96 protein-coding genes and 1 tRNA gene (2 of these 97 only partly in view) are annotated in these 115,343 nt (G+C 52.1%); 34 read left to right on the top strand and 63 right to left on the bottom strand.

What is annotated here, in order from left to right; translation table 11 throughout:
- The 3 genes from DZC79_RS01715 to gyrB form a co-directional block, all read right to left on the bottom strand.
- A protein-coding gene (locus DZC79_RS01715) for an RHS repeat protein (RefSeq protein ID WP_118949809.1) crosses the window boundary here: on the bottom strand, nucleotides 1-339 show its beginning. 4,233 nt of this gene lie to the left of the window's left edge; 339 of the gene's 4,572 nt are visible here — the first part of the coding sequence; it begins with the start codon at nucleotides 337-339; its stop codon lies off the left edge, out of view.
- Nucleotides 340-372: 33 nt separating this feature from the next.
- Entirely contained in the window at nucleotides 373-3,837 is a 3,465-nt protein-coding gene (locus DZC79_RS01710) for an RHS repeat domain-containing protein (protein ID WP_157976851.1), read from the bottom strand.
- A gap of 200 nt (nucleotides 3,838-4,037) precedes the next feature.
- Nucleotides 4,038-6,017: a DNA topoisomerase (ATP-hydrolyzing) subunit B gene (gyrB, locus tag DZC79_RS01705; RefSeq protein ID WP_118949807.1), complete on the bottom strand. Its 1,980-nt coding sequence runs from the start codon at nucleotides 6,015-6,017 to the stop codon at nucleotides 4,038-4,040.
- A gap of 258 nt (nucleotides 6,018-6,275) precedes the next feature.
- On the opposite strand from gyrB, the gene DZC79_RS01700 reads away from it, so the two are divergent.
- On the top strand, nucleotides 6,276-6,713 hold the full coding sequence (locus DZC79_RS01700; protein ID WP_118949806.1) for a hypothetical protein: 438 nt from the start codon (nucleotides 6,276-6,278) through the stop codon (nucleotides 6,711-6,713).
- Nucleotides 6,714-6,871: 158 nt separating this feature from the next.
- Here the strand turns inward: DZC79_RS01700 and DZC79_RS01695 are convergent, their stop codons facing one another.
- The 4 genes from DZC79_RS01695 to DZC79_RS01680 all read right to left on the bottom strand — a co-directional run bounded on the left by DZC79_RS01695 (nucleotide 6,872) and on the right by DZC79_RS01680 (nucleotide 12,004).
- Nucleotides 6,872-10,375: a gliding motility-associated C-terminal domain-containing protein gene (locus DZC79_RS01695; protein WP_118949805.1), complete on the bottom strand. Its 3,504-nt coding sequence runs from the start codon at nucleotides 10,373-10,375 to the stop codon at nucleotides 6,872-6,874.
- A gap of 153 nt (nucleotides 10,376-10,528) precedes the next feature.
- A complete protein-coding gene (locus tag DZC79_RS01690; protein WP_118950010.1) occupies nucleotides 10,529-11,170 on the bottom strand; it encodes a response regulator in 642 nt (213 codons plus the stop codon).
- 123 nt (nucleotides 11,171-11,293) lie between these two features.
- Nucleotides 11,294-11,479 carry a CsbD family protein gene (locus tag DZC79_RS01685; protein ID WP_118949804.1) on the bottom strand — a complete coding sequence of 62 codons (186 nt, stop codon included), beginning with the start codon at nucleotides 11,477-11,479 and terminating at the stop codon, nucleotides 11,294-11,296.
- Nucleotides 11,480-11,581: 102 nt separating this feature from the next.
- Nucleotides 11,582-12,004 carry a RidA family protein gene (locus DZC79_RS01680; RefSeq protein ID WP_118949803.1) on the bottom strand — a complete coding sequence of 141 codons (423 nt, stop codon included), beginning with the start codon at nucleotides 12,002-12,004 and terminating at the stop codon, nucleotides 11,582-11,584.
- Between the two features lie 91 nt (nucleotides 12,005-12,095).
- Here DZC79_RS01680 and DZC79_RS01675 point away from each other — a divergent pair, with 91 nt between their 5' ends.
- Entirely contained in the window at nucleotides 12,096-12,758 is a 663-nt protein-coding gene (locus DZC79_RS01675; RefSeq protein ID WP_118949802.1) for a hypothetical protein, read from the top strand.
- Between the two features lie 54 nt (nucleotides 12,759-12,812).
- Here DZC79_RS01675 and infB read toward each other — a convergent pair whose 3' ends face one another.
- The 4 genes from infB to DZC79_RS01655 form a co-directional block, all read right to left on the bottom strand.
- Nucleotides 12,813-15,854, bottom strand: coding sequence for a translation initiation factor IF-2 (gene infB / locus DZC79_RS01670; protein ID WP_118949801.1), 3,042 nt, complete (start codon nucleotides 15,852-15,854; stop codon nucleotides 12,813-12,815).
- A gap of 188 nt (nucleotides 15,855-16,042) precedes the next feature.
- The gene (nusA, locus tag DZC79_RS01665) at nucleotides 16,043-17,299 is read right to left on the bottom strand and encodes a transcription termination factor NusA (RefSeq protein WP_118949800.1); all 1,257 of its coding nucleotides are present in this window, start codon (nucleotides 17,297-17,299) and stop codon (nucleotides 16,043-16,045) included.
- Between the two features lie 64 nt (nucleotides 17,300-17,363).
- Nucleotides 17,364-17,822: a ribosome maturation factor RimP gene (locus DZC79_RS01660; RefSeq protein ID WP_118949799.1), complete on the bottom strand. Its 459-nt coding sequence runs from the start codon at nucleotides 17,820-17,822 to the stop codon at nucleotides 17,364-17,366.
- 157 nt (nucleotides 17,823-17,979) lie between these two features.
- Nucleotides 17,980-19,491, bottom strand: a complete 1,512-nt coding sequence (locus DZC79_RS01655) for a malate:quinone oxidoreductase (protein ID WP_118949798.1) — start codon at nucleotides 19,489-19,491, stop codon at nucleotides 17,980-17,982.
- 171 nt (nucleotides 19,492-19,662) lie between these two features.
- Between DZC79_RS01655 and DZC79_RS01650 the strand changes: the two genes are divergently transcribed.
- From DZC79_RS01650 to DZC79_RS01600, 10 genes are all read left to right on the top strand, one after another.
- Nucleotides 19,663-20,727: a T9SS type A sorting domain-containing protein gene (locus DZC79_RS01650; RefSeq protein ID WP_118949797.1), complete on the top strand. Its 1,065-nt coding sequence runs from the start codon at nucleotides 19,663-19,665 to the stop codon at nucleotides 20,725-20,727.
- A gap of 101 nt (nucleotides 20,728-20,828) precedes the next feature.
- On the top strand, nucleotides 20,829-21,779 hold the full coding sequence (gene paaA / locus DZC79_RS01645) for a 1,2-phenylacetyl-CoA epoxidase subunit PaaA (RefSeq protein ID WP_118949796.1): 951 nt from the start codon (nucleotides 20,829-20,831) through the stop codon (nucleotides 21,777-21,779).
- A gap of 140 nt (nucleotides 21,780-21,919) precedes the next feature.
- Complete coding sequence (locus DZC79_RS01640; protein WP_118950009.1) at nucleotides 21,920-22,531, top strand: sterol desaturase family protein; 612 nt, start codon at nucleotides 21,920-21,922, stop codon at nucleotides 22,529-22,531.
- A gap of 157 nt (nucleotides 22,532-22,688) precedes the next feature.
- Nucleotides 22,689-25,307 carry a hypothetical protein gene (locus tag DZC79_RS01635; protein WP_118949795.1) on the top strand — a complete coding sequence of 873 codons (2,619 nt, stop codon included), beginning with the start codon at nucleotides 22,689-22,691 and terminating at the stop codon, nucleotides 25,305-25,307.
- 16 nt (nucleotides 25,308-25,323) lie between these two features.
- Nucleotides 25,324-26,103 (top strand): hypothetical protein, encoded by a 780-nt coding sequence (locus DZC79_RS01630; protein ID WP_118949794.1) that lies wholly within the window; start codon nucleotides 25,324-25,326, stop codon nucleotides 26,101-26,103.
- 55 nt (nucleotides 26,104-26,158) lie between these two features.
- Nucleotides 26,159-31,648: a hypothetical protein gene (locus DZC79_RS01625; RefSeq protein ID WP_118949793.1), complete on the top strand. Its 5,490-nt coding sequence runs from the start codon at nucleotides 26,159-26,161 to the stop codon at nucleotides 31,646-31,648.
- A 29-nt stretch (nucleotides 31,649-31,677) separates the two neighbouring features.
- Entirely contained in the window at nucleotides 31,678-32,151 is a 474-nt protein-coding gene (locus tag DZC79_RS01620; protein ID WP_118949792.1) for a hypothetical protein, read from the top strand.
- On the top strand, nucleotides 32,132-33,349 hold the full coding sequence (locus tag DZC79_RS01615; RefSeq protein WP_118949791.1) for a hypothetical protein: 1,218 nt from the start codon (nucleotides 32,132-32,134) through the stop codon (nucleotides 33,347-33,349). The genes DZC79_RS01620 and DZC79_RS01615 overlap by 20 nt, the downstream gene beginning before the upstream one ends.
- A gap of 229 nt (nucleotides 33,350-33,578) precedes the next feature.
- Nucleotides 33,579-34,688 (top strand): trypsin-like serine protease, encoded by a 1,110-nt coding sequence (locus DZC79_RS01605; RefSeq protein ID WP_118949789.1) that lies wholly within the window; start codon nucleotides 33,579-33,581, stop codon nucleotides 34,686-34,688.
- 5 nt (nucleotides 34,689-34,693) lie between these two features.
- The gene (locus DZC79_RS01600; protein ID WP_118949788.1) at nucleotides 34,694-35,125 is read left to right on the top strand and encodes an META domain-containing protein; all 432 of its coding nucleotides are present in this window, start codon (nucleotides 34,694-34,696) and stop codon (nucleotides 35,123-35,125) included.
- Nucleotides 35,126-35,131: 6 nt separating this feature from the next.
- Here DZC79_RS01600 and DZC79_RS01595 read toward each other — a convergent pair whose 3' ends face one another.
- From DZC79_RS01595 to DZC79_RS01485, 24 genes are all read right to left on the bottom strand, one after another.
- Entirely contained in the window at nucleotides 35,132-35,644 is a 513-nt protein-coding gene (locus tag DZC79_RS01595) for a gamma carbonic anhydrase family protein (protein ID WP_118949787.1), read from the bottom strand.
- Between the two features lie 18 nt (nucleotides 35,645-35,662).
- Nucleotides 35,663-35,812 (bottom strand): hypothetical protein, encoded by a 150-nt coding sequence (locus DZC79_RS21040; RefSeq protein ID WP_157976849.1) that lies wholly within the window; start codon nucleotides 35,810-35,812, stop codon nucleotides 35,663-35,665.
- Between the two features lie 21 nt (nucleotides 35,813-35,833).
- Entirely contained in the window at nucleotides 35,834-37,534 is a 1,701-nt protein-coding gene (locus DZC79_RS01590; protein ID WP_157976848.1) for a hypothetical protein, read from the bottom strand.
- A gap of 153 nt (nucleotides 37,535-37,687) precedes the next feature.
- Nucleotides 37,688-39,076, bottom strand: a complete 1,389-nt coding sequence (locus DZC79_RS01585; RefSeq protein ID WP_118949785.1) for an NADH-quinone oxidoreductase subunit N — start codon at nucleotides 39,074-39,076, stop codon at nucleotides 37,688-37,690.
- Nucleotides 39,077-39,158: 82 nt separating this feature from the next.
- Nucleotides 39,159-40,580, bottom strand: a complete 1,422-nt coding sequence (locus DZC79_RS01580) for a complex I subunit 4 family protein (protein WP_118949784.1) — start codon at nucleotides 40,578-40,580, stop codon at nucleotides 39,159-39,161.
- Between the two features lie 218 nt (nucleotides 40,581-40,798).
- Nucleotides 40,799-42,688: an NADH-quinone oxidoreductase subunit L gene (gene nuoL / locus DZC79_RS01575; protein WP_118949783.1), complete on the bottom strand. Its 1,890-nt coding sequence runs from the start codon at nucleotides 42,686-42,688 to the stop codon at nucleotides 40,799-40,801.
- Between the two features lie 68 nt (nucleotides 42,689-42,756).
- On the bottom strand, nucleotides 42,757-43,056 hold the full coding sequence (gene nuoK, locus DZC79_RS01570) for an NADH-quinone oxidoreductase subunit NuoK (protein ID WP_118949782.1): 300 nt from the start codon (nucleotides 43,054-43,056) through the stop codon (nucleotides 42,757-42,759).
- Nucleotides 43,057-43,090: 34 nt separating this feature from the next.
- The gene (locus DZC79_RS01565; protein WP_118949781.1) at nucleotides 43,091-43,612 is read right to left on the bottom strand and encodes an NADH-quinone oxidoreductase subunit J family protein; all 522 of its coding nucleotides are present in this window, start codon (nucleotides 43,610-43,612) and stop codon (nucleotides 43,091-43,093) included.
- A gap of 107 nt (nucleotides 43,613-43,719) precedes the next feature.
- Nucleotides 43,720-44,199, bottom strand: a complete 480-nt coding sequence (gene nuoI, locus DZC79_RS01560; RefSeq protein WP_232831732.1) for an NADH-quinone oxidoreductase subunit NuoI — start codon at nucleotides 44,197-44,199, stop codon at nucleotides 43,720-43,722.
- Between the two features lie 80 nt (nucleotides 44,200-44,279).
- Nucleotides 44,280-45,362 carry an NADH-quinone oxidoreductase subunit NuoH gene (gene nuoH, locus DZC79_RS01555; RefSeq protein WP_198666727.1) on the bottom strand — a complete coding sequence of 361 codons (1,083 nt, stop codon included), beginning with the start codon at nucleotides 45,360-45,362 and terminating at the stop codon, nucleotides 44,280-44,282.
- Between the two features lie 44 nt (nucleotides 45,363-45,406).
- Nucleotides 45,407-46,510 carry a 2Fe-2S iron-sulfur cluster-binding protein gene (locus DZC79_RS01550; protein WP_198666726.1) on the bottom strand — a complete coding sequence of 368 codons (1,104 nt, stop codon included), beginning with the start codon at nucleotides 46,508-46,510 and terminating at the stop codon, nucleotides 45,407-45,409.
- A gap of 57 nt (nucleotides 46,511-46,567) precedes the next feature.
- Nucleotides 46,568-46,993 (bottom strand): GxxExxY protein, encoded by a 426-nt coding sequence (locus tag DZC79_RS01545; protein WP_232831731.1) that lies wholly within the window; start codon nucleotides 46,991-46,993, stop codon nucleotides 46,568-46,570.
- 61 nt (nucleotides 46,994-47,054) lie between these two features.
- Nucleotides 47,055-48,401, bottom strand: coding sequence for an NADH-quinone oxidoreductase subunit NuoF (gene nuoF / locus DZC79_RS01540; RefSeq protein WP_118949779.1), 1,347 nt, complete (start codon nucleotides 48,399-48,401; stop codon nucleotides 47,055-47,057).
- Nucleotides 48,402-48,477: 76 nt separating this feature from the next.
- Nucleotides 48,478-49,320 (bottom strand): SecDF P1 head subdomain-containing protein, encoded by an 843-nt coding sequence (locus DZC79_RS01535; RefSeq protein WP_118949778.1) that lies wholly within the window; start codon nucleotides 49,318-49,320, stop codon nucleotides 48,478-48,480.
- Nucleotides 49,320-49,742 carry a VOC family protein gene (locus tag DZC79_RS01530; RefSeq protein WP_118950005.1) on the bottom strand — a complete coding sequence of 141 codons (423 nt, stop codon included), beginning with the start codon at nucleotides 49,740-49,742 and terminating at the stop codon, nucleotides 49,320-49,322. The genes DZC79_RS01535 and DZC79_RS01530 overlap by 1 nt, the downstream gene beginning before the upstream one ends.
- 49 nt (nucleotides 49,743-49,791) lie before the next feature.
- The gene (locus DZC79_RS01525; RefSeq protein WP_118949777.1) at nucleotides 49,792-50,499 is read right to left on the bottom strand and encodes a DNA alkylation repair protein; all 708 of its coding nucleotides are present in this window, start codon (nucleotides 50,497-50,499) and stop codon (nucleotides 49,792-49,794) included.
- Nucleotides 50,500-50,504: 5 nt separating this feature from the next.
- Entirely contained in the window at nucleotides 50,505-51,002 is a 498-nt protein-coding gene (locus tag DZC79_RS01520; protein ID WP_118949776.1) for an NADH-quinone oxidoreductase subunit NuoE family protein, read from the bottom strand.
- On the bottom strand, nucleotides 50,999-51,304 hold the full coding sequence (locus DZC79_RS01515) for a hypothetical protein (RefSeq protein ID WP_118949775.1): 306 nt from the start codon (nucleotides 51,302-51,304) through the stop codon (nucleotides 50,999-51,001). The genes DZC79_RS01520 and DZC79_RS01515 overlap by 4 nt, the downstream gene beginning before the upstream one ends.
- Before the next feature lie 147 nt (nucleotides 51,305-51,451).
- Entirely contained in the window at nucleotides 51,452-51,673 is a 222-nt protein-coding gene (locus tag DZC79_RS01510; protein ID WP_157976846.1) for a hypothetical protein, read from the bottom strand.
- Between the two features lie 16 nt (nucleotides 51,674-51,689).
- Nucleotides 51,690-52,904 carry an NADH-quinone oxidoreductase subunit D gene (locus DZC79_RS01505; RefSeq protein ID WP_118949773.1) on the bottom strand — a complete coding sequence of 405 codons (1,215 nt, stop codon included), beginning with the start codon at nucleotides 52,902-52,904 and terminating at the stop codon, nucleotides 51,690-51,692.
- A 46-nt stretch (nucleotides 52,905-52,950) separates the two neighbouring features.
- The gene (locus tag DZC79_RS01500) at nucleotides 52,951-53,448 is read right to left on the bottom strand and encodes an NADH-quinone oxidoreductase subunit C (RefSeq protein WP_118949772.1); all 498 of its coding nucleotides are present in this window, start codon (nucleotides 53,446-53,448) and stop codon (nucleotides 52,951-52,953) included.
- A 31-nt stretch (nucleotides 53,449-53,479) separates the two neighbouring features.
- A complete protein-coding gene (locus DZC79_RS01495) occupies nucleotides 53,480-54,049 on the bottom strand; it encodes an NADH-quinone oxidoreductase subunit B (RefSeq protein ID WP_118949771.1) in 570 nt (189 codons plus the stop codon).
- Nucleotides 54,050-54,198: 149 nt separating this feature from the next.
- Nucleotides 54,199-54,594, bottom strand: coding sequence for an NADH-quinone oxidoreductase subunit A (locus DZC79_RS01490; RefSeq protein WP_118949770.1), 396 nt, complete (start codon nucleotides 54,592-54,594; stop codon nucleotides 54,199-54,201).
- A gap of 154 nt (nucleotides 54,595-54,748) precedes the next feature.
- A complete protein-coding gene (locus DZC79_RS01485) occupies nucleotides 54,749-56,818 on the bottom strand; it encodes a dipeptidyl-peptidase 3 family protein (RefSeq protein WP_198666725.1) in 2,070 nt (689 codons plus the stop codon).
- A 197-nt stretch (nucleotides 56,819-57,015) separates the two neighbouring features.
- Between DZC79_RS01485 and lptB the strand changes: the two genes are divergently transcribed.
- On the top strand, nucleotides 57,016-57,825 hold the full coding sequence (lptB, locus tag DZC79_RS01480) for an LPS export ABC transporter ATP-binding protein (RefSeq protein ID WP_118949768.1): 810 nt from the start codon (nucleotides 57,016-57,018) through the stop codon (nucleotides 57,823-57,825).
- Here the strand turns inward: lptB and DZC79_RS01475 are convergent.
- On the bottom strand, nucleotides 57,779-58,114 hold the full coding sequence (locus tag DZC79_RS01475; RefSeq protein ID WP_118949767.1) for a DMT family transporter: 336 nt from the start codon (nucleotides 58,112-58,114) through the stop codon (nucleotides 57,779-57,781). The genes lptB and DZC79_RS01475 overlap by 47 nt on opposite strands.
- An 87-nt stretch (nucleotides 58,115-58,201) precedes the next feature.
- On the opposite strand from DZC79_RS01475, the gene DZC79_RS01470 reads away from it, so the two are divergent.
- A complete protein-coding gene (locus DZC79_RS01470) occupies nucleotides 58,202-59,005 on the top strand; it encodes a hypothetical protein (RefSeq protein WP_157976845.1) in 804 nt (267 codons plus the stop codon).
- Between the two features lie 77 nt (nucleotides 59,006-59,082).
- The gene (gene gldC, locus DZC79_RS01465) at nucleotides 59,083-59,430 is read left to right on the top strand and encodes a gliding motility protein GldC (RefSeq protein WP_118950004.1); all 348 of its coding nucleotides are present in this window, start codon (nucleotides 59,083-59,085) and stop codon (nucleotides 59,428-59,430) included.
- A gap of 74 nt (nucleotides 59,431-59,504) precedes the next feature.
- Here gldC and DZC79_RS01460 read toward each other — a convergent pair whose 3' ends face one another.
- Complete coding sequence (locus DZC79_RS01460; protein WP_118949765.1) at nucleotides 59,505-60,758, bottom strand: aminotransferase class I/II-fold pyridoxal phosphate-dependent enzyme; 1,254 nt, start codon at nucleotides 60,756-60,758, stop codon at nucleotides 59,505-59,507.
- 121 nt (nucleotides 60,759-60,879) lie between these two features.
- Complete coding sequence (locus DZC79_RS01455; protein ID WP_198666724.1) at nucleotides 60,880-61,254, bottom strand: acyl-CoA thioesterase; 375 nt, start codon at nucleotides 61,252-61,254, stop codon at nucleotides 60,880-60,882.
- Nucleotides 61,255-61,341: 87 nt separating this feature from the next.
- Here DZC79_RS01455 and DZC79_RS01450 point away from each other — a divergent pair, with 87 nt between their 5' ends.
- Nucleotides 61,342-61,950 carry a fumarylacetoacetate hydrolase family protein gene (locus tag DZC79_RS01450; RefSeq protein ID WP_118949763.1) on the top strand — a complete coding sequence of 203 codons (609 nt, stop codon included), beginning with the start codon at nucleotides 61,342-61,344 and terminating at the stop codon, nucleotides 61,948-61,950.
- 74 nt (nucleotides 61,951-62,024) lie between these two features.
- A complete protein-coding gene (locus tag DZC79_RS01445) occupies nucleotides 62,025-64,976 on the top strand; it encodes a sensor histidine kinase (protein ID WP_118949762.1) in 2,952 nt (983 codons plus the stop codon).
- Between the two features lie 669 nt (nucleotides 64,977-65,645).
- Here DZC79_RS01445 and DZC79_RS01440 read toward each other — a convergent pair.
- Nucleotides 65,646-65,722: transfer RNA gene (locus DZC79_RS01440), tRNA-Ala, on the bottom strand.
- A gap of 124 nt (nucleotides 65,723-65,846) precedes the next feature.
- On the opposite strand from DZC79_RS01440, the gene DZC79_RS21430 reads away from it, so the two are divergent.
- Nucleotides 65,847-66,005, top strand: coding sequence for a DUF6728 family protein (locus DZC79_RS21430; RefSeq protein ID WP_198666723.1), 159 nt, complete (start codon nucleotides 65,847-65,849; stop codon nucleotides 66,003-66,005).
- On the opposite strand, the gene holA is transcribed toward DZC79_RS21430, so the two are convergent.
- Nucleotides 66,002-67,000 (bottom strand): DNA polymerase III subunit delta, encoded by a 999-nt coding sequence (gene holA, locus DZC79_RS01435; RefSeq protein WP_118949761.1) that lies wholly within the window; start codon nucleotides 66,998-67,000, stop codon nucleotides 66,002-66,004. The genes DZC79_RS21430 and holA overlap by 4 nt on opposite strands.
- A gap of 12 nt (nucleotides 67,001-67,012) precedes the next feature.
- Nucleotides 67,013-67,627: a 3'-5' exonuclease gene (locus DZC79_RS01430; protein WP_157976844.1), complete on the bottom strand. Its 615-nt coding sequence runs from the start codon at nucleotides 67,625-67,627 to the stop codon at nucleotides 67,013-67,015.
- A 222-nt stretch (nucleotides 67,628-67,849) separates the two neighbouring features.
- Here DZC79_RS01430 and DZC79_RS01425 point away from each other — a divergent pair, with 222 nt between their 5' ends.
- Nucleotides 67,850-68,770, top strand: coding sequence for a hypothetical protein (locus tag DZC79_RS01425; RefSeq protein ID WP_157976843.1), 921 nt, complete (start codon nucleotides 67,850-67,852; stop codon nucleotides 68,768-68,770).
- Here the strand turns inward: DZC79_RS01425 and DZC79_RS01420 are convergent.
- Nucleotides 68,763-70,031, bottom strand: a complete 1,269-nt coding sequence (locus tag DZC79_RS01420; RefSeq protein WP_118949758.1) for an O-antigen ligase family protein — start codon at nucleotides 70,029-70,031, stop codon at nucleotides 68,763-68,765. The genes DZC79_RS01425 and DZC79_RS01420 overlap by 8 nt on opposite strands.
- Before the next feature lie 4 nt (nucleotides 70,032-70,035).
- Nucleotides 70,036-71,310: an O-antigen ligase family protein gene (locus DZC79_RS01415; protein WP_118949757.1), complete on the bottom strand. Its 1,275-nt coding sequence runs from the start codon at nucleotides 71,308-71,310 to the stop codon at nucleotides 70,036-70,038.
- A 143-nt stretch (nucleotides 71,311-71,453) separates the two neighbouring features.
- Here DZC79_RS01415 and DZC79_RS01410 point away from each other — a divergent pair, with 143 nt between their 5' ends.
- A complete protein-coding gene (locus tag DZC79_RS01410) occupies nucleotides 71,454-73,013 on the top strand; it encodes an Ig-like domain-containing protein (RefSeq protein ID WP_157976842.1) in 1,560 nt (519 codons plus the stop codon).
- A gap of 15 nt (nucleotides 73,014-73,028) precedes the next feature.
- Here the strand turns inward: DZC79_RS01410 and DZC79_RS01405 are convergent, their stop codons facing one another.
- From DZC79_RS01405 to DZC79_RS01370, 8 genes are all read right to left on the bottom strand, one after another.
- Nucleotides 73,029-74,711, bottom strand: a complete 1,683-nt coding sequence (locus tag DZC79_RS01405; RefSeq protein WP_118949755.1) for an NAD+ synthase — start codon at nucleotides 74,709-74,711, stop codon at nucleotides 73,029-73,031.
- A gap of 53 nt (nucleotides 74,712-74,764) precedes the next feature.
- Complete coding sequence (locus DZC79_RS01400) at nucleotides 74,765-75,949, bottom strand: T9SS type A sorting domain-containing protein (RefSeq protein WP_198666722.1); 1,185 nt, start codon at nucleotides 75,947-75,949, stop codon at nucleotides 74,765-74,767.
- Between the two features lie 80 nt (nucleotides 75,950-76,029).
- Complete coding sequence (locus tag DZC79_RS01395; protein ID WP_118949753.1) at nucleotides 76,030-76,590, bottom strand: anthranilate synthase component II; 561 nt, start codon at nucleotides 76,588-76,590, stop codon at nucleotides 76,030-76,032.
- Entirely contained in the window at nucleotides 76,574-77,125 is a 552-nt protein-coding gene (locus tag DZC79_RS01390) for a CvpA family protein (RefSeq protein WP_118949752.1), read from the bottom strand. Before DZC79_RS01390 ends, DZC79_RS01395 begins: the two co-directional genes overlap by 17 nt.
- 37 nt (nucleotides 77,126-77,162) lie before the next feature.
- A complete protein-coding gene (locus tag DZC79_RS01385) occupies nucleotides 77,163-77,618 on the bottom strand; it encodes a GatB/YqeY domain-containing protein (protein WP_198666721.1) in 456 nt (151 codons plus the stop codon).
- Nucleotides 77,619-77,723: 105 nt separating this feature from the next.
- On the bottom strand, nucleotides 77,724-79,256 hold the full coding sequence (locus DZC79_RS01380) for a RagB/SusD family nutrient uptake outer membrane protein (RefSeq protein ID WP_118949750.1): 1,533 nt from the start codon (nucleotides 79,254-79,256) through the stop codon (nucleotides 77,724-77,726).
- Between the two features lie 52 nt (nucleotides 79,257-79,308).
- Nucleotides 79,309-82,440, bottom strand: a complete 3,132-nt coding sequence (locus DZC79_RS01375) for a SusC/RagA family TonB-linked outer membrane protein (protein ID WP_118949749.1) — start codon at nucleotides 82,438-82,440, stop codon at nucleotides 79,309-79,311.
- A gap of 145 nt (nucleotides 82,441-82,585) precedes the next feature.
- Nucleotides 82,586-84,382, bottom strand: coding sequence for a T9SS type A sorting domain-containing protein (locus DZC79_RS01370; protein WP_118949748.1), 1,797 nt, complete (start codon nucleotides 84,380-84,382; stop codon nucleotides 82,586-82,588).
- 383 nt (nucleotides 84,383-84,765) lie between these two features.
- Between DZC79_RS01370 and DZC79_RS01365 the strand changes: the two genes are divergently transcribed.
- From DZC79_RS01365 to DZC79_RS01355, 3 genes are all read left to right on the top strand, one after another.
- Entirely contained in the window at nucleotides 84,766-85,101 is a 336-nt protein-coding gene (locus tag DZC79_RS01365) for a PadR family transcriptional regulator (protein WP_118949747.1), read from the top strand.
- Nucleotides 85,102-85,154: 53 nt separating this feature from the next.
- Nucleotides 85,155-87,023: a PspC domain-containing protein gene (locus DZC79_RS01360; protein WP_198666720.1), complete on the top strand. Its 1,869-nt coding sequence runs from the start codon at nucleotides 85,155-85,157 to the stop codon at nucleotides 87,021-87,023.
- Nucleotides 87,024-87,128: 105 nt separating this feature from the next.
- On the top strand, nucleotides 87,129-87,566 hold the full coding sequence (locus tag DZC79_RS01355; protein ID WP_118949745.1) for a YybH family protein: 438 nt from the start codon (nucleotides 87,129-87,131) through the stop codon (nucleotides 87,564-87,566).
- Between the two features lie 74 nt (nucleotides 87,567-87,640).
- Here the strand turns inward: DZC79_RS01355 and DZC79_RS01350 are convergent, their stop codons facing one another.
- Nucleotides 87,641-88,951 (bottom strand): dihydrolipoamide acetyltransferase family protein, encoded by a 1,311-nt coding sequence (locus DZC79_RS01350; protein ID WP_118949744.1) that lies wholly within the window; start codon nucleotides 88,949-88,951, stop codon nucleotides 87,641-87,643.
- A 137-nt stretch (nucleotides 88,952-89,088) separates the two neighbouring features.
- Here DZC79_RS01350 and DZC79_RS01345 point away from each other — a divergent pair, with 137 nt between their 5' ends.
- The 6 genes from DZC79_RS01345 (at nucleotide 89,089) to DZC79_RS01320 (ending at nucleotide 94,965) form a co-directional block, all read left to right on the top strand.
- The gene (locus DZC79_RS01345; protein ID WP_118949743.1) at nucleotides 89,089-89,445 is read left to right on the top strand and encodes a BlaI/MecI/CopY family transcriptional regulator; all 357 of its coding nucleotides are present in this window, start codon (nucleotides 89,089-89,091) and stop codon (nucleotides 89,443-89,445) included.
- Between the two features lie 333 nt (nucleotides 89,446-89,778).
- Nucleotides 89,779-90,774 (top strand): sugar nucleotidyltransferase, encoded by a 996-nt coding sequence (locus DZC79_RS01340; RefSeq protein ID WP_118949742.1) that lies wholly within the window; start codon nucleotides 89,779-89,781, stop codon nucleotides 90,772-90,774.
- Nucleotides 90,775-90,815: 41 nt separating this feature from the next.
- Nucleotides 90,816-91,784, top strand: a complete 969-nt coding sequence (locus DZC79_RS01335; protein WP_118949741.1) for an NAD(P)H-dependent flavin oxidoreductase — start codon at nucleotides 90,816-90,818, stop codon at nucleotides 91,782-91,784.
- A gap of 387 nt (nucleotides 91,785-92,171) precedes the next feature.
- Complete coding sequence (gene pepT / locus DZC79_RS01330) at nucleotides 92,172-93,416, top strand: peptidase T (RefSeq protein WP_118949740.1); 1,245 nt, start codon at nucleotides 92,172-92,174, stop codon at nucleotides 93,414-93,416.
- A gap of 149 nt (nucleotides 93,417-93,565) precedes the next feature.
- Nucleotides 93,566-94,360 carry a DUF3050 domain-containing protein gene (locus DZC79_RS01325; RefSeq protein WP_118949739.1) on the top strand — a complete coding sequence of 265 codons (795 nt, stop codon included), beginning with the start codon at nucleotides 93,566-93,568 and terminating at the stop codon, nucleotides 94,358-94,360.
- Nucleotides 94,357-94,965 carry a Crp/Fnr family transcriptional regulator gene (locus DZC79_RS01320; RefSeq protein WP_118949738.1) on the top strand — a complete coding sequence of 203 codons (609 nt, stop codon included), beginning with the start codon at nucleotides 94,357-94,359 and terminating at the stop codon, nucleotides 94,963-94,965. Before DZC79_RS01325 ends, DZC79_RS01320 begins: the two co-directional genes overlap by 4 nt.
- Nucleotides 94,966-94,975: 10 nt before the next feature.
- Here the strand turns inward: DZC79_RS01320 and argH are convergent, their stop codons facing one another.
- The 8 genes from argH to DZC79_RS01280 all read right to left on the bottom strand — a co-directional run bounded on the left by argH (nucleotide 94,976) and on the right by DZC79_RS01280 (nucleotide 103,183).
- Nucleotides 94,976-96,283, bottom strand: a complete 1,308-nt coding sequence (argH, locus tag DZC79_RS01315; protein ID WP_118949737.1) for an argininosuccinate lyase — start codon at nucleotides 96,281-96,283, stop codon at nucleotides 94,976-94,978.
- Between the two features lie 97 nt (nucleotides 96,284-96,380).
- Complete coding sequence (locus tag DZC79_RS01310) at nucleotides 96,381-97,460, bottom strand: M20 family metallo-hydrolase (protein ID WP_118949736.1); 1,080 nt, start codon at nucleotides 97,458-97,460, stop codon at nucleotides 96,381-96,383.
- Nucleotides 97,461-97,465: 5 nt separating this feature from the next.
- Nucleotides 97,466-98,254 carry an acetylglutamate kinase gene (gene argB, locus DZC79_RS01305; RefSeq protein WP_118949735.1) on the bottom strand — a complete coding sequence of 263 codons (789 nt, stop codon included), beginning with the start codon at nucleotides 98,252-98,254 and terminating at the stop codon, nucleotides 97,466-97,468.
- Nucleotides 98,251-99,213 (bottom strand): Rossmann-fold NAD(P)-binding domain-containing protein, encoded by a 963-nt coding sequence (locus DZC79_RS01300; RefSeq protein WP_118949734.1) that lies wholly within the window; start codon nucleotides 99,211-99,213, stop codon nucleotides 98,251-98,253. The genes argB and DZC79_RS01300 overlap by 4 nt, the downstream gene beginning before the upstream one ends.
- Before the next feature lie 31 nt (nucleotides 99,214-99,244).
- Nucleotides 99,245-100,381, bottom strand: coding sequence for an aspartate aminotransferase family protein (locus tag DZC79_RS01295; RefSeq protein ID WP_118949733.1), 1,137 nt, complete (start codon nucleotides 100,379-100,381; stop codon nucleotides 99,245-99,247).
- 17 nt (nucleotides 100,382-100,398) lie between these two features.
- Nucleotides 100,399-101,367: an N-acetyl-gamma-glutamyl-phosphate reductase gene (argC, locus tag DZC79_RS01290; protein WP_118949732.1), complete on the bottom strand. Its 969-nt coding sequence runs from the start codon at nucleotides 101,365-101,367 to the stop codon at nucleotides 100,399-100,401.
- A complete protein-coding gene (locus DZC79_RS01285; protein ID WP_118949731.1) occupies nucleotides 101,360-102,559 on the bottom strand; it encodes an argininosuccinate synthase in 1,200 nt (399 codons plus the stop codon). The genes argC and DZC79_RS01285 overlap by 8 nt, the downstream gene beginning before the upstream one ends.
- Nucleotides 102,560-102,580: 21 nt before the next feature.
- Nucleotides 102,581-103,183 (bottom strand): GNAT family N-acetyltransferase, encoded by a 603-nt coding sequence (locus DZC79_RS01280; RefSeq protein ID WP_232831730.1) that lies wholly within the window; start codon nucleotides 103,181-103,183, stop codon nucleotides 102,581-102,583.
- A gap of 520 nt (nucleotides 103,184-103,703) precedes the next feature.
- Between DZC79_RS01280 and DZC79_RS01275 the strand changes: the two genes are divergently transcribed.
- The 5 genes from DZC79_RS01275 to porZ all read left to right on the top strand — a co-directional run bounded on the left by DZC79_RS01275 (nucleotide 103,704) and on the right by porZ (nucleotide 112,732).
- A complete protein-coding gene (locus DZC79_RS01275) occupies nucleotides 103,704-105,368 on the top strand; it encodes a glutamine--tRNA ligase/YqeY domain fusion protein (RefSeq protein WP_118950003.1) in 1,665 nt (554 codons plus the stop codon).
- Nucleotides 105,369-105,827: 459 nt separating this feature from the next.
- Complete coding sequence (rny, locus tag DZC79_RS01265) at nucleotides 105,828-107,402, top strand: ribonuclease Y (protein ID WP_118949729.1); 1,575 nt, start codon at nucleotides 105,828-105,830, stop codon at nucleotides 107,400-107,402.
- Nucleotides 107,403-107,567: 165 nt separating this feature from the next.
- Nucleotides 107,568-108,614, top strand: coding sequence for a 23S rRNA (adenine(2503)-C(2))-methyltransferase RlmN (gene rlmN / locus DZC79_RS01260; RefSeq protein WP_118949728.1), 1,047 nt, complete (start codon nucleotides 107,568-107,570; stop codon nucleotides 108,612-108,614).
- 54 nt (nucleotides 108,615-108,668) lie between these two features.
- A complete protein-coding gene (locus DZC79_RS21600) occupies nucleotides 108,669-110,294 on the top strand; it encodes a pseudouridine synthase (protein ID WP_118949727.1) in 1,626 nt (541 codons plus the stop codon).
- A gap of 116 nt (nucleotides 110,295-110,410) precedes the next feature.
- The gene (porZ, locus tag DZC79_RS01250) at nucleotides 110,411-112,732 is read left to right on the top strand and encodes a type IX secretion system anionic LPS delivery protein PorZ (protein WP_118949726.1); all 2,322 of its coding nucleotides are present in this window, start codon (nucleotides 110,411-110,413) and stop codon (nucleotides 112,730-112,732) included.
- Here porZ and DZC79_RS01245 read toward each other — a convergent pair.
- The 3 genes in view from DZC79_RS01245 to DZC79_RS01235 are tightly spaced (at most 43 nt apart) and all read right to left on the bottom strand, a layout consistent with a single transcriptional unit that may run on beyond the window.
- Complete coding sequence (locus DZC79_RS01245; protein WP_118949725.1) at nucleotides 112,726-113,640, bottom strand: hypothetical protein; 915 nt, start codon at nucleotides 113,638-113,640, stop codon at nucleotides 112,726-112,728. The two genes, porZ and DZC79_RS01245, sit on opposite strands and share 7 nt — an antisense overlap.
- 4 nt (nucleotides 113,641-113,644) lie before the next feature.
- A complete protein-coding gene (locus DZC79_RS01240; protein WP_118949724.1) occupies nucleotides 113,645-115,057 on the bottom strand; it encodes an MBOAT family O-acyltransferase in 1,413 nt (470 codons plus the stop codon).
- Nucleotides 115,058-115,100: 43 nt separating this feature from the next.
- Nucleotides 115,101-115,343 carry the 3' portion of a GNAT family N-acetyltransferase gene (locus tag DZC79_RS01235; protein WP_118949723.1) on the bottom strand. Its footprint extends 300 nt past the window's final position, so the window shows 243 of its 543 coding nt (coding positions 301-543); the start codon falls outside the window, past its right edge; it ends in the stop codon at nucleotides 115,101-115,103.

The following is a 115,343-nucleotide window of genomic DNA, read 5'->3' as shown; positions in this document are numbered from 1 at the left end:
TCCCTGGGTAAAATTGTGTGCCACGGCTTGCATACCACGGCTGAAGCCGTCTTTGTACAGGGTGCTCGCCTGCACATCGGATGGGGCGCTGGTGGTGGTCAGTGTGGCTGGATCGTCGATGGGTACTCTGGGCACGAAGCTCCGTTCAAAATTGTACAGCTCCGAGCTGTTGATATTGATGGCGGGTGGCACGGGTACGGTATTGGTCATACTGCCGGCAGGGGCCTGCTGGTTCAGCTGCGGCTTATTGGTCTGGGCAAAGATTGTGGCCTGTGGCCAGGAGCCCAAAAGCAGCAGGCACAGCACAAGTGCTTTTATGATGGCATGCAAGGGTTGCATTGTATTTCTATTTATATCGTGATAGTAATAGGGTTATTCGGCGCCATGGAGGGTGTACTGGGTCTTGGACAGGATATGGCCTTCCTGGTCGCGTACCAGGTAGGGCCTTCCCATGGCGTCGTATTCATAATAGGTGATGCGGCCGCGGGCGTCGGCGGCCGAGGTGGTGCCCAGCAGGGCATCGGCGCTCCAGCTCTGCATCAGGGCCGAGGCGGGATGCAGCCGGACTTCGTCCAGGATGGTATGGGCAGCCGTACCGGTAAGGCTCACAATGGTACCGGCAGCCTGCGGGGTAAACCGGATAATATACTGCTTCCAGCTGCCGATCTGGGCTGCCGGGGTAGCGGGTAAGGTTTGGGCTACGCCGCCGGCCACTACTGAAGGGGCTGCGCCGCTGACCCAGAAGGAAAGCAGGTATTCCCTGCCGGCTTGCAGGGCCCGGGTGCCTTCAAGGCGGTTGGCCGTATTGTTGGTACCATTCCACAGCTGCATGCATTTGCCCCCCGTCACGCCGCCACTACTGGTATTAGCGGTATAGGTAAAATTGGTAGTGTAAGGGCCGGCTTCAAAGCTGGTATAGGCCATATCGGCGTAGCGGCAGTTCACGGCCTCGGCAAGTTTCTTACCAGTGGCGGTATCCCATACCATGGCTTTGTACTGCTCCCCATCGGGCAGGTAAGTCTCCAGGGGATTGCCTTTGGCGTCGGCCTGCAGCACTTCGCTGGTCTTGCGGAAGTCGGGAAGGGTGGCGCCCTGGGTAACGGCATTGATCTTCAGCGGGGTGCTGTTCAGGGGGCCGGCGCCCAGGTAGCTGCTGTAGCTCAGCTGGCCTGCGGTCTGCAGGTTGTACAGGGTCTTGTTGCGGATACGGCTGTAGCTGCCGCTGCTGCCATCGGCGGCCAGGCCGGTAAAGTAGGCGTCCAGCAGCACGCCGTTGTCGGGCAGCGGGCCGGTGGTGCCGGCAATGCGCTTCCAGCGCTGGGTGGTTACCTGCCTTTCCAGGCCGGGCAGCGGGTCGTAGACGCCGGCATCGTAGTTGTAATAGTGGATGGTCTGCACTTCTTCGCCTTCGCTATTGCGGGTAACGATCGTCTTCAGGTTCTCGCGGCTGTCGTAGGTGTAGGCCATCGAGTCGTAGACCTGCCCGCCGTAGCTCATGTACTTGCGGATGATGGTGCTCTGCAGCAGGCTTTTACCGGTATAGGGAACATAAGGATCGGTAACGGCAATCTGCTCAACAGCCGGAAGTGTGCTCACCGGGATACTCAGCAGCTGGCCGTGCACATAGCTGCTCTTGGCGCCGCCTACGCCGGCGGCCAGGGCCGATGTGCTGTCCAGGGTAAAGCGGTAGCGGTTGCGGGTCTCCTGCACCAGGTTGTTCAGGTTGTCGTATTCCTGCACCAGCAGGGGAAGGCCTATTTCCCAGTCGCGCAGGTATTGCTTGTCGTTGTAGGGAAAGGCATAAAAAGGTTTGCCGCCGCCCACGACCTGGTAGCGGTTGATGGGCTGGCCGTTGTCGTTCACGTCCACGATATTGGTAAAGCGGGTCACCTTGCGCGACAGCTGGGCGCCGTTGTTGTCGGTCTGGGTCACGGTCACTTTGGAATAGCCGTGGTTGCTGTTGCCGACCAGGTGATGGGCGGTAAGGTAGGTATTGGTCCAGCGCTGTAAGGAATCGGGGCCCCAGAGGTATTGGTTATAGGAAAGGGGGCTAAAGAAGTAACCGCCGCTGAGGAACTGCTGGCCTTCTTCGTAGCTGAAGCTGGTGAGGCGGTAATTGCCGGCATGGTAAGGGTCGCTTTCCTTAATGCTGGCCAGGCAGAGGCCGTCATTGGCGTCCCGCCCCAGGAAATTATTCAGGTTGGCCGGTTGGGGGTTAAAGGTGTTGGCCAGGGTATTGTGAGGTGCATAGCCAAACTCCACGTAACCGCCGTAGGCATTGGTCACTTTGGTCAGGATACCGGCGCGGCCGTAGCTGAAGTCGGCGGTGCGGTCGACACCATAATAAAAATCACCATTGGCATTGCTGGCATTCAGGTGATACGGGATGCTCAGGTCCCCGCTGGGCTCAAGTCCCCAGCCCGTTGCCCGCCTGCCGTTGGCATAGCCGAAGTAGTCCTGCCCGGCGCGGAAGCGGGGGGCCATAGGCGTAGGATCGTAGGCAAAGCTGTAATAGGGTTCGCTGCTGAGCCCGTCGCAGCTCAGCAGGGTAATGCTGTTGAGCCGCAGTCGGTGCGTACGATAAGGGTACAAGCCGGTAATGGTATTGCAGGGGCTGCCCAGGGGCTTTTCCGTTACCTGGTTAAAGGTATCGGTAACAATATAGCTCTGGTTGAGCCGGTAGCGCAGGCAGCTGCTGCCGGTGGTGGCACCCACTTTGATCTCGGCCAGTGTAGGGGTCGGCGCACCGGTGCTGTTTGTTAAGCCGCCATTGTCGCAGCGCTGGTGCTGATCGTCATAGACAAAGTCGGCGCTCACACCGTTGGGATACATGATCCGGCTGATCAGTGCCTTGTAGCCGCTGCCGGGTACTTCACCAAAGGTGAGTGGGGCACTAGCGTTATTTTTCTCTACAGCCATATAAAGGGCATCCGCCCTTTGGCTGCTGCGGTATTGGTACTGTAGCTCGGTGCCGCCGGCAAGCACAATACGGCTCACTACCCAGCGGTCGACCTGGTCAAAGCGGCCGATCTCGTCGGGCCCCGACCAGTCATGCCCGGGGACAATGGCCTGGGCGCTGAGGGTGAGCATCTCCCACACGCGGTAATCGCCTTTGGTAAAATAATAACGGTTGCCTTGTTCGTCGGTCACCACAAATTCCAGCGACAAGGCGGCAGGGGGAACACTGCCGCTACCGGTAGCGGGTAGCGGCTGACCGTTGGAGAGCAGCTGTATTTTGACATTGCGATGCGGGTGGGTGAAGACCTGCCCGTTGCGCCCGAGCCGGAAGCTCAGCGACAGGCCGCCGGCCGACAGCACGAACTCGTCGCTTTCATGATCCCGGTACACACGGGGATCGGCAGCCTGCTGGGCGGTCTCCATATCCTGGGCCAGGCGGCCTTTTACCCGGGTGTAATACTGGGTGTTGCTGGTATAAATAGTATCGATGGTCATGGCCAGCTCATCGGGAAGGTCTTTTACCGTACGGCTGATGCTGCCTTCGGCGCGCAGGGTCCAGTGCATTCCTGCCACGGAAGCCAGCTCATCAAGCTTCACCCCCAGGGTATTGTAGCTGAGGCCGATGCCGTAGTCGGCGCCTTCGGTGCTGTACTGGAAAATGGGAATGTTGATGTTGGCGGTGCCGTCAAACAGGTTCGGGCTGTAAATACCCGACATCCCGCCGCCGCTGCCGGCGCCGCCGGGAAGCATCTTGGCATCGGCCTCGGTTGCTCCAAGCCCACGCTGGCTGAAAGCGGGCAAGGCAGGATACAGGCAAAGCAGCAGCAGAGCCAGGTACAGGCTTCGTGCTGCACACGGGCAATAAAGGGTCATAGTCATCTTCGGGCTTTAAAAGATCTGTTAAGATTTCTCAGCCACAAAGATGAAACTTTTTATCACTTCAATAACAAAAACAAAGATTTTTTTTTAAAATTAGATAAAAACAACATCCGCTATTCAAAAGTAGAGAAGGAGGACACAATGAAAAGAGGCTACCCGTATCGGGCAGCCTCCGGGCTCAATATTCTTTTACCTGCCGATCAGATATCGATCTTGGCGTATTTGGCATTCTTTTCAATGAAATCGCGGCGGGGTCCTACTTCTTCACCCATCAGCATCGCAAAGACCATGTCGGCTTCCGCTGCGCTTTCGATCGTTACCTGCTTCATAGCGCGGGTATCGGGATTCATCGTGGTTTCCCACAGCTGCTCGGCGTTCATTTCACCCAGGCCTTTGTACCGCTGGATGTTCACGCTGTCTTCCTTACCGTTGGCCAGCTTGGTCACCGCGGCTTTACGATCGTCTTCCGTCCAGCAGTAGATACCGTCTTTCCCTTTCTTCACCAGGTACAGCGGGGGCTGGGCCAGGTATACGTGACCTTGCTCTACCAGGGCGGTCATGTAGCGGAAGAAGAAAGTGAGGATGAGCGTGGCGATATGCGAACCGTCCACATCGGCATCCGTCATGATGATGATCTTGTTGTAACGCAGGCGGCTCAGGTTCAGCGCCTTCGGGTCTTCCGGGGTGCCTACGGTCACACCCAGCGCCGTATACATATTCTTGATCTCTTCATTTTCATAGATCTTATGCTCCTGGGCTTTCTCCACGTTCAGGATCTTACCGCGCAGGGGCAGGATGGCCTGGTAAGACCGGTCGCGGCCCTGCTTGGCTGTACCGCCGGCCGAGTCTCCTTCGACAAGATACAATTCGCAGCGTTCGGGATCTTTTTCTGAACAGTCGGCCAGCTTGCCGGGCAATCCGCCACCGGTCAGCACGCTTTTGCGCTGCACCATCTGGCGGGCCTTGGCAGCTGCGGCACGGGCCTGCGCTGCCAGGATCACCTTATCGATAATGATCTTGGCGGCTTTGGGATGCTCTTCCAGGTAAGCTTCCAGGATGCGGCTCACGCATACGTCCACTACCCCGCTCACTTCGTTATTGCCCAGCTTGGTTTTGGTCTGACCTTCGAACTGAGGCTCGGGCACTTTCACGGAAATGATCGCGGTAAGGCCTTCCCTGAAGTCGTCGCCGGTGATCTCTACCTTGGCCTTTTCAAACAGCTTGTTCTTATCGCCATAGGATTTGAACACGCGGGTGATAGCCCTGCGGAAGCCCGCAACGTGCGTACCGCCTTCAATGGTATTGATATTGTTGACGTAGGAGAAAATATGCTCGTTAAAGGAGGTATTGTAGGCCAGGGCCACTTCTACAGTCACATTGGTGGCTTCGTCGTGTCCTTCGGCATAAACCGGCTCGGGCAGCAGCGCTTCGCGCTTACCATTGTTGTCCAGCATCTGCACGAATTCGGTGATACCGCCTTCGCTGTAGAATTCTTCGCGGGGAATATCGCCGTTCTCTTCATCCGCACGCTCGTCGATCAGGGTAATGCGGATGCCTTTGTTCAGGAAGGACAGCTCGCGCAAACGGGCCGCCAGGATATCGCGATGGTATACCGTATCTTTAAAGATGGTACCATCGGGCTTGAAATGAACGATGGTGCCCGTGCGATCGGTATCGCCGATCTCGCGCACGGCGTATTTGGGCACCCCTTCGGCATATTCCTGCTCAAAGATCTTTCCTTCGCGGTGTACCGTTACATGCAGGGGATTGCTGAGGGCGTTCACACAGCTCACGCCCACACCATGCAGACCGCCGGATACTTTGTAGGTATCCTTGTCGAATTTACCGCCGGCATGCAGCATGGTCATTACCATCTCCAGCGCCGATTTACCCTCTTTCGTATTGATACCTGTAGGGATACCGCGACCGTCATCATCAACGCGGATCGAATTATCGGCATTGATCGTGACGATGATATTTTTACAATAGCCGGCCAGGGCTTCGTCAATAGAGTTGTCGACTACTTCATAGACCAGGTGATGCAGGCCCTTAATGCCGATATCACCGATATACATGGAGGGACGCTTACGCACCGCTTCCAGACCTTCGAGCACCTGTATGCTATCTGCTCCATATGCGGGTGTGGCGGGCGTTAATACTTCGTGGTTTTCTGTATTCATTGCAGCGTTTTAGGAAACGAATTTTGTTTGTTGGGTGGCGCTTTCCAGGGCAAAGAGGAGGAGGAATTCTTCCCTGAAAAACAATAGGCAAAGTTACAAAAATAAGGGCGCTTTATCAAAAGAAATTATACTTTATACACCCGTTTCCCACTAACGTTAAGTTAACAAATCCCTTAATTTTTTGCTAAAAATGGCATTATTTATAAATCCATTCCGATTTGCTTTTATTCGCTTTACATTTGCAAAAAACTCACAATTATGAAAAAACTGATTCTCGCCGGTGCCGCTTTGGCCCTGTTCAGCACCACGATCATTTCCTGCGGTGAAAACAAAGACGCTAAAACGGAAGAGGCAACTACTACCACTACCACCACAACCACTACTGAGCCTGCTCAGACTACTGAAACCCCTGCTTCTACTACAGCGGCTACAGACGCGCCTACTTTTTCCAACGAAGAAGTGAACAAAGGCCTGGCTGAATACAAAACCCTGATGGATGAGTACATGAAAGCCATCGAGAGCAAAGATCAGGCTAAAGTTGCCGAACTGGGCCAGAAATATGCTACCTGGAGCCAGGGCGCTGCTAACTGGGCTACCAAGCTGAAACCCGAAGAAGCGCAGAAATTCAGCGAATACATGCAGCAACTGGGCAAACAGTGGACTGAAGCGGCTACAAAAGCTGCGGCTGCACACTAAGCTTTCACTTAAAGGACATAACGCAAGAACCGGCCGAATGGCCGGTTCTTCTTATTAAAAGCGAAGTTGCAGCTACGGGCGCCGTAGTAATCGTTGCGGAAAGCCTGCGCACAGTAAAGCCTGTCGCCATAAGCCTGTATTTTTCAAAACATAAACGCTTACCGCAGCAGGGTTACATTGCCCTGCTTGTGCATCGTGGTGCCGTCGTAAAAGGTTACCTGCAGGATAAAAGCATAAGCATCCATATTCTGGGGCTTGCCCTTATAGGTGCCATCCCAGCCTACAGATTGGTTGCTGGTCTCGAATACCTGCTCGCCCCAGCGGTTGAACACGCGGAAGCTGAGGCTTTCGATACTGTAGCCTCTTACATAAAGGATATCGTTGGAACCATCGCCATTGGGACTGAAGCCGGTAGGCACATCGGCCAGGGGCTGCACTTCTGCCCGGATAGTACGGCATATTTTATCGGAGCAGCCCACATCGTTAAAGGCGGTCAGGCATACCTGGTAGTCGCCGGTGCGGTTATAGGTGTGCACCGGGTTCTCCTCCTCGCTGAAGGCATTATCGCCGAAGCTCCACTTGTACCGGGTAGCATCAGTCGACTGGTTGAAGAAGGAGGTGGGCACATTCCTTTCGGGTATGAGCGGCGCATAGCTGAATGCAGCAGTAGGATTGGGCTTCACGGTAACCGTTTGCTGCGCCGAGTCGGCCTTATTGCAGGTGAGCGGGTTGAATGCCCTGAGGGTTACGGTATAGGTGCCCGGGGCCGTATAGATATGCGCACCATCGGCCGTGGTGGCGGTACCGCCGTCGCCGAAGCTCCACTGGTAGGTATCACCGTTGGCTGTGGTATTGGTAAACCGCGCGGTATCGCCCATACAGAAAGCGCCGCCGTCGAATCCCGCATCGATGAATGCCTGGTTCACTACCACTGTTTTGATCACGGTATCGGGTGAATTGCAGGCTGCGGTATCGGTCATGATCATCATTACCGGGTAGCTGCCGCTGCCCGCATAGTTGTGGGTTCCGGGGTTCTGCAGCGTGCTGGAGGCGCCGTCGCCGAAGAACCACTGGAAAGTCGCCTGGCTGAGGGTATGCCCGGGCATTGCCACCGAGGTATTGGTCAGCACAATACGGGGATTGGTACAGGTATCGAGCAGGACGACATTAAAATCGGCCCTGATCGTATCGTCACTCACCACGATCTGCAGGGTTACGGTATCATGGGTTTTACAGGCATTGGGATTGATGGCTACCATTTTTACATGATATACGCCAGGATTGGTAAACACATGCGTGGGCGCCGTCGCTGTAGAATTGGCAGTACCGTCGTCAAAGTCCCATATGTAGGAGGTGGCATTGGTGGAGCCGTTGCTGAAGTTGACGGTGAGCGGCGCGCAGCCCGTTACATTGGGATTGGCGGCAGCCACCGCTTTTACACTGCCCAGGTTGAAGGCGATCTTCAGCGCGCCCAGGTTACAATTGCTGCTGCCCTTGGTCGTCGCATAGGCGCCGGAGGTAGCGGGAAAAGCCGCGCCGGGCCCACAGCTGGCACATATCGCCTGGTACACAACGCCATTGGGATCGAAACGGCTGGTACCGCCATCAACATGTTCGCCTTTGTTGGGGGAGCCGAAGAAGGAAGCGAACAGCAGGCTGAGGGCATTTTTACTCAGCACAATAAAATAAAAATCGTTGCCATCGGTCGTCGGCTGGAAAGCATCTATAGTAACCGGCATATTGAAAGTAGTGCTGCCGCCCGAAATGGTGCCGCCCCAGCCGGATATGTACACATTCTGACAGGTATCGACAAGGAAGGCTACCGGTGAAATATTGGGATGGGTCGCCGAACCGCTGCCGAATACCGTAGAATAGGTTGCCGTACCCAGCAGGCTGTCCAGCTTCAGCAGGAATTGCCGGGAGCCAGCATTGGAATAAACGCCGGCCGATACGGGAAAAGCGCCCAAAGTCTGCCCCATGGTATAAACACCGTTCTCAAGGTCCGTCTGTACCCCGAAACATTGATCGTAAGCACTGGTTCCGACGAAAGTAGCTTTCTGCAGCGTATAGGCGCCGCTGTTCAGGAAACGGCAGATATAGCCGTCGGCAAGCCCGCCCTGGTAGGTGCTTCGCCAGCCGGTAGCGGCAGCCGTCGTATGAAAATCATTGCTTTGCGTGCCGCCGGCCACATAGACATGCGATTGTGCCGTATCCAGCGCCAGGGCATAGGCAGCATCGCTGCTGCTGCCCCCGATATAGGTGCTGTACAGCATCGTGCTCAGGGTGGGATTCAGCTTGAAGAATACGCCGTCCTGCGGACCGCCCAGGCTGTTCTTGGCAGCAGTAGCGGTCAGCGGGAAATCGCTGGAACGGGAGCTGGCGGCTACATAAACATTGTTCTGGCGATCGACGATGACCTCGCTGCGGGAGTTGTCGCCGTAATTGTACTTCAGGGTATTGACGTCGGCAGAAAAATCGCTGTTGATATTGATCCCGTCGTCGCCGCTGCCGCCCACATAAGTAGACCCGATGAGCGCTGAACCGGCAGCGTTGAATTTGGTCACGATGATATCATAGTTATTGTTGTACAGGGGATCGAAGGCCCCTGCTGTTGTCGGGTAATTGGTAGAACGGGATTTGCCGGCGAGCACCAGCTCATTGGCAGCGTCGACCACGAGGCTATGCGGCATGTCGTCCTGGTCGCCGCCGATATAGGTCGAATAAATTAACCCGCTGCCGCTCGCATTGAATTTTGAGATGGCAATATCCCAGGTACCGCCGCCAAAGGTAGTTTGCAGGGGACCCAGCATCGGGTACCCGAGCCCGTTGGCGATACCGCCGGCATAGAGATTGCCCGCAGCATCATAGGTCGCGGTAAAGCCCCAGTTATCGGCAGTAGAGCCGGTAAGTGTCGCAAATACGATAGTAGGATCGATGATCAGGTTCTGGCTGTTGTCATAGCCTTTGGGAAAGCCGAACTGCAGCTCGTTCCCGTTCAGCTGGTAGCGGCAGGGCACTTCCTTCATTTCCCCGCCGACGTACTGGTAGGCATAAGGCGCCATTTCGGTAATCTCGCCTACCGAGGTTTTCAAAACGAGGTTGCCCTCCTTGCTGATCCGTATCCCATCCAGTCCTTCAAAGCGCAGCTTTATGCGGCTGACATCGCTGCCGGCGTAAACGATAAAGTCGTATTTGGCCTGACCTTTATCCGAGCTCAGGTGAAGATCGATGCCGGGATAAAGATCTTTATAATCGACATTGCCATACACGCCCACATTGCTTTTCCAGCGGGAGGGCTCATTGCCCAGGAAATAATTGTGATAATAGCTTTGCTTTTTGCTTCCTTCGGTCAGTGCATGTTCATTGGCTCCCAGCCATCGCATCCTGTAGCCGTGATACTTCAGCACCGGCGCCGCGGTCATATGTCCTTCCTTGTACTCATGGATCTTCGACGGATTGGTCTCATCGCCCACCAGGTAAGTAATACCACTTTGCTCCAGGTAGATATCGGCGCTGGGCGAAATGCCTTTGTACAGGAAAGGCTGCTCCCATTGCCCTTCGTTGAGAATAAAGAGCAATGGCGGCGGCATGTCTTTTTGCTGGGCAGCTGCCCGCCAGGCCATTAGGAAAAAGAGGGCAATAAACGTAAAGCTGCGATGCATCAATTAATGGAGCTTTTGGACCAATGAACTGAATAAAGTTAGCAAAAATTTAAATCGGGGGTAATGCTACAGACAGGAAAATAACATAAAGATGTTGGGGACCGGCCGTCGAAAACCGGACCGGCAGGGATACCTGCATACACGCCGCAAGGCTCAGATGTATTTATTTTGCTTGGCCGCCCTGATAGCGTCTGCTCTGGAATGCACGTCCAGCTTGGCATAGATATTTTTCAGGTGGGATTTGACCGTCTCCAGGTCAATAAACATTTCGGAAGCAATACGGCTGCGGGTCTTGCCGTCGGCGATCTGCTCCAGTATTTCCGTTTCCCGGCGGGTAAGCGGCGATTCCTGGCTCCGCTGGAACGAATGCACCACCATCCGTGCGATATTGGCGCTCATAGGACCACCGCCGTCCATCACCTCGCCCAGCGCCTCTATGATCTTGCCCGGCGCCGTGCTTTTGGTCAGGTAGCCCGAAGCGCCCTTGCTCAGCGCATCGAATACCGTCTGCTGGTGATCGTATACGGTAAGCATAATAATATAGACCTCTTCTACCACAGCCTTGATACGGGGAATCGCTTCCAGCCCGCTGATTCCGGGCAGCTCGACATCCAGCAGCACCACATGCGGATCGTCGGCACGGATACCTTTCAGGGCCAGCTCCGCAGAAGCGTAGCTGTTGACGACATGATAGCCGGGCGCTTCATTGATCAGGTAGGTGTATGACTCCCTGATGGTCGTATCGTCTTCAATAACAACAACGCGGATATCCGAATTTTGGGTAGTAGTGCTCATAAAACAGGCTGTTTCCCTGGGCGATTTAAGGCTGCTCAAATTTACTGCGTTTTTGCCAGAGACGTAAACAGGCCGGCACTGTTTTTTTCCAGCGCCGGCCTGTATGCTTTATCGTCCTTTTCCTCAGAGCGAGTCGATCTCTTGCTCTACTTCTTCACGGGTCTTGCCCAGCTTTTGCTGCAGCTTGCCGTAAAGCTCGTCTTCCTTGCCCTCCACGTACAGCAGATCATCATCGGTAAGATCGGCGTATTTCTGTTTCAGCTTGCCTTTCAGCTCGTTCCAATGGCCTTTCAGTGTTTGCGCGTTCATAAGCTTGTTTTTATTTTTTGTGAATCAAAATATTCCCGTGCACAGGAATGATAAAAACAGGAACCACACGCTGAAGTTCGCCAAAGGCCTTGTAAGCTTATGTTAACCCTCTCCGCCGATGGTCGCGATGCATTTCAGCTCGATGGCGATGGGCGTAGGCAGCGAATTGATCTCCACCGTGGTACGGCAAGGTTGGTTATCCTTAAAGTACTCGGCATAAACCTTATTGTACACGGCAAAGTCACGCTTCATATTGACCAGGAACACGGTCACATCGACCAGCTGGCCCCAGCTGCTGCCGCTTTCTTCCAGCACGATGCGCACATTGTCGAATACGTTCCGGCACTGGGCCTCGAAATCGAATTCGAGAAAATTGCCGTTCTTATCGAGCTTCAAACCGGGAATTTCATCGCTCACCGTGCGGGGACCGATCCCGGAAAGGAACAGCAGGTTGCCTACGCGGCGGGCATGGGGGTATAAGCCAACCGGCTTGGGCGCTTTATCGGTAGATATTTTTTGTGACATGCCGCAAAGATAAAAAAACAAGGTTATCCCCGGCGACATACTAAGTCCGGCACAATAGAAGTTATTGAAGTAAACGCTAAAACACCCGCCCATGAAAACCTATGTCTCTATTGTCCTGCTGCTGGCACTGCTGCCGGCGGGCTATACCGCCAGCGCCCGGAAGTACCCCAGGATCAATTTCGATATCAGCCTGCTGCGTTATGGTCCCGAACAAGGCATGGACAACAATTTAACCCTTACCAGCAAGGGCTTGCTCTTCAGCGCCGCGAAGATAGGGATGGCCCTGAATGCGCACAGCATCATCCATGCAGGGCTCCGCCGGCAGCCGGAGGATTATACGATGCAAGCCGATGAATTCAACCGGCCTGTCTTTGTCCTATCCGGCAAAGGCTTTGAAGCAACCCTGGGATACGAATACCGCATCAACCTGGTTCACTCCTTTGCTTTATTGGCAGAAGCCGGTCTCTTTTACGACCGCACGGATTTCGGCGGCGCCGACTTTCGCAATGCAAGCAATGGCCAGGGGCTTACCATCCATTGCCGCAGGCTATACACGGGCATTTATCCCGAGCTGAAAATAAGCTATTCCCTGTCGCGGCATGTTTCGGTAATTGCAGGGACGCGGTTGCGGGCCGGTATGGTACGAAGCCGTCAGGGCTATTTTGAATCGAACGCGCAGCCTTATATTCCCAAAGAGGGGATGTCGGTACAATTCGAACCGCTGAGCAATATCAGCTTCAGCTATCAGCTGTAGCGGCAAAAAAATACCCCGGTACGGAACCGGGGTATTGCTTATTTCTTGTTTGCGTCAGGCGAGCTTCCGCTTCACTTCCACTTCTTCGTATCCTTCGAGGACATCGCCAACTTGCACATCGTTGTAATTGCGTATGCTCAGACCACATTCGTAACCGGCATTTACCTCTTTCACATCGTCCTTGAAACGCTTGAGGGAGGCCAGCTCTCCTGTGTGTACTACGATACCGTCGCGGATAAGGTTGATGCGGGTATTGCGGGTAAATTTGCCATCGAGCACGTAACAGCCGGCAATAGTACCTACGCCGCTGATCTTGTACACTTCGCGCACTTCGATATTGCCCACCACTTTCTTTTCCAGCGTAGGCTCCAGCATACCTTCCATCGCCGCTTTGATCTCTGCGATCGCATCGTAGATGATGGAGTAGTAACGGATCTCGATATTCTCCTGGTCGGCCAGGCGGGCAGCCTGGGGCGAAGGACGCACCTGGAAGCCCAGCATGATCGCGTCGGAAGCGCTGGCCAGCATCACATCGCTCTCGGTAATCTGACCTACACCCTTCAGCACTACATTGACCACGACTTCTTCGGTAGACAGCTTCTGCAGCGAATCGCTGAGGGCCTCGGCCGAGCCGTCGAAGTCGGCCTTGATGATCACGTTCAGCTCCTTGAAGTTGCCCAGTGCCAGACGGCGTCCGATCTCGTCGAGGGTAATGTGCTTGCGGCTGCGCAGTCCCTGCTCGCGCATGATCTGCGCGCGATGGTTAGCTACGCTCTTCGCTTCGCTTTCGTCGCTGTATACTTTGAATTTCTCACCTGCCTGCGGTGCACCGTTCAGACCCAGCACCTGTACCGGTGTTGAGGGGCCGGCAACGCTGATCTTTTGTCCGCGTTCGTTGAACATGGCTTTGATCTTACCAAAGTACTGGCCGGAAACGATCATGTCGCCCGAATTAAGGGTACCGGCCTGCACCAGCACAGTAGATACATAACCGCGGCCTTTATCCAGGGAGGCTTCGATAGTGGAACCCACGCCTTCCTTATCCGGATTGGCAGTCAGCTCAAGCAATTCTGCTTCGAGCAATATTTTTTCGAGCAGCAGATCGATGTTGGTACCTTTTTTTGCAGAGATCTCCTGGCTCTGGAATTTACCACCCCATTCTTCTACCAGGATGTTCATGCCGGAAAGCTGTTCCCTGATCTTTTCAGGATTGGCCCCTTCTCTATCGATCTTGTTGATGGCAAAGATCATAGGAAGATTGGCGGCCTGCGCGTGGGAGATCGCTTCGCGCGTCTGAGGCATGATGGCATCATCTGCAGCAATAACGATTACGGCAATATCCGCAACTTTAGCACCACGGGCACGCATCGCGGTAAACGCTTCGTGACCCGGGGTATCCAGGAAAGTAATTTCTTTACCCGACTCGGTGGTCACCTTGTAAGCACCGATGTGCTGGGTGATGCCGCCCGCTTCACCGGCAACTACGCTGGCGTTGCGGATATAATCGAGCAACGAGGTCTTACCGTGATCGACGTGACCCATGATAGTAACGATCGGCGCGCGTGGCTTCAGGTCTTCAGGGTTGTCTACATCCTCCACTTCATCATCCGAACCTTCTTCCAGGTTGATGAATTCCACTTCGCGGTCGAATTCGCTGGCGACCAGCTCGATCACCTCGGCGTCGAGGCGCTGGTTGATCGATACCATAATCCCCAGGCTCATACACTTGCTGATGATATCGGCAAAGCTTACGTCCAGGAGGTTCGCCAGCTCACTCACCGAGATGAATTCGGTTACCTGTATTACGCTGCCGTCATTGGCCTGTTCGGCCGCTGCACGTTTTTCAGCCATTTCCTCCCGTTTGTTACGGCGGTATTTGGCTTTAAGATTCTTGTTGCGTGCACCGCCACCGGAAAGCTTGGCCTGTGTTTCCCGGATCTTGTCCTGAATTGCTTTGGCGTCGATCTCCTGCTCGGGTACGGGGCGGCCCATAGGCGGCCTGCGGTTGTCGCGGCCGGGACCAGACTGGAATCCGCCACCGGGACGATTGTCCCTGCGCTGCATATGTCCTCCTTGTCCTTGGGCATTGCCGTGGCCGCCGCCGGGGCGGTTGCCATGCGGGCGATTACCCTGGCCGCCGGCGTTGCCGCCCTGCTGCCTTTGCTGACCCTGGCCGCCGGTATTACCGGTCTCGGGCTTTTTGCCTTCCAGCGGTATCCGCTTGCGCTTGCGCTTATCCTTCCGCTCCTGTTTGCCGCCAACGGTATTGACCGGCAATTCGATCTTACCGATGATCTTGGGACCTTCCAGCTTGGGCGCTTTCATTTCGATATGCTCGGGAGCATCGTCTTCGGGAGTGTCTTTCTTTTGCTCGGCTACCACTGGCGCCGCCGGGGTTTCCGGAGCAAGCGGAGGTGGTGGCGCGGGCGCCTGTTCTGCCACCGGCGCTTCAGTTCTGGCCGGCACTTCCGGCTCTTCGGCTTTTTCCGCGGGGCTTTCTTTTTTCTCTTCGTCTTTCTTCTTCACCACAGCGCCTTTCTTGGGGCGGGTGCTGAGATTCAGGTCGTCGAGATTGATCTTACCCTGCACTTTGGGGCCTTCCAGCTTGGGCGACTGCAGCTCGATGTGCCCGGCGTCGTCGCCGGATGCAGTTTCGGGGGCGGGGGGCGCCGGCGCTTCCGCCTGGGGCGCAGGCTGCGGCTTTTCAACCTCGGGCTGAGGTGCAGGCGCAGGAGCCGGTTCCGGTGCAGCCGGTTTGGGCTCCTCCTTCGGAGCGGGCTTTTCCGCCTTTTTCGGCTCTGCCTTTTCTTCTTTTTTATCCTTTGCAGTAAGATCCAGCTGCTCGTGCGACTTGTTGAGGTTGTCGATCAGCGAGCCTTTGGGCAAAGCGATAGAATCGCTTTTGCGCTTGGTAGCTTTGTCCGTGGCAAACTCAGCCTGCAGCGATTCGTACATCTCACCGCTCAGCTTGGCTGTAGGTTTGCTCGCGTCTATTTCAAAGCCTTTCCCTTTCAGAAATTCAACGAGTGTTTCTTTTCCGATGTTAAATTCTTTGGCCGCGGCCAGTAATCGTGGTGTATTTGTTCCTATGGACATTCTTGAATTAGCTTTCAACCTTTTTCGGACTATCGGGCATTTCCCTCCAGCATTTTTTTTGGTAAAAGAGCCCGCCTTAAGTCCGGTTGAAAACTAAAAGAGAGCTTTAACTTAATCGATAGAGACTTGCAAATGTAGTTAATTTCCTAACTGTTGCCCGTCCCAAATATTTAAATAATGCCGAATTATTATGCTTCGTTTCCATCTTCTTCAAATTCGGCTTCCAAAATGCGGCGAACGTCGCGCACGGTTTCCTCTTCCAGGTCGGTGCGGCGAACCAGCTCTTCCACAGAAAGGTCGAGCACGCTGAGCGCGGTATCGCAACCTACTTTCTTGAATTCGCTGATCACCCATTCTTCGATCTCGTCGCTGAATTCCTCCAGGTCGATATCGAAGTCGGCAGATTCCTTGATGTCGCGGAAAACATCTATGCTGAAACCGGTCAATTGCTGCGCCAGCTTGATGTTCACGCCTTTTTTACCGATTGCCAGCGATACCTGGTCGGTATCCATGTACACATCCACATGATGCTTTTCGGCATTCACATCGATACGGTTCACTTTTGCCGGTGTAAGGGCGCGCTGTATCAGCAGCTGCGTATTGGTGGTGAAGTTGATGATGTCGATATTTTCATTGTGCAGCTCGCGCACGATACCGTGGATACGGCTGCCTTTCATACCCACGCAGGCGCCTACAGGGTCGATGCGGTCGTCGTAGCTTTCTACGGCTACTTTGGCGCGTTCACCGGGCTCGCGCACGATCTTTTTCACGGTAATAAGACCGTCCAGGATCTCGGGCACTTCGATCTCCAGCAGCTTTTCCAGGAAGGAAGGATGTGTACGGCTGAGGATGATCACAGGTGTATTGTTGCGCATCTCCACTTTCTTTACCACGGCGCGGATGGGCTCGCCTTTCTTGAAGAAATCACCCGGGATCTGCTCCGATTTGGGCAGCAGCAGCTCGTTGTTATCATCGTCGAGCAGCATCAGCTCTTTCCTCCAGATCTGGTACACCTCTCCGGTAATGATCTCGCCCACTCTGTCGGCATATTTCTGCAGCAGGCTGTTCTTCTTCAGGTCGCTGATACGGGCGGCGAGCGTTTGCTTGGCAGCAAGGATCGCCCGGCGGCCGAAGTCGAACACGTTCACCTCTTCGTAAAGCTCTTCCCCTACGGTATAATCGGGGTCCAGCCGCAGGGCTTCCGACAGCTCCACTTCAGCCAGGTCGTCTTCGGAGAAACCGTCTTCCACGATAATGCGGCGACGGAAAATCTCCAGGTCACCTGTCTGGTCGTTCACGATAACGTCGAAGTTGTCGTCGGAACCGTACTTCTTGCGGAGCAAGGTCTTGAATACGTCTTCCAACACCTTCATGAGCGTGGGGCGGTCGATATTTTCCGCCTCTTTAAAATCCTGGAAGGATTCAATAAGATTGATACTTGCCATTGGATAAAGTATTAAAGTGAAAGATAACGGAGCCAGGCGCCGCACCCTTCGATTGCGCTTCCCGTCAGAAGCTGATTTGTACTACTGTTTTTTTAATATTGTCGAAAGGAATAACGGTTTCCTTTGTCTCTTTTTTCTTTCCCACAGGCTCGTCTATGGTCACCTCGCCTTCGGTTGCTGCTTTCAGCACGCCTTCTTTCACGGCGCCGTCGTTCAGGGTGATCTCCACTTTGCGGCCCAGGTTCTTGGTGTACTGCCGCAGAAACTTCAGCGGCTCATCTACGCCGGCGCTGCTCACCTCCAGCGAAAAGTCGCCATCGGGGAACATTCCGCTTTCTTCCAGCTGCTTGTATAAAGACCGGTTGATCTTGGATACGGCATCGATGGTAACACCGGTATCGCCATCCAGGTAGATCTTGATATTATTGGTCGGTTTTATTTTAAGGTCCACCAGGAAAAGAGAAGAGCCTTCGATAAGCGCTTCGAGCTTTTCTGTGATCTGACCGATAATGCTGTTTTCCATTTGTTTTTCAAAGAGGTACGACCCCGGGCCGCCACGTACTTAAAAACGAAGAAGGGGGGCTTCGGGCCCCCTTTTCTTCTAATGCTGTGCAAAGATAAGTAATTTTCTGATCTCAATCCAAATTTTATCTGGCCATTGTTGCTGGTATAATTAAAATCTATACCGGCTCGGCCACTCCCGGATCGAGCCTGAGCACGGCGCTGGTCCAGCTTCTTGTTTTTTCGATCAGGGCAGGGTTGCCGCTCAGGTGCTGTCCGTAAGTGGGGATCATTTCTTTGAGCTTTTCCTGCCAGGCAGCGGTCTTCATTTCTTCCCCGAAGCAAGCCTTCAGCAGGTCGAGCATCACGGAAACGGAGGTAGAAGCGCCGGGCGAAGCACCCAGCAGGGCAGCGATGGAGCCGTCGGCGGCATGTACCAGCTCCGTACCGAATTCCAGGATGCCGTCGCCGTTCTTATCCTTTTTGATTACCTGCACGCGTTGCCCCGCAATGGCCAGCTCCCAGTCTTCGAGCTTCGCATCGGGATAGAATTCCTTCAGCGCTTCCAGCTTTTCTTCCGGGGAAAGCCTTACCTGCTGGATCAGGTATTTGGTCAGCTGCATATTATGCAGGCCTACCTGGATCATGGGTACAATATTGTTGAACTTGATAGAGGAAGGCAGATCCATGTAGGAGCCGTTCTTCAGGAACTTGGTGGAGAAACCGGCAAAGGGTCCGAACAGCAGCTCTTTCTTACCATTGATCATACGGCTGTCGAGGTGCGGAACCGACATCGGCGGCGCGCCCACAGCGGCCTTGCCATAGACCTTGGCATGATGCTTTTCGATGATATCGGGGTTAATGCAACGCAGCCACTGGCCACTTACCGGGAAGCCGCCGTAGCCTTTGGCTTCGGGTATATCGGACTTTTCGAGCAGGTGCAGCGCACCACCGCCGGCGCCGATAAAGACAAAGCGGGAGCGGATCTTGCGGGTCTGATCGGTGGTCATGTTGCGTACCTTGATCTCCCAGAATTGGCCGTCCTCGCTGCGTTCCACATCTTTTACCTCATGTGCGACATGAATGCCTACGCCCGGCTGGCGGAACAGGTAACGGATCATGGACCAGGTGAGCGCGCCGAAGTTCACATCGGTACCGATATCCATGCGGGTCGCGGCTACTTTTTCCTCCGGGTCCCTGTGCGCCATCATCAGCGGGACCCAGGTTTTCAGGGTTTCATGATCTTCGCTATACTGCATTCCATCAAACAAGGCATTCTGGGTCAGCGTGGCTACTCTTTTCTTCAGGAAAGCCATGTCCTGCTCGCCGCGCACAAAGCTCATGTGCGGCACCGGCTGGATAAAGTCGCCCTTGATATGTCCCTGCTCCACCAGGTAGGCCCAGAATTGCTTGGACGTTTCAAATTGCTCGTTGATCTTATAGGCTTTGGTACAGTCGACGGTGCCGTCTTCCTTTTCTGGTGTGTAGTTAAGCTCACATAGCGCGGAATGGCCGGTGCCGGCATTGTTCCAGGCGGCCGAGCTTTCGGCGGCCACTTCATCGAGGCGCTCCAGCACCTCTATGGTCCAGTCGGGCTGCAATTGCTTTAAAAACACGCCCAGCGTGGCGCTCATGATGCCGGCGCCGATCAGCACCACATCTACGGTTTGCTCTTCCTGTTTTCTTGACATGATCCAAAGAATAGAATGAACTGCAAAATTAGAATTAAACAAGCGTTTAACCTGCTTTTCCACATCAATTCTATCGATATGTACCGCAAAATTTTGACATTGACATGACAAAAGGGCTAATCAAACAACAAATATTATATATACATTCGATCATCATTAATACTATCCGTCATGAAAACCAAAATCTATCTTCTCTTTTTGTTAGCGGCATTGCTCGGCGTCCGGGCCTACAGTCAAAATCAATTTGCTCCCGTTGGTGCCGAATGGTGGTATTACAGCGTCTATATCGAGTACCAGAGCACGCCAAGGGTACAAACCAACAGCACTTTTCATACCCAATCCTTGAAGGATACCGTGATCGACGGCATCGCCTGCCGCAAAGTGATCACCGACATACGCAGCGAGGTTTACGGTGGTTTCCACCCCTATAACATGGATTACTTTTTCTACGACAATGCAGACACCGTATTTATCTACAATGAAAATTTTAACCGCTTCACGCCCCTGTTCGTGTACAATGCGCAGGAGGGCGACACCATTTGCCTGCCGGTGCCGCCAACTCCTGGCGGGCCGTCACATGCTGACCTGAGGCCCAATCCCATTTCGGGCGATACTTCCTTTTGCTTTGTACTGGACTCCGTGCGGGTATTGCTTTACGATACGGCCCACCTGCGGACTTATTTTATCCATCCGCTGAAGGCCCCCGGTACCTCCCCCTTTAACACCACAGCGTATCCGGCGTATAACTGGGGCATAGCTGTTGGGGGGACGAATGATAGATTCCCCGGCACGTATGTGGAACGCATTGCCGGCAACTTTTTGCCTACCAGGCTCATCCTGAACATGGCCGATGTTTACACAACCACTTACGCTCCGTACGACACTCTTCGCTGCTATTCCGACAGCTTTTATTCCATAAAAATGACGGCTGGTCCCTGCGATACCCTGTATCCGATACCTGTAGGGATTAAAGATCCGAAACCTGCCCGGGAGCTGCTGGAGCTGTATCCCAATCCGGCTACCCGGCAGCTGGGCCTGGCCTTCAAAACGCCGCTGCGCGAAGAAGTCAGTCTTTCTTTCTTCGACATCACGGGCAGAGCCGTTTTCCGGACTGTGCTGGCGCCGGGGGCCAGGCAGGCGACCATCGACGTCCGCCAATGGCCCAACGGCCTGTACCTGCTGCGGCTACAAAAGGGGCAGGAGGTTTATTATGAGAAGATAGCCGTAAGCCATTAACCAATGGCCTCATCAGGTTAACCTACAGTAACTTCGGGTGCACCGTACAAGGCTTAACGACAATTGTTGTATCTTTGAGACCTGTATAATTGGATTGTACTATGTCTGAGATCAATTTGGAGCAACAGTTCCAGGAGAAAATCGATAACGAGCTGCGCATCGAGCCGAAAGACTGGATGCCGGAGAAGTACCGCCAGACGCTGATCCGGCAGATCTCCCAGCACGCGCACAGCGAGATCGTAGGTATGCTGCCTGAAGGCAACTGGATCACCCGCGCCCCATCGCTGCGCCGTAAATCGGTGCTGCTGGCCAAGGTGCAGGACGAGGCGGGTCATGGGCTGTACCTGTACAGCGCCGCCGAGACCCTGGGCGTTACCCGCGATACTATGTACAGCCAGCTGCACAGCGGTGAGGCCAAGTACTCTTCCATCTTTAACTATCCTACCATTACCTGGGCCGACATGGGCGCTATAGGATGGCTGGTAGATGGTGCTGCCATTATGAACCAGGTGCCCCTTTGTCGCGCTTCCTACGGACCTTACAGCCGTGCCATGGTGCGCGTATGTAAAGAGGAAAGCTTTCACCAGCGCCAGGGTTATGAGATTATGCTCACACTGAGCAAAGGCACCAAGGTACAGCGGAAGATGGCGCAGGATGCGCTCAACCGCTGGTGGTGGCCCTCGATCATGATGTTTGGCCCTACCGACGACAACAGCCCCAACTCCATGCTGAGCATGAAATGGAAGATCAAGCGCTTCAGCAATGATGAGCTGCGTCAGAAGTTTGTGGATATTACCGTAGAACAGGCCAAGATACTGGGCCTTACCATTCCCGATAAGGACTTAAAGTGGAATGAAGAACGCGGGCATTATGATTTCGGTACCATCAACTGGGATGAATTCTGGAATGTGGTGAAAGGCAACGGACCCTGTAATAAGGAAAGGCTGGAAGCCCGAAAAAAAGCATGGGAAGATGGCGCCTGGGTGCGGGAAGCCGCACAGGCTTATGCCGGGAAACGAAAAGCAAGAAATACCAGCCGCAAAGCGGCATAAAAACGGAGCCGGCGCCTTATAGGGGTGCCGGCTTTTTAAATTGTCGTAATTTACCGGGCAACATGCCGCCATCCGGCGACAAACAGACCAACAATTTTGATGGCACTTGTGTTATATTCGTAAACCAAAACCGGCATCGAATGCATATCGACAAGATCAAAAATAAAGGCCAGGGCAGGTTGTTTCAGAGCGAGTACCTGGAGATGATGACGAAAACGCACCCGATTGTTATTTATAGCCTTTATCTTCCCATTATTGCATTTCTTCTCTATTACGGACATGCTTATAAATACCTCGGCGCAGGCCGCATGGTCCTGTTTTTCCTGCTGGGCACGCTGATCTGGAGCCTGATGGAGTATGTGCTGCACCGCTTCGTTTTCCATTTCGTGTCAGAACGTCCGCGGCTGAACATGATGATCTATAAGCTGCACGGCATTCACCACGAATACCCGAGAGACAGGGAAAGGCTGTTCATGCCGCCGGTGCCCAGCATTATCGTGGCTTCCTTTTTCTTCAGCCTGCAGTACTGGATCATGGGTTGGAATGTGCTGGCCTTTTTCCCGGGCTTCCTGTTCGGCTACCTGATGTATGGCAGCATGCATTACGCCATTCATGCGTTCACCCCCCCTTCGTTCCTGAAGGCCCTCTGGCGCAATCATCACCTGCATCATTATAAATATCCCCAGAAAGGATTCGGGGTCAGCTCCGTGATCTGGGACCATGTTTTCGGCACGGTTCCGCCAAAGAAATAAAGCTTCAACCGGATTACGGGCGCCCTGTTACCTTAAGCAACAGGGCGCTTTCGTTAAAGCGAATGCTTTGCCGGAACAATACGCCTGCGAAAAGCCGCTCTGTTCAAATTTAAGCTACATTTGTTTCGATTTTTTACCCGATTAATCATTTCCGTACATGAACTTTTATTCCCTCCCGGTAATTATCAACGATCGCAGGGAAATGCTGCTTGAATTGACCGAACAGCATTTTACACCGAAGAACAACAGCTATATTATAGAAGTGCCGAGCCTTACCGGCTTCAACCTTTTCTCTATCCTGCGGAGCAGCGTGATCCGCACCTTTGTGGAGGGGACTAAAGATATTCCGATGAGCCGCATTGAGGCGGAGTGTACGCTTAACGAAGATGTAGTAACGCTGAAGCTGTTCGAGCCGCGGCCGGCCGCACCGGACCCCGCAGAGGAGCAAGCTACGCAGCCCAAAGAGCGGCTCAGCTACGAAGACCTGGAAGCCTTCGTGCGCCGCGATAAAAAGCCCAAACCGGAAGCCGCCGTACCGCTTGCCGAGCAAGCGCGGCAGCTGGGGCAGGCCAACAGCCACCTGGCGCTTAGCTTCGAGTCGAAGCAGAATGTGATTCATGTCAAAAGCCGGCAGATGCGGGAGATCGACCAGGCCTTATTTGACCGCAATAAGCTGACCTTACGTGTGGTGCTGGAAGTAGGCGAAGAGCAGTATTCCAGCGCGGTGGACCTTTACCTGGCGCATCCTTCGCAGTTCCTGGGCATTGCGCTGGACTTCGGCTCCGAATCCAGCCAGATGGCGGTAAAGCGCTATACCAATGATTTTAACCTGCAGGAAAAAAGGCCCGAGATCGAAAACCTCTTCCGCAACATCGTGTCCTTCCACAAGAGCAACGGTTGGGTATCGCAGAACGAAGTGGTGGACTTTTACCAGGAAGAGAAAAATACCAATTTCTACAAATCGCTTTTCTACCTGAAGGAGCAGCTGACGGGCGATTACGAGGATATCGACCGCGAGGTCTTCATCAAGAACATTGCCGATAACCTGAAGATGCTGGTAAATACCAAGGACGGCTTCAATACGCTTACTGCACAGAAGTTTCACCAGCTGCCTAACCTGAAGATCATTCACAAGCATGAGGACCTGCTGAGCGGCGTAAGCTTCGAGATCGAGAAGCAGGGCTATGGCATTCCCATCAAGCTGAGCGAGATCAAGCAAAAGGTGTACAATACCATTCTTAAGGTAATGATCGCGTCCTTCCTGAAGAAGGAATTTATCCGGTACGATAAGGCGACGCGCTTTATCCGCCTGACGCTGCTGGTGCCCAATATCTACGATACCAACGACATCAACTATATCCAGTACCAGCTGCACAACATCTTCCGTGAGCTGAGCGCGCATGAATACAAGGACCGCATCCTGGCCTGGGAAGTATCGACCATATCGGAAAGCGATGCCTCCTTCATCGGCTATATCAACAAGAACAATGTTTCGATCGAGAAGGACAGGGATTATATCATTATCGATTCGGGCAAGGGCACTACCGACTTCTCGATCATCCGCACGGGAAAGGAGAACATCTTTGACCTGAATCCCGTGTACCGCAACGGTTTTTCGGGTGCAGGCAATATGATCACGTATGCCATTTTTGAAACGCTGCTGCATTACATCCGCCAGACAGCGCAGACGCATCAAAGCAGCATCAAGTACATTAAGGATAAGGTGGTGCGCATCCTCACCAGCGACGACCTGGAGCGGAAGAATAATTTTTACAACGAGCTGGAACGGTTAAAGTTCAACTATAAAGGCACACACGTAAGCGACCAGGTAAGGGATACCTGGGATCATGCCAAAAGCGGCGACATCGGCTTCCGCGATCTTATTGAATATGGCGATGGCATCAATACGCTGATCAGCCTGCTGAGCGGGGTCGAGAATGTGTCGGACTTCTACAATTATATCAGCGAGACCTGCGATTTCATTGCGGATACGGCTGTGCGCTATATCCGGCTGATCAAGGATAACAAGAAAGACTTCAACTGTGCGGGGATCATCCTTACCGGCCGCAGCTTCATGTTCAAGCCGCTGGTGGATAAGATGAAGCAGAGCCTGGTGCAGCAGCTGCAGGTAAGCGAGCGACAAATCAACCTGCTCAACAGCAGCGAGCTGAAAGACATCTGTATCAAGGGTGTGTTTAACAACTCGATCCGGGTAAATGCCGAGATGACAGGCTACCCTATCCAATTGGTATTCGGCGACAAGGAGCCTGCGGCCCCACAGCCGAAGAAACCGGCGGCCCCGCGCAAATCGCTGTTCGCGCGCATCTTCAACGACCTGAACAATTTCGACCAGGCGGAAGAGCAGGTGCTGGCTTTCGATCATAACCTGAACTTCGACAAGCTGCAGACCAGCCAGTTTCTCATCGGCTCCAAGACCTACCGTATCAGCGGCAACGATATTTTCCAAAAGCGGCCGGGAGTGGCCTATGAAGCGGATATCGAGTTTACCCATAAAGGTTACTTTATCCGCAGGAAGCACAATGATATCATCGACTGCATTGCGCCGATGCGGGCGATCGAAGACACGGAGAACAGCGACATGAGCCTGATCATTCCTTCGCTGTTTCCCAACTATATCGATGAGAAGTACCTGAACAGCCTGGAGCGCGACGATATTATGCCGGCGCCGGCTGCACCGCCACCGTCGACAGAGAACAGCGGCAACAGTAATGACAACAATAATAATCCCCCTTCGTCAAACCCCTTATATTTCTAAGCAAAAACTTCCGACAATGAAACGTTTTCTTTTTTTGCTGCTGCTGACCGGGATGACAACGGGATGGGTAAGCGCCCAAACAGACAGCAGCCATGCGACCGACAGCGCTGCGGCACAGCAGGACACCATGCTGGCAGAAGGCGGTGAGGCCGGTGGGATCAGCGGCGCCGACGTGGATACCACCGATGAAAAGCAAGGGATTGCCTGGCTGCCCATCCTGATAGGATTTGCGGCAGGCGCGCTTGTGGCCGGCATCATCGCGGGAGTTGCATCGGGGAAGAAGAAAGCAGCGCCGCCGGTGCAGGCAGCAACAGAGGCCGAAGTCCCTGCTGCAATAACGGCAGGCAGCCGCACACAACAGGACCAGAAGCTGAAGAGCCAGCTGAATGCCCTGATGAAGGAAAAGGAAAGCCTGCAGCAACAGCTGGAAAGCCATCGCAGCTTTGACAACGAATACTACGGCGAGGCCTTCCGCAAGCTGGTAGCGCCCATGCATGAAGCCATGGAAAAAGGATCGCACCGGGAGATCGAAGAGATGCTGATGAAGATCATGAGCCATTACAGCAGCCTTACCCGCTATAAAATCGCCAAGAAACAGCCCTACGACGAAGCGAATATCCAGTACCTCATTAGCCGGAAAAATCCCGCAGAAGGTCTCGCAACAGAGATCAACAGGGATACGCCGGTAGATAAGATACCCAAGCACATCAAGCCGCTGCTGGACCTCCTGAAAGAACAGGCTTCCGGCGGCCTCGACGAGTCGATCATCGCGGGCTACCGTATCCGCAATATCTGACCTGCGATTAACTCATCTATCTACGCTATCATTACCTACCGATAAAAAGACCCGCATGAAAATAAAGGGTATCCTATACCTGCTGCTGCCGGCGCTGGCGATCATACTGCTCAACCTTTTCCTGGGCAGCATTATCAGCTGGTTCCTCAGCATTGCTGTTATCGCCTGTCTGCTGTACTATTTTGCGCAGATCAACATAGAGAACCTCATCTACCGGAAAACGGATATGCCCGAGGTTACGGATGCGGTGAAAGCCAAAGCTGCGCAGGTGATCCGCAAGTACAAGGTGATCCTTTCCTTTGGCCTGATGACCATCGTTTTCATCAGCAGTGTGGTCTGTATCCTGTGTACAGTCAATCCTTCAGGCAGCCGTCCCTGGTTCCTTAACAACGATTACCATGGTATCAGCAATACGGGCATTACTTTCAGGCAATCGCTGGCGTTTACCTTACCTGCTGAAGATACCCTGGCCAGCGGGGGTTCGCTGACCTTTGAAAGAAAAGTCAATGATCAGGCGGAGCTCAGCTGCTCGGGCTTTTATCAGCCCATATTTGTACAGACCGGCGAAGAAAGTGTCTATACTCCGGTCAATGATATTTTCCCCCAGGTATTCCGGAAAGGCTTTACGCTGGAGAACAGCAGCAACCGCATCGAGGTCAGCATGACCGAAGCCACCGGTGGCTGGTTCGACTTCCTGAAGCCCGGTAAGCGAAAGAAGATCGTGTACGGCATCGAGATCCGTTCCAACGACCGTCAGCTTGCTGAAGAGATCAATATTCCGTTGCCCTATTCCGATCATATCGATATCGAAGAGACGGCGCTGCAGGAAGGGAAGTCGCTGTACAACCTGCTGCTGAACAGCCGCAGCTTTGCGGCAGGCCGCAACGAGAGCTATGCCGTGCTGGAATTCATCCTGCGGCAGATCGGCGAAAGCTACCTGCTCACGCATTACAGCCCCGGCAATGAAGGCGCTTATTCCCTGTTCCCCTCCCAGAGCCTTATCCGAAACGGTTACCACCTGACGGCCGACGGGCAACCTGTAGCGGCCCGGCTGAACAATAAAACGGCGATCTCCTTTGGAAAGAAATTCTATATCGGCTTCCATAACATACAGGAGAAAGCTTATCTGGGCACAATCAATACTGCCGAATACGGTGACAAGAGCGGAGAGGCGGTAGCGCTGCTGTTCGATTATCCGCCGGCCTATTTGCTGTCGAGCCCGGCGGAACGACAGGTGGCAGGCAATAAGAACCTTCGTTTTATCGCCAACAACAACGATGATATCCTGGCTTCCGACCTGCGCGAGGGCTTTTACTTTCATAACTACGGACTTAACACAGACTATGCTGTGATGGGAACCATGGACTACCTGTCGCAAAAGCCCAATGTACCCATGCGCTTCGGCATTGCAGACAACAACCGGAATGGCGCTTACCGTAGTGTCGACAACAACCGCTTCAGCCTGCAATCTTCCGATCCCGGAGTGCGTTATCTGTTCTCAGTGCGGGATTATTCCGATAACGGCTTTCACTATGGCAAGCTGATCCTGTTCTCTGCGCTGCTCTACATCAGCCTGCTGCTCGTGCTTATCTTTTTTCCCGGCAGAAACCTCGTGCGTATCGAGCCGGTACTGTTTGCGGTGATCTACGCCTTGCTCATTCTCCGGTTTATCCTTTTCTGGCGCCTGGCTACCTTCCCCCCGCTGGAAAATATTTCCAAGTATGAGCTGGAGCATACGATCCTGAACTTTGATTATCGCTGGGGCAGCATACACCTGCCGATACCCTTTACCCTGGTGTGGGTCTTCCTTTTCCTCGGTATCCTGAGTATTTATCGTTACCGCAGCAGCAAGGACAAGCCCTTCCTCTTTTCTCCTGCTGAAAAATGGAATCTGAAAACCGCGCCGCGGATCAATAAGGCCTATGCGGTATTCATCGGTTTATGCACGGTGCTGTTTTTCCTCAACAGCAAGCTGCTGCATATCGAGATCCTCACGCGTGTCAGCTCGATCATTCTACCGGTGATCGGCTATTGTTATTTCACGATGCTCAGCAACCGGTACTATCAATTCGACCAGGAATGGGTGCGGCCCGGCGAATCGATGGGCTATATCCGGCTGAAGGCTTATGTGCAGTATCTTATTTACAACCCGGCTTTCGTGCTCACGCTGATCACTATCCTGTTCTTTGCCCTCACCGACCGTGGCTTCGCGATCCTGTTCACGCTCTTCATCCTGCTGAAGAATATCTTCCTCAATTTCCTGAAGAAGCCGTACAACTCGCAGCATACCACGCTGAGGAAAATGCTGCTGAATCCCAACAATTACTGGATCTACGGTATCGCCGCACTGATCGTGTACCTGGTGGTACTGTCGTTCAAGTCGCTGTTCTATTACCTGCTGACCTATAAGCTGATCGTGATCGGGCTCGTACTACTGATCCCTACGGCTGTGCTCTTCTTTTTCTACCGGAAGCAGAAAAAAATTACGATGATCCTGGGCGGCATGCTGGGCCTCTATATCGTGCTGCTGCTCATTCCCCCCTCACGGCAATTCATGGAAGCGAAAGCCACCGACGCCATCAAGCACGTACAGTACCGGGCTTCCATTATCCACCAGCCGATCAGCGAGCTGCTGGCACAAAATCCCTATTCTTCCTTCCAGACGCAGAAGATCATTGAAACTGCCGAGAACCAATGGTTCATCAATTCCTATATCAATAAGCCTTACCATAACGATGCGGTGATCAACCTGCGGCCCTATTCCAAGGTAGGCGTAGACTACAATACGCAAACGCGCGACGTGGTAATCGCCCGCTTTGTCATTGGCGAGCTGGGCAACTTTACCATGTACCTGGTGCTGCTGCTCACCCTGTTGCCGCTGATCCTCTATCTTATTTCTTACCGGCTGACCGAAGAGCCTTATTACCGGCTCAACTTCCGTTCTTATGCAGGTGTATTGCCTTTACTGTTGTTCTTTACCATCAGCCTGTTCGTATGGCTTACAGCAACCAACCGTTTCGTATTCTTCGGCCAGGACTTTCCTTTCCTCAGTCTTACGAGCAAGCTCAGCGTAGTATTGCCCCTGGTGCTGTTCGGCATTACGCTGACCCAGCAACCGGTCACTTACCGCTCGTACCAGCTGAACCTGCGCAGCAATTTTGCCCGCTATGCTTTCTTTACCGTACTGATCGCCGGCTTTGCTTTGACCACGATCAAAGGCAACGAGCTGAGCAATAATAATTTTTCCATTATCGTGGAAAAGACCAAGAACCATATCAACAAAGATATCAATGCCATCTTGTACGAGATCCAGGACAGCCTTGCCGGCAAGCGCCAGCGATACAGCTACAGCAGCCTGGTCAAGGTATTGGGCGAGGATCGCCGCTTCAAGGACCTGCTCGGCGATTCGGTGACGGACAACTATACCCGAAGCATACTGAAGCAGCTGATCAGCAAGCCCGCCAATGCCTTCCGCATCGACAACCCGCTATATATGCTCTACGACAACAACCAGTACAGCGCTTTGTATAATGAGCACCTGTATCTCGAGCTACCGCCGGTGGAGAACCGAAAAGTATGGAACGGCGCGGTGACAGAGAACCTGAGCCTGCCCACCCCCATGATCAGCATTAGCTACAACAACAGCAATACCACTGCTGCGCTGCCTTACTTCAAGAAGGACCCGGTAGCCGGCCTGCAGCTGGCTGTAATGCCGGCCAGCTGGTTTGCCGGGGCGAAGCAACCCGTAGGCATACTCGATGTACAGCAAGAAGAGCAGGAACCAGCCGGACTGCTGCTGTACAAGAAAAGCAGCAATAACCTGGTGCAGTACCAGGCGGCTTTTGCCAACAGCTTCAACCCCGAGGACATTGCCACGGTCAATACCGGTAACAACAAGCTGGTGATGGCTTATAGCAATTCGGGCAATTACTTCGCCGTCAACAAATGGATCAACGGGAGCTATAAGATCCTCTATCCCCAGAAGGAGCATAATTTCTGGATGTATCATTTTGCCAATGCGATACGCAATGCCTACAAGGCCGACAGCGTGCTGCAGGACAACATTGCGATCAGCCTGGACTATACCTTGTACAATAGAGTGCAAGCGCTGATCGACAACACCTATGAGGAGACGACGCGGTCCAACCGGCGTTTCCGCTTCAGCGTGATCGCCGCCGATGCAGACGGTAATCTCCGGCTGATGAATGATTTTGTACGCAACAGGGTGCGGCTCGATCCCAATGATGTGGTGTCCATTGCCCGCCTGCAGCAAAAACATTTCTTCTTCAGCAATATCCGCAATGAACGCGATCAGTGGGGCAACAGCAACCTGCTGGCCATGCGGCTGGGGCCGGGCTCTTCGGTAAAACCGCTGATCGCTGCTGCGATCGCCTCGCAGGCCAATGCCGGCTGGGGACAGCTGCACCTGGCGGCGCCGGCACAGGCCGAATACGTTAATTATGGTGGCTTCAGGCTGCTGAAGCCCTGGGAGAACGACGATCACTACCGTGCCGAGCTGAGCCTGGATAAATACATTGAAGTGTCGAGCAATTTCTACCAGTCGGCGATGATCTTCCTGGGCTCTTATCCGCGCAGCGCTTTCATACGGAACAATATGATGAGCCTGAAGCATGTGCTGAGCACTACTGCCGGCGCCAACAATACGTACCCGGTATTCACCTTCAACGGCGGTGTGTATTACCTGCCCAACTATAACCAGCGGAAAGGCGCCTGGCCGCTGACCAATGAGCGGGAGCAGAAAAAGAAAAGCTTCTTCGGCAACGAGCATTCCCTGCTGGCCGACGGCCTGGAGATCAATGTCGGCCTGCGCACCCACACGTTTGACGACAATGGCAATATACCAGCTTCCTATACCCGCGTCAACATCGTGGACAGCACGCTGTACAAGGCTTTGTCGAAGAATAAAGGCAGCTATTTCCTCTGGAGCTTCCCTGAGCAATCCAGCTTCCTGCAGGCGCAACGGGCCTTTACGGAACCTTACCAAAACTTCAACCTGGGCCTGAAGACGACAACGCTGGGCGGTTATCCTTACCAGGTATCACCCTTCAAAATGCTGGAGATGTACACATCGCTGCTGACCCAGAACCGCGGCCTCCGCCTGGGCGTGCTGCCCGGAGAAAGGACCATAATGCCCTGGCAAACCGATGCCAGCTGGACCGGGGCCGGCAGCTTCAACCAGTTCCTGGCGGCTTATATCTTCAAAGGCATGAACGATGTGATCTATGGCGGCAGCGGCACCGCCCATGCACTGGGTGGACTGCGCGGCGCGCATCCCGGCTTCTACTTCTATGCCAAGACCGGAACCATTAACGAAGAAGGATCGGGTGCGGGCAACTCCCGCCGCCTGGTAGTCGCCATCAGCAACCAGGACCTGCAGCAGGCTGCGAATATTGGCCAGCCCGGCACACAGGTGTATACCTTGTATTTTACCGTAGACAACAACAAAGACTTTGACTGGACCTTGCTCAACAATATTATCAACGAGGTAATGGCTTCACGGTCCTTTCAGCATTATTTCCGTTAACGCAGCAACCGGGATCATTAAAGAACACTATGCAGAACAGCATCAGCAAATGGCAGATACTTTTTACCGGACTGGCCCTGGCGATAGCAGCTGGGGCGGGCCTGTTAACGCTATTGACTCGCAATACCGCTACGGAACAGGCCGTAGAACAGCCTGCAGCCTTCAGCGCCAACAGCTATAACACTATGAAAACCGATACCTTTGCAGCACTGGTCGCCAGGGTCTATGGGAATGCTGCTACCTTCAAACAGGAAGAGGGTGTACTAGCACTTGAGCTGAAAAAAGAAGGAGAGCAGGCCCGCGATTTTTTCAACGACAACGATGCGCTGCTGAAGTTCCGCCTGAGCCAGCAGGGCTTCGAGCTGCAGTACCAGCAGGGCAGCCCCTCACTGACGGCGCGTTTCAGGATCAATGAACAAAACGGGGTGAACATACCCAACGATGTACTGATCAGACTTACAGACAAAATCACAGGGACCTATCATGTCGATAAACAAAAATAACATTGCCGATTTTATTACTTTCCTGTACCGGAAAAAGAAAGGGCAGGACCCGCCGGCACAATTGACGGAAGGCTGGAAGGCTTTGAGCAACGATGAGATCGCCGAACAGCTCAGCGGGCTGTTCCACTCCTGGGGGCTGAGCGATGAGGACAAGCGCAGCGAGATCAATGCTTTTTTCAAGGATACCTTGTTTGCGCCCAAACCCCAGCAGCCAGCACCCAGGGTAGTACCTGTCGCGGTACCATCCTCCGGGCCATCATACAGCACAGCGCCACCGCTGCTGATGCCGCAGCGGAAAAAACGGAGATGGCCTTTTTTTGCGCTGGGCGCCCTGCTGCTGATACTGGCTTACCTGGGTTACCGGTACCTTGCCTACAGCAGCATGCAGTACCTCTACACCATTACGGATAATGTTCTGGTGCGCGATGAGCATAGCGAGGTCGTAGCCCGTATGGACCTGTATAAGGTCGATGGCGCTGTACCTTCGTACCAGAAACTAAAAGCGGTAGACAAAGAGATCTACTACCGCAGCATCGACAATACCAACAACCAATACCCCTTCCGCAAGGTGCTGCTAAAAGACGGCGGCTTCCTGAGCTACCTCTTCAAAGGAAGCAAGGATATCGGGTATGTGAATACCAATTACGTGGTGGACAATGTAAAAGAGTTTGACCTGTACCAGACCGCTTTCAAAGAGGTAAAGAACAACCGCGCCGAGAATGCGGACCTGAAAGCGCTCTACAGGAAGATTATCATCGGCAGCATGAGCCAGGATGGCAACCTGGAAAACAAATATATTGCGCTGCATACTTCGGGGATACCCAGGGCCGCTGCCGATGCTACTTATGGCATTATCAAGCAACCCATCAAGGAGAATGTCCAGTACCTGATCATTGCCGGCCTGTCCGATGGCTTCTATTACCGCTTTGAAGGCGATATCAAGAACAACGATTACACGGCGCCGCAGCAGGTTATGGTCATCGGTGAGGACAAGGCTGCCAAGCCTTTGAACGGCGCCTACCGGTTTATGAACCGGGACGGTAAGATTATTCTGTACGATTGTGCCACCAATACACCTACTTACTACGAGGCGAAAAAGGATGCCAACGGGCGTATCAGCTCCTTTGAGTATAAGGCCCCTACCCTGCTGGAGCAGATACTGGAGCCCGAGCCTGCAGATACGACACAACAACCCTAAGGTCAAAAGCAAATGAAGAAAGGATTACTCTCCGGAGCAGTCCTTTCTTCATTTGCCCGATCTCGTTTTGCATAAAATACCTGTTCGTCCGCTTTTAGCACCTGTTTGTCGAATACAGTTCCGCCGAACAGAAGGATCCTGATATTTTGATTTTGTGCTATTGTGCAGGAAAGCTGGTACCTTACTTCGTCCAACCGTGTCTATTCCCTGCCCCCTTAAACAACCCTAAATGAAGAAACATTTCCAACTCAGCATGCTGCTGCTAAGCCTGGCGTCGATTGCCGCCCGCGCGCAACAATCATGGATCGTAGGCGGCCAGTCGGTACAGGAAGGCCAGCTGCCCTGGATAGGCGATCTGCGCGAGGCGGGAAGCCATTTCTGTGGCGCTGCCCTTATCGACCCGCAATGGGTGGTGACTGCGGGTCACTGCACCTTTGATCCGTTTACCGGGCTCCCCGCCGATACTGCCGGTATACGGGTACGATTCAATACCATCAACACCAATGGTCCCCTTAACCCCAGCGGAGGCGTTGAAGTCGCGTTTAAGAAGATCTTTTGCCACCAGGGTTTCGCCCCCGGCGGGAACCCTTTCAGTGGAGGCAAGGATATTGCGCTGATCCAGCTGAAACAACCGGTAAGCACCATAACGCCTATTGCCTTACCGGCGCTGGCAGATACTGCTACCGTTTATGCAACAGGGCATCCGGTGAAAATTGCAGGATGGGGTATATCCGATCCGGTTACCCTCAGGAGTCCCGATACGATGAAATTCTGCAATACCAAAGTGTTTGACTTTACGCTCTGCAACACTTTGTATGGCGGCATCAGCAAGCAGGCTTTTTGCGTCGGCTATAAGCTGAGCGAGGAGATCGCAGGCGCTGCGGCAGGCGACAGTGGCGGGCCGGTATGGGTCGAGCAAAGCGGGAATAAAAAGATCATCGGCGTCGTGAGCGGCGGCATGCTGCCTTATACCAGTGCCGATACGCCCGGTGTATATACCAAGGTGGCTGCTTTCCGCCCCTGGATCGACTCGGTGATCAATGCCAATGGCGGCTATACCATGGGGATCGATCCCCGTGGCTGGAAAGAAGAGGATATCCGGATCGGCATTTCAGGGCATACCCTCGGCATTTACTTCGGCAAGATGCAGGCGGCTTCTATCGGCTGTACGGTATTCAATGCGGAGGGCCGCAAGGTTTATCATACCGATATCGCCGCACCTTCGCTATGCAGCTATACCATCGACCTGAGCGGGCTTAGCCGGGGCCTGTACATGATCCGCTTCTATAGTCCGCGTAATGGCCAGTACCTGACCAAGAAAATATATAAAGGCGCTTAGACAATATGAGAAAGCTATCCGGTATGATCATCTGCTGTATCAGCCTGGGCGCCTGTCAAACGGGCCGGCCGGTCCTTACACAAGGCACGGCCGGCCCTTCAGTATATACACGCTGGGTGCTAAAATCACTGGAAGACACCGCGCTGCAGCGGCAATGGCGCAGCACCACGGTCCTCGTTATCGGCAGAGACTCTTTAACGAGCGGACATATCATCTGCAATACCTTCAATGGACATTGTACCATCGACACGGTCGCGTATACGCTGCAGTTCAGCCGGCTCGCATCTACCTGGAAGGCTTGCCGGGAGAGCCGCGCTGAAGCTGCTTACCTGGATATGCTGCGCAGCATAGACCGCTATGAGCAGCAAGGACAACAGCTGTTCCTCTACAGTAAAGGGAAAAAGCAGGCCATATACAACGAGGCCAAAAGACATTGACGGGCCTTACCGGAACCAGGAGCTGTACATCGTGTAGTTGTTGGCGATCCTTTCGATCTCGCCGCTGATCAGCTCGGGACTGATGTTCTTCACTTTTTTGGCCGGCACGCCGGCGTAGATCGTTCCTGCTTCTACTTTGGTGCCTTCAAGCACAACGGCTCCTGCAGCAATAATACTGTTGCTGCCGATCTCCGCATTGTCCATCACGATGGCGCCCATCCCGATCAGCACGTTGTCGGCTACCTTGCAGCCGTGTACAATGGCATTGTGTCCTACAGATACGTTGTTGCCCAGCTCTACTTTGGTTTTCTGGTAAGTTGCGTGGATACAGGCGCCATCCTGGATGTTCACTTTATTACCCATGCGGATGCTGTTCACATCACCACGCACAACAGCATTGAACCAGATACTGCATTCTTCACCCATAACCACATCGCCGACAATGGTGGCGTTGGGCGCGATAAAGCAAGAGCCGGGAATTTCGGGAGAGATACCTTTTACAGGAAGAATAACGGGCATAAGCGTAGTATTAATCTTTTAAAATCTTTGCAGTGCATTACCGGGAAGGGTAAAGGCATCCCGGCTTTGCTCCGGGTTGTCAGGCGTACCATGCCTTATACCAGGAACCTTGCCTGCGGCCGCTGCAGCTGCTGCCAGCAAGATCACTACCAGGCATAGCTTTTTCATGATCGTGTTTCAGACATTTGTTTAGTAAAAGTCCTGTTCCCTGCGGGCAATGTTCCAGCGCAGTCCGCCATAAAAGGAGGTTGCGCTGGGATACAGCGCCTGCCCATCGTCGCCATTCCGTCTCAGGTAGGCCGCGCCGGCCTCCAGGAATATATTGGGCCTTATTTCGTAAGCCGCGTTGAAATTAAGATAGATCCCTTTCATCTGCTGGCTGTTTCCCATCAATCCGTAGCCCTCATCCTGGATACGGGTATCGTAGCGGGCAAAAATATCGTTGCCGGTATTGATCCCGCCAGCGCCGTTGTCGATACCCTTCATCGTATAGATTCCTTTGGCGGACAGGTAAAGGTTGACAATCGGCTGGTAACGTATGGTACCGATAAACTCGGCAAAGCCTGCTCCATAAGGATGAGCCAGCGGCTGGTTGTAATGCGTGTAACCGGAAATGCTGTCATTGGAAGCATAGGTAAAGGGGCGCACCAGGTTGACTTCTCCCTGCAGGTCCAGATTGGCCAGAGTAAAGGCATCGAAATATTTGCCGCCCAGCTGAACACCGAATTGATTGGTCCAGGAGCCATTACCCAGCTTACCCATTTGCAGTTGATCAAAGTAACCTTGCCCGTAAAACTGGAGGTGATTTAAAGCAATTGCCTTAAAGCTGATACCGATGGAGGTTTTCTGATCGGCGCCCAGCGAACGGGCCAGGCTGTTGTAGAAGATGACCGGGATCAGGTACTCCGCGCCAAACCGTTCGGGCTTCGCATAGATGGTCGACTCAAACAGGCCGAGATTAAGCCAGGGGGTTACGTTCATGCTTACCTGGTGGATGCTGGCATACTTCCGGGGCAAGCGCTGATCCGGTCCTCGCGTATAGGCTGGAGTGAGCTCCAGGAACAGGTTCTCGTACTGTAGCCGCCATATTTTGGTCCGCAACCTCAGGAAAGTCGCCGGCGCACCAAAGTCGGAGAGTTGCAGGCTGCGTATGCCATCGCCGGTAAATTGCTTATCGTAACCGAAGGTAACGTTGAAATGATCGTTGAAAGCGCCCACATCAACATAGCCCCTGGCCAGTAGGTAATCGTAAACACCCGAAGATTTGTGGGAATAATAGTCGACGCCCGGGAAAGCCTGGTGACGGGCTTCCCATTGCTCTATATAGCTCAGCGCCTTCTCCTGGTTATCGGCAAGCAGGGTATAAAAGCCGATCCTGTTGAAGATCCGTCCCCTGATCTCTGCACCACGTGTATTGATATATTTTATCCCGTCGACATTACGCTCCTTCATCGCCTGCAGGTACAGCACAGGGTTGACTACCAGGAAAAAATCCCCGGTATTGACATGCACCAGGTCGGGTTGCTTCTGATAAAAATATTTCAGGATGGGCCGTACGGAGGGTAAAGCGCCATCGTCGCCATCGGCCGTCTCCGACCATTCCCCGCTGATGGAGAGGGCCCGCTGGACGTTATAATAGTCGATATCGCTCAGGTTCAACCCCTGGGTGCCGTGGGCCGGCTTCCTTATCTCTTTCAGGAAGTCGACAGCGCCCATGCGGGGTATGGGTTTCAATGTCGAGTAAAAATGATCGGTGAGCATTCCTCCCTTTGTTTCCAGCCTGTCGAGCAGGTTGTATTCCTCGGCATGCAAGGGCAGGTAGGTCGTTTGTGCCGTAGCGGCAAACGAAACAGATACCCATACTAAAGAGAACAGTAAGCTTTTTTTCACAAGTATAATGCGCTTTAGGGTCGGAGGAGCAATCCGGTACAATGGGGTAAAGATAAAAAAGATCGCTAAATATACTCGGGGCAGTACTGGTAAAGGAAGAATAAAAAAGCGATCCTTCCGGATCGCTCAAATACTTATTCTGTTGTTCTGTTTTTAGTTCTTCAGCCAGGCCAGCAGGATATCAGGAGCAACGCCGATCACGATGATCGCGGCGGCAGCCAGACCCAGGAAGAAACGGTCGCCGGTAGTGACTTCTATAGCCAGCTCAGGCTCGCCTTTCTTGAAATACATAGCCATCAGCACCTTGAAATAATAATAAGCGCTTATGGCGGCCATCAGCAGGGCGAAGATCACAAGCCACATCATACCGGTGCCTTGCTCCATCACGGCGGTAAGCACGAAATACTTGGCAAAGAACCCTCCCGTAAGCGGGATACCCGCGAGCGACAGGAGGAATATGGTTGCGGTAAAGGCCAGCAGGGGATGTTTCCTGCCGAGGCCGTTAAAGCCGTCATAGGTATAATCCTTTAGCTTCATCAGCACGGCGAACATACCGATAGTAGCGACACTGTAGGCAACGGCATAGATAATGATCCCTTTGAAGCCGGTAGCATTAACGGCCAGCACAGCAAACAGCATGAAGCCGGCCTGGGCTATGGAAGAATAAGCCAGCATACGCTTTACGCTTTGCTGAAACACCGCGGTAATATTGCCAACGAACAGAGTGAGGGCGGTAACGATGCTCAGCACCAGGGTCCAGTGCTGGCTGATGCCACCGAAGGTTTCGCTGAACAGGCGCAGGAAAGCCACGAATATAGCGGCTTTGACAATGGTGGCCATGATAGCGGTAAACGGAGTGGGCGCGCCGTCGTACACGTCGGGTGTCCAGAAGTGCATGGGTGCAGCCGATACTTTAAACCCGAGCGCTACCATAATGAAGAAGATACCGCCCAACGACATCGCATCGACGTTGTGCTCCATGAAATTGAACTGACTCACATCAAACGTGTGCATAGCGCCGTACAGCAGGGCAATACCCATCAGCAGGATGCCGGTCGAGAAGGCGCCCATAAGGAAATACTTGAGCGAAGCTTCGCTGCTCTTCAGGTTACGCTTGTCGCTGCCGGCCAGGATGTATTGGGGGATAGAAATGATCTCGATGCCGAGGAAAAGGATCAACAGGTTGTTGTACCCCGAAAGGAGATTGGCGCCGCAAAGGATAAAGAAGATGAGCCCATAGTATTCGCCGGTATGTTGCCCTACTTTCTCGATATGCTTTCCACACAGCAATACATACAGCAAAGCGATACCCGTCATCAGTGTATTGAACCAGATGGAGAAAGAGCCGTACTTCAGCATCCCGTTGAACAGGGCTTCGGGGATTTCTCCGTTCATGATGTGCATGAGCTCATAGATATTGACACCGGTGAGCAGGACCAGCAACAAGGTTGCCAGCAGGGTAAACGTCTTCTTCTCTTTTACCGACAATGCGGCAAACATCATGATTACGCCGAAAACTGCAGATGCTATAAGTGGTTTCATATTTAACCCGCTCCTGAAGGAGCTTTTGTACTAAATAATTTTATTGTATAAGCCTTGCGGCTGTACCGCCCTGTTTGAATGACTATCCTATAATACCGAACAGCAGCCTGGGATACACACCCAGCAATACGATCAGCCCTATGATAATGATCAGTCCGAACAATTCATTTTTGCTGACGTCGCTGACAATGGCAGCTGTTTTGGCTTCGCCATAAGCTACCTTCTGCACCATATTCAAGGTGTACACGGCGCCAAAGATCACACCGAGACCCGCCAGCACCATAAAGGTGATGTGGTAAGGATTTTCGCTCTGGAAGATACCATGGAACAGCATGAACTCACCGATGAAGCCATTGGTCAGCGGCAGGGCGATGTTGGCAAAAGCGATGATCACCAGGGCAATAGCCATGGTCGGCGCCGAGCCGGCCATACCGCCCAATTCGCGCAGGTTGCGGGTGCCGTAGCGTTGCTCGATCATCGATACGATGAGCCACATACCGGTAATATTGATACCGTGGTTGAACATCTGCACGACAAGGCCATTCATCGCGATGCCGCCGGGATCGTTGGCAAAGATGCCAAGGCTCATCAGGCCGATGTGCGCGATAGAAGAATAGGCGATCAGGCGTTTGATATCGCTTTGCACCATAGCCAGCAAAGAGGCGTAGATGATACCGATCACCGACAGGATCATTACCGTATTGGTCCAGTAGGCGGTGCCTTCGGGAAGGATATTGACCAGCCAGTTCACGGTAGCGAACAAGCCCATTTTCACCATCAGCGCGCTCAGCACGATGGTTACCGGTGTTGAAGACTGCTCGTAGGTATCGGGCTGCCAGGTATGAAAAGGGAATACCGGCATTTTGATACCAAAGGCGATAAAGAACAGGCAGAATACGGTGCACTGCTGCAATGCCGGCAGAGAAGCCCCGGTTTGCCTGATGGTTTCCCAATCGAAAGTGCGCCCCGGTGTCTGCAGGTAGAGATAAATGATACCTGCCAGCATAAGCAGGCTGCCCAGGAAAGTATAGACAAAGAATTTAAAGGTAACGGGTATCCTTCTTTCCCCGCCCCAGGTGGAGCAGAGGAAGTAAACGGGGATGAGGGCCAGCTCCCAGAAGAAGTAGAACAGCAGCAGGTCGTGCGCCAGGAATACGCCCATAAGGCCGGCCTGCGACAGCAGCATCAGTCCGTAGAAGCGGTGGGCATCTTCGACTGTTTTATTGAGCTGTGCAATAAAGATGACCGGGAAGACGATAGCCGTAAGCAAGGCCAGTATCACACTCATTCCGTTGCCATACAGGGAGAAGCGGGCGCCGAGGGAGGCGATCCAGGGCATATCGTAGGCCAGCGGCGCCTGGCGGTTCACCAGACAGGCGATAAAAGCGATAGCCAGCGTCATCAGAGAGGAGCCCAGGGCCCAGCTCTTTACCGAGCTGTGTTTCCACGTGAAGCTGATCAGACCTGTTACAAACGGAATTAAGATTAATAGTAATAGTATCATTGCTGTAATTGTACTGTGTTGTTTTCTTTATTTACATTACCCAAAGCTGACATCCGTCCTATATTTCAAGGTTCTCATTCATGCCAACATAGGATTTAATGGCCAGGTTATATATGCTTAACCACGCTCCACATATCTTCGTGGGTTTAATCAGCCTCGTTACCTGCAGTAGCGAAATCACTTTAGTCTCAAAATTATGTCCCATGAGGCCATTTAGGTTATCCTACGATCAATAAACCTACCGCCAGCAAAAGCACTACACCTACTACCATAGCAAAGATATAAGTGCCTACCTGTCCGTTCTGCAGCAGCCGCATGCGGTTGCTGCCCCAACTCACCAGCCGTCCTACACCATTCACGATACCGTCGATACCGCTGCGCTCCGCATATTTATCCAGCACCACGGCAAGGCCTTTCATAGGCTTCACGATCACATTGTCGTATAGCTCGTCCACGTACCATTTATTTTCCAGCACTTTGGCAATACCGGTATTCTCTTTAAAGTCGGGCTTCTTCGTACGGCCATAAGCCAGCAGGATCATCACTACGATAAGGCCTACTGATAATCCCATCAGCATCCATTCGGTTTCGTGCGTTAAATGGTGCACGTCAAAATTCTGTACAACAGGCGCCAGGTATTCATTAAGCAAATGGTGCTCGCTGAACACTTCGGGCAGGCCGACATAGCCGCCCACGACAGCCAGGATCGCCAGCAGCACCAGCGGAATGATCATTGCCGCGGGGCTCTCGTGCAGGTGATGTTCCTGCTCATGGGTACCCCTGAAGCTGCCGGTGAAGGTGTAGAAGTACAGGCGGAACATATAGAAAGCGGTCATCAGCGCGCCGGCAAGACCCAGGTAATAATAAACCGGGTTTTTGGCATAAGCTGCGGCCAGGATCTCATCTTTGGAGAAGAAGCCGGAGAAGCCTGGAATACCGGCAATCGCCAGGCAGCCCAGCAGGAAGGTGATCTGCGTGATGCGCATCTTTTTACCCAGGCCGCCCATAAAGCGCAGATCCTGCTCGCCGCCCATGGCATGGATCACCGAACCGGAACCCAGGAACAAAAGGGCTTTGAAGAAGGCATGTGTCATCACGTGGAATACGGCGCTGGTATAAGCGCCTACGCCCAGGGCCAGGAACATATAGCCCAGCTGGCTCACCGTAGAATAAGCCAGCACCTTTTTAATATCGTATTGCTTGAGCGCGATGCTGGCGGCGAACAGGGCAGTAGCCAGGCCGATAATGGCCACCAGGCTTTGCGCTATGGGCGCCAGGTTGTACACGGCGCTGCTGCGGGCGATCATATAGATACCAGCGGTAACCATCGTTGCCGCGTGAATAAGGGCGGACACCGGTGTGGGACCGGCCATCGCATCGGGCAGCCAGGTGTACAGCGGTATCTGTGCGCTTTTACCCATAGCCCCGATAAAGAAGCAGATTGCGATTGCGTTCATGGTATTTCCGGAAACGCCTTCGGGCAGGCCGGCAATCAGCTTGGGGAACAGCTCGCCGTAGCTCGCGGTGCCAAAGTGATACAGGGTAAGGAACATGCCCACCAGGAAACCCAGGTCACCGATACGATTCATGATAAAGGCCTTCTTGGAAGCATTGGTATAATCTTTCCTTTTGTACCAGAAGCCGATCAGCAGATAAGAAGCCAGACCTACGCCTTCCCAGCCGATGAACATGATCACGTAGTTGGCGCCCAGCACCAGCAGCAGCATGGCGAAGACGAAGAAGTTGAGGTAGGCGAAATATTTGGTAAAGCCCGGATCGTCGTGCATGTACGAGGTAGAGTACACATGGATCAGGAAACCGACACCGGTAATGATCAGCAGGAAAAGGGAAGACAGGGCGTCGACCTGGAAGGCGAAAGGAATATGCAGCGAACCGGAATGAATGAAGTCGAACAGGTGTACTACGCCTCCCGCAGCGGGATTGTTCTTTATCTCAAAGAAAATACCCAGGGATACGGCAAATGAGGCCAGCATGGCGACGCTTGCGAGCAGCCCGGAGATCTTCTTCGGCATGGACTTCCAGAACAGGCCATTGATCAGGAAACCGATGAGCGGGAAAAGCGGAACTAAGTAAACTAAATCTTTCATAAACCAGTACTGGTATACTTATAATAAAAAGGGTAACGAATGTTTATACAAGGCCGGGATACCGTGGATCAATGCTTCAGCCGGTTCAATATGTTGATATCGACCGAGTGCACTTTGCGGTACATCATCACGATTATCGCCAATCCCACGGCAACTTCCGCAGCGGCCACTACCATGATGAAGAACACGAAGACCTGCGCATCGGCGGTGCCCATCATTTTGCTGAAGGCCACCATCAGCAGGTTCACGGCATTCAGCATCAGCTCGATGCACATGAATACGATAATGGCGTTGCGGCGCATGAGCACACCCATCACGCCAATGGAGAACAAAGCCAGGCTGAGGAATAAGTAATGTTGTATCGGCACGTTATGTGAATTTTATTATCGCTTAAACAATAGATCAGGCTTCTGTTCTTGCCTCTTCTTTTTTACCAATGACCATGGCGCCGATCATGGCGCTGAGGAAAAGCACACTGCTTACTTCAAAGGGCAGCACGTATTCTTTGAACAGGACCTGGCCCAGGTTGTGGATCAGCCCGATCTCACCGCTACTGTCGATCTTGCTTTCTTCTGCATGGATACCTGCGGTCTTCAATGCAGCGATCATAACCAGGAACAGGGCGCCTCCGCTCAATACCGCGGCAAACTGTACCAGCCGGCTCTTCTGGGGCTCGGCATCAGCATTCAGGTTCATCAGCATAATCACAAACAGGAACAGCACCATAATGGCGCCGGCATAGACAATAATGTTGACGACAGCCAGGAACTGCGCATTCATCAGCACATAATGGCCGGAGATAGCGAAGAAAGTTGCAATGAGAAAGAGCACGCTCTTTACCGGGTTGCGGCTGAGGATAACGCCCAGGGCGCAAACCAGCGCCATAAGGGACAAAAAGTAGAATAAGATTTCGTGTAAACTCATTTGAGAAATTAAAAAGTAAAACGTAAAAACACGGGAGAAATAATACCCAAATATTTGCTCTTACAACGACCCGCTTTTTGTTTTTGCGTTCTTATTTTGAATTATGGTTATCCTTTACCTGTTTCCGCTCTTTTTTTCAGCTGCTCATCGGTAATGAGCATATCCTCTTTTTTATAGATAAAATAATCGCGCGTGTAATTAGAAGGCATCACGGTTTCGCTCAGGTAAATGGCATCCTTGGGGCAGGCTTCTTCGCAATAGCCGCAGAAGATGCAGCGCAGCATATTGATCTCGTACCGCGCGGCATATTTCTCCTCACGATACAAGTGCTCTTCGCCTTTCTTCCTTTCGGCAGCCTCCATCGTTATGGCCTCAGCGGGGCAGGCCAGGGCGCAAAGGCCACAGGCAGTACATTTTTCACGGCCCTCCTCGTCGCGGTTCAGCACATGCAGGCCGCGGAACACCGGGCTGAAGGGGCGCTTCACCTCGGGATAGCTTACGGTCGCCTTTTTCTTGAATATATGTCCTACGGTAATCTTAAGCCCCTTGGCAATGGCGGGCAGGTAGATCTTTTCGCCGAAGGTCATCGGGCTCCTGTTTACCGCTACCGATCTGTTAGTTAACTGCATATTCACAATGCGATCCCCGGGGGAATCTGTTTTTGAAACTATTTATTAAAAAAGAATAAGATCACGCCACCGGTAATGACCAGGTTGATCAGGGCCAGCGGGATCAGGCCTTTCCAACCCAGGTTCAGCAGCTGGTCGTAACGGAAACGCGGCAGCGTCCAGCGGATGAACATAAAGAACAGGATAAAGCCAACTACTTTGATCATCAGCACGGTGACACAGATAATGGAGAACAGGCCGCCGGGCACTGCTGCCTGCACCTGGTCCATCCAGGGAAAGTTATAGCCGCCAAAGAAAACCGTCGACAATACCGCCGAACTGATGAACATATTGATGTATTCTGCAAAGAGGTAGAGCCCCAGCTTCATGGAAGAGTATTCCTGGTGGTAACCCATGTTCAGCTCGCTTTCACACTCGGGCATATCGAAGGGTGCCCGGTTCAGCTCGGCAAAGGAGCAGACCAGGAAAATAAGAAAGGCCAGGGGTTGCTTGAAAAAGTTCCAGGTAAAATAGCCGTCGCTCCAGAAACCATGCTGCTGACCCACGATTTCGCGCAGAGACAGCGTTTGGGTCACCATCAGCACCGCGATCAGGCTAAGGCCCATAGCCAGCTCATAAGAGATTGACTGTGAAGCCGCGCGGATAGCGCTCAGCAGGGAGAACTTATTGTTGGACGACCAGCCGCCCAGCATAATACCGTACACGCCAAGGCTCACTACACCGAATATGTAAAGGATACCGATATTGATATCGGCTACCTGCAGGGAAACGCTGCGCTCGGTGCCGCCGATAGTCATGGTAAAATCGGGTCCCCAGGGGATCACTGCGCTGGTCATGAGCGCCGTGACCATAAACAGCGCCGGCCCTAGTATGAACAGGGTACGCGTAGAGCGGTCGGGCACGATCTCTTCTTTGAAGAAGAGCTTGCCACCATCGGCCAGGGGCTGCAGCAATCCGAAGATACCTGCCCGTGCCGGTCCGATACGGTCCTGCATGATGGCCGCCACTTTACGTTCGCCCCAGGTGGCGTAAGCCGCTACGCCGAAGGAAGAAAGTATGATCACCAGGATGAGGACCACTTTCTCAATGATGAATATCCAGTCAATTGATAATAAGAGCATGATGGCGCAAAAGTAATAAGATTGTAAAAACCTGTGGTTGAAAACTATTTAAAATCATCGGAATGAGCCGGCCCTTCGATCTGGTCCAAGTGATAGGAGGGCTTATTCACTCCGCTGACATCATGAATATCCAGGGTCAGCTTGGGCGCCTTGCCGATCACCTTATCGATCAGCACCGGTTGTTTCGCAGTACCCACTTTGCCGGCATAATGGCCCTGAGCGATCACGCTGTGGCGGTTTACCTTTGTAGGCCCTTCGATAACCCAGTCTTTCGTTTCTTTTTTCTCAAAGCGGCATTCGTTACAGATCCAGCCGGTTTCGCCGTTGCTGGCATTGGCCACCTCACCCCACTCGTCTTTACGGGCCGTAACACGGAACACTTCTTCGCCGCGCATCCACAACCTTACTTCGCCGCAGCATTTGGGATTGCTGCAGTTGCGATGCGCATCTACAGGCTTGGTAAACCAAACGCGGTTTTTAAAACGGAAGGTCTTATCGGTAAGGGCGCCTACGGGACATACATCGATCACGTTACCGATAAAATCGTTGTCCAGCGCCTTACTGATGCAGGTGCTGATGCGGGCATGATCGCCGCGGTCAAGGATGCCGTGCTCGCGGGTATCGGTAAGCTGGTCGGCCGTAAACACACAACGGAAGCACATGATGCAGCGATTCATGTGCAGCTGGATATAAGGACCGATATCTTCGGGCTCAAACGCACGGCGGTCGTAGTCGTAGCGGGTGCCGGCATTACCATGATCGTAACCGAGGTTTTGCAGATCACATTCACCTGCCTGGTCGCATACAGGGCAATCCAGCGGGTGATTCAGCAGCAGGAACTCGGTAACCCCTTTGCGGGCATCGATCACCTTTTCGGAAGTCATGCTCTTCACCTCCATACCATCCATCACACCGGTGCGGCAGCTGGCTACCAGCTTGGGCATGGGCCTGGGGTCCTTTTCCGAGCCCTTGCTCACCTCTACCAGGCAAGTGCGGCACTTACCGCCGCTGCCCTTCAGCTTGCTGTAGTAGCACATCGTAGGGGGCGCCACATCGCCGCCGATCTTACGCGCAGCCTCCAGGATCGTGGTCCCCATCGGCACCTCGATCGTGATATTGTCTATCGTTACTTTAATATTGTCAGCCATCTTTCTTTATCTCATTTCTCGCAGCGGCGCTGAGTCGCTACGTTTTTATTAATCTCATTAAAGCCCGTTAACAATCCGCTTGATTCCGTTTTTTAACAGTGCTTCATTGAAGTTTATTAAAAGACCTAATTTCAATCTGGTAAGCTTCAGATAGGTTCCCACAACCTTGCTATGGGCCTCTTCCAACTTAGCAATACTCTTCAATTCTATCAGGACAGCCTGCTCTACAATTACATCCGCTCTAAAACCGATACCCATCTTTACCTGATCATGAATGACCTCGATAGGTTGCTGCCTCGTAAACTCTACCCCTCTTTTGGACAATTCATAGCAAAGGATCTCTTCATAAAGACTTTCCAAAAGTCCCGGCCCATATTGCCGGTGTATTTCAAAACATCTATCTAATACTTCTGTTGCGATCTCATTCTCAAATATGGCCATAACTGTTTTTAGATTGGGGTTAGGGTGCATCCCATATTCCATCTAATGGTGTTATTGGCTTTCTTATTTCCTTGTGTCGCTGCGCCGCTGCGAGCAACAAACTCTATCCCGCTACTACCTCGCGTGGATCCGCATAGTGTGCTAAGCCGTAGTTCCGGGTTTGTGCTTCTTCGGGATGCAGCACATGCCATTCGAATTCGTCCCTGAAGTGCCTGATGGCGGCGGCTACCGGCCAGGCGGCAGCGTCGCCCAGCGGGCAAATGGTATTGCCTTCGATGCGGCGCTGTATATCCCAGAGCAGGTCGATATCTTCCATCCTTCCTTTTCCGTATTCGATGCTCTTCAATATTTTGTACATCCAGCCGGTACCTTCGCGGCAGGGTGAGCATTGTCCGCAGCTCTCATGGTTGTAGAAGCGGGCGAGGCTCATCGTGTGGCGCACCACGCACTGGTCTTCGTCAAGCACGATAAAGCCACCGGAGCCGAGCATGGAACCTGTGGCAAAGCCGCCTTCGGCAAGGCTTTCATAGTTCATCTGGCGGGTATTGCCTTTGGCATCTTTCAGCAGCAGGTTGGCCGGCAATATGGGTACGGAAGAACCGCCGGGAATGCAGGCTTTCAGCCGCTTGCCGTTGGGGATACCGCCGCAGTACTCATCGCTGAAAATAAATTCTTCAACAGTGAGGTCGAAAGGTATCTCGTACACGCCGGGCTTGTTGAGGTTGCCGCAGGCCGACATCAGCTTAGTGCCGGTAGAACGGCCGACACCGAGCTTACCGTATTCTTCGCCGCCCATATTGATGATAGGTACTACAGCGGCCAGGGTCTCGACATTGTTCACCACGGTCGGACGCATCCACAGCCCTTGTACGGCCGGGAAGGGCGGCTTGATACGCGGATTGCCTCGCTTGCCTTCCAGCGATTCGATCAACGCGGTTTCTTCTCCGCAGATATAAGCGCCGCCGCCGCGCTGCACATAGATCTCGCAGTCGAAGCCGCTGTTCTGGATATTTTTGCCCAGCCAGCCATTATTCTTCGCTTCGGCTATGGCCTGTTCCAGGATATCGGGTATCCAGGCATATTCGCCGCGGATGTAGATATAGGTGGCATTGGAGCCCAGCGCGAAAGAGGAAACGATCAGTCCCTCGATCAGCAGGTGGGGCAGGAACTCCATCAGGTAGCGATCTTTGAAGGTGCCTGGCTCCGATTCATCGGCATTGCACACCAAGTGGCGGGGCACGCCTTCGGGCTTGGCCAGGAAGCTCCACTTCATGCCGGTAGGGAAACCGGCGCCGCCACGGCCACGCAGGCCGCTCTTCTTCACTTCTTCCACGATCTCGTCCGGCGTCATCTTCAGGGCTTTCTCCACACTGCGGTAGCCGCCGTGCTTGCGATAAGCTTCATAATACCGGATGCCTTCGATATGGGCATTCTCTAGTAATAATTTCATACCTCTTTATTTCAGGCAATCGCATTACCGATTGCATCCTATTTTTATTGATCAGAAGCTTCCTTGGCTTCTTCCTTTATTGCTTCCTTATGCTTTGCCGGCCCAGCAATTGCCAGTTGCCATCCGTCAGCAGCCATACTTCGAGCACTTGCAGTGTTACATCAAATGCTGTGTTCTGCAAGGAACCTTTTGCTTTTATCACTCGCCGCACTGTAGCCACCTGTCCGACAAATTGCATTTCCGGGCTACCGGTCTCTGTAATGTTGCTGTATTTCAAATAACTGCTTTGCAAATGCTGTAGCAGTTCCGCCTTGCTTTCCACCAGGCCGTTGGAATGCCCCACGCTGACCTGGTCGTGCAACAGCTGCAGTAACGCAGCAGCATCCTTTTGCAACATCGCTTCATCCAGTTGCCGGCAGGTCTTCTCCAAGACTGCACTTAGCTTTGCCTTATCCGCGCCCGGCGACGTTGCCGGTACATCCTTCCTGATCCGCTCTGCCAAAGCCTGGGTTTCTTCCAGCGTAAAACCGCCCATTATTGTTAACCGGCCGCCGGATATCTCTTCCTGTACCACGGGTGCGGCCAGCAGCTTACCATTGCCGATCACCGCCATCTTCTTTCCGATGTTCTCCCGGGTGGCCTGCGCAAACTTCTCCTTCCCTTTCTCCGTCAATGTGATTTCAATGACCGGCCTGTTGGCTTGATCAACGTCCGCCTTTATTTCGCTGAAATCCGCCGCGGTACACACCGCTTGTGGGTCTGCATAAAACGTATCCTGGGAAACGGGATCAATATATTTAAAAGAACTTAGTCCGGCACTCTTATACAATCCGGTGGGCAGCTTTTCCTGCGCCCGGCCGGTTATGCCGACGAATATAAACACACAAAGCAGTCCTATCTTTCCGGCGACCACTCTCATTACTGCTCTTTGGGCCGGTCAAAATTGAACATCCAGCTGATCCCGAACTTGTCGGTAAGCATGCCGAACTTGGCGCCCCAGAACGTATCCTGCAAAGCCATAGTAATATGCGCGCCATCGCTCATGGCCGCAAAAACACGATCGATATCTTCTTCATGCTTGAAATTGAGCGACAGCTGGGTATTGGTACCGGCCGTCACCTTGTCTGCTCCTTCTCCGGGTATGTCGCTGGCCATCAACGTCAGGCTTCCGGCCTGGAAGGTAGCGTGCATGATCTTATCTTTCCAATCGGGCGAACCTGCCATAGGGCTGTCGCCATAAGGTTGCTGGAAAACAATCTCACCATCGAAAGCTTTGGCATAGAAAGCCAGCGCTTCGGTAGCGTTACCATTGAAATTGAGATAAGGCGTAATCGGTTCCATATAATTCATTCAAAAAATTAAAAAAGGCAAAGTATAATGGCATTCTTCTTTAGCAAAATACCGTTTTCTTTTTCTTCCCTATCCTACCCGTCGCTTCCATCTTTTCGATGTAGGGTACAACATCCGGCACCTTGCACGCAGTACCGCCCATATCCACACTCACTGTCCCTATAGCCTTCCCGGTTTTCTTTGCCTCTTCCACTAAAGATTGTATATAGCTGCCTGCTGCAATTACAAATCCGTTCATGGTATACTTCGAGCGCTCGCCCTGGTTGTGAATTGTTTTGGCAATTCTCGCCAGGAGTTTCTTTATTTCAGGAAGATCAAGCTCTTCATCTTTTTTATAAGCCAGCAGGTTTGCATAAGTGCTCCACCCTGTCGACTGCAGCACATCATTGTCCGAATCGATCCATTCCATCGCCAGCTCATGGCCATAGGAGCTTTCTGTTGCCGCCCAGGCTACGGTGTATTCGCTCAGCATATGCCAGTTGGCCTTTTGAGCCCATTCCTGCAATTGCTTTCTGGTCATTTGCTTCGGGTCGCAGATGAGGCCGGCAAAGTACATCGCATCTGCATTGCCCGTCTTATACAATTCCAACGCCAGCTCCTGGTCACGCTTTATTTTCTTCTGAATGACCTTCATGTCACCGATCTTCACGCCGAATATTTCCCCTTTGGCGCCATGATTGCGCCAGGTTTTGCGGGTTTGTTCGGTGCCCAGCTGCTGCAGTTGCGACATTACTTCATCCACGGTCATAGCACTCAGTTTTTCGCGTTGGCTTTAAGCTCTTCCAACAGAGTATCCACTTTTTCTACAGTCAGATTTTCCCTGAAATGCTTGCCCAGCTGCATCATCGGGGCATAGCCACAGGCGCCCAGGCACTCCGCAGGCTTTAGGGTAAACAGGCCGTCGGCCGAGGTTTCTCCCTCTTTGATCGACAGCTTAGTTTTGATATGATCGATGATCTGGTCGCTGCCGCGTAGCATACAGGGACCCGTACGGCATACCTCCAGCACATATTTGCCCACCGGCTTCATGTTGAACATGGTGTAGAAGGTAGCTACCTCGTAGACTTCGATCGGCAAAATGTGCAGCAGGCTTGCGACATAATCCATTACCGGCACATCCAGCCATCCGCCAAATTCTTCCTGCGCCAAATGCAGCAAAGGGATCAACGCGCTTTTCTGCTTCCCTTCGGGATAACGGGCGATGATCTCTTTAACTTTATCAAGTTTTTCCTGTGAAAACTGAATGCTCATTTGCTATTTCTTTTTCTTAGAATTTTTTCAAGCATTTCTGCGTCTGCAAGATCTTTAAGTCTTCCGCTTGATTTCTTATTTCTGATCAGTTCATTGATATGGATACAATAAACCTCAAAGTCATCTTCCGTATATAATCTACTGTTACTATAAACTTCTTCAAAGGTAACTCCCGACAAAGAAGTTAGAATATCAATTCTAAAAGGAGGACGTCCCATCATAATCACATTGTCTTCCTTCAGAAAATCGCTTTTATCAAAACCAATTGTCGACCCCCAAAAAGCTTTGATCACCGCCAACATCCGCTCTGCATTTTCCTCTGTTCTTCAACAAGAAAGTCAATATCCCCTGTGGTTCTGCTGTAGCCTTCAAAAATCACAGCCCATCCTCCAACAAGTGCGTAACGGACCTGGTGCTTATTCAGCAAGTTGATAAACTCGGTAAAGTTCTCATTCAATATCATCCTGCCTGTCGGTTAACACTGCCTTTTTTACAATATGTGCTACTTGTTCCCTGTTCCTATAGGCTTCACTCCAAATGCTTCTTCTCAATTCCTCTGCCACCGCAACACTCTCTTTCCAGTTGATCGAGGCATAATATGCAATTTCCTGCTCTTCGGCTTCAGCAAAAGAGCCAGTACGCACAATATGTTCCATTTCCCGGGTCTTCATAATACTATTTCTTTAATTATGCATCCAGCTCTCCCGCGATCACATTGAGCGAGCTCAGGGCAATGATCGCATCGCTGAGCAGGCCGCCCGAAACCATCTCGGGGAAGGCCTGGTAATAGATAAAGCAGGGACGGCGGAAGTGCAGGCGGTAAGGGCTGCGGCCACCATCGCTGATGAGGTAATAACCCAGCTCCCCGTTGGCGCCTTCTACCGAATGGTAAACCTCGCCTGCCGGCAGATCGGTTTCGCCCATAATGATCTTAAAGTGATAGATCAGCGCTTCCATGCGGGTATATACCGCCGCTTTTTCGGGCAGGTAAAAATCCGGTGCATCGGCATGGTAAACAGAAGGATCTAATCCTTTCAACTTTTCCAGGGCCTGCTTCACAATGCTGAGGCTCTCCCACATTTCTTTATTACGCACCAGGTAGCGATCATACACATCGCCTGCAGTACCTACAGGTATATTGAAATCAAATTCTTCGTATGAGGAGTAAGGTGCATGTACGCGTACATCGTAATCGACGCCGGCGGCACGCAGGTTAGGACCGGTAAAGCTGTAGTTGAGCGCACGCTCTGCACTGATAGGACCAGCACCGATACAGCGATCCATGAAGATGCGGTTACGATCGAGCAAGGCCTCGAACTCCTTCAGCATTTTGGGGAACCCGTCGACGAAAGCATCGATCTTCTGCCAGGCGATATCGGTAAAGTTGCGCTCGAAGCCGCCGATACGGCCGATGTTGGTGGTGAGGCGGGAGCCGCAGATCTCTTCGTAGATCTCGTAAATCTTCTCGCGCCACTGAAATACGTAAGTAAAGGGAGTGAGGGCGCCGGTATCTACCGCGATCACCGAGTTGCAGACCAGGTGGTCGGCGATACGGGCCAGCTCCATAATGATCACCCTCAGGTACTGCACCCGCTTGGGAATATCCATGCCCACCAGCTTTTCGATGGTCAGGTGCCAGCCGATGTTGTTGATGGGCGCCGAGCAATAGTTGAGGCGATCGGTAAGCGGCGTGATCTGGTAATACGGACGGCGTTCGGCAATCTTTTCAAATGCCCTGTGGATGTATCCGATGGTGGGCACGGTGCTCAGCACGCGCTCGCCGTCGATCTCCATAATATTCTGAAACACGCCGTGGGTAGCCGGATGCGTAGGCCCCACATTGATCGTGGTCGTCTGTTTCTCCAGCGAATCCTCGGCAAGCTTTATATGATGTTCCGTCATTTCTATGCTGCGGTTGACAATTCTTATATTAATTTTTCAAAAAGGCCTAGCCTCTTCCAAACATTTCGTCGTCTTTATCGGTACGGGTAGGATCTTCCATCGGGTATTCCTTACGCATAGGGAAGTAGTCCATTTCATCCACATTCAGGATGCGGGTGAGGTTGGGGTGCCCGATAAAGTTGATGCCGAAGAAATCGTAGGTTTCCCTTTCCATCCAGTTAGCCCCGGAAAATACCGGAGTGGCGCTGTAGACGTCGGGAGCGGCTACCGGTACATAGACCTTTACCCGAATGCGGATGTTCGCTACCAGGTTGTGCAGGTGATATACCACGCACAGCTCTTCGCCGGCCCTGTCAGGGTAATGGATGCCGGTCAGGTCGGTCAGGAACTGGAATTGCATCGCCGGGTCATTGTATAAAAACTGTAAGAGCTCCAGGTTCTTTGCCGCAGGCACCCTGACGCTGAGCAGGCCGTAGGATTCATCCCACTCGCTCAGCTCTGGAAATTTTGCGGAAAGCAGTTCTTTTAATTGTTCGTTGGTCATATCGAAGTATCCTCCGGTATCAGAAAATGAGTTATTGAATGCCGTACTCGCTCAGCAGGCCTTTGTATTGCTCGCTGTGGCGGCGGCGCAGGCTTTCGTGCTTGACGATGTCCTGCAGCTTGAGCACGCCGTCCAGTATTCCTTCGGGACGGGGCGGACAACCGGGTACATATACATCTACGGGAATGACCTGGTCGATACCCTGCAGCACAGGGTAAGAATCGAATATACCGCCGCTGCTGGCACAGGCGCCGATAGCGATCACCCAGCGGGGCTCGGCCATCTGCAGGTATACCTGGCGCAGGATCGGCGCCATCTTTTTAGCGATGGTACCGGCCACCAGCAGCATATCGCACTGGCGGGGCGTAAAACCCATACGCTCCGAACCGAAGCGGGCCAGGTCGTAGTTGGCGCCCATAGTCGCCATAAATTCGATACCGCAACAGGAGGTGGCAAAAGGTAAAGGCCAGAGTGAATTGGCCCTGGCCAGGCCGATCACCTGGTCAAACTTGGTGGCCATAAACCCTTCCCCGCTATAGCCTTCCGGTATATCGGCAAGGATTACTTTACTATTCTCGTTATATTGAACCGGACGTCCCATAATTTTAATTTAAAATTCAAAATGTAAAATTCAAATCCAACAGCACAATCCTTCTCTCTCTTTTTCATTTTGACTTCTTTTTGTCATCCAAAACGTACCATCAAAACAGCTGGTACTTTTTGATTTTTCTATTTTGACTTTATTGTTCATTAGTCTTCCCACTTCAATGCACCCTTCTTGATGATATAGAAGAAGCCGCAGAAGAAGAACGCAACGAACATAAGCACGGCGTAAAAGCCTTCTGTTCCCAAGGCCCTGAAATTGACAGCATAGGGATAGAAGAAGATGACCTCCACATCGAACAGCACGAACAAGATAGCGACCAGGAAGTATTTTACCGCCATGGGCTGCCTGGCATTGCCGATAGAGGGGATACCGCTTTCAAAGTTGATCAGCTTGTCGCTGGTGCGGCGCTTGGGCCCCAAGAGGTGCGAAGCGATCATCATAATCGCAACAAAACCAATGGCGATCAGCAACTGTACCGCCACAGGCATAAAACTGCTTGCGCTTTTAGTCGCTTCAGCTGCCAGGAAAAGTGTACTCATAAATGCAATCGGTTGAAATGAACTGTACCAACATACAAAAGTAGGGCAACTTGCAGGAATTTACAAACTTATGACAATAAAATAACCCTGCAGGAAAGGAGAAAGCCCCAGGTATTTACCCGGGGCTTACATCATAAAAAACTGTTTTATTTATCTAGTTCTTAACAGGCAGCAGGGAGTAGTTTTTCGCATATTCCATCATCTGCTCGTAGAAAGAAGCAGGGTATTCTACCGTTACATCTACAATCTTATCTCCTTCCATCTTCGGCACCAGGCGAGGCTGGATAAATCCTTTGTAAGGTTTCAGGTTCAGCTTATTGTAACGGTCCAGCACTTCTTTATGCAGCTCGGGGTTTACTTTTACACCATAGGTTTCCACCAGCGCTTTACCAGCGTTGAAGTCGCCTTCGGACTTGATGCGCTGGATCTCCTTCAACAGCTCGCCGAAAAGCACGCGCAGCTTCTCATAATCGTTGATCTGCACATAGGTCTTGCCATCCTTCTTAATGAACGCAACGACATTGTCCTTTTTCCCTTTTTCGTATACCCAATAGGCGTTAAGGGCGCGGTTGCGCATATGCGCTTCCTCGATCTTGTCGCCAAGCTTGATGCGGGTCAGCTGGGTCATCAGGCCATTCATCATATAGTTGTCATAACCGGCTTTGCCTACTTCCAGCGAAGGCATTACACCGATCTCTACCAGTTTGGGGTCCATAATATAATACAGGCCTACAAGATCGGCACGGGCTTCTTCCAGGCAGGAAGCGTAGTTCTTCAGCGTCTTGTCGGGCGTACGTACACCAGGATTGATCTGGCCCGAAGCGTGACCGATACACTCGTGCATATCGGTATGCAGATCGCTGGCCAGGTTGCCGAGCTCCTTCATACGTTTCAGCTTAGCCGGATCGGCTACGAATTCGTCCAGCATACCACTGCCGGCGCTGGATTCATTGTAGGCATGCACGATATTGCTGAGCGATACCGATTTGGAGCCATGCTCTTTCCTTAACCAGTCGGAGTTAGGCAGGTTGATGCCGATAGGGGTACTGGGCGCAGCATCGCCCGACTCTACGATCACGGTAATGGCTTTTGCCGAGATACCTTTTACCTGCTTTTTCTTATGCTCCGGCATCAGGGGCGAATTGTCTTCAAACCATTGGGCTTCTTTGGCAATAGCGGCGATCTTCTTGGTCGTTTCCATATCCTTCAGGGATACTACGCTTTCGAAGCTTCCCTTTTTACCGATGGGATCGTTATACACTTCGATAAATCCCAGGCTCGCATCGATACGGCTGGCAGTGTCGGCCACCCAGGCGATGTTGTATTCATCCCATTTATGCAGGTCGCCGGTCTTATAATATTCCACCAGCAAGGAAAGGGCTTTCTTTTGCTGCTCATTCTCCGCTACGCCCACGGCTTTTTCCAGCCAGTAAACCACTTTCTGCAGCGACGCGTCGTACATGCCGCCCACCTTCCATGTCTTTTCTACGATCTGGCCATTTTCTTTCATCAGCTTGCTGTTGAGGCCCCACTCCGGCTCGCGGTCGCTATGCGGGAATTTAGCAGCGTCGCCGTAGAATGCTTCGACCTCTTTCTGGGTTACGCCTTCGTAAAAGTTCACGGAAGAGTTCACCACGTTGTCAATACCCGCCCTGAGGTCGACCATCTTCGGCGCAAATTTCATATCGAAGATCACAGGCTTCATACGGGTAAGAAAGGCATCTACCGTTTCGTCCTGGTCCAGCGGCAGCTTGCTCTGGTCGCTGTTCTTCACCAGTTCAGAGAAGTATTCAAACGAGCACTCCGGAACGAATTTGTCTTTGGAATAGTGATGGTGGTTACCCGTGCTGAACCAAACGCGGCCGGCGTATTCCTGGAACTTCTTCCAGTCTTCACTGCTCTTGTCGCCTTTATAGGTGCCATAAACGGCCTCTATGGTTTTACGCAGGGTAAGCCCATACTTACCTGCCTGGTCGTAATAGATATCCCGGCCAGCCAGCGCTGCCTCGTACAGGTAGTAGGCCAGCGTCTTTTGCTGCAGCGACAGCTCGTTGAAGCCAGGCACCTGGTAGCGCAGCAATTGCAGATCGGCAAAGGCCTCTGCATTTACCTTGAAGTTGGGATCGTAGCCTGCAGCTTCCTTCTTTTGTTCGCTGCCGCCCGCTTCACCGCCTTTATTTTCGCCACAGGCCGAAAACAGGAGTATTCCGGAAAGTAACATCATTCCTAGTTGCGTTTTTTTCATAATATGGCTTGTCAATTTTTCAAAACAGGGCTTAAAAGTAGGAAAAAGCGATAAGACCAGCGGGAGAATTTGTTTTCTTGCCCCTCCCCTTACTCTGGCGTAATAAAAGTTAGCCGCCCTTCGTTAAACCTATTATTTTTGCAGGAAAGACAAAAGCCGCAGGCATTATTAGCATTTTGAAAGAAAGAATTCATACCGTAGACCTCATCAAACGCTACCGGGGCCGTACCGTGGTCAACAAAAGTACCATCGAAGTTTCCCAGGGAGAGATCGTGGGATTGCTGGGCCCCAATGGCGCGGGCAAGACGACATCCTTCTACATGGTGGTGGGCCTGGTGAAGCCCGATGAGGGTGAAGTATTCCTCAACGATGTCAACATTACCAAGCTCCCTATGTACAAGCGGGCACAAATGGGCATCGGCTACCTGCCGCAGGAGGCTTCGGTATTTCGTAAGCTTTCTGTGGAAGACAATATTACCGCGGTATTACAGATGACAAAGCTTACCCGTAAAGAGCAAAAAGACAAGCTGGAAAGCTTGCTTGCCGAGTTCCGGCTGGGCCATGTGCGCAAAAGCCCCGGCGATGTGCTCAGCGGTGGCGAGCGCCGCAGAACCGAGATTGCGCGCGCCCTGGCCGTAAACCCCAAATTCATTTTGCTTGATGAGCCTTTTGCCGGCATCGATCCTATTGCCGTAGAGGATATCCAGGGCATTGTGGCCCGGCTTAAGTATAAAGACATTGGTATCCTCATCACCGATCACAACGTGACCGAGACTTTATCCATCACCGATCGCGCTTACCTTATGTTTGAAGGAAAGCTGCTGAAAGCCGGTACAGCCGAAGAGCTCGCGACCGATGAGCAGGTGAAAACGCTCTACCTGGGCCGCGATTTCGTGCTGAAACGCAAAGACTGGCTACATGAAGAGGCCCTGGAAAAAATCAATGAGACACTACCTTCAGGCCAATCACCGAACCAATCAAAGTAAAAATAAAGAAGATACGCCAGAAGGTTACCGGCTCTTTAAAGAAGAAAATCCCCATCAGCACAGTGCCTACGGCGCCGATACCGGTCCATACGGCATAGCCCGAACCCAGCGGCAGCGCTCCCGGCCCGGAAGTAGCCTTGTAGAGGAGATACATGCTCAAAGTAAGAGAGACGAAAAAACCGGTGAGCCAGAGGGCGAAGGCTGAGCCGTTGCTTTGATTGGCTTTCCCAAGACAGGTGGTAAAGCCTACCTCGAATAATCCCGCGATAATCAGAATGATCCAGTTCATAGCTTTTCTTTTTTGAGCGGGACAAAGGTAGCTTATTCCCCAGGCACCGGAGAATTTGGTATTTTTGAAATTGATAAAATTATATCTGTGCGCACTTACCTGCAATCCATCTGTCTGCTGCTCCTCCTGGCTCCGGCTGCTGCCCCTGCGCAGGAGCTGATCCGTTCCATCCCTTCGGACCATGCACGGCTGATCGCTACCGACGAGCTGGGTAATGTCTATCTGGTTCGCCAGGACAACGGCCTGATCCGTTACAGCCCGGATGGCGACAGCACCGGCAATTTTCGCAGCATACAGAACGGCGACCTTCTATGGGTAGATGCGACCAACCCGCTGAGGATACTGCTTTACTATCCCAATTTTTCCAAGGTAGTGCTGCTCGACAAAATGCTGTCGGTAAAAAATGAGCTGGACCTTAAAAAGCTCAGCATTTTCAACGCGCCAGCCGTAGGTATGTCGGCCGACGGCCGCATTTGGGTGTACGACTTTGTGAATGCCCGCCTCAAAAAGATCGACGACCAGCTGAGCGTGACCAATACCAGCAACGATATGCGCCAGGAGCTGGCCGAGGTTCCCCGCCCTACGGCTTTGCTGGAGCGCGATTCGCGGGTATTCCTCTGCGACTCCTCGAAAGGGATCTATACTTTCGACCGCTTCGCCAGCTACCTCAATATGCTCGAGATAAAGGGTGTGCGGCAGCTGCAGGCCTTTGGCACACAGCTGGTATATAAGGATGCCGACAGCCTGCGGGCCTATGATCTGCGGACCCTGAGCCTGAAAACCATACCCCTGCCGCCACAAGCCGACTTCATCGACGCCCGCATTGAGCGCGGCAGGCTCTACCTCCTGTTTACCGACCGGCTGGAGCTGTACCGGCTGCCGCAGGAGTAGCCGATCGGCCTATTGATTTTTACTGCCGGGCTTTAGGAATAATTTTCTCAACTTTGCGGCTCAATTTTTTTCAGATCATGAACAAACATGCCATCAATATCAATGTACACCTGGACCAGGAAAAGATGCCCGAGCATATCGACTGGAGCGCAACCGGCAGCAACAGCGAAGATCCCCGGCCTGCCAAAGGGGTACTGCTTTCTCTCTGGGACGGACAGGAAAAGACTGCGCTCCGCATTGACTTGTGGACCAAAAAAATGATGGTGGATGAAATGAACGATTTCTTTTTCCAGACGCTGATGACAATGGCGGACACATACACCCGCGCCACACGCAATGCCGAACTGTCGGAAGAGCTAAAAGCTTTTGCCCGCGACTTTAAAGCCAGGGCGGATAAAAAGCTGATAGACGAAGAGCAGCAGTAATTGTGCTGAGATATCATAGTAAAAGAGCCGTTCATTGCTGAACGGCTCTTTTGATGGCAATATATTACCAGGCATCAGGCCAATGCGGCGCTTACCTGGGGAATCTCTTTAGGATACAGCTGCTTCTCCAGCTTTTCCCTTACGGCAGAGAAGGCATCGAGGGTTTCGCGGATATCTTCATCAGTATGCACGGCAGTAGGGATCAGGCGCAGGATCAGGTGGCCTTTGGGGATTACCGGGTACATGACCATAGAACAGAATATGTGGTAGTTTTCGCGCAGGTCGACTACCAACTGCGTTGCATCGGTTACGCCGCTTTCCATATACACAGGGGTTACCGGCGTGTTGGTGGTGCCGATATTAAACCCACGCTCCTTCAGGCCGTTCTGCAGCTTGTTCACATTTTCCCACAGCTTAGCCTTCAGCTCGGGCCGGGTACGGATCAGCTCCATACGCTTGAGCCCGCCGATGACCATAGGCATGGGCAGCGACTTGGCAAAGATCTGGGAACGCATGTTGTAGCGCAGGTAGTAAATAATATCTTTTTTGCCGCCGATAAAGCCGCCGATACCTGCCAGGGATTTGGCAAAGGTGGAGAAATAAAGGTCGATGCCATCGGTGCAATGCTGCTCTTCACCAATACCGGCGCCCGTTTTACCCATAGTACCAAAGCCATGGGCATCGTCGACAAAGAGACGGAACTCGTATTTTTCTTTCAGGGCAACGATCTCGGCAATACGGCCCTGGTTGCCGTTCATACCGAAAACGCCTTCGGTAATCACAAGCACACCTCCTGGTGTGCCTTCGACCAGCCGGGAAGCCCGCTCCAGTTGCTTAGCGCAATCGTCCACGTCGTTGTGGTTAAACTTGAAACGCTTGCCCATATGCATTCTCAGGCCATCGATAATACAGGCATGGCTTTCGGCATCGTACACCACAACATCGTGGCGGGACAGCAGGGAATCGATGGCGGAAGCCATACCCTGGTAGCCATAATTGAGCAGCATCACATCTTCTTTACCGATAAAGCTTGCGAATTCCTGTTCCAGCTGATCGTGGTATTTTGTGTTACCACTCATCATACGCGCGCCCATCGGGTAAGCCATACCCCACTTTGCTGCGGCTTCAGCATCGGCCTTGCGCACTTCCGGGTGGTTGGCCAATCCCAGATAGTTGTTCAGGCTCCATACGATCTTTTCCTTACCCCGGAACATCATCCGGTTGGATATCTCTCCTTCCAGCTTGGGAAAGGCAAAGTATTCGTGCGCTTGTTCCTTGTACTGACCGATAGGTCCGCCGTCCTTCTCAAATTTGGCAAAAATGTCCATATTTAAATATTAGCTTTTTGATATTACGATAAAAGAGAGCCCGGCTTTAACGCCGGACCTGCGCAAAATTAATAAATTATAAACGTTCTCCCTGCCTAACCGCCTAAGACAATATCACAGGCTATCGGTTTAATGTGGCAATGAATTTTCCGGGGAGCATGCAGACCTTTGCCTCCTGGTAATCGTAGCCAACCATACCCGTTTTTCCCTCAGCGATCAATACCTTCTGCCCGCCCCGCCGGGTGCTGAGCCGGTACAGGAAATCGAAGGAGCGGGAGCTTATCTCGTCGGTGAAGAGCTCGACCGACAAAAGATCGCCGTAGTGTCCTTCGCTACGGTAGGCGATCATGACATCGGCCATAATGAGCCCGCAGCCGCCGATCTCCAGCTCGGTATAACCCTCCGAAGCCAGGAATTGCATGCGCGCATCATGCATAATCGACAGCACCACGTCGTTGCCCATGTGGTTGCCATAGTTCATATCGGTGATGCGCAAAGGAATTTGAGCGATGAAAATAGGTTTTTTGACAGGAAAATTTAATTTTACACGTGCCATAAATAGCTGAAGATAAAAACGCAGAAGATGAAGATAATATGTGTGGGGCGAAATTACGCCGAACATGCGAAAGAGCTGAACAATTCCCTCCCCACGGAACCGATCCTGTTTATGAAGCCCAAATCGGCTTTATCCCGTCCGGGATTGCCGGTTCATTATCCTGAGTTTACCGACAGCCTGCATTATGAATGTGAGGTAGTGCTTCGCATTTCCAAAAACGGGAAGCATATTGCACAGAAATACGCCCGCCAATACTTTGATCACTGGACAGTGGGGATTGATTTTACGGCGCGCGACCTGCAGAACAAGCTGAAGGAGCAGGGACTTCCCTGGGAAACGGCCAAGGCTTTCGACGATTCGGCGGTGGTAGGCAAGTTCATACCCGTAAATCCCGAAACACTATACAGCTCGTCCTTTTCCCTTTCGCTCAATCATGAGACCGTACAAAGAGGACATACCTCCGACCTCATCTTCTCTTTTGAAAAGCTGATCAGCTATATTTCGCAATACTTTACCCTTCAGATCGGCGACCTGATCTTCACCGGTACACCCAAAGGCGTAGGCCCTGTGCTGCCTTACGACGTGCTGGAAGGTTACCTCAACCAGGAAAAGATGTTTGAGATCGAGGTCAGGTAAGCTTCAATTCCCTCAGAAAGGGTGATGCCGCCATCTGATTTCTTTCTGTAACTTGTGATGCTGAATTGCTCCGGATGAATTATAAAGACCAATACCTGATTCTTTTTGCCCGCACCTGCCTCCGGTCTTTTCTATTGTTGCTTATCGCCTGCAACGCCTTTGCACAGAAATACAACTTTATTAATTTCAATGTAGAGAACGGGCTGGTCCAGTCGCAGGTTACCGCTTTTGCCCAGGATCGAAACAACGAGTTGCTGATCGGCACACAGGGGGGCTTCTCCATATTCGACGGCACCAATTTTACCAACTACAATAAAGGATCGGGCCTTTCCCAGAGCCTGGTGAATACGCTGAATTACGATCCCCGTGGTAACATATGGATCGGTACCAACAATGGCATTTCCCGCTTCGATGGCCGGCGTTTCCGGACCTATTATGTGGCTGCGGCCAATTCCGAAGAGAATGTGATCACACAGATGGAAACTGATGCTTACGGACGCACCTGGGCATTAACTCGGAACAAGAAGCTCTTTTACTTTGCTGATACTGCTTTTCTCCGCGATACCCGGATCGATTCGGTATCGGCGATCACGCTGGACAAGACGGGTAACCTGTGGGCTGCCTCTTACCTGCACGGCATCTATATTTTCAAAGGTAAAGACTGGCACAGGGAGGTGGAAATGACCAGTAACGACCTGGGGCTTTATATTACCCAGATGTCTTTCGGCCGGTACAGCGGCACCCTCTATTGCTACAGCATCATTGGTCTGTTCACCGTAGAAAACGGCCGGCTGAAGGCCCCAAACTGGGTAACCCGGTTTCCCAACAAGGGTTTCAGCAATATCCTGGAAGATAGCAAGGGCAATATATGGCTGGCGCTGGACGATGGTGGTGTATGGGTAGGCCGCCAGCAGGACTGGAAGCATTACAACTACGCGAATGGCCTGACAGATGATATGGTCAGCAATTTTTACGAAGATCGTGAGGGGAATATCTGGATCGGCACTGACGGATCGGGCATATACCGATACACGGGCAGCATTTTTACCTATTACGATCGCAGCTCGGGACTGCCGGGCCCCAGCGTGATGAGCATAGCCCAGAGCGCCAATGGAGATATCTTCCTGGCTAGCAATAGCCAGGGCCTTTACCGGCTGAAAGATGATGTTCCGGCAACGGTGCCTATGGAGCACTACCGCGTCGGGATCAATACCCTGCTCGCTGATTCTTCGGGCCGGTTGTGGATCGGCACCGACCGCGCAGGGCTCTGGTACCTGGATGAGGGTCGGGCGCCCCGCCGTTTCGAGGCTTCCCTGGACAGGAATATTTCCCCGATCAATCACCTTTTGCTGGCAAACGGAACAATATGGATTGCGGCCCGCGGCCGGCTGTTCCATATCGACGGCCAGGGCATAGTCGCCGATACTGCCGTTCGCGGTGTTATTGCGCTGGGCACCATCAATAAAGACTCCTTGCTGATCGGTACGCTGAAAGGGGCTTTTATCTATCGCACCGATCTCGGCCGGCTCGAGGAAAAACCTTTTGTTCCCGGCTCCACCACGCTTTGCTTTGCGGTAGACAGCCGTAATGTCTACGTGGGCACCGACGATAAGGGTGTATTGGTATGGAACAGGACAACAAAGCGCTTCACCGCCATCAACCAGCAATCGGGTCTTACCTGCAACTATGTCTACAGCTTGCTGCGCGATCGTAACGGGAGCATATGGGTGGGCACCGGCTGCGGTATCGACAAGATCACCTTTACGGATAAGGGCCGGCATATACGCAGCTTTGGCCGTTCCGACGGCTTGCTTGGTGTTGAGAGCAATGCCAATGCTTCTTTTGAAGACCGGAAGGGCTATTTATGGTTCGGCACCACGAAAGGCGTGTTCCGCTACAATCCCTATATCCCGGTTACACCGCTGCTGCCTCCACGCATGATATTGCAATCAGTAAAGCTGTTTTCCAAAGACTTGCCACCGCGGCTGTACAGCGACAGCCTGATCCCCTTTACCAACCTGCCCTGGCACCCCGTATTGCCGCCAGGGCAAAACCATATTACATTTAGCTTTAAAGGCATTTGCCTCTCCAATCCGGAAAAGATACGCTACCGGTATCAGCTGGTGGGCATCGACAAAGGCTTTACCGAAACGGATCAGACGACGGTCGTGTATCCCAACCTGCCGCCGGGCGAATATCTTTTCAAAGTATGGGCTTCTGATGCAGAGGGCCATTGGTATCCCAATGCGATGACCTATCCCTTCGAGATCAAGGCGCCCTATTATACCACCTGGTATTTCCGGTTCGGGCTGGGCTTTCTGCTGATCGGCCTGTTTATGGGCGGCGTCTATTTCCGCAACCGGCAAAAAGAACTGCGACGCCAGTGGGAAGAGCGCTTAAGGGAAAAAGAGCAGGCAGCGGTACGGCAGAAAACGGCAGAAGATTTTCATGATGAGATCGGCAACAAGCTGACCCGTATCAACTTGCTGGCCACCATTGCAGAGAACAAGCTGCAGCAGCCGCCTTATGAGCTCAAAGGTATCCTGGAGCAGATCAGGGAAAACGTAAGCTCGCTGTACAACGGCTCCAAGGATATTATCTGGTCCCTGCAGCCTGACAGCGATTACCTGGATGAGATCATTTTCCGTATCCGGCAGAACAGCGCGGAATTGCTGCAGGACACCGGCATTCGCTTTGTATATGAACAAGACCCGGGCCTGTCGCTCCATATCAAAATGCCGATCGATTACAGCCGCAATCTGATCATGATCTTCAAGGAAGCTATCAACAATACCGTAAAGCATGCCCAGGCCAGCCAGATCACACTTACTGTAAAAGAACAACCTTTGGCCATTGTCCTCATGTTGAAAGACAATGGCGCCGGCTACGACAGCACAAAAATCGGTAGTGGCAACGGGATGAGCAATATGGCCAACCGGGCAAAGCGCATCAGCGCACAATTTGAACTGTCGTCACAGCCGGGCGCCGGCACAATGCTCACCTTGTCTCTCCCGGTCGCTACCTGACCTTAAACAGGCAGTGATTTCTTGCTATATATAGACAACTACTTCGGGGAGCCATTCTTTTAAAAATCCCGCATTCCTGGTGGTCCGGATTGAAACTTATCCCTTTGAGCATTCCTGGTAATCGGTCTCATGTAAAAAATGATCCAAGAGATGTACGGAATGAGATTATGAGCACTTCAATCATTACGAAAGGACAAGATAGCACAGCACAGCTTATACTCAGTCCTTCCCGATCTTATAGGACAATGAAGGGCTGCAGATAATCGTATAGCTAACCGCGTTACAGGGCTCTGTAGGAGCCGAACGTTTGTAGCGCCAATAGGAACAAATATAAATTGCTCCGTAGGAGCAAAACCAGGATTGCTAAGCAGAATCTGCATCTCGCCGCCGTTCAGGCCGTTGCACGTCCCGACCGGCTTGGCCGTGCCGGGTACGGGGCAAGCTCACCCATAGGTACTGAAGTGTCCCATCCGCTGGGCGCTGGACCGATGCCCCGGATTTTCATCAGGACATACCTATATTATATCCTCCAACTTTTACGCTTGCCTCAATTGTTCACCAGTGGAAAGGCCATATAGTCGTCATAGATAGACGCATCGCAGCCCGAACGAAGTTGAAAATAAAACATAAAAAAAACCACGGCTGCTTCTCATCAGTCGTGGTTGGTATTGGTGGAGGATAACGGAGTCGAACCGATGACCTCTTGCATGCCATGCAAGCGCTCTAGCCAGCTGAGCTAATCCCCCGTTTTGTTTAAAAGAGCTTCCTTTCTGCAGGCATTCCTTTCAGAAAGGAGTGCAAATGTACTCGATTTTGATTTTATTTTCCAAATGTTTCGGTAATTTTATTCTGTAATTTTTTTGCCAGGTAATGTGGAAGCAGCTCCTTACTTATTTCTATCTCCGGAAAAGAGATGCTAAAGATCCGGTGAACATCAACATTAAGTTCATGCACGGCATGAACCGGATATCCTTGTTCCTGTTCCTGATCGCTATTATCGTCATAATCTACCGGCTCATCAGGGGTTAAGCGCCCTGGTACAGCAAGGCATTGAACTTGGCGGTCATCTCGCGTAGCAAGGCGCTGTCATTGCTGTTATTCCCTATCCCCACCATTTTACGGCTGAATTCTTCCAGCAGCCCTATGCTGCGGTGAATATGCGTGAGCGGGAACCGTTGCGCCGCTTTGCGGTGGTGGCTCCAGATGCCCATTTTCCGGTCGTTCTGAAAGTCGGCTTTACCATAGTAACAGAGGTATACCTTACTCAGGTAACCGTAAAAGGTACCGATAACAAGGGCCATGGGCGCCGATTTGGGATTGGCTGTAAAATAGCTGACCATACGGGCCAGCTTGTTGTTGTCTCCACGAAACAGCACATCGGGCAGATCAAATACATTGTACTCTCGGCTAACGCCTACATACTTCTCGATATGCTGCACTGTCAGCTGCTTTAGCCCGGTTTCATTAATCCGTATTTTTTCCAGCTCATTCGCGATCTTCTGCAAGTCGTTGCCCAGGTACACCGCCAGCATCTCCGCTTCCAGCGGCCCGATCTCCATGCCCTGTCCCTGTCCGAAAGAGATGACCCAGCCGGGAACCTCCTCTTCCTTCAGCTTTTCCGAGCTGAAGTACACGCCTTTCTTCGGGATAAGCTTTACCAGCTTACCACGGCCATCTATTTTTTTAAACCGGTGCTCCAGCACCAGTATGGTCGTGGGCGAAGGGTTCTCTATATAGCCAGCCAGCTCATTCAGGTCCCGCATTTGCGAAGCTTCCTTAAGAATCACTACCATTCTCTCGGCAAACATAGGAAAGCGACGGGCAGCGTTGACCACATCCTTCCATTCCGACTCTTTACCATACAGGGTAATGAGGTTGAAATCACGCTCTTCGGGTTGCAGCACCTTTTCCTCGAAGTGATGCAACAGCTTGTCGATATAATAGGGTTCTTCTCCATCGAGCAGGTACACCGGCGCATATTGCCCCTGCTGCAGCTGCTGCAAGATCTGGTTATACTCTTTCATGTCTTGTAAAAATTACACATACAGCGGATCAGGAAGGGCCTCCTGCCAACCCTTAAGCCTCATGTACACCAGGGCCGCCATGTACACCTGCTTCAGGCAATGATCGGCGACCATATCAAGATCATTCTGCTCCCAGTACATTCGTGCGATCGCCGTCTTATTCATCTCCGGCGCGGCTACGGGCACACCCAGCAGCTGCGCCATCAGGTCGAGCCCGGTATAGTGCTTGTAATCGCCGAAGCGCCATAGCTCGAGCGTATCCTGGTGGCTTACCTGCCAGGGCTTCAGCCCGCCCAGGTCGAGGCATTCCGGCAGGGCGATACCATTGACCAGCATGCGGCGGCAAATGTAAGGAATATCAAACTCCTTGATGTTATGCCCGCAAAAGATGATGTCCTTATTTTGCCGGTGAAAATGATCGATCGTTTGCTTCAGCTCAAGCAGGAGCACCTTCTCATCATCATTACGTATGGTTTTCAGGCGCACGACCTTTCTGTCTTCCTGCTGCATGATATAGCCCATGCCCACGCAAACGATCTTTCCGAATTCGGCATAGATACCGGCACGGGCTGCAAAAGAGGCTGCAGGATCATCTTCCTCTTCCGGCTTTAGTGACAGGAACTGCATCTTATGACACCAATGATCTTTCAATACATCAGGCACCAAATTCCAGTCATATGAAAGCGGTACTGTTTCAATATCAATAATTAATGTTTTGTGAAAATAAGCCCTTTCAGTTTTCTTATGCGTGATCATAAGCCTATATTTGTTACGAATTTAAAGAGTCTGATCTATAAATTTATAAGCACGGGCAAGAAAGTGCAGAAATCAAAAAAACCGCCGAGCATAATGGAAGAAGTGTCGAGCACACCCCAACCGCAGCCCTCCCGCCCCAAACGTAATAATACCTGGATATACGCTGTTATCATCGCTTTATTACTGGGCACAAACGTTTATCTTTTCCTTCAGAAGGATAAGAATCAGCAAAAGCTGCTGGAAACCACGCAGCACCTTCAGCAGGCCGATACCTCGCTGGCTGCTCTGCAAAGCGAATACAATGCTTCGCTGGCACGTCTTGACGACCTTACTGGGAAGAACGCCCAGCTGGATAAGCAGCTGAAGGAGAAAGATTCGGAAGTGGCTAAGACCAAAGCCCGCATCCAGGAAATTCTATCCAAAAATAAAGCGACGCAGCAGGAAATAGCGGAGGCGCGCGCGCTCATCCACAAGCTGAACAACAAGATCGGCGACTATGAGCAGCAGATCGCCCATCTGAAGCAGGAAAACGCTGCATTGACCGTACAAAGGGATTCGGTCGTGGTAACCAACAGCGATCTGCAGCAAAAAGTAAACCTGGCCAAGGTGCTGCACGCTTCCAATATCCGTATGACAGGTATCAAACTTACCCGTGGCGGACGCAAGGAAAAAGAAACAGAGAAAGCCAGGCGGGTAGACCTGCTGCGCATTACTTTCGATATCGACGAGAACAGGATCGCGGAGAGCGGTAACAAGGAGTTGGATATCTGCATCACCAATCCCAACGGCGAGCTGCTCAGCAATGCGGCGCTGGGATCAGGCAGCTTTAAAACCGCCGAAGGTCAGTCCCGTTATTATTCCGTATCCAAAACGGTAATGCTGCAGACCGAACAACCGGTAAAAGATATTAATGTAGACTGGCAGCAAAGCAGCGAGTATGCCAAAGGGGCTTACAATGTCGAGATCTACCACCAGGGCTACCTGATCGGGAAAGGATCCGTAAACCTCAGGTAGCGACCCTTCCCCTTTCTTTATCAAATGGGATTTCGAGCCAGAATAGAGTAAAGAACAAGTAGACAAAGATACCATACTGCGTTTCCAGCATGGGTTCAATAAGCAAACCCAGCAACAGTACCAGGAAGGTAGAAACGGTAAATATGTTTCTCCTCCGGTCGTACATAGGCGCAACGACCATTGCGATAAGGATCAGCGACAAGGGGATACCTACAGCAAGCGCCGTACAAATAAACTGATTGTGCGGCAATATCCGGGCTACAACAGGAATGCCGGGATATTTATGCTGGTAAACGTTGTCAATCGCCAGCTTCATATCCCCAGCTCCCACGCCCAGCACAGGATGCGCTGCAATAAGCGATGTTGCTATTTTATAGGAGAGCAGCCGCGGCACAAATGAAGCGGTCGACCCAAACTTAGCGGCATCGTTCTTTTCCCATATCTCCTGTTCTCTAAGTGCGTTATTTACCTGCGTCCTCAGGGAGGGTATGATAAAGATGCTGGCCACACCAAGGCCGACAGCGACTACAAGGCCTGTAGCAGCAATCCATAACCTCTTTCCCCGGAACAGAGAAAGCGCAAATACGCCCAGCAATACATAGAAGCACAGCAAACCCGACTTGGCCGCCTGAATATGGATGTAAGCCGTGGCCAGCAAAGCCCACAGTAGCAGAAATATCGACTGCTTGCGGTTAAAGCTGCTCTTTCCCTTTATCAGGAAAAACCAGAATACAAACTGGATACCAAATACCAACGCCATAGTGAAGCGGATATAATCACCCTCCAAAGGAGAAGGTAAGTGTTGGTGGGTACTGAGATAATGCGGATCCGATAGCAGCGGAGCAAAGCTATACAGCATACCGGCCAGCAATACGGTCAGTATACCACCGGTTGTAACCTTCCGGAAGCGCGCATCGCCAAAAGGCGTATTGAGCAGGGTAAATGGCAAAAACACAAAAGGCAGCTTGATCTTAATAAACTGTGCCCAGTTGACAGTATCGGTACTCCAAAGCCCGGATAACAGGTAGGTCAGAAAAAACAGGATGCAGCAGATCGCAAAACGGCTTTGCCGGAACGTAAGCCAGGTTTGCTTCAGTTTATCGGGATGGAAAGTATTCAGGAAAAGCACAAGCATTGAAAAAGATAGCAATGCCCTGGAGAAGAGCATTCCGGCAATCATAGCAATACAGCTTACCGATACGATCCATTCCTGCAATTGCGGCGTCCAGTAGGCAGTTATTCCTTTGGGGGCGTCAGACATAACATTATTGACTTGATGCAATCGATTTATTTTTCTTTATAATTTTTATCCATAGCAACAGGAAGAACAGATAGGTAAATACGCCAAACTGTACTTCCAGCATGGCTTCCACCATCATACTGATGATCAGGATAAATCCAGTTAAACCCAGGTAAATGCTTGCTCTTCCCCTGTAGGTGAACGGAGCAATGCTCATTCCTATCAAAAAAAGACTTAGCGGTACACCTACGCATAACGCGGTAAACATATATTGGTTTATGGGTCCGTATTGCTGGTCGGGCGATACTTCCGGGTATTCCCGCTGATACCCGGCTTTCATTTCATCCATTACATCGCCGGCCCCTACGCCTGTAAACCAATGCTTCGCGATCGCCGCGCCTCCCAATTCGTAGGTGATCATTCTGCCGGCATCACTTAAGGTATAGTCAAACCGCTCTCCGTTGCTGGACTTATCGATTTCGTAAATTACATAGTCTATTTTGGTTTTAAAAGTAGGTACCAGGAAATAGGCGATTACGGGTAACAATAAAATGCCCAGGGCCAGAAACAGGGCCTTAGCAAGGCTTTTACGCCATACAGTGAACAATGCATAGATCAAACCCGCCAGGTATAGGCAAAGCAAGCCTGTTTTAGCAGCCAGTATATGGATATAGACGATAAAAACAGCGATGAACCCCAAAGCGGCCAGGCGCCAGGCGCCCTTCAAGGGACGCTTCCCGGATTCCCTGAGCAGGTAAAGCAGCAGCAGGATGGAGAATACCAGCGTGAGGCTGAAGCGGATATGATCACCATAACGCGTAGTAGGCAAAGGGCTTGAGAAATGATACCCATGAATGTAGTAGTCAGGGTTCATGATCAGGTGGAGGAGACTATTGGCGATCACCCCCAGCTGCATCAGCACCAACCCGGCAACAAACAGGCGCAAAAAACGGCCCTGCTCAAAAGGCACCGAGAAAAAAGCAAAGGGAAGCAGGATAAAGGGAAGCTTGTTGATCACACTGGCCAGCCAGAAGGCCTGATTATCGCTCCAGAGACCTGAAAGCAGGTATGTGCCGAAAAAACCGAAGCAAAGCAAAGCAAAAGGGTCCCGTTTCCAGGCTTTCCAGTGCCCACCGATCACTGCGGGATGCAAAGAGGAAAGCCAGAGCACCAGGATGCCAAAAGAAAGCAGGGCCCGGGAAAAAAACAAGCCGGCAACCATTGACAGGCAGCTGAACAGAGCAACCCAGTCTAGTATCTTTTTATAGCGGCCGGCAGACTGGTTGTAGCAATGCTTCATTCCCTTATAACGCAATAATCGGCGGCAAAGTACGTTAAAATCCGGCTGCCGCACAAGCCTGCAACATAAACATGTATTCTTGCTGCGCCTGGAACCCAATAGAATGTGCACCCGGCGATAATGCAGGAATAACCTTAATTTTGATGCTTAAAAGAATCAACCTGGCTACCTTCTCCGCACATCGTTACCATCTGCCTGTAAACACTACCCTGCTGTTGCTGCTATTGCTGTTCTATGGCTGTGCCAATATCGTTCCCCCCGAAGGCGGCAAAAAAGATGAGACGGCGCCGGTACTGCTTTCCGTCGTACCTGCCGATTCCTCACTGAATATAAAGCCCCGGAAGATCGAGCTTCATTTTAACGAATATATCGATATCCAGTCGTTGGATAAGAACCTGTCTTTGTCTCCGCTCATGCAGATCACGCCTTCGGTGCTTTCGTATGGCAAGCGTGTTGAGATCAAGATCCTGGATACGCAATTGCTGGCCAATACGACTTACCGTATCGACTTCGGCAATGCGCTTACCGACAATCATGAAGGCAACCCTTACCCCAATTTTGTCTACCTGTTCAGCACAGGGCCTTATTTTGATTCGCTCGAGCTGCACGGGCAGGTGCTGAACGCGGCCACAGGGATGACCGATTCTTCCATCCTGGTCAGCTTGTACAATGTATCGGAAAATGATACGGCCGTCATGGCGAAGAAGCCGGTCTACATTGCCCGCTGTAATGCTTCCGGACAGTTTGTTTTCCAGTCTCTGCCGCAGAAGCCCTTCCGCATCTATGCCATCCAGGACGTCAATAACAATTACATCTACGACCGGGGAGAAGAAAAAATAAGCTTCCTCGACCACGAGATTGTCCCCTCGCTGGGAAAGGACTCGATGCTGGTGTTCCATATGTTCAAAGAGCCCGCCGACACCGTGAAATCCGAACCGGATACGAATAGTGTAGCAGCTGCTCCGCGCAACCGCAGCAACAGTACGAATAAGCTCGGCTACCAGGTGCAGGCCGATACCGGCGACCTGGATAAACGTACCTTCGAGCTGACAAACGACCTGGCCATAGACCTGTTCAGAGAATTGAAAAGCCTGGACACCGGCAAGGTATACCTTAGCTACGAGAATGAGGGCATTGAAGTGGAAGCCGTACAACGCCTGCGCGTCGATTCTGCAGGAATCAAGATACACACGCAGTGGCAGCCGGATAAAAAATATACCTTAAGACTGGTCAAAGGCTGGGCCAGAGATACTTCCGGCGCCGAGCTGCTACCCGGCAAATACTTCTTCCGGACCAAGAGAGAAGAAGATTATGGTAAGCTGAAAATACATATCGACGGACGCTACTATGGCGACAGCGTACTTTTATATGTTTTCCGGGAGAATAATGATTCCGTTTACCTGAGGCCCGTCACGGATTCAACCGTAAGTATAGCGCTGCTGCCCCCCGGGGAATACGATATGCGCCTTATCATCGATGCCAATCACAATGGCCGCTGGGACCCCGGCGACCTGCTGCAACGGCGGCAACCGGAAAAGGTGCTTCCCTATTCTACTACGATCAGGCTTAAAGCCGGCTGGGAGAATGAGATCGACTTTATCCCGCAGAACATTAAGGGATACCGGCGCCCCGGGCCTACAGCCCCTGCAAACGGTACGGCTCCGCCACGCAGCGCGTCGGGCAGACCTAATTCCAGGCAATAGTAGCGCCAAACCGGCTTAGCTCAGGTAGCGCGCTACAATAGGTACTCGACGGCCGATACCGAAAGATTTAGGTGAGACGCGAATAATAGGGCAAAACTGGTTACGCTTATACTCATTGCGGTTCACCATTTGCAGCACGCGGTTCACCAGGCTTTCCCCAAAGCCCATAGCGATGATCTCCTGCGGCCCCTGACGCCTCTCAATGTATTGGTACAGCACGGCGTCGAGCTCGTTATAGTCGGGCAGGCTATCGCTGTCTTTCTGTCCCGGCCTGAGCTCGGCGGAAGGCGCTTTTTCTATAATATTCAAAGGAATGATCTCCCGCTCCCGGTTGATATAGCGTGCCAGGGCATATACCTGCATTTTATACAGATCGCCCAGTACGGCCAGGCCCCCGGCCATATCGCCGTAAAGGGTTCCGTAACCTGTGGCCAGCTCACTTTTATTGGAGGTATTGAGCAGGATATAATTAAACTTATTGCTCAGCGCCATGGCCAGCAACCCCCTTATCCGCGACTGGATATTTTCTTCGGCGATGTTGAAAGGCAGATCGCCAAATACAGGCTTCAGCCTTTCCGTTACCGCATCGAAAATGGGCGCTATCGGCAATATATCATAGCGGTTCTCCAGGTTTTTCGACAGCTGCTCGGCATCGCTCACCGAATGCCCGGTTGAGAATTGAGAAGGCAGCAGCAAAGCATGCACCTGTCCGGGTCCCAGCGCCTCGCAGGCAAGGGCAAGGGTCACCGCACTGTCGATCCCGCCGGAAGAAGCCACGATGGCCTGCTTAAAGCCCATCTTTGTAAAATATTCCCGGATGCCCGTCACCAACGCTTCGTGAACCATACCGATATTGAGTTCGGGCTGATAGCTGACCGGGTCCAGCACCTGCGCGGGCACATCGCCGGCTGCGCGGCTGCGCGGCTCTTCAAAAGTCCCGTCGCCGTTCCAATGTACGGCGGCCAGCTCTTCCCTGAAAAAGGACATTTCCCGGATCAGGTTGCCTGCGTCATCCATGACCAGCGAGCCGCCATCGAATACGATCTCAGTCTGGGAGCCCACCGTGTTACAATAGATCATGGGAAGGCCATAGCGCTGCACATTCTTTTTTACAACAGCAAGCCGGTCTTCGGCATGTGTATAATCGAAAGGCGAAGCGCTCAGGTTGATCATAATATCCGGGTCCTGCTTCATCAGCATATCCATAGGCTGCACACGGTACATAGGGTTGTCTTCTACATCCCATATATCCTCGCATATCGTAACAGCAAGGCGCTTACCCATAAAAGGGATCACGTTCCAATCAAATGAAGGTTCGAAATACCGGTACTCGTCGAAGATATCGTAGTTTGGCAGCAGTGTTTTATGGATGATCTGCCTGATCTCCTTTTCATAAAGAAAGTATACGCTGTTGAAGAGATCCTTGCCGTCCGGATGATCATTGCGCGCGGGCGCACCTACCAGTACGCCAATGGTATCGGCTTCGGCGGCAATACGCCGGATCGCGTCCCTGCTTTTTTCTATAAAATCGTCGAACTCCAGGAAATCGCGCGGCGGATAGCCGCACACAGCCAGTTCGCTGAACACGATCAGCGAACCGCCTTGCTTCCTGGCTTCGCGGATTGCGGAAATGATCTTATCGGTATTGGCATCAAAATCGCCGATATGGTAATTTTGCTGGGCGAGAAATATCTTCATAACAGGTAACAAAAGGGCATGGACCGCATGCCCGGAGCAAAGCTAGTATGAATTTACTGCTTCACAAATTTAGCAAAACCCCGGTCGCCTTCTGCTGTGTACAGCTGCATACCATAAAGACCTGGGTTCAGGTTGCGAATGTCGACCTCCTGGTTGCCCGATAAGGCGCAGGTTGCCACCACTCTTCCGTAGAGATCGCAGATCTGTACCTTGTCCAGCCATACAGCCGACCGGATCCTTATGAGTTGTATCGCGGGATTGGGGTAGAGCGTGACAGCAAGCGACTGTCCGCCGGGTTCCTTCACTCCGGTAGCACCGGTACGGTACTGCTTGTTAAAGAATTTCCATATCTCGCCGGCGTAATCGATATCGCCGTTGGTACTGGCGCCGGAATACCAGGCATGCGTGCCGTTGTTCACCTTGAACAGCTCGACCCTGGAATTGCCCGACGCGTCGGAATAGCTGTAATGCTCGGCGTATAGCGAGTCGCTGTTGCTATCGGGCCATACCTCGTGCAACGGTGCAGGGTTACAGCCGTCAAGGCTTACCCAGCGGGCGATCAGGTCGTCGACGCTGAGCCCTACCGGGAAAGCAGAGCCATTGAAAAGGAGATCGCCGTTCCAGCTTACCACTTCATCTTTGGTCCCGTGAAAATGAACCACCGGCACCATTTTCCCCGGGCTGCAGGGCGGAAGGGCAAGGGCATAGGTACCCATGACCGATGCGGCGGCGGCAAAATAGCCGGGTGCTTCACAAGCCAGGCGTTGTGTCATGAAACCACCCAGGGAAGCGCCGCAAACATATACACGTACCGGGTTAACGGCATATTGCTGACGCGCTGCATCCATCATTGCTTTGATAAAACCTACATCGTCGACCGCACCATTCACTGCCACGGGTCCGATTACCGGCACATTCACCACGATACCGCTATTCCAGGCGGCTGATACAAGGCCCAGAGGGCTGTTGAAGTCCAAAGCCTGTGGAGAAAGCAGGATGATATTGGCCGTATCGGCGATCTGTGTGATACCAACGTTATCGGCATCATTCATCGAGCCGCCCAGGCCGTGTAAAACAACGATGAGCGAGGCTGGGCGGCTGGCATCATAGCCGGCGGGGAGGTACGTGCGGTAAAGCCTGGTCTGGCCACCAAAGGATATCGAATTGTCGGTCCAGGCTGCAATCGCAGCACTGAAGCTACCCAGCAGCAAGGCAAGGGAACAGAGTAAACGTTTCATGGTTCTACCGGTTTGATGTTGCAATTTAATCATTTCCATCCGATCTGGTAAAAGGGCGGGAGCACTTATATCATGCTATTTTATTGATCAGCCCAATTGTGCAACAGCTGCATGCCGTAAGCGGTAAGAATGGATTCCGGATGGAACTGGATGCCGGTGACCGGGAATTCAGGATGATCGAAAGCCATCAGTTCTCCACTTTCGGAAAAAGCCAGGGGCCTTATTCCCGTATGCTCCCAGTCCTGCAAAAGCAGGGAATGATACCGCATCGCTTCAAAACCTGTGGGCATACCCTTAAAAATTCCTTCCTGCTGATGTATAATGGACGTCGTCATCCCGTGGACCGGTCTGGAGGCCTTTGTCAATGTCGCGCCCAGGAAGACGCCGATCGCCTGGTGTCCCAGGCAGATACCCAGCAAAGGTGTCTTTCGGTGAAAATGCCGGATGACTGCATTAGTAATGCCCGCATCCTGGGGCTTCCTGGGGCCGGGGGACAGAATGATCCGCTCCGGCGCCAGCTGCTGCAGGGCTTCCACGCTGAGCACATCATTACGGAAAACCCGGACATCGGGATGAAGCTGCATCAGGTAATGATGCAGGATATACGTAAAGGAATCGTAATTGTCAATGAGTACCCACATGCTCCGGTATGGTTTGGTTCAGGCTATCGAAGAAAGTGGAAAGATCGTCGAAGATATGCCGGGCAAACGGCAGCACGGCGCCCAGCCCCGAACATACGGCCGGTGCAATAGGCGCTATAAAGGCGTAGGTAACGGAGCTTGCTTTGGTCTCACCGGATATAATGCCCGTCCGGTCGAGCAGCCATAAGCCGGTGCTGAAGGCAAAGCTGACCAGGAAACCGTACAATAGTGCACCGGTAAGGCGGTTAAGCCAGCCAAGCGCTACCACTTCAAAGGAGCGCTGCAATAGCTTTGCTCCCATACGGACCAATAAGACGATAACGATAAAGACGACCAAGAAGGAAAGGAAAGGCGCCCAGCGCCCACCCTGCCCTTCCTCGAACAAATGTGCTGCCACCGTTCCCGATAGCTTCAAAGCGCCCAGGGTTCCCAGCAATAAGGCTAATACAGAGAAAAGGGCTATCACAAGCCCCCTCGTATAGCCTTTGATCATGAAAAAAACCATGAAGACCAGGAAGATGGCATCAAGGATCATATTGTTGCAATGGCAGTCTTATGCCGTCTTAAAAACCTCAGGAGGCCAGTATTTTCTTCACCATTTCGGATATCGCCTTGCCGTCTGCCTTTCCGGCCAACTGCCTGGACGCCACACCCATTACCTTACCCATATCGGCAGGAGAAGAAGCTCCGGCAGCAGCGATGATTTCCCGGACCTGCGCTTCCAGCTCCGCTTCCGATAGTTGCTTCGGTAGAAACTGTTCGATAATGGCAATTTCTTCTTCTTCGGTCTTTGCGAGGTCCTCTCTCTTTTGTGTGCGGAAGATTTCCAGCGAATCCTTTCGCTGTTTCACTAGCTTCTGCAGCAGCTTCAGCTCATCAGCCTCTGTCAGTTCGTCTTTGGCTCCTGCGGCTGTTTTCTCAACCAGAATAGCTGCCTTAATCGCACGCAGTGTACGCAATGCAGCCTCATCTTTACTACGCATGGCCTGCTTGAGCTGGTCCATGACTTTTGATTCCAGTGTATTCATTGTAAAAACTGTGAGTAAAGGCAAAGATAAAAAAAAGCTGCCCGGAAAGTACTTCCGGACAGCTTGGTATCTTGAGTAAGAATTATTGTTTACGCTGCCGCGAATTTACTGATTTTGAACAACGCCTTTGTTGTTGCTCAATTCAGAGGACGGAATCTTAAACAGGAAGTCTGATGCATAGATACCAATGTCTTTGGAGCGCGAACCAACATAAAGTGATACGTGCAAGCCATTGGGGCTGACATCATTTGAGGTCGTTCTCCTGTGCAAGCCTTTCACGTTATCAGCTAACTGAGGAAATGCCATTTGACGCTTGATATCAATAAAGCGGAATCCTTCGCCCCAAAGCTCTATACGGCGCTGCAGTACAATTTCCTTGATCAGGTCATCCTTAACAGAAGGAGCAGAATAAGAGGCGTCGCGTGTTTGGATAAATTCATCTAATACCTGCTTAGCCTGTCCAACCTGACCAGCGAAAGCTCTTGCCTCTGCTTCAATCAGCGCCATTTCACCGGCACGCATCCACAGCAGGTCAGTAGACCAGTTGCCTGGTGTCTTCTGTTTGAATTTCTTCTGGCTATAAGGTACGAAACCAGGCGCTTCATCTTTTTTATAGTACCAGTTAATACGTACGTCCGTAGGCTTAATGCTTTCAGCAAGCGGCCTGTAGAATACTTTCTGACAACCCAGGTTCGCATAGCCTCCTGAACCATAGATCATGTGCGAAATGAAAGAGTTGTAAGCATTACCCAACTGTTCGTTATTGGTCGTGGAAGCCCACATCCATTCGGGGTTGTTGGCACTGTTAAAGCCGGCCTGACATTCAGCAGCGCTCATATAAGGATAACCTTGGCGTGCTTCATTAGCCATCTGCGCCGCCGTAGGCCAGTCGTTCATAGACAGCGCTACCCTCGCATAGAGACCTTTAGCAATATTCTGGTTAATTTCAGTTTTACCACCACCCGCAGTATTTCCATCCAGCAACTCGATTGCATTACGCAGATCGGATGTAATTTGGGCAAATACCTCACTCATTGGCGCGCGCGGTGTTCCTACAGTAGTAGGAGCTGTATACAGCGGCACACCGGGAGCATTTTTAAAGTCCATTGTCTGGCCATTGAACGGACCAGTGCCGGCATAGGTTTGTTGATAATAAAGACAGAGATTATAGTAGGCAAAAGCCCTGTAGAACATCGCCTGACCTTTGATATTGTCGCGCTCGTTTTGCGGTCCTTCAGCCTTATCAATATTGGCCAGGATCATATTGGCGTTATTGATAATGCGGTAATAATAACCCCAGGTATAACCAGGTGTACCGCCGGATACACGGGCATCGTTATAGTTATAAACGCTCGTGTACCAACCCGCGCCGGTACCACTTATAGGCATGTCTTCACCCATAAGATCAGACATCAGGTCAATTGATTTTTGACCGAAAGTCTCAGGATCGCCTACTTGATACATATACCTGTGCAAACCTTGTACTGCCTCTTTTGCGGTTGCTGTGGTCCTAAATACGGAATCAATGGCTACGGCATCAGAAGGGCTCCTGTCGAGATAAGATTTCTTGCAGCCTACCGCACCGGAAACCAGCACGACGGACAACGCTATCCCACCCATTTTTCCAAATATATTCATTTGATTAATGCTTTTTAAACTTAGAAAGTTGTATTGAATAATTAATTTAGTGTTACAGACCGATATTCAGACCGAACATGATTGTACGGTAAGGAGGATAAACATAGTCAGATCCACCTACGAAATTCTGCTGGAGATCTTGTCCTTTGCGCGGTGTGAACACGAAAATATTCTCTGCCTGTACATAAACCCTGGCGCTGCGGAAACCTGCTGTCTTCAACCATTTATCGGGCAAGGTATAGCCCAGGTTAACATTCTTAATATTCAGGAAACTGTTGCTGGTCAGGAAGCGGGTTGACGTCCTTCCGGAAAGTTCGCTGTAGTCCATTTTAGGCACATCTGTCTGATCACCCGGTTTCTGCCAACGGTTCAGCAGATCGGTAGAATAAGCAGTACCCCAGCCACCGGCTGCCAACTGCTGGTAGACGCCATCATAGAATTTACCACCAAGACCGAAGGTAAACATGAAAGAGAAGTCGATGCCTTTGTAGTTAAGGGTATTTCTCAGAGAGCCCTCGATATCACGGTAAGGCGTACCGGCATAAACACAGTTTTGTGGTTGTTGGGCAATATTGTAGTCTGTAGTTGTTGTTCCATCAGCAAGACGCCATTGCTCCTTACCATTATCGGGATTAACACCGGCATAGTCAGGCAGGAAGTAGTTATCCCTGGGCAGGCCGTTAGCCAGAATGCTACCGCTGCCGTAGATGGTATCCTGTCCGGGTGTGGTGCTCTGGATCTGGGTCATTTTGTTACGATAGTGCCAGGCAGTCACATCAATGGTCCAGCTAAAGTTCTTAGTTACCACGGGCTTGCCATGTAACTCCAGTTCAATACCAGTATTGCGTACTGCGCCTACGTTAGCTTGTATGGCATTTACGCCAGTGGAAGGCGCCAGAGTTTGTACGAAGAGCAGATCTTTAGAACCACGCTGGTAAAAATCGGCAGTACCGGTCAGGCGTTTGTTGAACAGAGAGAAGTCAACAGCGACGTCGAAGCTATACTGGGATTCCCATTTCAAAGCAGGGTTACCGTATCCGCCGAAAGCATAACCGGAATAAGTATTGTTAGGATAATAGCTGTAAGTAGTCAGGTAAGCATAATAGTTGGAAGATCCCAGGTTTTCGTTACCGGTAATACCATAACTAGCACGCAGCTTCAATTCGTCGATCCAGGTTGTCTTACCCTTCAGGAAAGATTCTTCGCTCAACATCCAGTTACCACCAACAGAGTAGAAGTTACCCCAGCGGCCATCTTTAGCAAAGCGGGAAGTCCCATCACGACGGAAGGTAGCATTTAACGTATAGCGTTGTTTAAAGGTATAGCCTGCGAAAGCAAAATAGCTTTCAATAGCGTGGTAATCTACACTTTGAGAAGATCCGATACCATAAGCTGCTGCTGCTCCGGATTCAATTGAAGAGCCACCGAAACCAGCACGCTGCAGGTAGGAAGATTCAGCCCTTAACAGATAGTTCTCATGACCTACTGTAACGTCCAGGGAATGGTTTGCGTCATCAGGATTGAAAATACCGAAAGTGGGTTTCCACATCAGCAATTGCGTCCAGGTATAAGAAATGTTGTTGTTATTCTGCTGGGTAAGGATACCATTAAAGGGTTCGCCATCGCCAAAGAATTTGTTCTGGTAAATGCTTTGGTTACCATTGTAAGTATTTACGCTGATATTAGTACGTGCAGTGAAGTCCTTCAGGAATTTAGCTTCCAGATAACCGCTACCGAAACCACTAAAGGCTTTAGTGGTGGTATTATCATTGTAGATAGAGGCGATAACGTTCTGGTTAGTAGCGAACTGACGCACTTGTCCATACTGGGGGTTATCACCAAAGTCGTACTGAGGCTGGCCATTGGCATCGAGTACCAATGCCCCCGTATTAGGATCGTGGAGGTAGATCGGATACAGGGACGGCATCAGGCGGGTAGTCATGAAAGGGTTAGCATACGCAGATCCGTCTGCCGCAAAAGAACGCATATTATCATAAGTAACACCCAGGCTCAAACCGGAATTTAACCAGGGAGTGATCTTCGACGTAATATTCAGCCTGGTAGTGATACGATCGTAATCGGATTGCTTGAAGATACCTTTTTCATTGTTGTAACCAACAGAGAAGTAATAAGTGCTCTTATCATCGCCATTGTTTACAGACACGTTATATTTCTGACGCAGGCCAGTACGGGAAACAGCTTTCTGCCAGTCATCCTCATACAGAATAGAAGCATTGGGATTGATTTGACCGTTCTTATACACCTGATCAGCAGGTACATTAAATGTGTTGTAACCACCCAGGATCAAAGGGATAGTATTAGCATCTGCAGCACCCGCAGCAGTCTCAGGATCTGTCTGTTCAGAGTAGATGTTATACAGACCTTCCCAGGCCAGCTTATAATAATCACGTGCACTTACCCGATCATATTCCGGGATCATACGGGTAAACATACCCACCTGGGCATCAATGTTGATTATAGGCTTATCACCTTTCTTGCCTTTCTTAGTAGTGATCATGATCACACCATTGGCGCCACGAGCACCATAGATGGAAGTCGCGGAAGCGTCTTTCAATACGCTCATGGTCGCCACATCATAGGGGTTGATAGAAGATAGAGTACCATCATATACAGCACCGTCCAAAACGATCAGCGGAGAACTGCTGGCGCTCAGAGAGCCGAAGCCACGTACCAGAATGTCGGGGCTGGCGCCAGGCTGGCCACCGCCGCTGGACACGTTAACACCCGCAGCATTACCGTCCAGCGCAGAGACAATGTTAGTAATGGGCCGTGATGCGATTTGCTCGGCGGTTACAGTGCTGATAGACGACACGCTCTCACGCTTATCAATTTTTTTACCATAAATCTCAACACCTTCCAGATCTTGGCTGCTTTGCTCAACAACTACATTCACCGGAGCACTGGCATCTTTTACTTCTGTCTGGGCTTTGCCGGCAATACCGTCGATAACCAGCACCTTTTTGCCCTCTGGCAATTCCAGCTCATAATTACCGTCAATATCTGTTACAGTTCCCACTTCTGTACCTTTAACCTTAACGCTTGCGCCAGGCACACCTTCGCCTTTGCTATCTGTCACTCTTCCTTTGATCTTCTGCGATTGCGCAAATGAAGCCTGTATACTAACAGTAAAAGCTAGTATAAATAGGAGTAATGTTTTTTTCATTGCTACTAGTTAAAAAATTTTAAAATTGAAAACAGATTTAGAATGCCGGATATTTATTGGCGGCTAAGATAACCAAAAATTATCAATTAGTTAAAATAATTTTAGCAATTCAATAAATATCCGGACTTTAAATGCAAGTTCGTGATTAGCGGGCCAGCACGAATTTCTGTGTCACTTGAGCTTCATCACTGCTCACTTTGATCAGGTAAATACCATTGGCCAGTTGGGTCATATCCATCAGATATTCTCCGGAAATTGACTTCTCAATCTTATAGGTGGCCAGTGTCGCTCCGGTAATGCCTACCACATTTACGGTAAGTGCGGTGGGCTGAGCGAAATTAGTTTTCATTTTTACCAGTCCGGTACTGGGATTAGGGAAAATAGAGAAAGCATTTTTCAACTCTGCTTCTTTAATACCTACACCATCACAGGGAAGGCTAGCAGCAGCAACGGTGATTGCATTTGAGTTTGTAGGATCCAACCAATCTTTCAGACGGGTAGCAGGTGAAGAGGACTGGCCGGGTTCTGCGAAATCCCAGGCACGGAAAAATTTGCTGTACAGACCGTCTGTGCCGGCTGGCGCACAGGTGCCGGTAGCAAAGTCTCCACCGGAAAGGTCGCCAATAAGCAGGCCGTTCTTATCAAACAGGCCACTGCCAGAAGAACCGCCCTGCGTAACACCATAATCAAAGTTCATTGCCCAGTGCGTACCAGCTACGGAGTTCTGGTTAAAAGTACCGTTAGGCGTTATCTGTGTGGTCAGAGACATTTTCTTCACATCGCCGCCGGGATGATGGAAACCCCAGAAAGTATCTACGTCAGTCATGTATACAGTTGAGCTACGGTTCCATCCGGCCAAGGAAACACCCCACTCCGCAGCGGGTGTTTGTCTGAGTTCCAGGAACAGGAAGTCCTGGATCGCATCTTTGGCGCCCGCGGTACCCGAAGAAGGGTAACGGGAACGGGAACGGAAGAATGCGCCTGTTATCCTTTTACGGTTAGCCAGGGGATCACCGGTATTGGTACAACCAGGATATTGCATATTGAAGTCAAACATCCATTGTGCAAAATGATCGTCGGTTGTACCGTTTACGTTTTCACCATCGCAGTGGGCTGCTGTAAGGAAATAAGGCTTACAAACACCACCGGTGCTGTTCAGCAAAGTTCCGGAGCAGAATCCAATAAAACCTGCACCAGGAATAACGATCCTGGCTGTTGCGCTACGAGCGGCATTCTGAGCAGCGGGCACCACAGGACAAAAAGCATTGATGTGGCAGGGAGAAGAGCTGCCGATAGCCTGGTCACCATCCAGTGTAGGCTTCAGCACTACATTATCTTTAGTTTCATCAGAACTGTAGATATCCGCTACATACTCTTCGCCGCGGAACATAGCGCCTACTCTGTCGATGTGGAAGCGGATATCCTCCAGCTTAACATCAGCGTCGATATTGAGCTCAAGGTTAACGGTGCCACCCTGAATCGCTCCTGTAGCAAACAAGCCGTCGGGCGAATTGTTGCTTCGGGTGAAAGCGCCCAGCAGCTGCTTTCCGTTACCATTGGAAATGTAATAAGTTACCCCTGCAGGCAGCTGAAAATCGTTGTAATATAAGTTAACAGCCTGCACATTATTGATCTCTATCTTTGCGCGCCATATTTTACGACCATCTTTCAGGTAAGTAAACTGACCGGCTTTTGTGAGAGAAATGTCCGTATTGACCATCAGGCCGCCGAGATAAGCTCTGGGCTTACCATCCATAACGTCCTTTTCGTACTGCTTTTTTGCTGTTTCAAAATCCGGAGTGGCCAGTGTCACCGGTTTAACGGATAAAGAATTGGCCGTATTGTTCCCAACGCTCCATGGCAAACCACCTTCGCTGATTTGCGCATGTACCGCCCCCCCCATCGAACAAGCAAGAAAAACGGCTAAATAGATCTTCTTCATACATCTGTTTTTTTAATGCTCTCAATTTTTAAGCGTGTAAATATAGATATTTCCAGGAGAACCGCGTCAATGCAATTTAGATTTTTCTTTACCTTATCTCTAGGTTCTTATTAATAATAAGCTAAGATCAGGTTAATAAAACTTCATTTTCAGCTATGCTTCCACACACAATCACGGTCCCCTTTTATATAAGATGTTTCAATTTCCCATAAGGACTATTCTCTTTTCACCTTTTTTTTGATAAATTTATGTTAAAATAAGCCAATAAATAGTACTTTGCATTGCATAATACTATTTATTGGCTGTATCTTTGTATCATAAAGACAGAGCCATAATGAAACGCTTCAGGCAAATTGATTGTAACACCATAATATCTAATTGACATGAATACAGAAAACACGAGTTCGCAAATGCGTAAGGGTGTGCTGGAGTTTTGTATTCTTTCTATCATCAGAAAATCGGAAGTATATCCCTCCGATATTATTGACCGGATGAAAGCAGCAGGGCTATCTATACTTGAAGGCACTTTATACCCCCTGCTGACCCGGCTTAAGAATGCAGAGCTGCTAAGCTACCGTTGGGAAGAAAGCGCATCGGGTCCTCCCCGGAAATACTTCAGCCTCACGGAAAAAGGAGAGGCCTTCTACCTCGAACTACAGCAAACATGGCAACAGCTGGCCGATGCTGTGAACGAGCTTACCCGCGACCCTTCGTCCTGAACCTCATTCCTGAAACCAAATCTCTACCACTCACAAGTTTTAATGCTACAACAATGAACAAGATCATCAATATAAACCTGGCGGGCAGGTTGATCCCTATAGACGAATCGGCATACGAACAGCTCCGCGATTACCTCAACCGGCTCAAAATATTCTTCTCCCGCGAAGAAGGCGGCGATGAGATCGTACGGGATATGGAAGACCGTATGGGTGAGCTCTTCCAGGATAAGCTGAGCAAGGGCGCTCCCTGCATTATGGCGGCAGACATCACCGATATGATCGCCATCATGGGCAGCCCGGAGCAGATCGAAAGCGAAGCCGGCGAAGAAGAATCCGGAAAGAGCAACCGCAAAGAAGAGCGCCATGCCCCCGGCAGCCAGGCACGCCCGCCCTTCAGCCGCAGCCGCAGCGAGAAGCTGGTTGGCGGCGTATGTGGCGGCATTGCCGCTCACTTCAATATCGATCCTACCGTTGTCCGCATCGCTTTTATCCTCATCACACTGGCCTGGGGAGCAGGCCTGCTGGTGTACTTTTTGCTGTGGGCCCTGCTTCCCGAAAGCGACAGCAGCACCCCCACGGTCCGACGCCGGCTATACCGTAACCCGCGGCAAAAAGTAGTGGGCGGCGTATGTTCGGGTATCGCTGCCTACGCCAATATTGATCCCATTATTCCCCGCATTATCTTCGCAGCCCCCCTGCTGGGCATTATCTTCTTCAGCATCCTGGGCAATGGCATGTTCTTCCAGTCCATCTTCTCGCTGATGGTCGGCGGCCTGCCCACGCTGGTAGTGCTGTACATTATCTTATGGGCTTCTCTTCCGGAGGCCAATACAGTGGCCGAAAAGCTGGAAATGCGCGGAGAAAAGGTAGATATACACAACCTCAGCCAGGCCATTAAAGGCGGCGAGACCGACAGGATTGCCCCGCCGAAAAGGTCGGGCCTGGCACAGCTGATCGCCGTGCTGGTCAAAGTATTCGTATTCCTTATTCTCGGTACGGTATTGATTACACTCGCAGGTGTTATTATCGCAGTACTTGCGGCTTTGTTCGGGCTAGCTACCTCTTCTGTTTTCATTTTCCCTTTCAGTGCGCTCATTACCGAAAGCCCCGTCCAGCGTACAGTGCTCTGGATCTGTGTTGCTCTCACCCTCATCATCCCTTTCATTGCAGTGATCCGCCTGCTGGTCAGGATGATCACCGGTCGTAAATTGGCTGGGAACAAATGGGTAACCGGAACCTTTACCCTGCTGTTTATTGCCGGTATATTCGGCCTGTTCTGGGTGAGCACTTCCATCGCTTCCGACTTTAAGGTATCCTACAGCAATGCCTACCCACTCAGCCTCAATCAGCCGATCAACGATACGTTGATCATCAGGCAAAGCCTGCAGGATGAGAATGGGGAGATCGAACAGGACGAGGACGATCATGAGCATGAAGGTATCCGCTTCCGCGACGACAGCACCGTGGCCATCAGCAATATCAGCCTCCGGATCACCGCCAGCAAAGACAGCCTCTATCATCTTATTATAAAGAAAAGTGCCCGCGGCCGCAGTGTAAGCCGGGCAAAAGCCCTGGCCCTTCCCCTGGAATTCCATTACCGCCAGGAAGGCAATGTGCTTTACCTGCCACAGGACTTTACACTTCCCCATGGCGATCCCTTCCGTGCCCAGAAGCTGAGAGTAGAGCTGCAGGTGCCCACAGGCAAGGTATTCCGTATTGAGAATCTTACCAGCGCTTACCATATCGACCGCGATTTTGAAATGCGCCCCGGCCGGTTCCGCTACAGCACTAAAGAATACAACGATTGGGACGAAGATGTTTATTATAAAATGGGCCCCTCCGGCGTAGAGGGCGATCCGGCTAATAAAGAAGACGGGGCGCAAAACGCCGGTGACGACGATACGGACACTACGGACAGGTGATCCTTCGCCGCGAGGCCAACAATGTGGTAGTAGTTTTTACCTGGGGTGTATTCTTACACCCCTTTTTCATGACCTTACTTGTATATTTGAATGAAATAACGGATTATGAAACCATTGCTTTTTATGCTGCTGTGCCTCCTGCTTTGCACCGCTTCACGCGGCCAGGCCCAAAACGTACGGCGTGATGACGCGGCCATACGGAAGGTGCTCGATCTCCAATCGGCAGCATGGAACCGTGGCGATATCGAAGACTATATGGCAGGCTACTGGCATAGCGACTCCCTGACCTTTATTGGTAAAAAAGGGATTACCTATGGCTGGCAGCCCACCCTGGACAATTACCGGAAAAGCTATCCCGGCAAAGAAGCCATGGGCAGGCTACGCTTCGATATCCTGCAGCTGAAGCTGCTTTCGGCCCGCTACAGCCAGGTAACCGGCCGCTGGCGACTGCAACGCAAAACCGGCGATCTTGAAGGTTATTTTACTTTACTCTTTGAAAAGATAAACGGGCAATGGCTCATTATATCTGACCACAGCAGCTGAATGTAGGGGAACGACACTAAAAAAGCCGGCGGGGCCTGTTAAGATCCCGCCGGCCTTTATTATCGGAATAGTTATTATACCTGCCTGTTGCCATCGAAGGCTTCCAGCTCGTTGGCCACAGCAGTAAGGAAGCTGGCGCCCAGTGAGCCATCTACGATGCGGTGGTCGTAGCTTAGCGAGAGATACATCATATGACGGATTGCGATCACATCGCCTTCAGCCGTTTCCAGCACCATGGGACGCTTCTTGATGCTACCCACAGCCAGGATCGCTACCTGCGGCTGGTTGATAATGGGCGTACCCATCAGGCTACCGAAGGTACCCACGTTGGTAAGGGTAAACGTACCGCCCTGGGTATCGTCGGCTTTCAGCTTATTGCTGCGTGCCGCAGTAGCTAGGCTGTTTACATCTTTGGTTAGTCCCAGCAGATTTTTCGTATCGGCGCTTTTGATTACCGGAACGATCAGGTTGCCGCTGGGCAACGCCGCAGCCATACCGATATTGATATCTTTCTTGATGATGATCTTATCGCCGTCGACGCTGGCATTGATCATCGGGTATTTCTTAATGCAATTCACGATCGCCTCGATGAAGATCGGGGTGAAGGTGATCTTTTCACCATACTTGGTTTCAAAAGCCTTCTTGTTCTTATCCCGCCATTTTACCAGGTTGGTCACATCGGCCTCGGTAAAGCTGGTTACGTGCGGTGAGGTCGCCTTGCTGCGCACCATGTGATCCGCAATCAGCTTGCGCATACGGTCCATCTCCACGATCTCTACATTGCCACCATAGCTAGCAGCAGGTTGCGGTGTATGGGTTATCGCAGTAGTGGTGGCTGCCGGAGCGGCCTGTGGTGCGGGCTGCTGGGCTGCGGGTTGGGCCTGGGTTGCGGGTACAGCGCCGCGGGAAGCCACATAGGTCAGGATGTCTTTTTTGGTCACACGGCCTTCGTTACCGGTACCGGGAATATTTTCCAGCTCGGCCATACCGATGCCTTCTTTAGCAGCTATATTGAGCACCAGCGGTGAGTAGAAGCGGTTGCCGCCTGAAGCGATGCTGGCTGCAGGTTGTGGCTGAGGAGCAGCGGCAGGCTGAGCGGCGACTTGCGACGGCGGCGCGGCAGGAGCCCCGTTGCCGGCTGCAGCAGCCGAATCGATACGGGCAATGACAGTACCCACAGGTACTACGTCATTTTCTTTAAACAGGATCTCGGTAATGGTACCGGCGGCAGTAGAAGGCACCTCGCTGTCTACCTTGTCGGTAGCGATCTCCAGAACGGTTTCATCCATTTTCACCTGGTCACCGGGTTGCTTGTGCCACTTTAATACCGTGGCTTCCATTATACTTTCACCCATTTTGGGCATTACTAAATCGACGATTGCCATAAACGTATTTTTCAAAAGACAGTGCAAAAGTAATCATTTGCGGCTGTGTGTGCAAACACGGCTGTGAAACAGACAAAAGCTAAACAAAAATTGCTTATCTACGAAAATTTCGTAGAATTGCGAAATATTCGTAGAAAATGGAACGATTATCCCCCACCGAAGAAGAAGCAATGCAGGCTATATGGCATACAGGAGGCGGCTTCATCCGCGATTTCGTGAACGCTATGAAGGAGCCTCCACCCTATACCACTATTGCCTCTACGGTAAAGAACCTGGAGCGGAAAGGGTTTGTGAAAAGTAGAAGGATGGCCAACAGCTACTGGTACCAGCCGACGATCAGCATTGAAACCTATAACCGGAATCATTTTGCTCATATTGTGAAAGACTACTTCTCCAATTCCTACAAAGAGGTTGTTAGCTTTTTTGCACGGGAACAAAAGATATCGCCGGAAGAGCTGAAAGAGATCATCGTGATGATCGAGCAAAAGAAATGACGGTTTCATCACCCTTTAAATCAAAACTATGCCGGTCCTTTTTGCCTTATTCAAGATACATATGGTGCTCTGCGCCGGCATCAATATTTAACGGCGAAACGGCCACAGCGCAATAAGGCAAGGCTGTTAAAAATAGCCTCATCAGGTAATTACGAAATAATAGCAGCCCGTCTTGGCCTGCAAAGGACTGTTCCGGAAGCAGGAACAGCCTTTCTGCATATTTTCAGCCGGGGGTACTCCTGCCTGGTCAGGCAGCCGTTGTTATCCTTTAATCATCAAATCCCTGTCGTTCGTTCGCCGCTGCCGATAAAATTGTATTTTCACACTCTCTTTATGAAAGCAATCATACCGGTGGCCGGAGCCGGCACCAAACTGAGACCACATACTTATACCCAGCCCAAAGCATTAATGCCTATGGCTGGGAAAACTATCCTGAGCGTGATCGTAGATGCCCTGCTCGACAAAGGCATTGACGAATATATTTTCATCATCGGCTACCTGGGCGACAAGATCCAGGACTACGTGCTACGCACTTATCCCGGTCTGCGCTGCACTTTTGTAACGCAGAATGACCGCCGCGGCACCGGCCACGCCATATGGCTTACCCGCGATGCAGTAAAGAACGACGAGGTGCTGATCGTATTCGGCGATACCATTTGCGATTTCGATATTGATACCGTATTGCAGAGCGAGACTTCGCAGATCGGCATACGGCGGGTAGACGATCCCCGCAGCTTCGGTGTAGCTGAAGTAGATGAGACCAACCGCGTGCTGAAAGTAGTGGAGAAGCCGCTCATCCCCAAGTCCAATATGGCCATGGTGGGCGTGTATAAGATCAAAGAGACCAATGCCCTGTTCAGCGCGCTGGATGCTTACCTGCACAACCGTGCAGATGCCGACGGCGAATACCACCTGACCCATGCCCTGCAGCATATGATCGAGCAAGGCATTGTATTCAAAGCTTTCAAGGTCAACAACTGGTTTGACTGCGGAAAAAAAGAGACTTTGCTGGAAACCAACGCCACCCTGCTGAAGACCATGAGCGAGCAGCCGGGCTATACTGTACCTGAGTTTCCCGATACCGTGATCATTCCACCTGTTAATATTGCCAGCGGCTGCAAGATCGCGCACTCGATCATTGGCCCGTCGGTATCGATAGGCGAAAATACCACGATCCGCTCTTCCATTATCCGCAACAGCATCATCGGCTCTTTTGCCGAGTTGGACGAGGTAGTGCTGAAATCTTCCATCATCGGCAGCGATGCTTATGTACACGGCATGAGCCAGAGCCTGAACATAGGCGACAATACGGACATTGACCTGGGCTAGACCTCTCCCCGATTTTCCAAAGATTAATTTGTGTTACCGCTATGACATTCCAGAACAGGATCACTAAGCTTTTCAATATTGAGTACCCTATAGTACAGGCCGGTATGATATGGGCCTCGGGCTGGCGCCTGGCTTCGGCCGTAAGCAATGCCGGCGGGCTGGGCCTTATCGGCGCCGGTAGCATGTATCCCGATACATTACTCGAACATATCCGCAAGTGTAAAGCAGCTACAGACAAGCCTTTCGGCGTGAACCTGCCCTTGCTCTACCCCGATATCGACCAGCATGTGAAGCATATCCTGGAAGAAAGGGTGCCTATCGTATTTACCTCGGCCGGTAACCCCAAAACCTGGACACAGACCCTGAAGAACGAAGGCATTACTGTAGTACATGTGGTGTCCAGCGCCAAATTTGCGCTCAAGAGCCAGGATGCCGGCGTAGACGCGGTTGTAGCCGAAGGCTTTGAGGCCGGGGGACACAACGGGCGGGAAGAGACGACAACCCTTTGCCTGATCCCGCAGGTACGGCAAGCCATAGATATCCCGCTGATTGCTGCCGGCGGTATCGGCACAGGCAAAGCCATGTTTGCCGTAATGGCACTGGGTGCGGAAGGTGCGCAGGTGGGCAGCCGCTTCGTCTGCAGCCCTGAAGCCTCCTCCCACGATAACTTTAAAACGGCCATCGTTAAAGCAGGCGAAGGCGATACCATGCTGTCGTTGAAAAGGCTTACCCCTGTACGGCTCATCAGGAACCACTTCTACCAGGTGGTGAGCGAAGCCGAAGCCCGCGGCGCCAGCAACGAAGAGCTGGTGCAGCTCCTGGGCAGGGCCCGGGCCAAGCTCGGTATGTTTGAAGGCGACCTCGAAGAAGGTGAGCTGGAGATCGGGCAGGTGAGCGGACAGATCAACGACATCAAGCCTGCTGCAGAGATCGTGCAGGACCTGTGGAACGAATTCTGCGCCACCAAGGAGCAACCTTTTTATCAGCCGGCAGTAAGACCGGTGATATAGCCAGGACATCCGATGGCTAGAAGTTCGGATTACAGGGCTCCGTAGGAGCCAAATGTTTGTAGCGCCAGCATGAACAAACATAAATTGCTCCGTAGGAGCAAAACCAAGGTTGCTAGGCAGAATATGTATCCAACCGCCGTTCAGGCCGTTGCACGTCCCGACCGGCCTGGCCATGCAGCTGCGGTACAAACTCAACCTAAGCACTGAAGCATTCCATCTTCTGGGTTCTGAACCGATGCCCCGGATTTTCCTTAGGACATACCTATATCGTATCCTCAACTTTTCGCTTGATCCTGAGAAACGAGTAGAAAGTGCGCTTTTTATTGAAAACAGCTTTGCCGTTTTAAGATCATCCCTACCTTTGTCCCCACAAAATCTTTATCCGCAATGACCGCCTCCGATTATCAGCATACGGTCGCCGAGCGCCTGATGCGCTATGTGCAGATCGACACCCAAAGTGATCCTTATTCCACCGCACAACCTTCTACCGAAAAGCAGAAGAACCTGAGCAAGCTGCTGGTAGACGAACTGAAAGCCATCGGCATTGCAGATGCTGAGCTCGATGACAAAGGCGTTGTTTACGGCACCATACCGGCCAATACCGATGCCGAGGTACCCGTACTCTGCTTCTGCGCCCACGTAGATACTTCGCCCGATTGCAGCGGCGAAAACGTGAAGCCTATCCTGCACCGTCAATACGACGGTAGCGATATTGTGCTGCCCGATGATAACAGTGTGGTCATTTCAACCAACAATCACCCCTACCTTAAAGAAAGGATCGGCGACGATATTATTACTGCATCGGGGCTTACCCTGCTGGGCGCCGACGACAAAGCCGGTGTAGCGGTTATCATGGATGCCGCGCAATACCTGATGGAACACCCTGAAGTAAAGCACGGAAAGATCCGCATCCTGTTCACACCCGACGAAGAGATCGGCCATGGGGTCGATGGGGTCGATATGAAAAAGCTGGGCGCCGATTTCGGCTACACCCTCGATGGCGGCGAAAGAGGCCACCTGGAAGGCGAAAGCTTCTCTGCCGACGGTGTCAGCATCACCATACATGGCATCAGCGCCCATCCCGGCTATGCCAAAGGCAAGCTGGTGAATGCGGCCAAGATTGCCGGCGCTTTCCTCGCCGCTTTACCCGGCGACAGCTGGAGTCCCGAGACCACCAGCGGCAGAGAAGGCTTCGTACACCCGGTGCACATTGAAGGCGGCGCCGAAAAGACCCGGATCGACTTTATTATCCGCGATCACATTACGGCGAAGCTGGCAGAATACGAAAGCCGGCTGGAAGGTATTCTTAAAGAGATCGTTGCCGCTTATCCCGGTGCACGGTACGAGTTCCAGGTCAGAGAACAATACCGCAATATGAAGGAAGTGCTGGACCAGCACCCCAAAGTGATGGCCCATGCCGAAGAAGCTTACCGCCGCACAGGCATTGCGCCAGAGCGCATCAGCATCCGCGGCGGTACCGACGGCTCGCGCCTGTCCTTTATGGGCCTGCCCTGCCCTAATATCTTTACCGGGGAAATGGGCATTCACTCCAAGCAGGAATATGTGAGCGTGCAGGATATGGAGAAGGCTGCAGAGATCTGCATTCACCTGGCGCAGATCGTTACGGAATAATTTTCTTTTACGTGTCTAAGCCCTCCGAAGCCGTTTCCGGAGGGCTTTTCTCTTTAAGGCCCCTATTGTAAGTTTCTATAATAGATAAACACCGATTGCGCTAACTTTGCGGGCTTAAAAACCAGGTATTCGCCTGCCCGTAATTATTCATGGATCATCTTAAACGCCTTCAACAGGAGATCGCTCCCCTACAGCAACAGCTGGTACAGCACCCGGTATACCGGCAGATCGCTTCGCTGGAACACCTGCAGCAATTCATGCAGCATCATGTCTTCGCCGTATGGGACTTTATGTCCCTGCTGAAAGCCCTGCAACGGGCGCTCACCTGTGTAGACCTTCCCTGGGTGCCCCGGGGCGATGCCGAAACCCGCTACCTGATCAACGAGATCGTAACAGGAGAAGAAAGCGATGTAGACGAGCAGGGCCGGCGACACAGCCATTTTGAGCTTTACCTTGAAGCGATGGCGCAGTCCGGCAGCGATACGGTGCCCGTAAGGCAGCTGCTGGTCTTGCTTGCCGCCGGGAAAGATCTGCAGGAAGCCCTTGAAGAGAGCGGCGCACCGGAAGCCGCTGTCGATTTTGTGCGCAACACCTTCGAAGTAATCGGCAGTAACAAGCCCCACCTTCAGGCCGCGGTATTTACCTTCGGCCGGGAAGACCTGATCCCGCAGATGTTCCTTTCTTTTGTGAACAGCCTGCATGCGCAGGCCCCGGAACAGATCGGCATTTTCAAATATTATTTAGAGCGCCATATTGAAGTGGACGGCGATCATCATGCCCACCTGGCCCATCGCATGACGGCCTCGCTCTGCGGTACATCTGAGTCCCGCTGGCAGGAGGCTACCGAAGCCGTAATCAAAGCCCTGGAATGCCGTATCCGGCTCTGGGATGGAATTTCAGCCTCCTTTGCTTCAATAGGCACAACACAAACTATAACTGTATGATGGAGTTGTTGATCGCTGACATCGGCAAGGAAGTAGTGCTGAGCAAAGCGGAAGAAGATATCATTAAAGCTTCGTTCATTGTAAAAAAACTCCGTAAGCGCCAATACCTGATGCAGTTTGGCGAGGTCTTCCGTCATCTCTTTTTTGTAGAGAAAGGTATGCTTCGTGCTTACCTCAAAGGAGAGAAGGATATGGAGCATGTGATCCAGTTTGCCCCCGAGGGCAGCTGGATCCCCGATAGCTTTCACCAGCTGGAAGATATGGAGGCCCTGTACAATATCGATGCGCTGGAACATTCGGAAGTACTCCTTATCGACCGGGAAATTTACCAGAAGCTGCTGGTGCAGGTACCCAAGCTTGAAAAATATTTCCGGGTGGCCATGCAGAAAAGGCTTCGTGCCCTGCACATGCGCGTCATCAATTACCTCACTCATTTTGCCGAGGATAAGTACCGCATGTTCGTGAACACCTATCCGGATATTGTGCAAAGAGTACCGCAACATATGATCGCCTCCTACCTGGGCATCAAGCCGGAAACCCTGAGCCGTAACCGGAAAAAAATGGCGACCCGCAGGAAAGAGCCTGCCCTGGAAAGCAAAGCCTGAGCGCGGTTGCCTATACCAGCGCAAATTGCTGCAATACTTTTTTCATGGCAGCCGCAATCTCCGGGTTGCATAGGTTGCCCATAGACCCTTCGTGTGTATGCCGCGCAGGGTCGAATCCTTCGTAAGCAAAGCTGCCTTGCTCCACGCTGTTGCCTACGGCGCGGTAAGCCTCCCGGAAAGGCATGCCCTCACGCACCTTATCGTTCACCGCTTCGACCGTAAACAAATAGCGGTATGCCGGATCTTCCAGTATACCTTCCTTTACCTGTACCTGGGGCAAAGCAAAGCTCAGGATACGGAAACAATCCTTAAGCGTTTCTATTGCCGGGAACAGGACCTCCTTGGTGAGCTGTAGCTCCCTGTGGTAGCCCGAAGGCAGGTTGGTCGTCAGCAGGGCCAGCTCGTTGGGTATCGATTGCAACCGGTTACCTTTTCCCCTTACCAGTTCAAACAGGTCAGGATTCTTCTTATGCGGCATAATGCTGCTGCCCGTAGTCAAGGCTTCGGGGAAGCGGATAAAGCTGAAGTTCTGGTTCATGAAAAGGCAGATGTCCATTGAGAGCCGCGCCAGCGTGGCGCCCAGAGCCGCGATCCCGGTGGCCACAAAGCGCTCCGTCTTACCCCGGCTCATTTGCGCATAGACCGCATTATAGTGCAGGTCGCCCAGCTGCAGCAGCGTTGTGGTCAGCTGCCTGTCGAGCGGGAAGGAGGAACCATAGCCCGCGCCGCTGCCCAGGGGATTTTTATCCGTTATCTTATAAGCTGCGGCCAGCAGCTCCAGGTCATCGACCAGGCTTTCGGCATAAGCGCCGAACCAAAGACCGAAAGAGGAAGGCATAGCCACCTGCAAATGTGTATAGCCGGGCAGCAGGTGATAACGATACCGCTCACTTAAACCCTGCAGCTCGTCGAACAATGTTGCAGCCAGGCCGGCGATCTCTTTGATCTCCTTCTTCAGAAAGAGCTTGATCGCCACGGCCACCTGGTCGTTACGGCTGCGGCCGCTATGTATTTTCTTACCTGCCTCTCCTATCTCCTGCGTCAGCTGCAGCTCGATCTGCGAATGCACATCTTCCACCTCCGTAGCGATACGGAATGCTCCCTCGGCGATCTGCTGCCCGATATGGTGCAATCCTTTATGGATCTGCTCCAGCTCGTCTGCTGTCAATAAACCCACATAGCACAGCATAGCCGTATGCGCCAGCGATCCCTGCACATCGGCCTCCGCCAGCAACAGGTCAAAATCTTTGTCTCTCCCTACAGTAAACTGTTCTACAAGCCCAGCAGTATCCGTATGGTCTTTTTGCCAGAGTTTCATAGTTTGTTTAGATATTAGATGTTAGATATAAAAGGTTAGAAATTGTAGGTGGTATTAAGCATTAGGTATAGGAAGGGAATACTTGATACCTGATACGTCATACCTGGTGCCTGGAATCCCTTCCGGCATAAGCCCTGATCAGATCGATGTACGCAGCAATACCCTTTCGGATCTCCTCCAGGTAAACATATTCATCAGCAGTATGGCTACGCGCCGAATCGCCCGGTCCCAGCTTCAGCGCCGGGAAAGGCATCAGCGCCTTGTCGGACAATGTAGGAGAACCATAAGCCGTCATTCCCAGCTGCCGGCCGGCCCGCACCAGTGGATGATCCGCTTTGATGATGGAGCTGCGTAACCGCATGCTGCGCGGCTGCAGCTCCGACTGCATATGCTGCCGCAGCTCTTGCAATATTTCCTCATGCGTGTACTGCTCATTCAAGCGGATATCGACCGTGAAGCGGCAAAGGTCGGGTACCATGTTGTGCTGCTTATTGGGCGTTTCGATCACGGTTACCTGTGCCGTTACCGGCCCCAGCAGGTCAGAATCCTTTTCGAAACGATGTCCATGTAACCAGGCGATATCCCGCAGTGCCTTATCGATTGCATTAGCGCCTTCGCGCCGCGCAGCATGACCGGCCACACCATAAGCCGCTGCATCGACCACCATCAATCCCCGCTCGGCCACTGCCATCTGCAGCAACGTCGGCTCTCCTACGATAGCGCAGTCGATGGTACCCAATGCCGGCAGCACCGATACGATACCGCCGCTGCCCGATATCTCTTCCTCTGCAGTGGCTGCCAGGACAAGGTTACAGCCGATAGCTTCTTTATGCAGATGTACAAAGGCTTGTGCAAGACTGACCAGTGCGGCGCCGGCATCGTTGCTGCCCAACCCGTACAGACGGCCGTCAACGATGCGGGGATCGAAGGGGTCGAAAGTATACCCGGCAGCAGGTTTTACCGTATCGTGATGCGAGTTGAGCAGCAACGTGGGCTTAGCAGAATTGAAGTTTTTGCTCCAGGCAATAATGTTATTGCCGCTTCGTTCGGTGACAATGCCTTCGCTTTCCAGGTATTGCTGCAGGTACTGTGCAGTTCCCTCCTCTTCCTTGCTGAAAGAAGGAATACGGATCAGTTGCTGCAATAGCGCTACGGCTTTGTGAAATAGTTGCTCCATATACTTTAATTCCTGATCGCGGTTCCTGATGTTCCGGCCTGCATTGCCTCAATATGGCTCCAGTGGCCGATCTGCACCTGCTGCACCCCGCCGTTGGCCGCCGCAAAAGCGTTCTCCAGCTTGGGCAGCATGCCTTCATAGACCTGTCCCCCGGCAATCAATTGTTGCAAGGTCGCGCGGTCCAGGCTTTTCATATTGCTTCGCTCATCGTTGACGTCCATCATTACGCCATTCTTCTCGAAGCAATACAGCAGGCTTACTTCATAATACCGCTGCAAAGCCAGGGCGATTTCACGGGCTACAGTATCGGCATTGGTATTGAGCAGCTGCCCCTGCTTATCGTGCGTTACCGGCGCGATCACCAGGCTGAAATCCTGCTGCAGCAGCTGCTTCAGCGCCACTGCATTGACCTGCTGTACATCGCCGGCAAAGCCATAGTCGTGCGTCGCTCCCTCTCGTTTAACCGCCTGCAGCAGGTTCGCATCGGCGCCGCATAGCCCGACGGCCGGGCAACCGAGGACCTGCAGCTGCGCTACAATGTTCTTGTTGATATACCCTGCGTAGACCATCGTAATGATCTTGAGTGTAGCGGCATCGGTCACACGGCGGCCGCCGATCATCTGCTGCGGTACGCCAAGCTGCGTCGCCAGCTGTGTAGCCAGCTTCCCGCCGCCATGCACCAGGATCTTCAAGCCTTCCAGCTGCGCATAGGACCGGAGAAAAAGCTGTAGGTCCCGCTCTTCATCGATCACGTTGCCGCCGATCTTGACTATCGTTATCCTTTGCTTGTTCATGTCTTGCTGTTTATGGTGTTTAAGACGGAGGCCAGCACAGCCTGTGCGCTCCATACCCTGTTGGCGGCCTGCTTCGTTACCAGGCTGCGGTCACTGTCAAGCAGCGCTGCTGCCAGCTCCAGGTCCCTCCGTACGGGAAGACAGTGCATGATCTTCGCACCCGGCGCCTGCCTCAGCTGTTCTTCTGTAAGCATCCAGTCTTCGGCCACAGGCAATACCTGCCCGTACTCCCGGTAGCTGCTCCAGTTTTTGACATAGATAAAATCGGCATTTGCCAAAGCGGCTTCCTGGTCGGTAGTGACCGTAGCGCCCGCAGTAAAGGCTTCATCCAATTGATAGCCCTCGGGGCAGGCTACCGTCAGCGCAACCTGGTCCCAGGCATTGGCCCATTGCGCAAAGCTGTTGGCTACGCATTGCGGCGTCGCTTTGATATGCGGCGCCCAGGTCAGCACCACCTTGGCTCTGGCCGGGCTTATATGCTCTTTGATGGTGATCATATCGGCCAGCGACTGCAACGGATGCAGCGTAGCACTCTCCAGGCTTATCACCGGGATACCGGCATACCTGATGAACTGCTGCAGGATATACTCGCTGTAATCTTTTTCTTTGTCGCTGAGCGAAGGAAAAGCACGGATGCAGAGGATATCGAAGTAAGCGCCCAGCACGGGCGCCGCATCTTTGATATGCTCCACCGTATGGCCATTCATCACCACCTCATCGGCAAACTCCAGCGCCCAGCCTTCTGTACCCGTATTGAATACGATCGCTTCCATACCCAGCTGCTGCGCCGCTACCTGTGTGCTGATGCGTGTACGCAGGCTGGCGTTGAAAAAAAGCAGGCCCACGCGCTTGCCACGACCAAGCTCCTTATCGCGCAAAGGATCGGCCTTGTAGGCCAGGGCCGCTTCGATCAACGGATCGACGCCCGGGGCATCTGCAACAGAAATAAATTGCTTCACTGTCTATGATAATGAGATTTGGTTAAAAAAATTACACCTTCGCCAATGCTGCCTTCAGCGCATCAAGAAAAAGAACGGCCTCTTCCTTGCTGAGGCAGAGCGGCGGCAAAAGTCTTATCGCATCAGGCTTCGCTTCGCCTGTAAATACATGCTGTCCGAACAAAAGCTCATGGCGCAGCCCGGCCTGCCGGCCCGGCACATCGAAGCCGACCATCAGCCCCCTACCTCTTACCTGCATTACGCCCGGCAGCTGTGCTAGCTCCTCCTGCAGGTAGGCGCCTATAGTCGCTGCGTTCTGCATCAGGCTTTCCTTTTCGATCACTTCGAGCACCGAGAGCGCAGCGACACAGGCCAGGTGACTGCCGCCGAAAGTAGTACCCAGCATGCCCATCTTTGCTTTGATGTGTGGTGCAATAAGGATGCCACCGATAGGGAAGCCGTTGCCCATACCCTTTGCCATCGTATAGATATCGGCGTCAAAACCGGCATGGTCGTGGGAGAAAAAGCGGCCGCTGCGGCCATAGCCGCATTGCACGCTATCTGCTATCAGCAGCACGCCGTATTCGTCGCAAAGGCGGCGCAGCAGCTGCAGGAAAGCCGGATGGGCCACCCGGATGCCCCCTACGCCTTGTATACCTTCAATGATAACGGAAGACAACTGGTTACCTTCCTGCCGGAAGTGCTGCTCCAGGGCTTCTTCATCATTGAAGGGCAGGAAACGGATCTTATCCGTAGCGTTGACGGGCGCTACGATTGAGGAATTGTCTGTAGCGGCTACGGCCAGCGAGGTACGGCCATGAAAGGCCTTGTCAAAAGCCAGCACCTTTTCCCTACCATTGTGAAAAGAAGCCAGCTTCAAGGCATTCTCATTCGCCTCTGCGCCGGAGTTACACAGGAACAGGCTGTAATCCGGCCGGCCGCTCACCTGTCCCAACTTTTCCGCAAGCGCCTCCTGGAGCGGCATACGGACGGCATTGCTGTAGAAGCCGATCTTGCCCAGCTGCGCTGTAAGCTGCGCCACATAATACGGATGCGTGTGCCCTATAGAGATCACGGCATGTCCGCCATACATGTCGAGATAGCGGTTATCTTTATCGTCCCAGACGAAAACGCCTTTGGCTTTTTGGATCACGACTTCCTGCTGGGGATATACTTCAAATAATTTCATGAGGTCTTTTTAGCCGGTTAAAAATAGCTGGCCTTCAGATGGAGGCCGGTGGTTTCCGGCAGACCAAACATCAGGTTCATATTCTGTACTGCCTGTCCCGACGCACCTTTCAGCAGGTTATCGATGGCCGTATGGATCACCGTTTGTCCTTCTGCCTGCTCGATATGAACAAAGCATTTGTTGGTGTTGACCGCCTGCTTCATATGGATGGGCCTGCTGCTCAATACCGTGAAAGGATGTGTAGCATACCAGGTTTCGTACAAGTTGTTCAGCTCATCCAATGACAGTGTGGTACGCAATTGCTGGGATACGAAGATGCCGCGCGCAAAGTCGCCGCGCCAGGGTACAAAATGAATATGTGCAGTCCCGCCTGCTTCCGCCTGCTGTTCGTCGATCTCGGCCAGGTGCTGGTGCTGCAGGCTTTTATAGGCCTGTATGTTGTTATTGCGCCATGCAAAGTGACTGCTCTCTGCCAGCTTCTGTCCCGCACCGGTGGCGCCGGTAATCCCCGTAGCATGTACCTCACCCGCAAACCCCTGGCTGACCAGGGGCAGCAGGCCCAGCTGCAGGGCTGTAGCAAAGCAGCCGGGATTGGCAATGCTGTCTGCTGCTGCGATCCGCTCCCGGTTCCTTTCGGGAAGGCCGTAGACAAATGTCCTGCCCCCCCGGACATTGCGGGCCTTCAGCCGGAAGTCCTGCGAAAGATCGATCAGCTTCACGCCTTGTGGTACGGTGTTCTGCTCCAGGAAGGCTGCGCTCTCACCATGTCCGAGACAGAGGAACAGCACATCGATATCAGCATCCGGCCCACCGGAGAAGGTAAGCGCCGTTTCTCCCAGCAAGTCACCATGCACCTTGCTTAGCGGCTGTCCGGCCTGGCTCCGGCTGTGTGCGAAGGCGATCTCCACTTCCGGATGCTGCAGCAGGACCCGCAGCAGCTCGCCGCCGGTATATCCCGCCGCGCCGGCAATACCTGCTTTAATCATGATGTACTGTTTGATTGACCTGGTGAAAAATAGCGACCTGGTTACCGAATATCTTCGTAAATCCTTTGACATCTTCACCGCTCCAGCCGTTGTTCATTTCTCCGTATTTCCCGAAACGGCTGCTCATCAGGTCATGCGGGCTATCGATACCCAGCAAGGTAAAGTGCCTGGCCTCCAGCAATACCTTTACGGTACCGCTCACCGTCTGCTGGCTGTCTTCCAGGAATTTTTCAATATGCCGCATGACGGGATCCAGCAATTGTCCTTCGTGCAGCCAATTGGCATACCAGGTGCTCAACTGGTCCTTCCAGTAGATCTGCCATTTGGTCAAGGTATGCTTCTCCAGCAGCTGGTGCGCTTTGATCAGGATCATGGGCGCGGCGGCCTCAAAACCTACCCTGCCTTTGATCCCGATAATCGTGTCCCCCACATGGATATCGCGGCCGATACCATAAGGCTGCGCAATAGCCTGCAGCGCCTGGATCAGCAGGGCCGGGTGCCCAAACGTAGCACCTTCAAGCGCCACCGGCTGTCCCTTGCCAAAGGTGATGGCCAGCTCGAGGGGCAGCGATTCGGTCAGCGGCGTAGGCCAGGCCTCCTCGGGCAGGTAGGTGTTGGACGTGAGTGTTTCGGCGCCGCCAACGGAGGTGCCCCATAAGCCTTTATTGATGCTGTATTGCGCTTTGGCAAAGTCGATATCGATCCCCTGCTCCCGCAGAAAAGCGATCTCTGCTTCCCGGCTCAGCTGCTGGTCCCTGATGGGCGTCAGGATTTTGATGCGCGGCGCCATCGCCTGGAATACGCCATCGAAGCGCACCTGGTCGTTGCCGGCGCCGGTGCTGCCATGGGCTATATAAGCCGCGTCCGCAGCCAGCGCTTCCCGCGCAATGCTCATTGCCTGTACCAGCCGCTCGGCGCTCACGCTCAGCGGATAGGTGCCGTTCTTCAGCATATTCCCGTATATGAGGTACCGGATGCAATCGTCGTAATAGGCTTCGGTCACATCGATCACTTTATGCGAAGCGAGGCCCAGCTGCTGTGCTTTCTGTTGCAATACAGCCAGCTCTTCTTCAGAAAAGCCGCCGGTGTTCACGGTTACGGCATGCACTTCAAGCTGCATTACCTTGCTGAGATATAAGGCGCAATAGGTAGTATCGAGTCCACCGCTGTACGCCAGGATTACTTTTTCCATTATCGTTGTTTAGCTTGTTTGTTAAAGGATTTCTGCCGTGAGGCACATCGGCTCAGGTTCTGCGTCAGGCGGCGCTTCTACACTTTGCGCCGCAGGCTCGAACAGCATCGCGGTACACAGACAGTTCTTCCGTTCTTTGGACATGAGGATGGGGTAATTGATACAACTCTGGCAACCCTTCCAGAAGGCCTCATCCTGGGTGAGCTCGGAATAGGTGACCGGCTCGTAGCCCAGTTCCGAGTTGATCTTCATCACGGCCAGGCCGGTAGTTAATCCGAAGATCTTGGCTTGCGGGTACAGCTCACGGCTCAATCCGAAGATGCGTTGCTTGATGAGCCGCGCCAGCCCGTATTTACGAAAAGGGGGCGCCACGATAAGGCCCGAGTTGGCCACATATTGCCCGTGGCTCCAGCTTTCCACATAGCAGAAGCCGGCCCAGAAGCCCTGGCTATCGAAAGCGATCACCGCTTTGCCTTCGCGCATTTTTTCCACGATATAGTCGGGACTGCGCCGGGCAATGCCGGTACCACGGGCCTGGGCCGAAGAAGCCATTTCGTCACAAATAAGCTGTGCGAAACCATAATGCGTAGCATCAGCTACCATTATCTGAAAATGATGTTCCATTTTCAAAAAGAGATAGAAGGCAACAGCTATGCTACAGGCATACCTGTCCCTGGTGGATAATAAAGTTTGAAGCGGAAAGCTGCCGGAGGATCATCTGCCTGTCGCGAGGTCAGAAGCTATCCGGTATCAACGTCGCAAATCGGACAGTGTGGCGGGGAGAGAAAAAACTACCCCAAAGGGAGTAGGAAAAAAAACACTACTGGCATGCCGTTCAGGGCTACCTGCCAATACTATGTTGCTTTTTTTTGTCATTTCAGTTAAGAATGAAGTGCCGGCATTTAACCGGACTTTGATAATGTTTCAGGATTGAAAGGTGCAATATTACGAACATATTCTGTTCCACACCATATTAATTTTCCGGTACACACATTAATTAACAGTTTTGTTACGGCAGCACCCTTCGCGGCAGAATCCTGAAATCTTCTTTTGTATCCTTAACTTTGCAGGCCTCTGCGGGCCTTAGGTGAAGAAAATAAGCCCGGTAGATCTTTATCAAAACAATTATTTTTTAAGCAAGACAATGGAAGAACGTTCCCTCAATTTTCTGGAAGAAATTATTGAAGGCCACCTGAGCGAAGGGAAATACACCAGTATCCACACCCGCTTCCCTCCGGAGCCTAACGGTTACCTGCACATCGGACACGCTGCTTCTATCTGCCTCAATTTCGGATTGGCCCTGAAGTACAAGGGCAAGTGCAACCTGCGCTTCGACGATACCAATCCTGTGACCGAGGAGACAGAATACGTGGAAAGCATCATGAACGATGTGCAATGGCTGGGCTTCCAATGGGACGAGCTGCGCTATACCTCCGACTACTTTGAGCAGCTGCACGATTTTGCTGTGAAGCTGATCCATAAAGGCCTTGCTTATGTCGACGACTCCACTTCGGAAGAGATGGCGGCAGCCAAAGGCGATCTGAACAGACCGGGCACCGCCAGCCCTTACCGCGACCGCAGCATAGAAGAGAACCTGCAATTGTTCAGCGATATGCGACAGGGCAAATATCCCGATGGCGCCAAAGTGCTGCGGGCAAAGATCGATATGGCTCATCCCAACCTGCTGATGCGCGATCCGATCATATACCGCATCAAGCATGCCCACCATCACCGAACCGGCGACCAGTGGTGCATTTATCCCATGTACGATTTTGCCCACGGGCAGAGCGATAGCATCGAGCACATCACGCATTCCATCTGCACGCTGGAGTTTATCCATCATCGACCTTTGTACGACTGGTTCATCGAGCAGCTGGATATTTTCCCTTCGCACCAGTATGAGTTTGCGCGCCGTAACCTCAGCTATACGGTCATGAGCAAGCGCAAGCTGCTGCAGCTGGTGAACGAAAGGCACGTCGACGGCTGGGACGATCCACGTATGCCGACCATCAGCGGATTGCGCCGCCGGGGCTATACACCGGAGAGTATCCGCAATTTTGCCGACCTTATCGGCATTGCCAAAAGGGAAAACATTACTGACCTCGGCCTGCTGGAATTCTGTATCCGCGAGCACCTGAACAAAGTAGCCAACAGGGCTATGGCCGTGCTCGACCCGGTAAAGCTGGTCATCACCAATTATCCCGAAGGACAAACAGAGCACCTGGAAGCAGAGAACAACCCTGAGGATGAAACCAGTGGCAATCGCATTGTACCCTTCAGCCGTGAGCTCTGGATCGAGCGGGAAGACTTTATGGAGAACCCTTCCAAAAAATTCTTCCGCCTGGGCCCCGGCCTGATGGTGCGCCTGAAGTATGCCTACATTATCCGCTGCGACGATTTCAAAAAAGACGAGCAGGGCAATGTTACCGAGATCCATTGCAGCTATCTTCCGGAAAGCAAAAGCGGCGCCGACAGCAGCAACCTGAAAGTAAAAGGTACCATCCATTGGGTGAGCGTGCTGCATGCCCGCACGGCAGAGATAAGGCTGTACGACCGGCTCTTCCGCGTAGAAGACCCTTCTTCGGAAGAAGGCGATTTCAAGGATTACATTAATCCCGATTCGCTGCAGGTATTACCTCACGCCTATATAGAGCCCGCGCTGGCCGACGCGCAACCCGGCAACCGCTATCAGTTCCTGCGCAAAGGTTATTTCTGCGCCGATAAGAACAGTACGCCGGAGCGCCTGATCTTCAATCGTACCGTCGGCTTAAAGGACAGCTGGGGTAAAGAGGCGAAGAAGGAAAGCTAAGCAGAGAAGGCTTACACCGATATAAGAAAACCGCTGAGGCAAATAGACCTCAGCGGTATTTTTTTGGGCGTGGGTGTTCAGGCTGTGGATTCTTGAAGTCATCAGGTACCGGCAACAGAAAAAGCCGTCCCTTCGGAACGGCATTAGCAGACATTGTGAAGATTAGTGCCCACAGCCCGCTTTTGCTTAAGGCCACCTTTATCGCTTTGAATATGGAAAAGATAGAGTTGCATAAGGTGAGAGGTCTATGCGCTCTTTTCGGAAAAAACAGCCTGGAATCCGGTAGCAAAAAGAGAACAAAAGGTTCCGGACGAAAACAATAATACGCTCCTTACTTCGTTGCAGGGTGGGAATTTTACAGGAATAAATATTAACTTCGCACGTTAAACCCCGTTTCTGTCAAAAACAGAGGTTTATATATTTTTATTTCTAACAAACAAAAAATGACAATACGATTATATGGATTCAGCTATGATCCCCGCGTTGGTCGCGGTCGCGACATTGATAATAGGCATATTTCTGGGTAAACTGATTTTTGCAAAAAATACTGAACAAAAGATAAAGGAAGCAGAGCAGCAGGCGCAGAAGATCGCAGAAGATGCTAAAGTGCTTGCCGAAACCCTGAAAGAGAAGAAACTGCTGGAAGCCAAGGAGAAATTTCTCCAGATGAAATCCGAAAATGAAAAAGAGATCCACCAGCGTAACCAGAAAGTAGCGGATGCGGAAAACAAATTAAGGCAGAAAGAACAATCCCTGAACGATAAAAACCAGGCCCTTCAAAAACAGAGCAACGAATATAACCAGCTTAAGGCCAACCTGGACAAGCAGCTGGAAATAGTAAGCATCAAACGTTCCGAGCTGGAAAAGCACCAGGAAGAGCACATCAAGCGCCTGGAAAAGGTATCAAACCTGAGCGCCGAAGAAGCCAAGAACGAGCTGATCGAGGCCATGAAAGAGGAAGCCCGCACAGGCGCCATGGCTCACATCCAGGAGATCGTTGAAGAAGCCAAGCTCAATGCTTCCAAAGAAGCCAAGAAAATTGTGATCCAGAGTATTCAACGCGTGGCTGCCGAACAGACCATCGAGAATGCCATCACTGTGTTCAATCTGGAAAGCGACGAAATTAAAGGACAGATCATCGGCCGCGAAGGGCGTAACATCAGGGCCCTGGAAGCTGCTACCGGCGTCGATCTGATCATCGACGACACCCCGGAAGCGATCGTGCTGAGCTGCTTCGATCCCCTGCGCCGCGAAATTGCCCGCCTGTCGCTGCAGCGCCTGGTACAGGATGGCCGTATACACCCCGCCCGTATCGAAGAAGTAGTGGAAAAGACCAAAAAGCAGATCGAAGACCAGGTAATGGAGATCGGGGAAAGGACCATTATCGAGCTGGGTATCCATGGCCTGCACAAGGACCTGGTACGCATGGTCGGTAAAATGCGTTTCCGCTCCTCTTACGGACAGAACCTGCTGATGCACTCTAAGGAGACCGCCAACCTTTGCGGCGTAATGGCCGCCGAGCTGGGCCTGGGCCAGAAAGTGGTTAAGCTGGCCAAACGCGCAGGCCTGCTGCACGATATCGGCAAGGTACCGGATGAAGAAACTGAGCTGAGCCATGCCTTGCTGGGCGCCCGCCTGGCCGAGAAATGCGGCGAGCATCCTGCCATTGTGAACGCCATCGGCGCCCACCACGATGAGATGGAAATGACATACATCATTTCTCCCATCATCCAGGCTTGTGACGCCATCAGCGGCGCCCGCCCCGGCGCCCGCCGCGAGATCATGCAGAGCTACCTGCAGAGGATCAAGGACCTCGAAAACCTGGCTGTTGCCTACAACGGCGTAGAAAAAGCCTATGCCATACAAGCCGGCCGCGAGCTGCGCGTGATCGTGGAAGCCGATAAGGTAACCGATGCCGACAGTGACCGCCTGAGCTATGAGATCGCCGATAAGATCCAGAAAGAAATGCAATACCCGGGCCAGATCAAAGTAACGGTGATCCGCGAGAAGCGTGCCGTGAATGTAGCCAGGTAACTGAGTAGTACAGTATATCCTATAAAAAACGACCGGAACCGATCCGGTCGTTTTTTTTATTCCCCTTCTGTCTTTCTGTTTCCGCGAGCAGCAAGCAGTCCCTCACCTGTTACTTTTCCCGATATTTCATCGTATCTTTGCCGCCAATTCAAAAAATCATCACAGATGAAAAATCTGCGACATGTCCCCCTGACAGAGATAGAGCAGCTGATGAGCGAATGGGGAGAACCGAGATTCCGTGCCGCCCAAATCCATGACTGGATATGGAAGAAGCACGCAGGCTCCATCGACGAGATGAGCAACCTTTCCAAAAAGCTACGCGACAAGCTTTCTGAGTCCTACCGCATTCCCAAAGTCAGCATCGACCATAGTCAATACAGCAATGATGGTACGGTTAAAAGCCGCCTGAAGCTGCACGACAACCGTTTTATCGAAGGTGTGCTTATCCCCACCGACAAAAGAATGACTGCCTGCGTGTCGTCGCAGGTAGGCTGCAGCCTCAGCTGCAAATTCTGCGCTACCGGCTACCTGCCCCGGGCACGCAATCTCGACTTCGATGAGATCGTTGACGAAGTAACCTTGCTTAATGAGCAGGCAGAGCAGCATTTCAACCGTCACCTCAGCAATATCGTTTTTATGGGTATGGGCGAGCCCCTGCTCAATTATAAAAATGTCATGAGCGCCATCGAACGGATCACTTCGCCCGAAGGCCTGGGTATGAGTCCCCGGCGCATTACCCTTTCTACTGCGGGTGTTGCCAAAATGATCCGCCAGCTCGGCGACGATGAGGTCAGGTTCAAGCTGGCTCTTTCGCTGCATGCCGCCAATGATAAGAAGCGGGATCAGATCATGCCTATCAACGAGAGCAACGACCTCAGATCGCTGATCGATGCGCTCAATTATTTTTACCAGAAGACCGGCAACGAGATCACCTTCGAGTACATTTTGTTCAAGAATTTCAATGATAGCCTGAAGGACGCAGAAGAGCTGGTAAAGGTTTACCGGCAGGTACCTGCCGACCTGGTGAATATTATCGAGTATAATTCTATTGACCAGGCCGACTTCGTGAAGCCGGAAGAAAGCGTTACCGACCAGTTCATGAACTACCTCGGCGCGCACCGGGTTAATGCCCGCCTGCGTCGCAGCAGGGGTAAGGACATCGATGCCGCCTGCGGGCAGCTGGCCAATATCGACCGGGCCGGGACGGCCTGATGCGGTCATTTGCCCTTTGTTTACTACTATTAAAAAAATGCTCATCTCTGAATAATGCATAAAAAGCCTTTCCACTCCGACAACCGTTCCGATCGGAAATCTTCCGGCAACAAAGAAGACAAACCCTTCCGCAAACCTTCCGGCAGTCGGGAGGATCGTCCTTTCAAAAAAACCTTTGATAATAAGGAAGACCGCCCTTTCAAAAAGTCTTTTGGCGACAAGGAAGACAAGCCATTCAGGAAACCATTCGGCAATAAAGAGGAGCGGCCGTTTAAGAAATCATACGGTAACAAAGAAGAGCGGCCATTCAAAAAATCATTCGGCGATAAAGAAGAACGTCCGTTTAAAAAGTCATTCGGCAATAAAGAAGAGCGGCCGTTCAAGAAATCTTTCGGCGATAAAGAAGAGTGGCCGTTTAAAAAGTCATTCGGCAATAAAGAAGAGCGCCCCTTCAAAAAATCTTTCGGAGATAAAGAAGAGCGGCCGTTTAAAAAGCCTTTCAAGCAGGATGGCGAACGGGCCTTTTCCAGGGCCTCCGGAAAGGAGGAACGCCCGTTCAAAAAAACCGACCGACCAGACAAAAAGCAAGGCCACAGGGACGAAGAGGAGCCCAAACGCCCTAATCGCTATGCCAACGCTTTTGGCAAGCTCGACGATGAGGAACTGGCTGCTCACCAGCAGAAAAAGGCATTGCAACGCGAACAGAAAGAGCAGGAAGAAGAAGTGACTTTTTCGAAGGAGCTGGACAACAAATGGGCCGATGAGCCCAGGGAACGCAGCTTTGGCAAGAGCGATGTGAAACCGGGCAGGAAGAAAACAGATGATGATCCGGAAAAGCCCAGGCGAAACCGTCACGATGCACAAAGCCGGTTTAAAAAACAATTTGACGACGAGAATCCTCATGAAAGGGCCTATACGGCCAAAGGTGGGCTCAAAGAAACGCCGATGGAACGGGCTGCGTCTTCTGACGACCAGCTGATGCCGCTCAATAAATTTATCGCACATTGCGATGTATGCAGCCGCCGTGATGCGGTAGCCCTCATTAAGGATGGCAAGGTAATGGTCAACGATGTCCTGATTACCGAACCGGGCTTCAAGGTAACAGCTACTGACAATATCCTGCTCAATGGCAATAAGCTTACCATCCAGAAGAACCTGATCTATATCCTGATGAACAAGCCCAAAGGGTTCATTACCACCACAGATGACCCCAAGGGACGTCGTACGGTAATGGAAATGGTCGAGAACCTTATCGAGGAACGAGTATTCCCGGTAGGCCGGCTCGACCGGAATACGACGGGCCTGCTGCTGCTGACCAACGACGGCGAGCTGACCCAAAAGCTTGCCCATCCGAAGTACGGGGTAAAGAAGGTGTACAAGGCGACACTTGATAAAAACCTTACCAAAACGGATTTTGAAAAGATCAAAGAAGGTCTTGAGCTCGAAGATGGTAAAGCCGAGGTAGACCAGCTCGAATACCTCGACAGCAAAAACGAGATCGGCCTGGAAATCCACAGCGGTAAAAACCGTATCGTACGCCGTATTTTCGAGTCGCTGGGATACGAAGTAGAAAAGCTCGACCGCGTTATGTATGCCGGTCTGACCAAGAAAAATATATTGCGGGGCAAATGGCGCTTCCTGACCAAGCAGGAAGTGATCAACCTGAAGCACCTGCATTGATCTGAAGCCCCGCTGTATTACCGCAGCGGGGCTTTTTGCTGCAAGGCCGCCCCGAAGGCCGGCGAGGGCAATAATATGGCTGAAACCAGCGTTTTTATAGTACTTTTGATGCAGGTATGAGCAAACTGAATTTTATCCCCGCTATTCTTTTTTCAACGCTGACAATATTTACAGCCGCAACACAAGAAGCCAGGGCCCAGAAAGGGGGGCCCGGTGTGGAACAATGGAAAGCGCTGCTGCCCTATAACCAGGTGAACAGCATAGCGACCGACGGGACAACTTTCTTTTGCGCCACCACCTCCGGCTTTTTTACCTATAACCGGGAAGACGGCTCGCTGACCCCTTATAGCAAGGTCAACGGGATGCACGATATCGGGCTGAACGGCGTTGCTTACGATGCCGCTACCGGCAGCACGGTACTGGCTTATTCCAACAGCAATATCGATATCTTCAAAAATAACACCTTTACCTTCATTCCCGAATTCAAGAGTTCTCCGGTCGCCGGCGATAAAACCATACACAGTGTTACCGCAGATAACGGCATCGGCTATCTCAGTACCGGTATCGGGCTGGTCAGGCTCAATCTCCAGAAAAAAGAAGTCAAAGAGACTATTTATTTTTACGAGAATACGCTGACGGCTGCCGTATACGCCACCATTACCGACAATACCTATATTTATTCTGCCACCAGCGTGGGGCTGTTCCGTATAGAAAAAGACAACCGGGCTATCCTGGACCAACAGGCATGGGAATTGCTCGATCCCAACAAAGGTTTCCGCTACCTGGCTACATTTGAAGGAAATGTTTATGCAGCCCAAAACGATAGCCTCTTCCGGGTTCCCCCCACCGGGCCTGCTGTATTCCTAGAAAAACTGGGGTATCCTGTAACCCATCTGGATGCCGGCCAGGGAGGCCTATGGGTAAGCACTGCCAATGCTGACGGCACTGCCGGCTTTGCCGTGCTCCGCCGTACCGATGGCTCGCGTGCCGATTCTTTCGCAACCATTTTTCCCACACAGGTCGTTCACCTCGCCAATGGCGATGTATGGTTCGGCGACGCCAGCGGCCATGCTTACCCCGACAAGCATGGTCTCAGGAAGAAAACCGACGCCACCCATTCGGAGCCTTATTTCCCCGAAGGACCTATTGTCGCCAGTTCCTTTGATGTGTGGGCATATGACGATGATGTATGGGTCGCACATGGCGGTAAAAGGCCGAGCTGGGGGCCTACCTATAACCGGGCAATGATATCGGAATACAAGAATGATACCTGGTCAAATTACCCCTGGGTACCGGGAGGAGAGTGGTTCCAGGATTTCATACGGATACTTAAGGACAGGAGCACCAACACCTTATATGCCGCCTCACTGACCGGCGGGCTCTATGAAATGGATGCTTCGGGCAATGCGAGGACTTATGGTGTGGGCTACCTCGACCCTTCTCCCGGCAGTACGCTATGCTATGTTACCGGCCTGGCGCTGGACGCCAACGGTAACCTGTGGATGAACAACTATGCCTCGGCCAGGAATGAGCTTGTCGTCAAAACGAGAGACGGCAGGTGGATCAACTGCAAAAGCATCAGCGAAAACACGGGGCATACCGCTGCCGACGTTATCGTCGATCAGAACAACCTGAAGTGGTTCATCACCTCCGGAGCCGGCGCCATTGTTTATGATGACAAAGGAACGCTGGAAGATGTATCGGACGATGACTACCGCATCTTCAGGGTGGGCGCTACCAATGGCAATCTCCCCGACAACAGCACGTTTTCCATAGCCGAGGACAAGGACGGCGCCATATGGATCGGTACGGCAAGTGGTATCGCTATCGTCAATTGCGGACAGGATGCGCTGAACTCCCAGGCCTGTCAGGCGGAGTTGCGCGTCATCCAGAACGACCAGTTTGCGGGCTATCTCTTCGAAGGACAAACGGTAAAGGCGATCGCTGTAGACGGCGCCAACCGTAAGTGGGTCGGCACTTCAAACGGGGTATGGCTGGTATCGGACGATGGCAGCAAAACCATTTACCGTTTTACCGAGCAGAACAGCCCTCTTCCTTCCAATGCCATCGAACGGATCAATATCAATCCTGTTACCGGCGATGTCTTTATTTCAACCGATAAAGGTCTGGTCATCTTCCGCAGCACCGCTACGGAAGGTACTGTCGAAAATGCCGACAAGCTTTATATCTATCCCAATCCGGTTCCTACCAACTATAATGGTATGGTAGCGGTACGCGGCGTGGCAGAAAATGCCGATGTCCGTTTCACCGATATTTCAGGACAGCTGGTTTACCGCACCAAAGCGCTGGGCGGCCAGGCGGTATGGAACTGCAAAGATTATACAGGGCGCAAAGTGCAGAGTGGTGTTTATCTTGTATTTGTCGTGAATAAGGACGGCACGCAGAAGGCTACCGGTAAGTTTATGATCCATCAGTAATTCAGGCCTTTCAGCGCTTCTACCACCAGGGAAGTGTACAGGTGCGCGCCGTTATCGTTCAGGTGAGCTACATCCCGAAAGAGCTCCGGGTGCTCCAGGAAACGCTTGTCCTGGCTGAAATCCAGGAAAGGAATACCATAGCGGCGACACAAGCCAGCGGCTCGCACGATGCTCGCCGTATTGCCAGGATACCGGCGATATACCGGCGAGACACATACCGCTACCCGCGTATGCTGCCGGCGCGTTTCTTCCAGGAGCTTTTCAAAGTAGCGTACGAGAAGCTCATCAGCAGCCTGTCCGATATGCCCCAGCTCCGGTGCCTGGTTCAGTTTTCCCTGTAAAGGCAAATATCCTTTGGCCGTATCGATGCAGGTGCTGCGCATATTGTTGAGCGCAATGTAGAACAGCTGGGAATTGAACCGGTACAGCCGCGATTGTACCTTCAGCCATTCAAATCGCGAACGCAGCTGCACTACTTCCTTTATGTAGCTGTTCTCATCATAGTGCGGCAGCAGGTGATACAGCAGCTGGCGGGCGAGTTCCTGGTCCGTGAATTCTTCAAGATTAATATCGATGATCATCATCTCGGGCGCTTTGCGGTCGCAGATGGTGCGGTAGACTGCATAGTCGTAAAGCACGCCCACGCCATCACGTCCCAGGTTGTAGCAGTCCAAGCGCAGGCCCTGCTGCAGCAAAGCGGGCACATAATGATGGTAAGCCCGGGAGGAGCCCATAACGATCAGCGGTTCGCGGCTCTTCTCAAGGGCATATACCGTTTTGTATTCGCTGCCTGACTTCACCTTCCGGTAGTAATACTCCAGCAACCGGCCCCCGGCCTGGTCCAGCACCACCAGTATACCAGTCAGCAGCAAGGCTCTCGATAGAAGTGTTTTTGTTTTTTGCTGCATCTTGTCAGAATTGGAAGTAAATGAATTGTCCGCCGTCGAATACTCCGAAGAGCAGGATCAGCAGGATAACGCCTGTGTACCAGACCAGGCGCACCCAGGCACTGCGATGCGCAGCAAAATACCAGTGGCCATGCTGCCTTTCGCGTAGGTAATCTGCTCCCAGCAGGATGCCGAGCCCCAGCGCCGAATAGACCAGCACACCCCAATTCTGAAAAGGCATCGCCACCGGATCGGTCACTATTTTATGAATAATGGCAAAAGCCTGGGCTACCGTAGCCGCCCTGAAAAAGATCCAGGAAAAGCTGACCAGCAAAAAGGTGAGCATCATGCCGGCAAGGCGGCGCCATGGTTTATGTCTATGGTGTTTTCGCTCCGGGGCAAGCAGGCTTTCCACGATCAGGTAGAGCCCGTTCAGTCCGCCCCAGATCACAAAAGTCCAGTTGGCGCCATGCCATAAGCCGCTAAGCAGGAAAACGGCCATCAAGTTGCCATAATGCCGGGCACGTCCCACGCGGCTTCCTCCCAGGGGAATATAGACATAGTCGCGAAACCAGGTCGATAACGAAATATGCCAGCGTTTCCAGAAGGTAGCTACCGACGTCGCCAGGTAGGGCCTGTTGAAATTGGTCATCAGCCGGAAGCCCATGGTACGGGCCGCTCCTATGGCAATGTAGGAATAGCCGGCGAAGTCGCAATAGATCTGGAAGGCGAAAAGTACCGTGGCCAGCAGCAGCGTGGTTCCGTTGTGCTGTCCCACGTTGCCATAGGCTGCTTCAACATAGAGCGATAGCCGGTCGGCCACCACTACTTTCATAAAAAAACCCCAGAGCATCAGGCGCAGGCCCACTGCCAGGTTGCCGGCATTGAAGGTATGCCGTTCCCTGAACTGGTGCAGGATGTTCTGCGGCCGCTCAATAGGGCCGGCAACCAGCTGGGGATAGAACATCACATAAAGCGCATAGATGCCCAGGTGGCGTTCGGCCTGCTGCCTGCCCCGGTAGACTTCTATGGTATAGCTCATGGCCTGGAAGGTATGAAAGGACAACCCGATGGGCAACAGTATCTGCAGCAGCGGCGCCGGCCTCACTTTCAGCTGCAATGCGGACAGCAGCTCGTTGACATTGCCTATAAAGAAATTATAGTATTTAAAAACGGCCAGCACCCCTACATTGGCAATAATGCTGAGCACCAGGAAGCGTTTGCGGCGCTTCCCGCCGGCTCCCTCGATATACAGGGCGGCAATATAATCGATAAGAATGGTAAAAAATAAGATGAGGATATATGCAGGAACGAAGGCGCAGTAAAAAACACAGCTGGCAATAAGCAGGTGCAGCCACCGCCAGCCATGAGGCAACAGGAAATAAATAAGCGTAACGACCGGAAAAAAAAGAAGGAAGTCGAAGGAGTTGAATAACATGGGTACTAAAATACTAAACAATGAGCAACATGTTCTACCCGCTTTACCGGCGCCGGTATTCCTTCTTCAGCAGACCGGCAACCACCAGGTCGTGCAGGGTCCCGTTCATCAGGAAGCTGTCGCGCAGTACACCTTCCACCCGAAATCCCAGCCGCTGGGCCACTGCTGCACTCTTCGTATTGCCGGGAAGATAATGCAGCTCCACCTTATTCAGCTCCAGCTGATCGAACAGATAATTGATCAGCACTCCCATACAACCGGTCATTACTCCCTTTCCCGTTTCGGC

This window comes from Taibaiella helva, assembly GCF_003545695.1.
Taxonomy (GTDB): Bacteria; Bacteroidota; Bacteroidia; order Chitinophagales; family Chitinophagaceae; genus Taibaiella; species Taibaiella helva.
This window is presented reverse-complemented; position numbering and strand designations above follow the sequence as displayed.

What these genes read in the sequence shown, in the direction of transcription:
- DZC79_RS01710 (WP_157976851.1), bottom strand. Translation starts at nt 3,837, where the DNA reads ATGACTATGACCCTTTATTGCCCGTGTGCAGCACGAAGCCTGTACCTG.
- gyrB (WP_118949807.1), bottom strand. Translation starts at nt 6,017, where the DNA reads ATGAATACAGAAAACCACGAAGTATTAACGCCCGCCACACCCGCATAT.
- DZC79_RS01700 (WP_118949806.1), top strand. Translation starts at nt 6,276, where the DNA reads ATGAAAAAACTGATTCTCGCCGGTGCCGCTTTGGCCCTGTTCAGCACC.
- DZC79_RS01695 (WP_118949805.1), bottom strand. Translation starts at nt 10,375, where the DNA reads ATGCATCGCAGCTTTACGTTTATTGCCCTCTTTTTCCTAATGGCCTGG.
- DZC79_RS01690 (WP_118950010.1), bottom strand. Translation starts at nt 11,170, where the DNA reads ATGAGCACTACTACCCAAAATTCGGATATCCGCGTTGTTGTTATTGAA.
- DZC79_RS01685 (WP_118949804.1), bottom strand. Translation starts at nt 11,479, where the DNA reads ATGAACGCGCAAACACTGAAAGGCCATTGGAACGAGCTGAAAGGCAAG.
- DZC79_RS01680 (WP_118949803.1), bottom strand. Translation starts at nt 12,004, where the DNA reads ATGTCACAAAAAATATCTACCGATAAAGCGCCCAAGCCGGTTGGCTTA.
- DZC79_RS01675 (WP_118949802.1), top strand. Translation starts at nt 12,096, where the DNA reads ATGAAAACCTATGTCTCTATTGTCCTGCTGCTGGCACTGCTGCCGGCG.
- infB (WP_118949801.1), bottom strand. Translation starts at nt 15,854, where the DNA reads ATGTCCATAGGAACAAATACACCACGATTACTGGCCGCGGCCAAAGAA.
- nusA (WP_118949800.1), bottom strand. Translation starts at nt 17,299, where the DNA reads ATGGCAAGTATCAATCTTATTGAATCCTTCCAGGATTTTAAAGAGGCG.
- DZC79_RS01660 (WP_118949799.1), bottom strand. Translation starts at nt 17,822, where the DNA reads ATGGAAAACAGCATTATCGGTCAGATCACAGAAAAGCTCGAAGCGCTT.
- DZC79_RS01655 (WP_118949798.1), bottom strand. Translation starts at nt 19,491, where the DNA reads ATGTCAAGAAAACAGGAAGAGCAAACCGTAGATGTGGTGCTGATCGGC.
- DZC79_RS01650 (WP_118949797.1), top strand. Translation starts at nt 19,663, where the DNA reads ATGAAAACCAAAATCTATCTTCTCTTTTTGTTAGCGGCATTGCTCGGC.
- paaA (WP_118949796.1), top strand. Translation starts at nt 20,829, where the DNA reads ATGTCTGAGATCAATTTGGAGCAACAGTTCCAGGAGAAAATCGATAAC.
- DZC79_RS01640 (WP_118950009.1), top strand. Translation starts at nt 21,920, where the DNA reads ATGCATATCGACAAGATCAAAAATAAAGGCCAGGGCAGGTTGTTTCAG.
- DZC79_RS01635 (WP_118949795.1), top strand. Translation starts at nt 22,689, where the DNA reads ATGAACTTTTATTCCCTCCCGGTAATTATCAACGATCGCAGGGAAATG.
- DZC79_RS01630 (WP_118949794.1), top strand. Translation starts at nt 25,324, where the DNA reads ATGAAACGTTTTCTTTTTTTGCTGCTGCTGACCGGGATGACAACGGGA.
- DZC79_RS01625 (WP_118949793.1), top strand. Translation starts at nt 26,159, where the DNA reads ATGAAAATAAAGGGTATCCTATACCTGCTGCTGCCGGCGCTGGCGATC.
- DZC79_RS01620 (WP_118949792.1), top strand. Translation starts at nt 31,678, where the DNA reads ATGCAGAACAGCATCAGCAAATGGCAGATACTTTTTACCGGACTGGCC.
- DZC79_RS01615 (WP_118949791.1), top strand. Translation starts at nt 32,132, where the DNA reads ATGTCGATAAACAAAAATAACATTGCCGATTTTATTACTTTCCTGTAC.
- DZC79_RS01605 (WP_118949789.1), top strand. Translation starts at nt 33,579, where the DNA reads ATGAAGAAACATTTCCAACTCAGCATGCTGCTGCTAAGCCTGGCGTCG.
- DZC79_RS01600 (WP_118949788.1), top strand. Translation starts at nt 34,694, where the DNA reads ATGAGAAAGCTATCCGGTATGATCATCTGCTGTATCAGCCTGGGCGCC.
- DZC79_RS01595 (WP_118949787.1), bottom strand. Translation starts at nt 35,644, where the DNA reads ATGCCCGTTATTCTTCCTGTAAAAGGTATCTCTCCCGAAATTCCCGGC.
- DZC79_RS21040 (WP_157976849.1), bottom strand. Translation starts at nt 35,812, where the DNA reads ATGAAAAAGCTATGCCTGGTAGTGATCTTGCTGGCAGCAGCTGCAGCG.
- DZC79_RS01585 (WP_118949785.1), bottom strand. Translation starts at nt 39,076, where the DNA reads ATGAAACCACTTATAGCATCTGCAGTTTTCGGCGTAATCATGATGTTT.
- DZC79_RS01580 (WP_118949784.1), bottom strand. Translation starts at nt 40,580, where the DNA reads ATGATACTATTACTATTAATCTTAATTCCGTTTGTAACAGGTCTGATC.
- nuoL (WP_118949783.1), bottom strand. Translation starts at nt 42,688, where the DNA reads ATGAAAGATTTAGTTTACTTAGTTCCGCTTTTCCCGCTCATCGGTTTC.
- DZC79_RS01565 (WP_118949781.1), bottom strand. Translation starts at nt 43,612, where the DNA reads ATGAGTTTACACGAAATCTTATTCTACTTTTTGTCCCTTATGGCGCTG.
- nuoI (WP_232831732.1), bottom strand. Translation starts at nt 44,199, where the DNA reads ATGACCTTCGGCGAAAAGATCTACCTGCCCGCCATTGCCAAGGGGCTT.
- nuoH (WP_198666727.1), bottom strand. Translation starts at nt 45,362, where the DNA reads ATGCTCTTATTATCAATTGACTGGATATTCATCATTGAGAAAGTGGTC.
- DZC79_RS01550 (WP_198666726.1), bottom strand. Translation starts at nt 46,510, where the DNA reads ATGGCTGACAATATTAAAGTAACGATAGACAATATCACGATCGAGGTG.
- DZC79_RS01545 (WP_232831731.1), bottom strand. Translation starts at nt 46,993, where the DNA reads ATGGAATATGGGATGCACCCTAACCCCAATCTAAAAACAGTTATGGCC.
- nuoF (WP_118949779.1), bottom strand. Translation starts at nt 48,401, where the DNA reads ATGAAATTATTACTAGAGAATGCCCATATCGAAGGCATCCGGTATTAT.
- DZC79_RS01535 (WP_118949778.1), bottom strand. Translation starts at nt 49,320, where the DNA reads ATGAGAGTGGTCGCCGGAAAGATAGGACTGCTTTGTGTGTTTATATTC.
- DZC79_RS01530 (WP_118950005.1), bottom strand. Translation starts at nt 49,742, where the DNA reads ATGGAACCGATTACGCCTTATCTCAATTTCAATGGTAACGCTACCGAA.
- DZC79_RS01525 (WP_118949777.1), bottom strand. Translation starts at nt 50,499, where the DNA reads ATGACCGTGGATGAAGTAATGTCGCAACTGCAGCAGCTGGGCACCGAA.
- DZC79_RS01520 (WP_118949776.1), bottom strand. Translation starts at nt 51,002, where the DNA reads ATGAGCATTCAGTTTTCACAGGAAAAACTTGATAAAGTTAAAGAGATC.
- DZC79_RS01515 (WP_118949775.1), bottom strand. Translation starts at nt 51,304, where the DNA reads ATGTTGGCGGTGATCAAAGCTTTTTGGGGGTCGACAATTGGTTTTGAT.
- DZC79_RS01510 (WP_157976846.1), bottom strand. Translation starts at nt 51,673, where the DNA reads ATGAAGACCCGGGAAATGGAACATATTGTGCGTACTGGCTCTTTTGCT.
- DZC79_RS01505 (WP_118949773.1), bottom strand. Translation starts at nt 52,904, where the DNA reads ATGACGGAACATCATATAAAGCTTGCCGAGGATTCGCTGGAGAAACAG.
- DZC79_RS01500 (WP_118949772.1), bottom strand. Translation starts at nt 53,448, where the DNA reads ATGACCAACGAACAATTAAAAGAACTGCTTTCCGCAAAATTTCCAGAG.
- DZC79_RS01495 (WP_118949771.1), bottom strand. Translation starts at nt 54,049, where the DNA reads ATGGGACGTCCGGTTCAATATAACGAGAATAGTAAAGTAATCCTTGCC.
- DZC79_RS01490 (WP_118949770.1), bottom strand. Translation starts at nt 54,594, where the DNA reads ATGAGTACACTTTTCCTGGCAGCTGAAGCGACTAAAAGCGCAAGCAGT.
- DZC79_RS01485 (WP_198666725.1), bottom strand. Translation starts at nt 56,818, where the DNA reads ATGATGTTACTTTCCGGAATACTCCTGTTTTCGGCCTGTGGCGAAAAT.
- DZC79_RS01475 (WP_118949767.1), bottom strand. Translation starts at nt 58,114, where the DNA reads ATGAACTGGATCATTCTGATTATCGCGGGATTATTCGAGGTAGGCTTT.
- gldC (WP_118950004.1), top strand. Translation starts at nt 59,083, where the DNA reads ATGAACAAACATGCCATCAATATCAATGTACACCTGGACCAGGAAAAG.
- DZC79_RS01460 (WP_118949765.1), bottom strand. Translation starts at nt 60,758, where the DNA reads ATGGACATTTTTGCCAAATTTGAGAAGGACGGCGGACCTATCGGTCAG.
- DZC79_RS01450 (WP_118949763.1), top strand. Translation starts at nt 61,342, where the DNA reads ATGAAGATAATATGTGTGGGGCGAAATTACGCCGAACATGCGAAAGAG.
- DZC79_RS01445 (WP_118949762.1), top strand. Translation starts at nt 62,025, where the DNA reads ATGAATTATAAAGACCAATACCTGATTCTTTTTGCCCGCACCTGCCTC.
- DZC79_RS21430 (WP_198666723.1), top strand. Translation starts at nt 65,847, where the DNA reads ATGTGGAAGCAGCTCCTTACTTATTTCTATCTCCGGAAAAGAGATGCT.
- holA (WP_118949761.1), bottom strand. Translation starts at nt 67,000, where the DNA reads ATGAAAGAGTATAACCAGATCTTGCAGCAGCTGCAGCAGGGGCAATAT.
- DZC79_RS01430 (WP_157976844.1), bottom strand. Translation starts at nt 67,627, where the DNA reads ATGCAGTTCCTGTCACTAAAGCCGGAAGAGGAAGATGATCCTGCAGCC.
- DZC79_RS01425 (WP_157976843.1), top strand. Translation starts at nt 67,850, where the DNA reads ATGGAAGAAGTGTCGAGCACACCCCAACCGCAGCCCTCCCGCCCCAAA.
- DZC79_RS01420 (WP_118949758.1), bottom strand. Translation starts at nt 70,031, where the DNA reads ATGTCTGACGCCCCCAAAGGAATAACTGCCTACTGGACGCCGCAATTG.
- DZC79_RS01415 (WP_118949757.1), bottom strand. Translation starts at nt 71,310, where the DNA reads ATGAAGCATTGCTACAACCAGTCTGCCGGCCGCTATAAAAAGATACTA.
- DZC79_RS01410 (WP_157976842.1), top strand. Translation starts at nt 71,454, where the DNA reads ATGCTTAAAAGAATCAACCTGGCTACCTTCTCCGCACATCGTTACCAT.
- DZC79_RS01405 (WP_118949755.1), bottom strand. Translation starts at nt 74,711, where the DNA reads ATGAAGATATTTCTCGCCCAGCAAAATTACCATATCGGCGATTTTGAT.
- DZC79_RS01400 (WP_198666722.1), bottom strand. Translation starts at nt 75,949, where the DNA reads ATGAAACGTTTACTCTGTTCCCTTGCCTTGCTGCTGGGTAGCTTCAGT.
- DZC79_RS01395 (WP_118949753.1), bottom strand. Translation starts at nt 76,590, where the DNA reads ATGTGGGTACTCATTGACAATTACGATTCCTTTACGTATATCCTGCAT.
- DZC79_RS01390 (WP_118949752.1), bottom strand. Translation starts at nt 77,125, where the DNA reads ATGATCCTTGATGCCATCTTCCTGGTCTTCATGGTTTTTTTCATGATC.
- DZC79_RS01385 (WP_198666721.1), bottom strand. Translation starts at nt 77,618, where the DNA reads ATGAATACACTGGAATCAAAAGTCATGGACCAGCTCAAGCAGGCCATG.
- DZC79_RS01380 (WP_118949750.1), bottom strand. Translation starts at nt 79,256, where the DNA reads ATGAATATATTTGGAAAAATGGGTGGGATAGCGTTGTCCGTCGTGCTG.
- DZC79_RS01375 (WP_118949749.1), bottom strand. Translation starts at nt 82,440, where the DNA reads ATGAAAAAAACATTACTCCTATTTATACTAGCTTTTACTGTTAGTATA.
- DZC79_RS01370 (WP_118949748.1), bottom strand. Translation starts at nt 84,382, where the DNA reads ATGAAGAAGATCTATTTAGCCGTTTTTCTTGCTTGTTCGATGGGGGGG.
- DZC79_RS01365 (WP_118949747.1), top strand. Translation starts at nt 84,766, where the DNA reads ATGAATACAGAAAACACGAGTTCGCAAATGCGTAAGGGTGTGCTGGAG.
- DZC79_RS01360 (WP_198666720.1), top strand. Translation starts at nt 85,155, where the DNA reads ATGAACAAGATCATCAATATAAACCTGGCGGGCAGGTTGATCCCTATA.
- DZC79_RS01355 (WP_118949745.1), top strand. Translation starts at nt 87,129, where the DNA reads ATGAAACCATTGCTTTTTATGCTGCTGTGCCTCCTGCTTTGCACCGCT.
- DZC79_RS01350 (WP_118949744.1), bottom strand. Translation starts at nt 88,951, where the DNA reads ATGGCAATCGTCGATTTAGTAATGCCCAAAATGGGTGAAAGTATAATG.
- DZC79_RS01345 (WP_118949743.1), top strand. Translation starts at nt 89,089, where the DNA reads ATGGAACGATTATCCCCCACCGAAGAAGAAGCAATGCAGGCTATATGG.
- DZC79_RS01340 (WP_118949742.1), top strand. Translation starts at nt 89,779, where the DNA reads ATGAAAGCAATCATACCGGTGGCCGGAGCCGGCACCAAACTGAGACCA.
- DZC79_RS01335 (WP_118949741.1), top strand. Translation starts at nt 90,816, where the DNA reads ATGACATTCCAGAACAGGATCACTAAGCTTTTCAATATTGAGTACCCT.
- pepT (WP_118949740.1), top strand. Translation starts at nt 92,172, where the DNA reads ATGACCGCCTCCGATTATCAGCATACGGTCGCCGAGCGCCTGATGCGC.
- DZC79_RS01325 (WP_118949739.1), top strand. Translation starts at nt 93,566, where the DNA reads ATGGATCATCTTAAACGCCTTCAACAGGAGATCGCTCCCCTACAGCAA.
- DZC79_RS01320 (WP_118949738.1), top strand. Translation starts at nt 94,357, where the DNA reads ATGATGGAGTTGTTGATCGCTGACATCGGCAAGGAAGTAGTGCTGAGC.
- argH (WP_118949737.1), bottom strand. Translation starts at nt 96,283, where the DNA reads ATGAAACTCTGGCAAAAAGACCATACGGATACTGCTGGGCTTGTAGAA.
- DZC79_RS01310 (WP_118949736.1), bottom strand. Translation starts at nt 97,460, where the DNA reads ATGGAGCAACTATTTCACAAAGCCGTAGCGCTATTGCAGCAACTGATC.
- argB (WP_118949735.1), bottom strand. Translation starts at nt 98,254, where the DNA reads ATGAACAAGCAAAGGATAACGATAGTCAAGATCGGCGGCAACGTGATC.
- DZC79_RS01295 (WP_118949733.1), bottom strand. Translation starts at nt 100,381, where the DNA reads ATGAAATTATTTGAAGTATATCCCCAGCAGGAAGTCGTGATCCAAAAA.
- argC (WP_118949732.1), bottom strand. Translation starts at nt 101,367, where the DNA reads ATGATTAAAGCAGGTATTGCCGGCGCGGCGGGATATACCGGCGGCGAG.
- DZC79_RS01285 (WP_118949731.1), bottom strand. Translation starts at nt 102,559, where the DNA reads ATGGAAAAAGTAATCCTGGCGTACAGCGGTGGACTCGATACTACCTAT.
- DZC79_RS01280 (WP_232831730.1), bottom strand. Translation starts at nt 103,183, where the DNA reads ATGGAACATCATTTTCAGATAATGGTAGCTGATGCTACGCATTATGGT.
- DZC79_RS01275 (WP_118950003.1), top strand. Translation starts at nt 103,704, where the DNA reads ATGGAAGAACGTTCCCTCAATTTTCTGGAAGAAATTATTGAAGGCCAC.
- rny (WP_118949729.1), top strand. Translation starts at nt 105,828, where the DNA reads ATGGATTCAGCTATGATCCCCGCGTTGGTCGCGGTCGCGACATTGATA.
- rlmN (WP_118949728.1), top strand. Translation starts at nt 107,568, where the DNA reads ATGAAAAATCTGCGACATGTCCCCCTGACAGAGATAGAGCAGCTGATG.
- DZC79_RS21600 (WP_118949727.1), top strand. Translation starts at nt 108,669, where the DNA reads ATGCATAAAAAGCCTTTCCACTCCGACAACCGTTCCGATCGGAAATCT.
- porZ (WP_118949726.1), top strand. Translation starts at nt 110,411, where the DNA reads ATGAGCAAACTGAATTTTATCCCCGCTATTCTTTTTTCAACGCTGACA.
- DZC79_RS01245 (WP_118949725.1), bottom strand. Translation starts at nt 113,640, where the DNA reads ATGCAGCAAAAAACAAAAACACTTCTATCGAGAGCCTTGCTGCTGACT.
- DZC79_RS01240 (WP_118949724.1), bottom strand. Translation starts at nt 115,057, where the DNA reads ATGTTATTCAACTCCTTCGACTTCCTTCTTTTTTTTCCGGTCGTTACG.